Annotated in this window: 91 protein-coding genes (1 of these 91 running past the window's edge); 51 read left to right on the forward strand and 40 right to left on the reverse strand. The window is 70.9% G+C overall.

Annotated features, from left to right (window positions below; genetic code table 11):
• The 4 genes from AB0M47_RS02970 to AB0M47_RS02985 form a co-directional block, all read right to left on the reverse strand.
• Positions 1-558 (reverse strand): biosynthetic peptidoglycan transglycosylase (locus AB0M47_RS02970; protein WP_363407394.1); only part of this gene is annotated, 558 nt, incomplete at its 3' end.
• Positions 559-1,037: 479 nt separating this feature from the next.
• Positions 1,038-1,331: a transcriptional regulator gene (locus tag AB0M47_RS02975; RefSeq protein ID WP_363407397.1), complete on the reverse strand. Its 294-nt coding sequence runs from the start codon at positions 1,329-1,331 to the stop codon at positions 1,038-1,040.
• Positions 1,328-1,783, reverse strand: coding sequence for a hypothetical protein (locus AB0M47_RS02980; RefSeq protein WP_363407400.1), 456 nt, complete (start codon positions 1,781-1,783; stop codon positions 1,328-1,330). The genes AB0M47_RS02975 and AB0M47_RS02980 overlap by 4 nt, the downstream gene beginning before the upstream one ends.
• Positions 1,784-1,885: 102 nt before the next feature.
• Positions 1,886-2,284 carry a hypothetical protein gene (locus AB0M47_RS02985; RefSeq protein WP_363407403.1) on the reverse strand — a complete coding sequence of 133 codons (399 nt, stop codon included), beginning with the start codon at positions 2,282-2,284 and terminating at the stop codon, positions 1,886-1,888.
• Between the two features lie 137 nt (positions 2,285-2,421).
• Here AB0M47_RS02985 and AB0M47_RS02990 point away from each other — a divergent pair, with 137 nt between their 5' ends.
• A complete protein-coding gene (locus AB0M47_RS02990; protein ID WP_363407406.1) occupies positions 2,422-3,213 on the forward strand; it encodes a helix-turn-helix transcriptional regulator in 792 nt (263 codons plus the stop codon).
• Between the two features lie 62 nt (positions 3,214-3,275).
• Here the strand turns inward: AB0M47_RS02990 and AB0M47_RS02995 are convergent, their stop codons facing one another.
• A complete protein-coding gene (locus AB0M47_RS02995; protein WP_363407409.1) occupies positions 3,276-4,829 on the reverse strand; it encodes an MFS transporter in 1,554 nt (517 codons plus the stop codon).
• 216 nt (positions 4,830-5,045) lie between these two features.
• On the opposite strand from AB0M47_RS02995, the gene mraY reads away from it, so the two are divergent.
• Together mraY and AB0M47_RS03005 are read left to right on the forward strand one after the other, a co-directional pair.
• Positions 5,046-6,143 (forward strand): phospho-N-acetylmuramoyl-pentapeptide-transferase, encoded by a 1,098-nt coding sequence (gene mraY / locus AB0M47_RS03000; protein WP_363407412.1) that lies wholly within the window; start codon positions 5,046-5,048, stop codon positions 6,141-6,143.
• Between the two features lie 88 nt (positions 6,144-6,231).
• Positions 6,232-6,411 carry a hypothetical protein gene (locus AB0M47_RS03005; protein WP_363407414.1) on the forward strand — a complete coding sequence of 60 codons (180 nt, stop codon included), beginning with the start codon at positions 6,232-6,234 and terminating at the stop codon, positions 6,409-6,411.
• A gap of 39 nt (positions 6,412-6,450) precedes the next feature.
• Here the strand turns inward: AB0M47_RS03005 and AB0M47_RS03010 are convergent, their stop codons facing one another.
• Entirely contained in the window at positions 6,451-6,867 is a 417-nt protein-coding gene (locus AB0M47_RS03010; RefSeq protein WP_363407417.1) for a nuclear transport factor 2 family protein, read from the reverse strand.
• Positions 6,868-6,956: 89 nt separating this feature from the next.
• Between AB0M47_RS03010 and AB0M47_RS03015 the strand changes: the two genes are divergently transcribed.
• The 4 genes from AB0M47_RS03015 to AB0M47_RS03030 all read left to right on the forward strand — a co-directional run bounded on the left by AB0M47_RS03015 (position 6,957) and on the right by AB0M47_RS03030 (position 9,797).
• Positions 6,957-7,745: a helix-turn-helix transcriptional regulator gene (locus AB0M47_RS03015; protein WP_363407420.1), complete on the forward strand. Its 789-nt coding sequence runs from the start codon at positions 6,957-6,959 to the stop codon at positions 7,743-7,745.
• A 22-nt stretch (positions 7,746-7,767) separates the two neighbouring features.
• The gene (locus AB0M47_RS03020; RefSeq protein WP_363407423.1) at positions 7,768-8,040 is read left to right on the forward strand and encodes a hypothetical protein; all 273 of its coding nucleotides are present in this window, start codon (positions 7,768-7,770) and stop codon (positions 8,038-8,040) included.
• 90 nt (positions 8,041-8,130) lie between these two features.
• Positions 8,131-9,102 carry a LuxR C-terminal-related transcriptional regulator gene (locus AB0M47_RS03025; protein WP_253753473.1) on the forward strand — a complete coding sequence of 324 codons (972 nt, stop codon included), beginning with the start codon at positions 8,131-8,133 and terminating at the stop codon, positions 9,100-9,102.
• Positions 9,102-9,797: a helix-turn-helix domain-containing protein gene (locus AB0M47_RS03030; protein WP_363407426.1), complete on the forward strand. Its 696-nt coding sequence runs from the start codon at positions 9,102-9,104 to the stop codon at positions 9,795-9,797. The genes AB0M47_RS03025 and AB0M47_RS03030 overlap by 1 nt, the downstream gene beginning before the upstream one ends.
• A 7-nt stretch (positions 9,798-9,804) precedes the next feature.
• Here AB0M47_RS03030 and AB0M47_RS03035 read toward each other — a convergent pair whose 3' ends face one another.
• Complete coding sequence (locus tag AB0M47_RS03035; protein WP_363407429.1) at positions 9,805-13,752, reverse strand: S8 family serine peptidase; 3,948 nt, start codon at positions 13,750-13,752, stop codon at positions 9,805-9,807.
• A 140-nt stretch (positions 13,753-13,892) separates the two neighbouring features.
• Entirely contained in the window at positions 13,893-16,664 is a 2,772-nt protein-coding gene (locus tag AB0M47_RS03040) for an HAD-IC family P-type ATPase (RefSeq protein WP_363407432.1), read from the reverse strand.
• A 304-nt stretch (positions 16,665-16,968) separates the two neighbouring features.
• Here AB0M47_RS03040 and AB0M47_RS03045 point away from each other — a divergent pair, with 304 nt between their 5' ends.
• Both AB0M47_RS03045 and AB0M47_RS03050 read left to right on the forward strand, forming a co-directional pair.
• Positions 16,969-17,217 carry a hypothetical protein gene (locus AB0M47_RS03045; RefSeq protein WP_363407435.1) on the forward strand — a complete coding sequence of 83 codons (249 nt, stop codon included), beginning with the start codon at positions 16,969-16,971 and terminating at the stop codon, positions 17,215-17,217.
• Positions 17,214-18,827 carry an MFS transporter gene (locus AB0M47_RS03050; RefSeq protein ID WP_363407438.1) on the forward strand — a complete coding sequence of 538 codons (1,614 nt, stop codon included), beginning with the start codon at positions 17,214-17,216 and terminating at the stop codon, positions 18,825-18,827. The genes AB0M47_RS03045 and AB0M47_RS03050 overlap by 4 nt, the downstream gene beginning before the upstream one ends.
• 716 nt (positions 18,828-19,543) lie before the next feature.
• Here the strand turns inward: AB0M47_RS03050 and AB0M47_RS03055 are convergent.
• Genes AB0M47_RS03055 through AB0M47_RS03070 form a run of 4 tightly spaced genes read right to left on the reverse strand, consistent with a single transcriptional unit; the run spans position 19,544 to position 25,490 of the window.
• Positions 19,544-21,907 (reverse strand): phosphotransferase, encoded by a 2,364-nt coding sequence (locus tag AB0M47_RS03055; RefSeq protein ID WP_363407441.1) that lies wholly within the window; start codon positions 21,905-21,907, stop codon positions 19,544-19,546.
• A complete protein-coding gene (locus AB0M47_RS03060; RefSeq protein WP_363407444.1) occupies positions 21,904-23,565 on the reverse strand; it encodes a GH3 auxin-responsive promoter family protein in 1,662 nt (553 codons plus the stop codon). Before AB0M47_RS03060 ends, AB0M47_RS03055 begins: the two co-directional genes overlap by 4 nt.
• Complete coding sequence (locus AB0M47_RS03065) at positions 23,558-24,361, reverse strand: DUF6182 family protein (RefSeq protein WP_363407447.1); 804 nt, start codon at positions 24,359-24,361, stop codon at positions 23,558-23,560. Before AB0M47_RS03065 ends, AB0M47_RS03060 begins: the two co-directional genes overlap by 8 nt.
• A gap of 1 nt (position 24,362) precedes the next feature.
• Positions 24,363-25,490, reverse strand: coding sequence for a hypothetical protein (locus AB0M47_RS03070; protein WP_363407450.1), 1,128 nt, complete (start codon positions 25,488-25,490; stop codon positions 24,363-24,365).
• Positions 25,491-25,741: 251 nt separating this feature from the next.
• On the opposite strand from AB0M47_RS03070, the gene AB0M47_RS03075 reads away from it, so the two are divergent.
• The 6 genes from AB0M47_RS03075 (at position 25,742) to AB0M47_RS03100 (ending at position 32,356) form a co-directional block, all read left to right on the forward strand.
• A complete protein-coding gene (locus tag AB0M47_RS03075; RefSeq protein ID WP_363407453.1) occupies positions 25,742-26,893 on the forward strand; it encodes a UDP-N-acetylglucosamine 2-epimerase in 1,152 nt (383 codons plus the stop codon).
• A 29-nt stretch (positions 26,894-26,922) separates the two neighbouring features.
• Positions 26,923-27,552 (forward strand): CDP-alcohol phosphatidyltransferase family protein, encoded by a 630-nt coding sequence (locus AB0M47_RS03080; protein WP_363407456.1) that lies wholly within the window; start codon positions 26,923-26,925, stop codon positions 27,550-27,552.
• Complete coding sequence (locus AB0M47_RS03085; RefSeq protein ID WP_363407459.1) at positions 27,521-28,171, forward strand: methyltransferase domain-containing protein; 651 nt, start codon at positions 27,521-27,523, stop codon at positions 28,169-28,171. Before AB0M47_RS03080 ends, AB0M47_RS03085 begins: the two co-directional genes overlap by 32 nt.
• Positions 28,168-29,175, forward strand: coding sequence for a hypothetical protein (locus tag AB0M47_RS03090; RefSeq protein WP_363407462.1), 1,008 nt, complete (start codon positions 28,168-28,170; stop codon positions 29,173-29,175). The genes AB0M47_RS03085 and AB0M47_RS03090 overlap by 4 nt, the downstream gene beginning before the upstream one ends.
• Before the next feature lie 46 nt (positions 29,176-29,221).
• Positions 29,222-29,371, forward strand: a complete 150-nt coding sequence (locus AB0M47_RS03095) for a hypothetical protein (RefSeq protein ID WP_363407465.1) — start codon at positions 29,222-29,224, stop codon at positions 29,369-29,371.
• Positions 29,372-29,503: 132 nt separating this feature from the next.
• Positions 29,504-32,356 (forward strand): BTAD domain-containing putative transcriptional regulator, encoded by a 2,853-nt coding sequence (locus AB0M47_RS03100; RefSeq protein WP_363407468.1) that lies wholly within the window; start codon positions 29,504-29,506, stop codon positions 32,354-32,356.
• Positions 32,357-32,365: 9 nt separating this feature from the next.
• Here the strand turns inward: AB0M47_RS03100 and AB0M47_RS03105 are convergent, their stop codons facing one another.
• Both AB0M47_RS03105 and AB0M47_RS03110 read right to left on the reverse strand, forming a co-directional pair.
• Complete coding sequence (locus AB0M47_RS03105; protein ID WP_363407471.1) at positions 32,366-33,709, reverse strand: hypothetical protein; 1,344 nt, start codon at positions 33,707-33,709, stop codon at positions 32,366-32,368.
• A 70-nt stretch (positions 33,710-33,779) separates the two neighbouring features.
• Positions 33,780-35,135: a sigma-70 family RNA polymerase sigma factor gene (locus AB0M47_RS03110; protein ID WP_363407473.1), complete on the reverse strand. Its 1,356-nt coding sequence runs from the start codon at positions 35,133-35,135 to the stop codon at positions 33,780-33,782.
• A gap of 97 nt (positions 35,136-35,232) precedes the next feature.
• Here AB0M47_RS03110 and AB0M47_RS03115 point away from each other — a divergent pair, with 97 nt between their 5' ends.
• Complete coding sequence (locus tag AB0M47_RS03115) at positions 35,233-35,892, forward strand: GNAT family N-acetyltransferase (protein ID WP_363407476.1); 660 nt, start codon at positions 35,233-35,235, stop codon at positions 35,890-35,892.
• Positions 35,893-36,021: 129 nt separating this feature from the next.
• Entirely contained in the window at positions 36,022-36,876 is an 855-nt protein-coding gene (locus tag AB0M47_RS03120; RefSeq protein ID WP_363407479.1) for a glycosyltransferase family 8 protein, read from the forward strand.
• Here the strand turns inward: AB0M47_RS03120 and AB0M47_RS03125 are convergent.
• The 3 genes from AB0M47_RS03125 to AB0M47_RS03135 form a co-directional block, all read right to left on the reverse strand.
• The gene (locus AB0M47_RS03125) at positions 36,788-37,675 is read right to left on the reverse strand and encodes a glycosyltransferase family 2 protein (protein ID WP_363407482.1); all 888 of its coding nucleotides are present in this window, start codon (positions 37,673-37,675) and stop codon (positions 36,788-36,790) included. The two genes, AB0M47_RS03120 and AB0M47_RS03125, sit on opposite strands and share 89 nt — an antisense overlap.
• An 82-nt stretch (positions 37,676-37,757) precedes the next feature.
• The gene (locus AB0M47_RS03130; protein WP_363407485.1) at positions 37,758-38,393 is read right to left on the reverse strand and encodes a response regulator transcription factor; all 636 of its coding nucleotides are present in this window, start codon (positions 38,391-38,393) and stop codon (positions 37,758-37,760) included.
• Positions 38,381-39,622, reverse strand: coding sequence for a sensor domain-containing protein (locus AB0M47_RS03135; protein ID WP_363407488.1), 1,242 nt, complete (start codon positions 39,620-39,622; stop codon positions 38,381-38,383). The genes AB0M47_RS03130 and AB0M47_RS03135 overlap by 13 nt, the downstream gene beginning before the upstream one ends.
• A gap of 209 nt (positions 39,623-39,831) precedes the next feature.
• On the opposite strand from AB0M47_RS03135, the gene AB0M47_RS03140 reads away from it, so the two are divergent.
• Entirely contained in the window at positions 39,832-41,193 is a 1,362-nt protein-coding gene (locus AB0M47_RS03140; RefSeq protein WP_363407491.1) for a hypothetical protein, read from the forward strand.
• Positions 41,194-41,277: 84 nt separating this feature from the next.
• Positions 41,278-44,661 carry a S8 family serine peptidase gene (locus AB0M47_RS03145; RefSeq protein ID WP_363407494.1) on the forward strand — a complete coding sequence of 1,128 codons (3,384 nt, stop codon included), beginning with the start codon at positions 41,278-41,280 and terminating at the stop codon, positions 44,659-44,661.
• A gap of 44 nt (positions 44,662-44,705) precedes the next feature.
• Here the strand turns inward: AB0M47_RS03145 and AB0M47_RS03150 are convergent, their stop codons facing one another.
• Together AB0M47_RS03150 and AB0M47_RS03155 are read right to left on the reverse strand one after the other, a co-directional pair.
• Entirely contained in the window at positions 44,706-47,777 is a 3,072-nt protein-coding gene (locus AB0M47_RS03150) for a glycoside hydrolase family 38 C-terminal domain-containing protein (protein WP_363407496.1), read from the reverse strand.
• 59 nt (positions 47,778-47,836) lie between these two features.
• On the reverse strand, positions 47,837-49,006 hold the full coding sequence (locus AB0M47_RS03155; RefSeq protein ID WP_363407710.1) for a GntR family transcriptional regulator: 1,170 nt from the start codon (positions 49,004-49,006) through the stop codon (positions 47,837-47,839).
• 91 nt (positions 49,007-49,097) lie between these two features.
• Between AB0M47_RS03155 and AB0M47_RS03160 the strand changes: the two genes are divergently transcribed.
• Positions 49,098-49,883, forward strand: coding sequence for an alpha/beta hydrolase (locus AB0M47_RS03160; RefSeq protein ID WP_363407499.1), 786 nt, complete (start codon positions 49,098-49,100; stop codon positions 49,881-49,883).
• Positions 49,884-49,891: 8 nt separating this feature from the next.
• Positions 49,892-50,617, forward strand: a complete 726-nt coding sequence (locus AB0M47_RS03165) for a ThuA domain-containing protein (RefSeq protein ID WP_363407502.1) — start codon at positions 49,892-49,894, stop codon at positions 50,615-50,617.
• A gap of 12 nt (positions 50,618-50,629) precedes the next feature.
• Here the strand turns inward: AB0M47_RS03165 and AB0M47_RS03170 are convergent, their stop codons facing one another.
• From AB0M47_RS03170 to AB0M47_RS03190, 5 genes are all read right to left on the reverse strand, one after another.
• Positions 50,630-51,898, reverse strand: a complete 1,269-nt coding sequence (locus tag AB0M47_RS03170) for an enolase C-terminal domain-like protein (protein ID WP_363407505.1) — start codon at positions 51,896-51,898, stop codon at positions 50,630-50,632.
• 79 nt (positions 51,899-51,977) lie between these two features.
• The gene (locus tag AB0M47_RS03175) at positions 51,978-53,231 is read right to left on the reverse strand and encodes a hypothetical protein (protein ID WP_363407508.1); all 1,254 of its coding nucleotides are present in this window, start codon (positions 53,229-53,231) and stop codon (positions 51,978-51,980) included.
• Between the two features lie 74 nt (positions 53,232-53,305).
• The gene (locus AB0M47_RS03180; RefSeq protein ID WP_363407510.1) at positions 53,306-56,161 is read right to left on the reverse strand and encodes a glycoside hydrolase family 9 protein; all 2,856 of its coding nucleotides are present in this window, start codon (positions 56,159-56,161) and stop codon (positions 53,306-53,308) included.
• A 161-nt stretch (positions 56,162-56,322) separates the two neighbouring features.
• Positions 56,323-57,402 carry a substrate-binding domain-containing protein gene (locus AB0M47_RS03185; RefSeq protein ID WP_363407513.1) on the reverse strand — a complete coding sequence of 360 codons (1,080 nt, stop codon included), beginning with the start codon at positions 57,400-57,402 and terminating at the stop codon, positions 56,323-56,325.
• A 122-nt stretch (positions 57,403-57,524) separates the two neighbouring features.
• Positions 57,525-58,580, reverse strand: coding sequence for a hydroxyacid dehydrogenase (locus AB0M47_RS03190; protein WP_363407516.1), 1,056 nt, complete (start codon positions 58,578-58,580; stop codon positions 57,525-57,527).
• 204 nt (positions 58,581-58,784) lie between these two features.
• On the opposite strand from AB0M47_RS03190, the gene AB0M47_RS03195 reads away from it, so the two are divergent.
• The 5 genes from AB0M47_RS03195 to AB0M47_RS03215 are packed head-to-tail and all read left to right on the forward strand — an operon-like array spanning position 58,785 to position 63,889.
• Positions 58,785-60,152, forward strand: coding sequence for an extracellular solute-binding protein (locus tag AB0M47_RS03195; RefSeq protein WP_363407519.1), 1,368 nt, complete (start codon positions 58,785-58,787; stop codon positions 60,150-60,152).
• Positions 60,153-60,175: 23 nt separating this feature from the next.
• Positions 60,176-61,093, forward strand: coding sequence for a sugar ABC transporter permease (locus AB0M47_RS03200; RefSeq protein ID WP_363407522.1), 918 nt, complete (start codon positions 60,176-60,178; stop codon positions 61,091-61,093).
• A complete protein-coding gene (locus AB0M47_RS03205; protein WP_363407525.1) occupies positions 61,090-62,004 on the forward strand; it encodes a carbohydrate ABC transporter permease in 915 nt (304 codons plus the stop codon). The genes AB0M47_RS03200 and AB0M47_RS03205 overlap by 4 nt, the downstream gene beginning before the upstream one ends.
• Positions 62,001-62,762, forward strand: coding sequence for a sugar phosphate isomerase/epimerase (locus AB0M47_RS03210; RefSeq protein ID WP_363407528.1), 762 nt, complete (start codon positions 62,001-62,003; stop codon positions 62,760-62,762). Before AB0M47_RS03205 ends, AB0M47_RS03210 begins: the two co-directional genes overlap by 4 nt.
• On the forward strand, positions 62,759-63,889 hold the full coding sequence (locus AB0M47_RS03215) for a Gfo/Idh/MocA family oxidoreductase (RefSeq protein WP_363407531.1): 1,131 nt from the start codon (positions 62,759-62,761) through the stop codon (positions 63,887-63,889). Before AB0M47_RS03210 ends, AB0M47_RS03215 begins: the two co-directional genes overlap by 4 nt.
• Before the next feature lie 69 nt (positions 63,890-63,958).
• Here the strand turns inward: AB0M47_RS03215 and AB0M47_RS03220 are convergent, their stop codons facing one another.
• From AB0M47_RS03220 to eccCa, 6 genes are read right to left on the reverse strand one after another with little or no spacing between them, the layout of a single operon-like run.
• Entirely contained in the window at positions 63,959-64,612 is a 654-nt protein-coding gene (locus AB0M47_RS03220) for a hypothetical protein (RefSeq protein ID WP_363407533.1), read from the reverse strand.
• Positions 64,613-64,641: 29 nt separating this feature from the next.
• Positions 64,642-65,748 (reverse strand): hypothetical protein, encoded by a 1,107-nt coding sequence (locus AB0M47_RS03225; RefSeq protein WP_363407536.1) that lies wholly within the window; start codon positions 65,746-65,748, stop codon positions 64,642-64,644.
• 10 nt (positions 65,749-65,758) lie between these two features.
• The gene (locus AB0M47_RS03230; RefSeq protein WP_363407539.1) at positions 65,759-66,199 is read right to left on the reverse strand and encodes a hypothetical protein; all 441 of its coding nucleotides are present in this window, start codon (positions 66,197-66,199) and stop codon (positions 65,759-65,761) included.
• Positions 66,199-67,551 (reverse strand): hypothetical protein, encoded by a 1,353-nt coding sequence (locus AB0M47_RS03235; RefSeq protein WP_363407542.1) that lies wholly within the window; start codon positions 67,549-67,551, stop codon positions 66,199-66,201. The genes AB0M47_RS03230 and AB0M47_RS03235 overlap by 1 nt, the downstream gene beginning before the upstream one ends.
• Positions 67,548-67,991 (reverse strand): hypothetical protein, encoded by a 444-nt coding sequence (locus AB0M47_RS03240; protein WP_363407545.1) that lies wholly within the window; start codon positions 67,989-67,991, stop codon positions 67,548-67,550. Before AB0M47_RS03240 ends, AB0M47_RS03235 begins: the two co-directional genes overlap by 4 nt.
• A gap of 3 nt (positions 67,992-67,994) precedes the next feature.
• A complete protein-coding gene (eccCa, locus tag AB0M47_RS03245; RefSeq protein ID WP_363407548.1) occupies positions 67,995-71,951 on the reverse strand; it encodes a type VII secretion protein EccCa in 3,957 nt (1,318 codons plus the stop codon).
• A 155-nt stretch (positions 71,952-72,106) separates the two neighbouring features.
• Between eccCa and AB0M47_RS03250 the strand changes: the two genes are divergently transcribed.
• Entirely contained in the window at positions 72,107-72,418 is a 312-nt protein-coding gene (locus AB0M47_RS03250) for a hypothetical protein (protein WP_253753559.1), read from the forward strand.
• A gap of 13 nt (positions 72,419-72,431) precedes the next feature.
• Positions 72,432-72,728: a hypothetical protein gene (locus AB0M47_RS03255; RefSeq protein ID WP_363407551.1), complete on the forward strand. Its 297-nt coding sequence runs from the start codon at positions 72,432-72,434 to the stop codon at positions 72,726-72,728.
• A gap of 48 nt (positions 72,729-72,776) precedes the next feature.
• Here AB0M47_RS03255 and mycP read toward each other — a convergent pair whose 3' ends face one another.
• Positions 72,777-74,045 (reverse strand): type VII secretion-associated serine protease mycosin, encoded by a 1,269-nt coding sequence (gene mycP, locus AB0M47_RS03260; protein ID WP_363407554.1) that lies wholly within the window; start codon positions 74,043-74,045, stop codon positions 72,777-72,779.
• Between the two features lie 111 nt (positions 74,046-74,156).
• On the opposite strand from mycP, the gene AB0M47_RS03265 reads away from it, so the two are divergent.
• The 4 genes from AB0M47_RS03265 to AB0M47_RS03280 are packed head-to-tail and all read left to right on the forward strand — an operon-like array spanning position 74,157 to position 82,989.
• Positions 74,157-74,507 (forward strand): YbaB/EbfC family nucleoid-associated protein, encoded by a 351-nt coding sequence (locus tag AB0M47_RS03265; protein WP_363407557.1) that lies wholly within the window; start codon positions 74,157-74,159, stop codon positions 74,505-74,507.
• A complete protein-coding gene (locus tag AB0M47_RS03270) occupies positions 74,504-74,830 on the forward strand; it encodes a hypothetical protein (protein WP_363407560.1) in 327 nt (108 codons plus the stop codon). Before AB0M47_RS03265 ends, AB0M47_RS03270 begins: the two co-directional genes overlap by 4 nt.
• A 3-nt stretch (positions 74,831-74,833) precedes the next feature.
• A complete protein-coding gene (locus tag AB0M47_RS03275) occupies positions 74,834-82,552 on the forward strand; it encodes a hypothetical protein (RefSeq protein WP_363407563.1) in 7,719 nt (2,572 codons plus the stop codon).
• Positions 82,549-82,989 carry a hypothetical protein gene (locus tag AB0M47_RS03280; protein WP_363407566.1) on the forward strand — a complete coding sequence of 147 codons (441 nt, stop codon included), beginning with the start codon at positions 82,549-82,551 and terminating at the stop codon, positions 82,987-82,989. The genes AB0M47_RS03275 and AB0M47_RS03280 overlap by 4 nt, the downstream gene beginning before the upstream one ends.
• Here the strand turns inward: AB0M47_RS03280 and AB0M47_RS03285 are convergent.
• Both AB0M47_RS03285 and AB0M47_RS03290 read right to left on the reverse strand, forming a co-directional pair.
• Complete coding sequence (locus tag AB0M47_RS03285; protein ID WP_363407569.1) at positions 82,976-84,226, reverse strand: HAMP domain-containing sensor histidine kinase; 1,251 nt, start codon at positions 84,224-84,226, stop codon at positions 82,976-82,978. The genes AB0M47_RS03280 and AB0M47_RS03285 overlap by 14 nt on opposite strands.
• A complete protein-coding gene (locus AB0M47_RS03290; protein ID WP_363407572.1) occupies positions 84,223-84,882 on the reverse strand; it encodes a response regulator transcription factor in 660 nt (219 codons plus the stop codon). Before AB0M47_RS03290 ends, AB0M47_RS03285 begins: the two co-directional genes overlap by 4 nt.
• Positions 84,883-84,957: 75 nt before the next feature.
• On the opposite strand from AB0M47_RS03290, the gene AB0M47_RS03295 reads away from it, so the two are divergent.
• Genes AB0M47_RS03295 through AB0M47_RS03305 form a run of 3 tightly spaced genes read left to right on the forward strand, consistent with a single transcriptional unit; the run spans position 84,958 to position 87,853 of the window.
• Complete coding sequence (locus tag AB0M47_RS03295) at positions 84,958-85,563, forward strand: helix-turn-helix transcriptional regulator (RefSeq protein WP_363407575.1); 606 nt, start codon at positions 84,958-84,960, stop codon at positions 85,561-85,563.
• Positions 85,563-87,188 carry a right-handed parallel beta-helix repeat-containing protein gene (locus AB0M47_RS03300; protein ID WP_363407578.1) on the forward strand — a complete coding sequence of 542 codons (1,626 nt, stop codon included), beginning with the start codon at positions 85,563-85,565 and terminating at the stop codon, positions 87,186-87,188. The genes AB0M47_RS03295 and AB0M47_RS03300 overlap by 1 nt, the downstream gene beginning before the upstream one ends.
• A 5-nt stretch (positions 87,189-87,193) precedes the next feature.
• A complete protein-coding gene (locus AB0M47_RS03305) occupies positions 87,194-87,853 on the forward strand; it encodes a response regulator transcription factor (protein WP_363407581.1) in 660 nt (219 codons plus the stop codon).
• A 24-nt stretch (positions 87,854-87,877) separates the two neighbouring features.
• Here AB0M47_RS03305 and eccB read toward each other — a convergent pair whose 3' ends face one another.
• A complete protein-coding gene (eccB, locus tag AB0M47_RS03310) occupies positions 87,878-89,299 on the reverse strand; it encodes a type VII secretion protein EccB (RefSeq protein ID WP_363407584.1) in 1,422 nt (473 codons plus the stop codon).
• A 5-nt stretch (positions 89,300-89,304) separates the two neighbouring features.
• Positions 89,305-90,675 carry a type VII secretion integral membrane protein EccD gene (gene eccD / locus AB0M47_RS03315; protein ID WP_363407587.1) on the reverse strand — a complete coding sequence of 457 codons (1,371 nt, stop codon included), beginning with the start codon at positions 90,673-90,675 and terminating at the stop codon, positions 89,305-89,307.
• A 97-nt stretch (positions 90,676-90,772) separates the two neighbouring features.
• On the opposite strand from eccD, the gene AB0M47_RS03320 reads away from it, so the two are divergent.
• Positions 90,773-92,209: a protein kinase gene (locus AB0M47_RS03320; protein ID WP_363407589.1), complete on the forward strand. Its 1,437-nt coding sequence runs from the start codon at positions 90,773-90,775 to the stop codon at positions 92,207-92,209.
• 4 nt (positions 92,210-92,213) lie between these two features.
• Here AB0M47_RS03320 and AB0M47_RS03325 read toward each other — a convergent pair whose 3' ends face one another.
• The 4 genes from AB0M47_RS03325 to AB0M47_RS03340 are packed head-to-tail and all read right to left on the reverse strand — an operon-like array spanning position 92,214 to position 98,051.
• Positions 92,214-94,241, reverse strand: a complete 2,028-nt coding sequence (locus tag AB0M47_RS03325) for a transglutaminaseTgpA domain-containing protein (RefSeq protein WP_363407592.1) — start codon at positions 94,239-94,241, stop codon at positions 92,214-92,216.
• Positions 94,238-95,338 (reverse strand): DUF58 domain-containing protein, encoded by a 1,101-nt coding sequence (locus tag AB0M47_RS03330; RefSeq protein ID WP_363407595.1) that lies wholly within the window; start codon positions 95,336-95,338, stop codon positions 94,238-94,240. Before AB0M47_RS03330 ends, AB0M47_RS03325 begins: the two co-directional genes overlap by 4 nt.
• Before the next feature lie 2 nt (positions 95,339-95,340).
• Positions 95,341-96,291, reverse strand: a complete 951-nt coding sequence (locus tag AB0M47_RS03335; RefSeq protein ID WP_363407598.1) for a MoxR family ATPase — start codon at positions 96,289-96,291, stop codon at positions 95,341-95,343.
• Entirely contained in the window at positions 96,288-98,051 is a 1,764-nt protein-coding gene (locus AB0M47_RS03340; RefSeq protein ID WP_363407601.1) for a fibronectin type III domain-containing protein, read from the reverse strand. Before AB0M47_RS03340 ends, AB0M47_RS03335 begins: the two co-directional genes overlap by 4 nt.
• 139 nt (positions 98,052-98,190) lie before the next feature.
• On the opposite strand from AB0M47_RS03340, the gene AB0M47_RS03345 reads away from it, so the two are divergent.
• From AB0M47_RS03345 to AB0M47_RS03410, 14 genes are all read left to right on the forward strand, one after another.
• Entirely contained in the window at positions 98,191-99,447 is a 1,257-nt protein-coding gene (locus AB0M47_RS03345; protein ID WP_363407604.1) for a type VII secretion protein EccE, read from the forward strand.
• Positions 99,448-99,524: 77 nt separating this feature from the next.
• Positions 99,525-100,283 (forward strand): aminoglycoside phosphotransferase family protein, encoded by a 759-nt coding sequence (locus AB0M47_RS03350; protein WP_363407607.1) that lies wholly within the window; start codon positions 99,525-99,527, stop codon positions 100,281-100,283.
• A 287-nt stretch (positions 100,284-100,570) separates the two neighbouring features.
• A complete protein-coding gene (locus AB0M47_RS03355) occupies positions 100,571-102,733 on the forward strand; it encodes a hypothetical protein (protein WP_363407610.1) in 2,163 nt (720 codons plus the stop codon).
• Entirely contained in the window at positions 102,730-104,271 is a 1,542-nt protein-coding gene (gene pelF / locus AB0M47_RS03360) for a GT4 family glycosyltransferase PelF (RefSeq protein WP_363407613.1), read from the forward strand. Before AB0M47_RS03355 ends, pelF begins: the two co-directional genes overlap by 4 nt.
• A complete protein-coding gene (locus AB0M47_RS03365; protein WP_363407616.1) occupies positions 104,268-105,701 on the forward strand; it encodes a hypothetical protein in 1,434 nt (477 codons plus the stop codon). The genes pelF and AB0M47_RS03365 overlap by 4 nt, the downstream gene beginning before the upstream one ends.
• A 114-nt stretch (positions 105,702-105,815) precedes the next feature.
• The gene (locus tag AB0M47_RS03370) at positions 105,816-106,553 is read left to right on the forward strand and encodes a sugar phosphate nucleotidyltransferase (protein ID WP_363407619.1); all 738 of its coding nucleotides are present in this window, start codon (positions 105,816-105,818) and stop codon (positions 106,551-106,553) included.
• Positions 106,550-107,446 (forward strand): NAD(P)-dependent oxidoreductase, encoded by an 897-nt coding sequence (locus AB0M47_RS03375; protein WP_363407622.1) that lies wholly within the window; start codon positions 106,550-106,552, stop codon positions 107,444-107,446. Before AB0M47_RS03370 ends, AB0M47_RS03375 begins: the two co-directional genes overlap by 4 nt.
• 5 nt (positions 107,447-107,451) lie before the next feature.
• Positions 107,452-108,330, forward strand: coding sequence for an endo alpha-1,4 polygalactosaminidase (locus AB0M47_RS03380; protein ID WP_363407625.1), 879 nt, complete (start codon positions 107,452-107,454; stop codon positions 108,328-108,330).
• A gap of 22 nt (positions 108,331-108,352) precedes the next feature.
• The gene (locus tag AB0M47_RS03385; protein ID WP_363407628.1) at positions 108,353-109,654 is read left to right on the forward strand and encodes a nucleotide sugar dehydrogenase; all 1,302 of its coding nucleotides are present in this window, start codon (positions 108,353-108,355) and stop codon (positions 109,652-109,654) included.
• The gene (locus AB0M47_RS03390) at positions 109,651-111,315 is read left to right on the forward strand and encodes an NAD-dependent epimerase/dehydratase family protein (protein ID WP_363407631.1); all 1,665 of its coding nucleotides are present in this window, start codon (positions 109,651-109,653) and stop codon (positions 111,313-111,315) included. The genes AB0M47_RS03385 and AB0M47_RS03390 overlap by 4 nt, the downstream gene beginning before the upstream one ends.
• A 155-nt stretch (positions 111,316-111,470) precedes the next feature.
• Positions 111,471-112,820, forward strand: a complete 1,350-nt coding sequence (locus tag AB0M47_RS03395) for a glycosyl hydrolase family 28-related protein (protein ID WP_363407634.1) — start codon at positions 111,471-111,473, stop codon at positions 112,818-112,820.
• Between the two features lie 162 nt (positions 112,821-112,982).
• A complete protein-coding gene (locus AB0M47_RS03400; protein ID WP_363407637.1) occupies positions 112,983-113,309 on the forward strand; it encodes a PadR family transcriptional regulator in 327 nt (108 codons plus the stop codon).
• Positions 113,306-113,662 carry a DUF1048 domain-containing protein gene (locus AB0M47_RS03405; RefSeq protein ID WP_363407640.1) on the forward strand — a complete coding sequence of 119 codons (357 nt, stop codon included), beginning with the start codon at positions 113,306-113,308 and terminating at the stop codon, positions 113,660-113,662. The genes AB0M47_RS03400 and AB0M47_RS03405 overlap by 4 nt, the downstream gene beginning before the upstream one ends.
• A gap of 1 nt (position 113,663) precedes the next feature.
• The gene (locus AB0M47_RS03410) at positions 113,664-113,990 is read left to right on the forward strand and encodes a DUF1048 domain-containing protein (RefSeq protein ID WP_363407643.1); all 327 of its coding nucleotides are present in this window, start codon (positions 113,664-113,666) and stop codon (positions 113,988-113,990) included.
• 54 nt (positions 113,991-114,044) lie between these two features.
• Here AB0M47_RS03410 and AB0M47_RS03415 read toward each other — a convergent pair whose 3' ends face one another.
• Positions 114,045-114,830, reverse strand: a complete 786-nt coding sequence (locus tag AB0M47_RS03415; protein WP_363407646.1) for an SDR family oxidoreductase — start codon at positions 114,828-114,830, stop codon at positions 114,045-114,047.
• Positions 114,831-114,945: 115 nt separating this feature from the next.
• Between AB0M47_RS03415 and AB0M47_RS03420 the strand changes: the two genes are divergently transcribed.
• A protein-coding gene (locus AB0M47_RS03420) for a TetR/AcrR family transcriptional regulator (RefSeq protein ID WP_363407649.1) crosses the window boundary here: on the forward strand, positions 114,946-115,343 show its 5' portion. It continues 163 nt past the right edge of the window; 398 of the gene's 561 nt are visible here — the first part of the coding sequence; the start codon lies at positions 114,946-114,948; its stop codon lies off the right edge, out of view.

Below are 115,343 nucleotides of genomic sequence, written 5' to 3' on the forward strand. Positions count from 1 at the left end.
CTTGTCGTACTTGTCCTCCAGCTTGCGGGCGAGGACCGCCTCACGCAGCTTCCGGGCGTACGAGATCTGGGCCTGCTCGGTGGCGATCTTGATGTACTGCTGGGTGATCGTCGAACCACCCTGCGACTCGTCGCTGGTCAGGTTCTTCCAGGCGGCCCGCATGATGCCCGTGTAGGACACGCCGTGGTGGTCGAAGAAGTCCTTGTCCTCACCGGCGATCAAGGCGAGCCGGGACTTCTCCGGAATGAGGTTCATCGGGACGTTGATCCGGTTCGCGGTGCCGAGCTGGGCGATCTGCTTACCGGTGACGGCCATGATCATCGTCGTCTGCGCGGTCTTGAAGTTCTCGGGCAGGAACTCGTCGACACTGTCGAAGTAGTACGTCGTGGCGATCGCGCCACCGCCGAAGACGATGAGCAGCGCCGCGAACGACGCGAGGAGAATCTTGGTACGCCGGGCCTTCTTCGCCTTCCCGCCCGGCTTCCCCGCCGACTTCCCCTCGGTGCTTCCGTCCGGCTTCCCGTCCGGCGAGGTGCGCCGAGACTGGGCGCGGCCCACTCGTTCCGGCCCACCTGGCCCGTCCGTCGCACTAGGACCCGCCGGCCGTACGCTCGCCCGGCCGGTCGGAGGAATGGGGGCGGCAGGAACCGAAGCGCGCCCCGCCGACCCGGGCACGTTCGCCCGGCCGACCGAGGCCCGTCCCGTCGCGGCCGGGACAGTACCGGGAACAGAGCCCGGAACTGAGCCCGGACTTGAGCCCGGGACCGGGCCAGGAACCGGGTTAGGGACGGAAGCCGGGATCGAGCCTGGGACCGAGGCCGACCCTACGTGCGCCTGTCCCCGTGCGGGGCCGTCGTCATCCGCTGGAGTCTGCGAATGATCCTGGTCGCCGTACATCGTCATCTGTCACACCGCTTCCGTTCCTGTGCGGCCCGATTCGCCACCGCCCCTTTTCTACGACGCGATTTCGCCACCGGGAGGTTGCCGCCAAGATCATTATGACAAGGCGCTGGTCACAGCTCGATGGCGCAGCCTGGTCACGCCTCGGTGGCGGACTCGGCGAGCCCGCGCACCGCGGCCAGGTGGGCGGTGAACGCCGCCGTTCCAGCCGGGGAGAGGCTAACCCAGGTACGCGGGCGCCGCCCGACGTAGCCCTTCTCCACCTGCAGATAGCCGAGTTCCTCCAAGGCCACGATGGCCTTGGACAGGGTGGGGCCGGCGATGTCGCAGCGCTCGGCGATCGTGAGGAAGTCCGCCTGTTCACAGCCGGACAGGAAGGCCGCGACCTTCAAGCGTGGCAGCGTCGCGAACGCTTCGTCGAAGCCGGTCACGAGGACGCGCGCCGGATCCCGGTCAGCGCCACCGCGGTCGCGCTGAGCAAGCAGGCCACACCGAGCGCCCAGCCGACTCCGGCCAGCCCGGCGATCAGCGCCGCCACCGCCGCGGTCGCCAGCGGAATCGTCACCGCCTGCCGAGCCCGGGGCGAGGCGAGCAGCCCGGCCGGTTGCGCGTCGCGCGGGATGTAGCCCTGCCGACGCCAGGTGCGGACGGCGTACAGCGTCAGGGCGATCCAGGCCACGAACAGCGCGATGCCGAGGATGCCGCCCGCCATGCGGACGGGGTTGCGGGCGAACGACGCCAGCCCGGCTACGGCGACGCCACCGACGAGCAGGCTGAGGCTCATCGGCGCGTACCAGCCGGGCGGGTTGAGCGGATCGCCGGCGGCCCGAGCCGAATGGACGGCGTCGAGGGCGGCTTGCGGCGAGAGGGGCTGTTCGTTCATGGCGACAACGTAGCATCTAGTTTCCAGATGGAAACTAGATGCCTTCTGTGACGATGATCATCGGGTGCCCCGGCCGGGTCGGCCGGGGCACCCGAATCGTCCTCAGGCGTCCAGGGCTGCGGTGATCTTGCGGGTCATGTCGGCCAGGGTCGGACTGGCCTGCCCGCCGACCGCTGACTCCACCGCCAGCAGCACGATCTCCCGGTAGTTGGCCGCCTCGGCCGGAGCCTGCGCTGCCAGGAGGGTCATCGACTCGGTCAGCGCCGGCAGCACCCGGTCGGCCAGCTCGGCGACCGACTTGCCGCTCAGGTCCATGCCGCCCTTCTTCTCCGCCAGCACGTGCCCCACCGGGCCGGTGGCCGAGGCCAAGGCGATCGAACCGTTCGTGGCGATCTTGTGCGGCGAGCCACCGGCCGCACCTGCCGCCGCCAGCAGCGACACCGCGCCGTACGCGGCGGTCCGCAGGGTCTGCTTGTCCTGAGTGGTGAAGGTGATGGACATTTCGGTGCCTCCTGTGTCGGCGGTTCGTCGTTCTCTGATGCGACTACGATCGGCCGCCGCCCTGTCGCCGCCCTGTCACCGCTCTGTCACGCCTCCTGACACCGATCGGCCCGCAGCCGCCGAGATAACCTGCGAGGGTGGTGGCACATCCCTCCGTCGACTACCAGGACTCGCCCAGCCTCGTCATCCCGCTCGAGGAGACCTGGGACATCACGACGCACAGCCATCCGCAGCATCAGCTGGTCTGGGCACCGGACAGCGTCCTGGCGATGGAGGCGGACGGGTGCCGCTGGGTGGTGCAGCGCAACCGTGCCCTGTGGATCCCCGGCGGTACGCCGCACGCGGTGCTGATCGGCCGGACCCGAGTCATGATGTCGCTGTACTTCGAGCCGGACGACTGCCCGATCCGGTGGGACGGCCCGACGGTGATCGACGCGACCGGGCTGGTCGGGCCGCTGCTGCGCTACCTGACCGAGTTGTCCGACGCCACCGGCGAGCGTCGCGTACGCGCCAACGCGGTGCTGTGGGATCTGGTCAAGCCGATGGCGGTGACCACACTGCCGACCGTGCTGCCCACCGATCCGCAGGCTCGCCAGGTCGCCCTGGCCATCCGGCGCGATCCGGTGGACGCGCGCGGGCTGGTCGAGTGGGGCCGGGAGGTCGGGGCGTCACCGCGAACCCTGTCGCGCCGATTCCGGGCGGAAACGGGCGTGACCTTCGAGAGCTGGCGGACCTACGAACGGCTCAACGCCGCGTTGCCGCTGCTGGGCGATGGGCTGCCGGTCTCCCGGGTCGCCCGGGCGGTGGGCTACCAGACCGCCAGCGCCTTCATCACGGCGTTCCGGCGCGGAACGGGCATCACCCCCGCCGCGTACTTCGGCGGGAATGATGCCCAGGAAGCCGTGCCCGTCGGCGATCAGCCGACATGACCATCGGCCATCAGCCGACATGACGATCGCCGATCAGCCGAGCTGACCGTCGGCAGCTGGTCCTACGCGGATCGCCGGCGCAGCCCGAACGCCACCGCCGCCAGCACAACCGCGGCGACCGCGATCCACGTGCCCAGCTCGCTCACCGCGTTCAGGCCCGCCGCCGAAGCAGCGTGCGCGAGGTCGGCGAGCAGCGGATCGCCCTGCGCGGCTTGACGGCCGGCTCCTGCGCCGACGGCTTCGGCGAACTGTTCCCGCAACCCGGGCTCGGCGGTGCTGCCCAGGTGCTGCCATCCTTCGGCGGCGCTGTCCGCCGCGGCCTGGCTGAATCGCGCGCCGAGTCCCGCGACGCCCACCGCCATGCCCACCTGGCGCAGGGTGCCGAAGGTCGCGCTGGCCATGCCCGCGTTGCTGGTCGAGGCGAAGGTCAGCGATGCGGCCTGGGTGACGGCAGTGATCGCGCCCAGACCCAGCCCGCCGAGCACCATGCCGCCGACGAAATGGGTCCACGAGTCGCCGGGAGCCACGTCGCCGAGCAGCCAGAGCCCGAGCGCCACGAGCGCCATGGTCGCCGGCAGGGACACCGCGATCGGCACGCGCCGCAGAAGGATCGCCGCCAGCGGGGCCGCCACCAGCGCGCCGAGGCTGATCGGCAGCAGCCGGACGCCCATCTGCAGGGGCGTGTAGCCGAGTGCGCCGATCAGGTACACCGCGAGGAAGTTCGACGCCGCCATCAGCGTGGCCATGTGCGCCACGGAGACGACGGCCGTGCCGGTGAACCCGCGCTTGCGCAGCATGGACACGTCGAGCAACGGATGCGCGGCCCGGAACTGCCACGCCAGGAACGCGCCCAGGAGGACGACCGCGAGCACGGCCAGGCCGATCAGACGCGGTGACGACCAGCCCAGCGCGTTGCCCCGGGTCAGCCCGAACACTCCCGCCACCAGGCCCGCGGTGAGCAAGAACGAGCCCACCCAGTCGGTACGCCGATCGAGCGCGCGCGCCGACCGCGGCATACGCCAGGCGGCCACGGCCGCGATCGCGATGCCGATCGGGACGTTGATCAGGAAGATCGATCGCCAGCCGAACTGGGTGACGAGCAGGCCGCCCAGCACCGGGCCGGCCACCGTGGCCGCCGCCATCACCGCCCCGTAGGCGCCGATCGCCTTCGCCCGCGCCTTCTGGTCGGGGAACGCCTCGGCGAGCAGCGGCAGCGCGGTCGCGAACAGCATCGCGGCGCCGACTCCCTGCACCGCGCGCAGGACGTCGAGCTGCACGATCGTGTCCGCCAGCGTCAACGCCAGCGAGGAAGCGGTGAACAGGATCATGCCGGCGACGAACATGCGCTTACGCCCAAAGCGGTCGGCGGCGGTGGCGAAGGTCAGCAGCACGCCGGCGAGCGGAATCGAGTACGCGTCGATCACCCACTGCAGGCCGTCGATGCCGGCGGAGAAGTCGTGGCGGATGTCCGAGAGCGCGGCGGTGACCACCGTGGCGTCGAGCATCAGCATGAAGATCGCCCCGCAGACCAGCAGGAGCACGAGCCCGGCCCGTCGTGCGGCCGGACTGTCCGATGTGGCTGCCCCGCGGTGCGGCGTGGCTGCGGTCATGGTCATGAGAACCCCAATGTCGCGTCGTTCGAGAAGTGGCTGCGGCGCCGCGAGGACCACGTTGCCAGAAGTTGATCGTGGCGAAAATGACGTACGCGGACAGGCAGTTGCGCGTGGAGGACAGTGGCGGCGACCGGCAACCCCTCGGCGGCCCCAGGCGTCTAGTCGTATGCTGGCGACTCGCGATCTTGCCCTGACGCCCTCATCAGGAGGTATGCACCGGTGATCTCCTCCGTCGCAGCGGCGGCCGTGGCCTTCGTGTTCGCGCTGCTGTGCACCCCGTTCGCGGCCCGGACCCTGGTCAAGCTGCGGGCCGGTCAGCCGATCCGGGACATAAACCCGGAAGCGCACCAGGTCAAACGGGGTACGCCGACGATGGGCGGGCTGGTCTTCGTGATCGGCACCGTGCTCGCGTACATGGTCGGGCACCTGGTGATGAACGTGCTGCCGGACGCGCAGATCGTCCCGCCAGGTCCCACGATGACGGGTTTCGTGCTGCTGGGCCTGATGGTGTTCTGCGGCGGCATCGGGTTCGTCGACGACTTCCTGAAGGTCACGAAGAAGAACACCGCCGGGCTGAGCGGGCGCTGGAAGCTGGTCCTGCAGCTGGCCGTGGGCACCGGGTTCGGCGTCGTCGCACTGGGCTTCCCGAGCACGGCCGGTCTGTCGGTGGGCAGTACGCGGCTGTCGTTCGTCCGCGAGATCAGCTGGCTGGACGTCGGCACGGTCGGCGCAGTCGTCGTGTTCATCGCGATCGTCATGGCGTCGACCAACGCCGTGAACCTCACCGACGGCCTGGACGGCTTGGCCACCGGCACGTCGATCGTGGTGCTGAGCGCGTACGGGTTGATCTCGTTCTGGCAGTATCAGCACTGGTGCGCGGATCCGGCGGCGAACGCGGCCATCTGTTATGAGGCTCGCGACCCGCTGGAGACGGCCCTTGTGGCCGGCGCCGCCGCCGGCGCTCTGCTGGGCTTCCTGTGGTGGAACACGTCACCGGCTCGGATCATCATGGGCGACACCGGTTCCATGGCCCTGGGCGGGCTCATCGCCGGAGAGGCCGTCGCGACGCGGACCGTGCTTCTGCTGCCGATCCTGGCCGGGCTCTTCGTCATCATCACGATGTCGCGGATCATCCAGTACACGTCGTACAAGACGACCGGGCGGCGGGTGTTCCGCTTGTCGCCGCTGCATCACCACTTCGAGATGGTCGGCTGGCACGAGGTCACCATCGTGACCCGGTTCTGGATCATCGCCGGCGCCGGAGTGGTCGCCGCGCTGGGCCTGTTCTACGGAGAGTTCCTCGGCCGGCTGCCCTGATCCACCCGCCGGGCCGCGTCCTGGCCGGGCCGCGTCCTGGCCGGTCGGGGCCGGGTCCTCGACGGCCGGGCCGCTAGAGTGGCTCGACATGGACGATCTCGCGCTGGACCGGCTCATCGCGAAAACCCTGGTCCGGGAGTACGACTGGGACGAGGAGGACGCCGAGGAAGCGGTGGTCGCCTGGCGCGACGGCGGCGGCGAGGGTGGCTGGGACGCCGCCGCCATCGCCGAGGACATCCACCGGGCGTCGGAGGAAGACGAGGACTGACGCTCAGGGCATCAGCCTCGGCCGGCGGTCCGGTCGACGTCAGCGACCGGCTGGAGCCCACCACGTCAGGTGAGCGTCGGCCTCGGCCAGCGGCTCGATGATCTCCCAGGCTTCGGCGATGAGTCCGTCCTGGACGCGCCAGATGTCGACGACGACGATGCCCGGTTCGTCTCCCGGCAGCCGACGGCGGGAGTGCATCATGACGTGGTCGCCGTCGGCGAACAGGTGCTCGATCTCGACCTGCATGCCGTCGAGCGGGACGAGCGCGGCGCGTACGGCGGCGAGCCATGCCGTCTTGGTGGAGTCGTGCCCGTCCGGCCGGTGATGGACGAAGTCGTCGCTGAGGGACTGCGCCAGCGCCTCGACGTCGCCCGTCGCGACGAGCGCGGTCAGCGCCTGCTGGACGATGGTCTTGTTGTCGGCGTACCCGGTCTGTGTGGTCGTCTGTGTGGTCATGGCGTGCAGTGTCGTCGTCCCGCCGGCGGGCTGTCGATGACATCGCATTTCATGGCGTACGCCCGGCGGCGGACGTAGCATCGGCCGTCGTGCACACCGTGGGCGAACTCCTACGCGAGTGGCGGCATCGGCGACGGCTCAGCCAGCTCGATCTGGCGATCGCGGCGAACGTGTCGTCGCGGCACGTGAGCCTGGTGGAGACCGGCAAGTCGCAGCCGAGCGCCGACATGATCATCCGGCTGGCCGAGCACCTCGACGTGCCGCTGCGGGAACGCAATCGGCTGCTGCTCGCCGCGGGCTTCGCCCCCCGGTACGCCGAACGCCCGCTCACCGGGGAACGGCTGTCGGCCGCGTGGGAGGCGATCGGCCGGGTGGTGCGGGCGCACGAGCCCTATCCGGCGCTGGTGGTCGACCGCGGCTGGAACATCCTGCTGGCCAATCGGGCGCTCGACCCGTTCCTCGCGTACGCCGCCCCGGACCTGCTGCAGCCGCCGGTCAACATGCTGCGACTCGGATTCGACGAACGCGGGCTCGCGCCCTATCTGGTCAACCTGGCCGAGGTCCGGTCGGTGCTCCGGGCGCGGCTGGCCCGTCAGCTCACCCGTGCCCCGTCACCCGAGCTGCTGGCGCTCTTCGAGGAGTACCTCGGGTCCCCGTTCAGTGAGGGGGCGGAACGGACCAGCACGGCCGAGATCGCCATCCCGATGATCTTCCGATTCGGTGGTCGGGAGATCCGCCTGTTCTCCACGACCACGTCCTTCGGCACTCCGCTGGACATCACGCTGGACGAGGTCTCGATCGAGTCGTACTACCCGATGGACGACGACAGCGCGGCGTACTTCACACAGCCGAACGACGCAGGTCGGGCCCGCGCGTAGGCCGTTTGTGTAGGCTCTGATCATGGCGGAGACGCAGACCGAGGAACTTGACGACGGCCGCCACCTCGTCGAGATCCCGCACGAGGACGGCCCGGTGACGATCTTGGTGCGGGCTTCGCCCGCCGTCACCGACTTGTTCGCGGCGGACGGCACCCGCGTGGTGACCGCCACCGTGGAGTACCTGCTGGCCCGGCAACGCCCCGACGACCTGCCTCCGCAGCTCGACATCGAGGACGTCCTCGCCGCGTACGACGACTTCGAGGGTGAGATCCGCCGACGCCTCGCCGACGCCTGAGCAGCCGGGGATCGCCCCAGCCGACGACGCCGCAGAGCGCGCTGGGACGATGGTTGTCCACACGAGATTGATCACTTCATACTCTTAAAGATGTTGATCAGTTTGGGTTTCGACGAGCAATTGGAGGCCCTGTACGAACACATCGTGTGCCACCCGCCGATGACCTTGGAGCAGCTGGCGGCGTCAGCACACGGAGGGCCCAACACGCAGACCATGGTCCGGAGGCTTGTCACGCTCGGGCTCGTCGCCTGGCAGCAGACCTCGCCGGTGCGGATCGCCGCCGTGCCGCCGGACGCTTCGCTCGCGCCGCTCTACCACCGGTACGCCCAAGAGCTGGCCGCTCATCGCCATCAGCTGATCGTGCAGGCGGTCGAGGCCAGCGCCTTGGCCCTGCGGGACGACTTGTTCGAGGTCGTCGAGGACCCCGCCGCCATCCGGCGGCTCAACATCGAATTGCAGTACGAGGCGGTCGAACAGGTACGCGGCTGGGATCGGCCGCCGTATGTCGGCATCGCCACTCCGCCGCTGGACGATCCGGTGCAGAACGCCAACATGGCCGAGGGCATCCGCTATCGCATCCTCTACGACCGTTCGGCGTTCGGCGTACTGCAGGATCCGGTGGAACTCGTGCGTTCGCTGAACCGCGGCGAGGAGGCGCGCGTCGGCGACATTCCGCTGAAGATGTATCTGATCGACGAGTCGGTGGCGGTGCTCATCCGGGCCGCCCCGCAGGCGCCCCGCCGGGCGTTGCTCATCCGGGAGCCGACCGTGCTCGCGATGTTGAGCGCGTTGTTCGAGGCGCACTGGGAGCAGGCGATCCCACTGTCGAGCTACGCCTCGTGGGCCGCCGAGGCGTCGGAGCCGACCGCCGCCGAGCGGGAACTGGTGTCGCTGCTGGCATTGGGGATGGCCGATCACGAGATCGCCGAACATCTCGGTACGCACGAACGCACGATCCGGGAACGCGTACAGCGGTTGAAGACCAAACTCGGTGCGCAGTCGCGGTATGAGGCGGGATACCGGGCGGCGCAGTGGGGCTGGCTCGCCCCGGCGGTCGCGTGATGACGGGCACGCCAGACGAGGCAGAGGGTCTCGCCCCCGAGGTCGCGGCCCATCTGCTGGAAGCCGCCGATGCCGACGAGCTGCGGCGATTGGCTGACCGAATCGAGTCGCTGGCCAAGGCGTACCGCATGCATCTGGACGGAGATTGCGCCGTCAGCGTGGTGACCGGCCCCCGGGTCGTGGCCGAACGCATCGCGCAGGCCCAGGCCAAGGTGCGGACCGAGCTTCGCGCTCTGGTGGGGCCGGGGGCCTGGCGGCCGGGGGCGGAGGTCGCCCACCGGATCGTGGCCGTGGAGCCGGACCCGGCCGATCCTGGTTGCCGGAGTCTGCCGACGGTGCCGGTGACCGCTTACCTCGCGGATCATCGGTTCGCCGTGATCGTGACGAACCCCGAGACCGTCATCGTCTCCTATTCGGGGGCCTTGCTGGACGCGACCGGCGCGTTGTTCGAGGCGCTGTGGTCGAAGGCGAACCCGGATCGGGTGCTGAGCGCCGTCGACGCGGAGGTGGCGGAGTTGTTGCTGGCCGGGGCGACGGACGCCGCGATCGCCCGGCACCTCGGGGTCGGGCCGCGGACGGTTCAGCGGCGCATCGCCGAGTTCCATCGGCAGCTCGGCGCGACCACCCGATTCCAGGCGGGCGTGCAGGCGGCGATGCGTGCCGGGGCGGCCGCTGCGCAGGGCCGCCCCGGCTGATCCCACGTCAGCGCAAGCCGTACGCCGCCGGGATCGTCTGAACGATGGTGTTTCCGTCGGTGTCGGTGGCCGACACCCGCAGCGAGACCGTTCCGTCGGTCTGGTCGAGCTGCGGGTAGCGGACCGTCGCGACCTGCTCCCCCGTGCGGGTGGGCGTGGTCGAGGCGGTACGCCACGTCCGGCCGCCGTCATAGCTCAGCTCCACCGTGATCTTCCGGAGCGGAGTCGTGTTGGTGTAGCCGAGATCGTGGTAGCCGGTGATGGTCAGGCGCTGGACGGAGCCGGCCTTGGCCGTGTTGAGGCCGTCCAGGTGACCGTCGTACCGCAGGTACAGCAGGTTCACCCCGGAGCAGGGACCGTAGCCGCCCAGCGTCAGGTTGCAGTTGATCTCCGCCTGGGTCGGCCGGGCCGAGGTGAACGTCCACTCGGTGTTCACCGTGCGGGCGTACTTCTGGTATTCGGCCGGGAGATCGGTGGTGTATTCGCTGGTCATCCGATAGGTCGCCGACTCCGGCGCGAGCCGGAACAACGGATCGCTGTAGCCCCGGAAGAGCCAGTCGGGCAACTTCTCCAGGGCGATCTCCTGGTCACCCCGGAACAGGCGCAGACGCTCGGTCTGGGTCTGGTTCTCACCGCGCACCCAGGAGGTCACGGTGTTGGTGCCTTCGACGTCGGCCAGCTGGTGCACCACCGAGATGGCGTCACCGGCCCGGCAGACCGAACAGGCTCCGTACCAGGGCTCGGTCTTCGGCCCGACCCGGGTGCCCGTGGCGAACGGCTGCGTACCCCAGGTCTCGGCCACCGGGCCCGCGCTCGGGAACACCGTCGACTTGTACTGCGCGTTGGAGTACTTGAGCGTGGGCGGGTTGGAGTCGCCGGTCGTGTACCGCTGGTAGGTCCGGTTCCAGACGAGGTCTTTGCTGACCGGGCCGAAGTACTGCGTGAGGTTGGCGTGCAGGGGCAGGACGAACCGGGTCGGCCAGGCCGACGGGATGTCCTGGTGTCCGGCCGGATTGGCGTACGTGTAGCCGATCCACTGGCCTTTCGGGTAGTCGTAGCCGAACTGGGCGTTCACCTCGGCCACGTCGCGCTTGGTGACGCTGTAGTGCAGCGGTCCCGGAATCCGTCCGTGCTGGTAGAACTTCAGCTGGTACAGGTACGGGCTGAACCACGTGCCGGTGGCCTGGACCGTGACCGATCGCGTACGCGTGGCCTGCTCCAGCGCCTTGCCCTGCTCGGCGTTGACGGTCACGACCGGTACGGCTACCCAGGCGAACGCGCTGTACCACCAGAGCGGCCGCAGTTGGTCGAGGTAGACCATGATGGCGGTCGCACCGGCCGCGGCGACGCCCTTCAGCCGCTCCGCCGGATCGCCCTCACAGGCCTGAACCGTGCAGAGGTCGGACAGGTTCACCAGGGCGAGCTTGCCTCGGACATCCACCTTGGACAGATCTTCGGCGGTGCCGTGGCCGGCGACGACCGTGCTGAGGGACTGCTTCCCGTCGATCATCGGGACCTCGTCCGCGCTCGTCGCCGAGTAGTACGGCGTGATCGTCAGCTTGTTCGCCGTCATGGTCAGCAGCGGTACGCCCATCCGCACCTGCACCGACTGGACGAACGAGCCGAGGGTGGCCTTGCCCGACGGCAGCGACCACAGGTGCTGGCCGGCGCCGATGTTGCCGCTCAGGTAGACGACATTGCCGCCGGCCGAGACGCGCTCGAAGCCCGGCAGCATTTCGTGCACTACCGCCGTCTTCGGCGTCTTGACGGTCACCTCGGTCGCCTTGCGCAGATCCAGCGTGACCGTCTTGTCGCTGTCGACGGTGATCTCCGGCTCGGCGATCGGCAGGAAGTGCACGTCGCCGGTCGCGTCCCGCCACGAGGCGGTGCCGTTGATGCTCCACTTGCCGGTGTACACGGCGGCGCTCATGGTCTGGGCGCCGTTCAGCGGGATCTGGATGTCCAGGTCGGTACGCGCGTCTACCCGGGAGAGCAGGAAACCGCCCGGGCTGAAGTCGACCGCACCGGCCGGCGGGACGATCCGCATCTGCAGGGTGTTCCGGTCGGGCGCCTTGAGCCCGCCGACCGCTGTCCGCACCGTGTCCCCGGACCCGGTCGCCACGATCACGCCGTGGTACCAGGTGTCGAGGCCCGGCTTGGTCACGTCGAAGGTGACGCCGACGTCGGCGGTTCCGTGTGCCGGGACCACCACGCTGTCCCGGTCGAGGGTGAGCATCCCAGCTGGGGCTGGTGTCGAGACGCTCATCGTGAAGGTCGACGTCAGGCTGAGTGAGACGTCGGCGTCGGTGTCGTTGGTGTAGGTCAGCGTCCGGTTGACCGGAGCGGTGTAGGGAGCGCCGATCGCGCCGAAGTCGAGGTTGCCCGACGCGCGTACGCCTTGCTTGGTGGCGGTCGCCACGTCGACCCGGCCCGCGCCGGTGTCCAGCGCGGTCGCCCCGATGCCCTTGGCGGTGCTGGTGAGCGCCGCTTTGAGCTGCTGACCGGTCCACTCAGGATGCTCCTGGGCGAGGATGGCCACCGCCCCGGCGACGTGCGGGGTCGCCATCGAGGTGCCGCTCGCCGAGGTGTAGAGCTCGCCGGGCTCGCCCATCATCTCGCCCGTCGACGAGTGCGCGGCGACGATGTTGACGCCGGGCGCCGAGATGTCCGGCTTCGCGTTCAGCTCACCGGGCGCCGGGCCACGGGACGAGAAGTACGCCACCGCGTCCTGCTTGTCGACGGCGGCCACCGTCAGGGCCGCCGGAGACGATCCCGGCGTACCGATGGTCTTGGGGCTCCAGTTGTTGCCGGCCGCGATGACGAACAGGACGCCGTAGCGCTGCGACAGGTCGGCGACCGCCTGCTCCAGCGGGTCGTCGCCCGGGGTGTCCGTGCCGCCCAGGCTCATGCTGATGACCTTGGCGCCGTTGGCGGCGGCCCACTCCATCCCGGCGACGATCCACGAATAGTCGCCGCCGCCGAAGTTGTCCAGCACCTTGCCGATGAGCAGCTGCGCGCCGGGAGCCACGCCCTTGTACTTACCGCCGGACGCCGCACCGCTGCCGGTGATGGTCGAGGCCACGTGGGTGCCGTGGCCGTGGCCGTCCTGCACGTCCTCGCCCGGCACGAAGGACTGGCTCGCCAGCACCTTGCCCGCGAGGTCGGGGTGGGTCAGGTCGATCCCGGTGTCCAGGATGGCCACCTTGACGCCGGCCCCGGTGAAGCCGGCCGCCCACGCCTCGGGCGCGCCGATCTGCGGCACGCTCTGGTCGAGCGTCGCCGTCGCCTGCGCGTCCAGCCAGACCTTCTGCACTCCACTGGCCGACCGGAGGCTGCTCCACAGGTCCTTGGACTTGGCGCGGTCGATCCGGGTGGCCGCGGCGGCGATGCTGGGCATGCCGCGAACCGCCTCGGTGCCGGGCAGCGCGTCGGTCTTGGCGGCCAGGGACGCCGCGTCCGGGGCGGACTGCTTGCCTCGGCTGTCGATCGACGGGGACTTCGGGTACTGCAGGATCAGCGGCAGCCCGGAGATCCGGTCGTCGGTGTAGCCGGCCTTCGCCAGATATTCGACGTCGAACAGCCGCGCGTCGAGCAGGCCCGATCCGACCAGCTTGAGCGCGTCCGAGGGGTAGACGTGGAAGGCCCCGTTCTCGCGGCCCTCCAGGAACGTAGTCGGCACGCCGCCGGGGCGCGGCGCGACGTAGCTGACCGTCGGCTTGATCCGGCCGTCGGGTCCGGACTCGACGGTCACGACGTCGCCGGTGATCAGGGTGATCTTCTTTGCGCCGCCCGAAGTGGACGACGTGCTGGGGGACATGACGGAAGACGCGGCCGCACCGGTGGGTGCGGCGGACTCGGTGGCGACGGCCACGCCGGGTATGCCGGAGGACAGCAGTAACCCGAGCGTGAGCACACCGGCCGCGTACGCACGCGGCCGCCATCGACGAGGACTCATGGTCGCTCCTTCAACAGACGCTGTGGGGGGTATGGGCGCCCGCTGAAGAGAGTCGCGCAGTTATCGGAATGTATGGAAGATCTTCACGACAGCCGGATTACGCCATGACGTAAACCGGCGGTCGGAGAAGCGAGGTGGGGTCACGCGACCTTCGGCGTACGCCCGGCGGCCGCCCGGGTGGCGTCCGGCGCGGTTCGCATGCCCCGGCGTACGCCGACCTTGATCAGCTCTTCCACGACGAGCAGGGTGGCGGCGAGGCCGATGCTGATCAGCCATTCCCGCCCGCCGAGCGAGGTCGTACCGAAGATGCGGTTGAGGATGTCGAACGCGGTGACGGCGATGATCGCGACCAGGGCGATGCCGTAGCGGCGCAGTTGCTGGGCGGCGGGGATGGCCGCCCGGTCGAAGATCGTGCCGACCTGGTCGCGAGACAGCAGCCCGCCCACGAGGTGGAACAGCGACAACGTGGTGAGCAGCATGGTCGCGCCGAGGACGGGTCCGCCCTGCCGGTCGCCGATCTGGTACGCCACCAGCGACCCGATGGTCATGACCGCCCCTTGTACGCACAGCCGGATCCAGTTGGCGCGCGACAGCACGGGTGCGCCGACCGGCCGGGGCGGGCGTTGCATGAGCCCGGGCGTGGGTTTGTCGAAGCCGAGCGCGATCGCGATCGGGATGTCGATGATCATGTTCAGCCACAGGATCTGCATCGGGTTCAGCGGTGAGCCGGCCGCGATGTTGAGGACTCCGGCGACGAGGAAGATCGCGATGTACGCGACCAGGGTGGACATCTGGAAACGCAGGTACTTGAGCAGGTTGTCGTAGAGGGACCGGCCGTATTCGACCGCGCCGACGATGGTGGCGAAGTTGTCGTCGGTCAGGATCATGACGGCGGCTTCCTTCGACACCTCGGTGCCGGTGATGCCCATCGCGACGCCGATGTCGGCGGCCTTCAACGCGGGCGCGTCGTTGACGCCGTCGCCGGTCATGGCCACCACGTTGCCGCTCTCCTGGAGCAGGCGGACGAGGCGGAGTTTGTCCTCGGGGGCGACACGGGCGATCACGCCGATCCCGGGCAGTTCCTTGAGCAGCTGGTCGTCGGTCATCGCCGAGAACTGCGCTCCGGTCAGGGCGCGGCCTTCGATGCCGAGTTCTCGGGCGATCGCCGCGGCGGTCGTCGCGTGGTCTCCGGTGATCATGCGTACGCGGATGCCGGCCGCCCGGCATTCGGCGATCGCGGCCTTGGCCTCCGGCCGCGGCGGGTCGACGATGCCGACCATCGCCAGCAACGTCAGATCGCGTACCTGTGGGAGATGATCGGCGGCCGGGTCGAACGTGGCCGGATCGAAGTCGCGTTGCGCGACCACCATGACCCGCTCCCCCGCCGCGGCGATCCGGTCGTTCGCCGCCGACGCGAGCGCCTTGTTCTCGGCCGTGACCGGCACGACCGCGCCGGACGGGTCGCGGTAGGACGACGCCTTGGCGATCAGGACGTCCGGCGCGCCTTTGACATAGCAGCGGATCACCGGCTTGCCCGTGTCGTCGGTCATCTCGTGGAAGGTCGCCATGAACTTGTAGTCCGAGTCGAACGGGACCTCGGCGACGCGCGGGAAGCCGGCGCGGGTCTCCTCGATGTTCAGCCCGCCCTTGGCCGCCAGCACGATCAGCGCGCCCTCGGTCGGGTCGCCGATCAGGTTCTCGCCGTCCAGCACGGCGTCGGCGCACAGCGCCATCGGCAGCAGGTAGGGGTCCAGTTCGAAATCGGACCCGCCGACGTGGGTGATCTTGCCGGCGACGCCGTAGCCCTCCCCGCTCACTGTGAACCGTTGCTGCCCGGGAATGACCAGTTCGCGCGCGGTCATCTTGTTCAGCGTCAGGGTTCCGGTCTTGTCCGAACAGATCACCGAGGTCGCGCCGAGCGTCTCGACCGCGGGCAGCCGCTTGACGATCGCGTTGCGGGCGGCGATGTCACGCGTACCGATCGACAGCAGCGCGGTCACCACCGCGGGCAGACCCGTGGGAATCGCGGCCACGGCCAGCGCCACGCCCGTGATGAACACGGTGTCGAACGACTGCCCGCGCACCAGCCCCAGCACCACGACGAAGACCAGGGCCACCGCGGCGATCGTCGCGATGATCTTCGAGAGGCCGTCGAGCTGCTTCTGCAACGGTGTCTTGCCCGCCTCGGTGCCGGCCAGCAGGTGGGCGATATGCCCGATCTCCGTGTCCATCCCGGTCGCGGTCACCACCAGCTCTCCGCGACCTCGCGTCACCGAGGTGTTCATGTACGCCATACAGGTGCGGTCGCCTAGCGCGACGTCGTCGCCGGGGACCACGTCGACCGTCTTGCCGACCGGGAGGCTCTCCCCGGTCAGCGCGGCCTCCTCGATCTCCAGCGTGGCCGCGACACCGACCCGGCCGTCCGCCGGAACCCGGTTACCCGCCTCCAGCAGCACGACGTCACCGGGGACGAGTTGTTCGGCGTCGACCTCGACCGCCTGACCGTCCCGGCGTACGCGGGCGATCGTCTTCATCATCTGTTGCAGCGCGCGTACGCTCTCCTCTGCCTTGGCCTCCTGCCGCAACCCGATGACGGCGTTGAACACGGTGAGCCCGGCCAGCACGATCGTCGTGGACCAGCTCTTGGTCACGATCAGGTTCACCACTGCCGCGGCCAGCAGGATGATCTGCATGAAGTCGCGGTACTGCCGGACGAACGCGGCGACCGCCGACTCCTTCTTCCCGCCCGCCAGCCGGTTGGGGCCGAACCTCGCCAGCCGTTCCTGCGCCTCGGCCGAACTGAGGCCCTGCTCGGGTCGCACTCCGGCGGCTGCGGCGACGTCGGCATACGACCGGGCGTACGCCGGCCCGCCGGGCACGTCCCGCACGCCGGGCTTGCTGTCCACCACCACAGCCCCCACCCCCTCGTCCCCTCCAGATCATCACCGGGGCCGGGGTACGCGACCCTCACCCGGCACGGGTGAAACAGCGGGCCGACTGAGAACGATTACAGGAGGTTACGACGTGTAAAAAGCGCCAACCATAGGCTTCCCGCAATCGGCGGGGATACCCGATTTCGGGCGCGCCACCAGCGCAGATCCGTTGGTAAGGATCTGGTAAAACACGCGTTCTAACGTGAAGGACGAAGTCGGTTTCAGCATTGTCCGGGGGAGTGAAATCGTGCGTCCTGAAAAGCAACCAACAAGCGAACATCGCGTGGAACACCACAGCAACGGCTATCGCAGTTTCTACGTCAACGACCGGGTCTTCGCGCGGTTCCGCGCCGCCGTGCACTGGACCAGCCGCCGGCCCGACGCCATCGGCCGGGCGCCGGAGAACATGTCGACCGCGATCGAGCAGTACATGGAGCAGCTGGCCACCCGTCTGGAGCAGGAGTTCAACAACGGCGAGCAGTTCCCCTCCATCCCACCGCAGCGGCGGCGCCGTCTGCGGGAGGCGCGGTGACCGCCGTACCGCAGAACCACCCGCGCCGGTGGGTCGTCCTCGGCGTGCTGATCGTCAGCCTCCTGGCGGTGGTGCTCGACAACACCGTGCTCAACGTCGCCCTGACCACCCTCGCCGATCCGGCCCACGGCCTGGGGGCGAGCCAGAGCGAACTCGAATGGTCCATCAACTCCTACACCCTCGTGTTCGCCGGATTCCTCCTGTCGCTGGGGACCCTCGGCGACCGGTTCGGCCGCAAGCGGGGAGTCCTGGCCGGGCTGGTGCTGTTCTGCCTCGGCTCGCTCCTGTCGGCGTACGCCCACAGCCCCGCCCAGCTCATCGGGGCCCGGGTGGTCATGGGCCTGGGCGCGGCGGCGATCATGCCGCTGAGCCTGGCGATCGTCACCGGGCTCTTCTCCGAGTCGGACCGGCCGCGAGCGATCGCGGTCTGGTCCGGCTCGGTCGGCATTGGCGTCGCCTTGGGTCCCATCGTCGGCGGCCTGCTGCTGGAGCACTTCTGGTGGGGCTCGGTCTTCCTGATCAACGTCCCGGTGACGGTCGCCGCGTTCGTGGTGATCGCGCTCGTCGTGCCGGAGATGCGGGCCCGGTCCTCGGCCCGGGTCGACGCCATCGGCGCGCTGTTGTCGATCGTCGCGCTGACGTCGCTCACGTACGGGATCATCGACGGCGGCGACCACGGCTTCGACGACGCCCGGCCGTGGCCGTGGCTGGCCGCCGGGGTGCTGCTGCTGGCGGTGTTCGTCTGGTGGGAGGGCCGGGCCGCCGAACCCGCGCTGGATCTGCGCCTGTTCCGCGACGCCCGGTTCAGCGCCGCCAACACCGCCATCAGCCTCGTGTTCTTCGCGGCCATCGGGGCGTTCTTCTTCATCCAGTTCTACCTCCAGCTGGTCCGGGGGTTCTCGCCCCTGAAGGCGGGGCTGCTGGTGACGCCGTTCGCGGTGGCCCAGCTCGTCTTCGCCCCGGCCAGCGCCGCCCTGGTACGCCGGTTCGGCTTCCGCGCGGTGTGCGGGGCCGGGCTGGTGCTGACCGCCGGTGCGCTGGGCGGCACGGTCCAGCTCACCGCCACCACGTCCCTCGTGATCGTCGGTGGGGCCTTCTTCGCCGCCGGGATCGGGATGTCGCTGGTGATGGCGCCGTCGATGGCGTCGGTGATGGCCAGCGTGCCCCGTGACCGGGCCAGCGTCGGCTCGGCGACGGCCAACACGGTTCGCCAGGTGGCCAGCGCGCTCGGCATCGCCGTCGCCGGATCGATCCTGACCCCGCTGTATCGGGCCGGGATCGATCCGCACCTGGCTGGGCTGCCCACGGCGGCCCGGGAGGCGGCGGCCGAGGCGCTGGCCGCCGCCCACGCGGTCGCGCCCTCGCTCGGCCCGGCCGGACCGGCACTGGTGGACGCCGCCGACACCGCCTTCGTCGAGGCGCTGCGGACCACGTTGCTGATCCTCGCCGTCACCGTGCTGGCCGCCACCCCCATCGTCGCCCGCTGGCTACCCGGCCGCCGGCACGAGGACCGGCGGGCGTCCGGCGTACGCCTGAGCGGCGACGGCGGCGGCGACCTCGGCGACACCGCCGGGCTCCCGGAGACGCAGCACGAGGACGCCCACTCCTGAGAGCCAGTCCAGCACCTGCTCGTAGCCCCGCGCGACGGCGGCCAACTGCGCCGCCGACTCGTGGATCTCCGCGCCGCGGCCCCGGCGGTCCAGCCGGGCGATCGCCTGCTCCGGCGGCACGTCGAGCAGCACGACGACGTCCGGCAAGGCGATCGCGAAGGTGTCGGAGAGGTGGCGGACCAGGTCCTCCGGCGGCAACGCGTACATGGCGAGCAGGTCCGCGCCGAGCCGCCACAGATCCGTGTCACAGCCGATGCGGCGCGCCCAGGCGCGTACCCCGAGGAGGACCAGAGGATCCACGGGCAGGACGGCGGGCGGCGGCGCGGGCGGGACCGCGGATCCGGCCAGGGCCTTCGCATAGAGCGGGAGGTAGACCAGCGAGTCGACCAGCGGATGCCGGTCGGCGACGATCACCCGGGGCCGCCACGCGTCGACCGCCAGCCGCTGCGCCGGGCCGTAGGTGGCCAGTTGCAGGTAGAAGGCCGCGATCTTGAGGTGCGGGCTGTGCAGCCGATCCGCCGCCGCGGACAGCTCCTCGAGCTGCCGGGACAGCTCGTGCAGCGGGCCGTTGGGCGCCTCGTGCGGCCGGATCGTGTGCAGCACGGTGACGTCCTGTTCGCTGCCCGCCTGACGGCGCAGCTCGTGGGCGACGGAGGTCTTGCCGCAGCCGTCGATCCCGACGAGCGCGACGACCAGCGGGTCAATAACGGCGCTCGTCATCGGTCCCCCGTCAGCTGCAACAGGTGCCGCGCGGTCCGGAACACTCGCGGCACGAACGGCTGCTCGCGATGGGTGTGGAACATCAAGTACAGCTGCAGCCGGGTCATCAGCAGGTCCTGCAGCGCGAAGCGGAAGCCGCGCCGCCACTGGCCGGCGTCGAGGTCGACGCCCGCGATGCCGGCGACCTTGCGCCGATGCCGCTCCAGGTAGTGCTCCAGCTGCTCGGCCGTCGCCTGCGGAGTCAGCGTGAAGCACAGCAGTTCGGCCAGGTCACGCTGCGGCAGACCGACCGTCGCCAGCTCCCAGTCGAAGGCCACCAGGCCGAGCCCATTCCGGCGCAGCGCGATGTTGCGCGGGCTGAAGTCGTTGTGGATCAACGTCTTCGGCAGCGCGTCCTGTTCGCGCAGCCAGCCGCCGGCCTCGTCGATGAGCATCGTGACCTGCCGCTGCGCACCCGCGTCCACGACGTCGGGGTGCTCGGCCGCGTTGAAGTCGCACAGCGCCTGCCACAGTTCGGCCGCCTTCTCGACGTGCTCGCTGCCCGGGACGAAGCCCAGCCAACCGCGGTCGAGCAGGGCGTCGGTGTCGTTGAGCCACCGGCCGTGGAGCGGGGCGATGCCGTCGACGGCGGCCTCGACCATCGGCGTGGCCCACAGCTCCGGCCGGTCGGCGGTGTCGAGGAGCACGACCCCGGTCCGCGTGAGCCGCTCCAGCAGCAGCGCGTACGCCTCACGCCCGGCGTCTTCGAACACGCCGTAGCAACGCGGGCTGATCGAGGCCAGCTCGGGCAGGTCGGCCCGGTAGAGCGCCAGTTCCCGCAGATGGGCGTCCTTGATGCCGGTGAGGCCGGCGAACCGCTGCCAGGCCTGCGCGACCCGGTCGCCGCACAGCGAGGCGACTCGGGCCATCGCGACGACGACCTCGTCGTCCAGCGGCTTGAGCTTGGCGATCAGCGGCAGCTCCCACTCGGACCGGCCATCGTGGACGGTGAGGTCCAGCGGGAGTACGCCGAGCAGTTTGCGCTGCTCCCCCGTCGCGACCGCGTCGGTGATGATGCCCGAGCCCTGCACCGCCGGGCCGAGCGTGACCGAGGTGACCTGCGCGCCGGGCAACGCCGGGGCGAGCAGGGTCTGCAGCAGTCCGGTCGTCACGTCGGCAGGACGCAGCCACCGGACCTCCCGCGGCCGCCCGAGCCGCTGATGGGCGTCGGCGAACTGCCCGCTGGTGATGGCGGCGGCCGTCGACAGGTCCAGCGCCAGCGCGAACCCGGCGACGATCTCGGCCAGCCGGCCCGCGTTGCCCTCGCCCGCGCAGCCCAGGGCGGTCAGCATGTCCCGCTGCTGGGTCAGCCGCGTACCGCCGCCGACCGTGCCGACGATCAGGTTGGGCAGCAGCATCGTGGCCAGGATCCCGTCGTCGTGCGGCTCGATGCCGAGGATCGCCGTCGACGACTCGTGTACGCAGGCGATGTCCTGCCCGGTCGCGACGAAGATCGCGGCGATGACGTTGGCGGCGTTGACGGTGTAACCGTGCATGCCGGCTTGCAGCGCGGCGAGCAGGCCGACGCGGTAGGCCCGGTCGAGCGCCTCCGGCGTCGTCTTGAGCACGGCCGCGATGGTGGCCCGGTCGAGGAAGCACTCGGCGGTCACCCGCGCGCCCCGTCCGTCGATCATGGACAGTTGGGTGACCTTCTTGTCGCCGCTGAGGTTGCCCTCGATCTGGAACAGCTCCGGCTTCAGCAGCGGGTCATCGGCCAGGCTGTCGTTGATGAACGTGCAGATGCTCCAGGTCGCCGCCGTGGTCATGTTCTGCCCGGCGGCGTCCCGCGTCTCGAACGCGAAGCGCACGTGCACGTAGCGCCCCATCTGGAAGGGCCGGACGTCGACGAGGGTGGCGTGCCGCGACACCAGCCCGACCCGTTCCCGCAGCTGGGACGCGTTCTCGGCGAGCCACCGGGTGAAGGCGTACGCCGTCGCCGTGTCCGCGAATCCGTAGACGGGCGCACGCGTCATCCGCTGCGCGAGCACATGCGTGCGTACGCCGCCGCCGAGGGTGATCGCGCGGGCGCCCCGGGCAACCGAGGCGACCAAGGCCCCCTCGGTGGTGGCGAGCGGGGCGACGATCGGCCCCTGGACGGTGCCGCCGTCGAACAGCAGCGGACCGGCCAGCCCGACTGGGATCTCCACGGTCGCGGTGAAGTTCTCGATGTTGCCCGCCAGCGTCCGGGCGTCGATCCGGCCCGGCCCGAGCGAGGCCAGTGCGCTGCCGCTCTGCGCCCGCAACCACTCCAGCCGATCGGCACGGGCGGCTTCGGTGTGCAGGCCCCGGCCGGGGATCACGTCGAAGGTCGCCTCGGTCATCGCCGCTCCCCCGCCATCGCTACCGGCTGCCCGCCGGTGATCCGCTCCCAGACCTGCGGATCGGTGGTGAACACGCGGTCCTTGACCCGGGGCGGGCGCTCGCCACGGCGTACTCGGCGCTCCCATTCACGCAGGAACGCGTGCGGATGGGTGGCGACCACGCTGACCGGGTCGAGCCGATCGGCGGCCCGGCCCCGGGCGTACCCCGGCGACTGCGCCCGCAGCCGGGCGTCGAGGGCGACGCCGAGGGTCTCCAGCTCGTCCGCAGTGAAGACGCCGGTCGGCGCGATCGCGACCTCGTAACGCCGTCCGCCGGGCGCCATCCGGCACGTGGCGTTGCGTACCTGGAGGCCGACGTCGCCGAGCGCGCCGGACAACGCCCGCAACAGCTGCGGCTCCAGCAAAGTGTCCTTCACGTCGGCGGCGGGCAGGCTGCGGCCGGCGTACTCGACCCTGGGCGTACCGGCGACGAAGTCCACGACGCGGACGATGTCGGTCACCGCACAGCGGTAGAGGCCGCCGACGTGGGTCAGCACCACGTGGTATTCGCGCCCGGCCTGCAGCTCGTCGGCGAGCAGCGTGGCACTGCCGGGCTTGATCTCCTCCTCGGCCGGGATGAACTCGTAGAGGCAGCCGGTGACGTACAGCGGCCCGGCGGTCGGATGCCGGTCCAGCTGCACCGCGACCGGGCCCTCACAGGAGGCGACCGGTCCAGGGAGGACACTCACGTCGGCTCCGTACGCCGCACGGGCCTGCGGCAGGTAGAACGACGACAGCGCCGTGTTCCAGGTGACGAGCAGATCGATGGCGGGCCACAGGTGCTCCGGCCGGATCGTGCCGAAGTACGCGGCCAGCCGCTCGATCTCGCGGGCGCGTTCCGGGTTCGGGGACTTGTGCGGCAGCCCGCCGAGGGTGCCGGCCGCGATCTCCTCGACCATCCGGGGCCACCACTGTTCCAGCTGGTACGGCAAAGCGGCGGCGATGGCGGGGTTGACCGTGACGACGCAGCGGATGTCGTACTCGGCGGCTAGGCGTACCTTCAGGTAGGTGCGCTCCCAGTGGTCGGCGTCGGTGAACGCGTCGGGCAGCCGGCTCCACGGCGCGGCGTTGCCCGGCCCGACGGCGATCTGGTCGCCGAACTTGCCGAAGTCGACCTGACTGGGCCCGATGTGCGGCTGGCCGCCGGAGGTCCGCGCGATCGGCGAGTGCGGATCCTGCCACAGATTCAGCACGCCGCTCTGCTTCGCGATCGCCTCGGGGTGGTGCTCGACCACTCGGGCGAAGCACGCGTAGTAGAACGGCAGGAAGCAGTCGCGCATGTACGTCCGGGTCACCGGGATGTGCTTCTCCCGGCCGGTGGTGCCGCTGGAGGAGAAGTAGACGACCGGGTCCTCGGCGGTGAGGATCTTCGGCTCACCGGCGATGGCGCGCTCGATCCAGGGCATGTACTCCTCGTGCGTCCGGATCGGCACCCGGCGGCGCAGGTCGTCGACCGAATGGACGGCGGCGAGGTCGTGCTCGGTGCCGAACTCGGTGGCGGAGTTGGCGGTCAGCACCTCCTGCAGCACTTCGTGCTGGGCGAGCATCGGCTCGGCGAGCCGGTTGAGCAGGCGCTGCTTGGCCGCGCGTACGCGGTCGGTGTAATCGATGTCAGTCATCGGCGGTTTCCCTCAAGTGCGTGGAGACGTCGGAGGTGAGGCGGGCGTACAGGCGGCGGTTCCCGGTCTGGTGTGGATCGTCGGAGATCCGCAGGTGGGTCGCCGCGGCGAGGCTTTCGTCGACGGTGAGGCGGTCGACGTGGGCGATGGTCAGCTCGTCGCCGGGGCGCAGTGTCCGGCGAAGGACCGCTTCGCAGAGCACGTGGTGGACGTGCACGAGGTACTCGGCGACGGTGACGCCGCCGACGGCGATGTCCAGCCGATGCCGACTCTCGGTGGCGTCCATGTTTTCTGCGATGGGCGAGCCGCTGGGACCCGGCACGGTGATGGTCAGCTTGCCGGGCAGGCTGGTGCAGGGCGCGGGCGCTCGCAGGAGTTTCAGGCCCCGACTGAGCGCGCTCTTGGGATCGTCGGGGGCCGGGCCGAGCCAGGCGATGCCGTCGGTCACGTGGTCGCACGGGAACCGGCGGGCGACGCTGTCCGGGTTGCCGGCGAAGAAGACCGCGCGGGTGAACGAGCGGTACCACGGGTCACGGGCCGGCTCCGGGACCGCGGCGGCGAAGCCGAGCGCCCCGGTGACGAACGTACGCAGATCGAACGTCCCGATGACCGCGGAGACTCGGTAGCCGGTCATCGTGGGCGCCGTGGGCGCCGTGGGCGCCGTGGGCGCCGTGGGCGCCGTGGGCGCCGTGGGCGCTGTGGGCGGCGCGGTGGGCTCGGCGTCGGCGGCGAGCCCACGGCTGACCCGTTCGTAGTGGCCGAGCAGGAGGCGGCCGAGCAGCTGCTGTTCGTCCATGTCAGCCGAACACCGTGGTCAGCAGGTCGGCCGGCACCCGGCGGCGGCGGTCGAGCAAGGCGGTGGTCAGCCGGTACGGGTCGACGTATCCGCCGTCGGGGACGGCCAGCCGCCGCAGGAACGCGGGGCCGCCGCTGTCCGGTTCGGCGTCGCCGGTCTCGCCGAGGATGCGTTCGGCGCGCACCATCGAGCGCCGCAGCAGCTCGGGCTGGAACGATTTGGCACAGCCGCGTTCCAGCATGGCGATGAAGTAGATGCGCATGCCGAGGCGGTAGGTCCGCACGTCCACATGCCGCAGGCAGGCATCCGCCAGGTCGGACAGGGTCTTGCCCTCCCAGCCGCCGTGCCGGCTGGAGGCCACGACGCCGTCGATCGGCACGCGGCCCAGGGCCAGCCGGGTCACGGCGGCTCCGAGGGCGGTCAGCACCTTGTCGAGCAGGATGTAGTCCTGCATGAGTTCCTGGTCGTAGACGAGGACCACGCGCTGATGCCGAGCGCCGATCGGGATGAGTTCCCGCAGCACCGGGACGAGGTAGTTGGCGACGCCCTCCTCGTCGACGATCTGCCGCACCGGCAGGCCCCAGATGGTGCCGTCGAGGTAGACCGGCCCGCCGATGCCCCGGTGGTCGATGGTGAGCTGATGCTCACGCAGGACGTCGAGCACGTCGTCGGCGGTCAGCGTCAGCTCGGCCGGGTCGAGCAGACCCGGATCGGCCACGTTGAGCAGGTCGAGCTGCTCCTTCCAGAGGTCGATGAGCCGGACGCTGGCCGGATGGATCCAGCCCTCTTTCTCCACCCGCTCGAAATAAGGTTGCAATGAATCGCCGGTGGGGCGTACGCCCGCCGCATTGGATCGGACGTACAACTCGCCCAGTTCCGATTCGGAGCAGGCCGACCAGTCGACGTCGCCGACCGCTCGGTCGAGGAATTCCCAATATGCCGCGGTCTGGGCGGTGAGGGTGGACATCCGCGGATTCCACACGTAGGTGACCGGGCGGATCTCCCGGGTGCTCTTGTGGATCACGTCGAGCCACAGCAGCCCCTTGACGTGAGTGGGCGTCAGCGGCTTGGTCGGCGTGATCGTGACCGGCGCCAACGCCAGGTCGGCCGTGACCGGCGCATCGTTCATCTGCCTGCCTCTCGTCGGACGACCGCCCCTCGGGCGGCCCGCGCCGACGGGCCCGACCGGGCACGCCGACCGCCGGAAATTAGCAAGGCGATGCGTACGACAGCAATCACAGAATTGCATTCTAGGTTGTCTCACGTCTCTTATGAGAGATGCCTCGGATACCTGTCTGACAAAGAAATTCCGGGTAGCCGACAATTGTTGTTCCGGCTATTGTTCACGGCGACCGGATCGCGTGCGACAAAGGAGCCGTAATGGCGGGCATCGCCCACGACGTCACTCTCTTCATTGGAGCCCGACCCAACCTGCCCAAGGCCGCGACGCTCGTTCGCGCGTTCGCCGCGCCACCGCTGCGCGACGCCGGAGCCGGGCTGCGCGTCGTCCACACCGGACAACACGCCGCCGGCCGGATGGGCCTGTCCTACGCCGACACGCTCGGCATACGCGTCGAGGAGGTGCTGCGAGCGCCGGACGCGGACCGTGACGGCGAGCGGCTCTCCTCGCTGGTCGCCGTGATCGATCGCTACCTGGCCCGATCCGGCGACCCGGACCTCGCAGTGGTGGTCGGCGACGTGAACTCGACGCTGGCCGCCGCCGTCGTCGCCGCCCGCAACGGCATCCCGGTCGCCCACGTGGAGGCCGGGCTGCGCTCGCACGTACGCGACGAGCCCGAGGAACTCAACCGCCGGATGATCACCGCGGTGGCCGACTTCCACCTCGCGCCGTCCCGGCGTGCGGTCGGCAATCTGCTCCGCGAGAACATCTCCGGCGAACGGATCTGGCTGGTGGGCAACGCCCACACCGAGAGCTTCCTGCTCGGAGCCGACGAGCGCCGGGCCGCGGCCGACCCGGTCGACCTCGGTCTGGAGCCCGGCTCCTACGTGCTGCTGTCGGTGCATAAGGCCTCGACCATGCAGCACCAGACCTGGCTGGAGGAGCTGGTGCACAAGCTGGCCGGCCAGGAACGCGTCGTGTGGGTGCTGCATCCCGGCTGCCACAAGCTGCTGACCCTGGCCGCGCCGCACCTGCTCGCCGTCGACGGCGTCCGCTACCTGGACCCGTTGCCCTACCACGATTTCGGCCGGCTGCTCACCTCGGCCGCCTGTGTCGTCACCGACTCCGCCGGGATGCAGGAGGAGACCACGGTCTCCGGCGTCGCCTGCGTCACCGTCGGCGTCGACACCGCCCGTCCCGAGACCGTCAGCCATGGCACCAACGCGTTCGCCGGCTTCGACGTCGGGCTCGCCCTCGCGGCCACCGACCAGGCGGTACGCGGGCCGCGGCGCCCGGCGCAGGTGCCCGAGCACTGGGACACCTCGGTCAGCACCCGGATCAGCGAGGTGCTCGCGGGCATCCTCGCCGACTCCGCGGCCGCCCGGCAGAACGCCTCGCTCACCCACCAGTAACGCTCGCACACCGACAAGGGGGCTCGACGATGCGACGGCTGGACCTTCCGAATCTCGTGACCGCCACCCGCTACCCCAGCGCGCTGGTCTTCCTGCTCGCCTGCGCCGCCGGCCGCCCGTCGTGGTCGGCGGCGACCCTGGCGCTGCTCCTCCTGACCTACTTGACCGACCTGCTCGACGGCTTCCTGGCGCGGCGTACGCCCGGGCGGGATCCGCGGGCGGGCCAGGTGATGGACAGCGCCGCCGACAGCTACACGTTCGTCATCGTCTTCACCGGCTTGTTCGTCGCCGGCGTGGTCCACCCGATCACGCTGTGCGCGGTGATCGGCGGCCGGGCGGTGCTCGACCTGACCCGCCTGGTCGGGCTGGCCCGGGGCGAGAGCTACCTGCGCCCGACGTTCTACACGAAGGCCAAGGGCTTCGTGTACTGCAGCCTGTCCATCGTCCTGTACGCCAAGACCGTGCCCGCGTTCGCGTGGCTGGGCCGCGATCCGCTGCCCGTGGCCGCCAACACGGCGCTCGTGCTGGCCACCGTGGCGGCGGTGGGCTCCTTCCTCGCCGTGCACCGGCAGCACTTCCTGACCATGTTCGCTCCGGCGACCCCCTCGATCACCGAAAGGTTGGAGCATGTCGAAACCCAATCGCCAAGCCGCGCTTGACCAGTACGGGAAGATCGCGAGCTATTACGACTACCAGCTCGTCTTCCGTGGGATGCGGGCCAAGGGCATCGCCGCCCTGGGCCTGCGCCCGGGACAGACGGTGCTGGAGGCCGGCTGCGGCACCGGCGTCAACTTCGCCCGGCTGCGTGCCGGGGTGGGGGCGACCGGGCAGGTCTACGGCATCGACCAGAGCCCGCTGATGCTGCGGCAGGCGCGCGCGAAGATCGCCCGGCGGGGCTGGACGAACGTGGAGGTCTTCGAGTCGCCGTTGGAGGAGGCGGAGCTGCCGTTGCTCGCCGACGCGCTGCTGTTCTCCTTCACGCACGACCTGTCGCAGATCCCGGCGGCGGTCGACAGCGCGATGGCGAAGGTACGCCCCGGCGGCCGGGTCGTGGCCATCTGCACGCACTGGAACGAGAAGACCGCGCCCAAGGCCGCGACGACCGTCATCAAGCGGCTGTCCGACCGCTATATGACCACATACGACGGTTACGACGAGCCCTGGCACCTCATCGTCGGGCATCTGAGCGGGGTACATCGCACCCGGCACTGGTTCGGCACGATGTACATCGTCAGCGGTGAGCGTACCGGCGACCGAGAGGAGACCGCCGTCAGATGAGCGTCACCCAGCCAGTCGCCGAGCTGCTGCGGCCGCTGTACCCGTACACCGTGGACGATCTGGTCCAGCGGGTGCGGGCGGCGGCGACCGATCACCAGACCGAGGACGGCGTCAGGTTCGTCACGTTCGGCGCGGCCGACGAGCCGATCGGCGACGCGCTGGTGTGCCTCGGCCCGTTCGGCGGCCGGGTGGACTGGGCCAATCCGCTGCCGATGGTGCGCGGGCACCTCATGCACGAACTCCTCCGGCAGCTCGCCGGCCCGAAGGCCCCGGCCGTCGTCGTGCTGCCTGGGCCGACCGGGCTCGCCGGCGTTCGCGACGCGGCGCTGCGTCGCGCGTACCACGCCGGGGATTTCGGTCCGATCGCCGACCGCTATCTGGCGGTGCTCACCCGGGCCGGCGTCGGGCGGGTGTGCCTGCACGGATTCTCGCAGGGCGCGAGCCTGGCCGGTTTCGTCGCCGCCCGCGCGGCCGCGCACGGTGTCGACGTCGACAGCGTCGCGCTCGGCGATCCGCCCGGACTGCGCAGCACCAACTGGCCGACGATCGCCTGGCGCTACGTACGCGAGGGCGCCAGCATCTCCGACGACGTGTCCCACAATCCGCTGGAGAGCTACCGGAACGCGTACCGGACGCTGGCCGCCAGGGCGCGGACGAACGCGTTGGTGAGCGAGATCCGGCTCAATCTGGCGCTGGCCCGAGGGCACGGCCGCGGACGGCTCAGTGCGGAGCTGCGCGGCGTGCTCGATCGGGGCGTCCCGGTCGGCATCACCGTCGGAGAGCATTCGCGGATGTCGCCCGCGGCGGCCGGTCAGGCGTTTCTGCGTACGCTGCCGGACGCCCAGCGCCGCCACTGCGACCTGCTGGTCATCGCCGACCGGCATCACGGCTGGCTGCACGACACCCCGGTGTTGTTGCAGAGCCTGCTGATCCACCTGTGGCACAAGTCCCGGCTCATCGACGCGCCGGCGGACGCGGGCCCGTGGCCGCAGATGCTCGGGTAGGCGACCGGCCATCCTCGGCAGCACCCTGACAGCTAGGAGAATTTACATGCGTGTGACCAAATCCGTGCTCGCCGTCGTCATCCTGGTGCTCGCGCTCCTGGGTGGACTCTCGTCGCCGGCTCAGGCCGGACCTGCGACCGGCGACGACTTCATCTGGTGCGGGCTCGATCCGTTCGACGGCGCCAGCAGCTGCTGACGCAACCTACCGGGTAGCCATCGGCGTCTATGGGAAAACGGATTCGCAGCCGACCCCGGCGGCCACATCCATCTCCTAGTCAACCAGCGGGAGAGGTATGGTTATGACTCCGCCTTGGGGGGAGGCTCGGGAGTGCTCGATGTGCTGGTGCTCGGCCCAGTCGAGGCGCGCTACCAGGGCACTGTCGTCCCGTTCGCCCGCCGCCATCAACGGCTCATCCTGGGCGTCCTCGCCTTGGAGTGCAATCGCGAGGTCTCCTGTGACCGGCTGATCGGTCTGCTGTGGGAGCAGCCCGCGCCGCGCCAGGCGCGGGCTGCCGTCCAGAGCCGGATGTCCGAGATCCGCTCCACCCTCGCCCAGTACCACGAAGACGAGCCGGTCCCGATCGTCTCCCGGGGCAACAGCTATGTGTTGCAGCTCGATCCCGAGCGGGTGGACGCACACCGGTTCCGGACACTGACCGCTGCGGGCCGGCTGCCCGGCGACGATGAACAAGCCCGGCACAACCTGCGTACGGCGCTTGCTCTGTGGCGAGGACCGGCGCTCGGCACCCGGCCGGGCGACGCGCCGCTGAGCGCGCTCTGCCAGCAGCTGGAGGCCGCCCGGCTGACCGCCTGGGAAGACCTCTTCGACCTGGAGCTGCTGCTGGGCCGCCACCACGAGGTCGTCGACGAGATCGTGGAGCTGGCCGCCCGGCATCGCACCCGCGACCGGCTGATGGAACACATGATGCTGGCCCTGCACCGGGTCGGCCGCAGCAGCGAGGCGTTGCAGGGCTACGACCGCTGGCGGCGCTGGCTGGACGCCGAGCTGGGCGCGCTGCCGCGCCCGGACCTGCAACGACTGCACGTGTCCATTCTCAACAATGATCCCGGCCTGCTGGCCGTCCCGGCCGGCGCCGCGGAAGAGGCCTCCGACGTGCCGTTCAGCGCGGCCGTGCCGCGTACCCTGCCGCCCGCGCTCATCGACTTCAGCGGCCGCTCGGAACAGCTGGCCACGCTCACCGCCGCGCTGTCGGCCCAGGATCATCGCCCCACGCGGGTCGTCGCGGTCTCCGGCCCGCCCGGCGTCGGCAAGACCGCGTTGGCTTTGCAGGCCGCGCACGCTCTGCGCGACGAGTTCCCCGACGGTCAGTTGTACGCCAACCTGCGCGGCACTGATCCCGAGGAGGCGGTGCCCCCGTTCGACGCGCTCGGCCGGTTCCTGCGCGGCTTCAATGTGGAGGGCCAGGCGCTGCCGGGCACGCTCGACGAACGCGCCGAACTGTTCCGGGACATCCTGGCGACGCGCAAGGTGCTGGTGGTCCTCGACGACGCCGCCAGTGACGACCAGCTGCTGCCACTGCTGCCGGGCAGCATCGAATGCGCCGTGCTCGTCACCGGGCGCGCCCGGCTCGGCACCACGCTGGGCGCGCGTACGGTCGCGCTGGACCTGCTGGCGCCGGATCAGGCGCTGGATCTGTTGTCCTGCATCGTCGGAGCCGAACGGGTGGCAGCCGAACCCCGGGCGTCGGCGAGGCTGGCCCGGCTCTGCGGCTACCTGCCGCTGGCGATCCGGGTCGTCGGCGCGCGGCTGGCCGCCAAACCGCACTGGACCATCGAGAAGATGGCCGCGCTGTGCGCCGACGAGCAGAGCCGGCTCGACCAGCTCGCCTACCAGCATCTCGACGTACGCAGCAGCATCGCGCTCAGCTACGAAGGCCTGCCCGAGGAAGCCCGGCGGCTCATGCGGCTGCTCGGCGACGTCGACCTGCCCGATGCCACCGTGTGGATCTCCACCGCGCTGCTCGGCCGGGACGTCGACACGGCCTGGCTCGCGTTGGAGAACCTGTTCGACGCCAACCTCATCGACGTCTCAGGCCGCGACACCGCCGGATATCCCCGGTATCGCATGCACGACCTGGTGCGGCTGTTCGCCAAGGAGCGGGCCGCCGCCGAGCATCCGCCCGCCGACCTCGCCGCGGCGCGCAGCCGGGCGTACCGGTTCTGCCTGACCCTGGCCGAACGGGAGTATCTGCGGCTGTTCGGCGACGGCGGTCACCGTGTCCGCGGCGACACCCCGCGATGGACCCCGGTCGGCGTACGCGCCGGGTCCGGGGCTCGCTGGTCGCCCGGCCAGGACCTCGTCGGCGAGCTGCTGGCCAAGCCGATGCGCTGGTTCGACCACGAACGGCCGACGGTGATCGCGATGATCCAGAAGGCGGCCCGGGACGAGCTGGCCGGGGTGTGCTGGGAACTCACCAGCGCCGTCGCGCCGATGTTCCAGATGCGCCGCGACTTCTGGGACCTGGAGTCGATCCTGTGGGTCGCCCAGCGCGCGACCGAGGCGGCCGGGGACGCGCGGGGACGGACGGCCGTGCTGTGCCGGATCGCGCTCAACCACGTCGACCGCAGTCAGCCCGATGCCGCCCTGCGGCTGCTGACCGAGGCCGCCGGCACGTTCGCCACGCTCGCCGACACCCACGCGTACGCCACCACGCTGTCCCTGCTGGCCACTGTCGAACGATTCCTGGACCGCAACGACGACGCGCTCGTCCACTACACGGAGTCGATGCAGCTGCTGCGCACCAGCGGGGACGAGGTCGCCGTCGCGTGGGTGCTGCGCGGGATGGGCCAGGCACACCTGGACGCCAAGGATCTTCCCCAGGCCCGGGAGCATCTGGAGGAGGCCCTTCGGCGATTCCGGGCAGCGGGCTCGCAGCAGGGCGAGGCGACGGCGCTGTTCTGGCTGGCCCGGCTCGTGTTCGCCGAAGGACGGCCCGAAGAGGCGCTGACTGGGTTCGAGCAGGCGTTGCAGATCGCCCGCCACCTCACCGACCGGCCGGGCGAGGCGCAGTGCCTGCGCGGAATCGGCCTGGTCCATCGAGCGCTCGGCGACACCGTCCAGGCCCGCGCCGCCCTCACCCGAGCGCTCGACCTGGTCCGGCAGCCGCGAGCCACGCTGTTGGAGAGCCACATCCGGCGAACCCTCGACGACGTCGAGTAGTCCCCGCACTCAGCCCGGGATCACCACGGTCGTCGACGGCGTCGGCACGGCGGACGGCTCCGGCCCCGACGGTGTCGCCGCAGGGCTGGAGGGACCCGGGATCGACGGCGTCGGGCTGGCCGGCGCCGGACTGGACGGACTGGGGATCGGCGTCGGCGGGCTGGACACCGTGGCCGACGGCGTCGGGGTGACCTGGCCACGCCGAGGCAGCCGAAGCGGGTCGCCGCCGCCGTTCCGACTGCGCGGCGCGATCACCACCTTGCCGCACCAGGCCGGGAGCTGCCAAGGAATGTAGGAGAACTCGCCGTTGCTGTAGATCGCCACCTTCCCGGTGCCGTACTGCCGGAGGAACGGCAGATCGGAGAGGCGAATTGTGGCGTTCTCTCCCGGTTCGAGGGAGACCGCGCGGATCTGGTGCCACAGCGGCCACTCCTCCTGAGGATCGGTCACCACCTCGGCGAAGGCGAGCAGCGCCGGGGTGGTCGCCGTCGGAGCGTTCCAGATGGTCGCGACGACGTCGCCGTTGCAGGCGACGCCCACGGACGCCCCGGAGTTCCGATTGCACACCGGACCGGTCTTCTTCAGGTACAGCCCGAGGGGGCCGCTGGAGTGGTTGCCCGGCGCGGCGGTGCCCCCGGCCAGATAATTCGGCTCGAAGACCGCGCCGCCACCACCGGGGTCCATCACCGCCAGGGAGACTTTGCCCTGACAGGAAGGAACGTCGACGGCGATCGACATCTTGGTCGTGGCGCTGAAGAACTCCGCGTTCGCGGAGCTGTAGTCGAAAGGCAGGTCCCCCGCCTTGGCGGTCAGCATGAAATCCTGCTCGTCGCCCGCGCAGAGCGGCTTGCCGACCAGCTCGATCGTGGCCGTCCCAGTCGCCCCGTCGAACGTGTGCCGGAACCGTGCGGCCGAAGTATGCACACAGCCCGTCCCGGCCGGCAGCGGCGCGCAACCGGCCGGCAGCGGATGCATCCGGCTCAGAGTCAGCTTGGCCGTGCTGTCCACACGCTGGACCACGACGATGATCCCGACGCGGGTGTCGGTCGCGGGCGCCGTCTGGACATACAGCGGGTTGGGCAGCCATTCGGCGTAGGTGAAGATCGTCTTGGCCGGGGTGAGGGTGGCCCCACTGACCGCGTCCCGCAGGGACACGATCTTCACGTCGACCGGGCTGAGGTCCACGAGACTGTAGGTGATCTGCCATTGCCCGGCCGTGTCGCAGTAGGCGCTGCTCGCGATCGAGATCGACGGCGCGGTGTTGGCCGTCGCCGGCGCCGAGGCGCCCAGCAGTGTTCCGCCGGCCAGCATCGCGACCGCCGCCAGCACTCTGACGACTTTGAATGTGGCCATGCGTCACCCTCCCTGAGATTTCGCACAGTGTAGGGCTTCGCGCGGTGGACCGGTGGTCCCGCCGTCGGGGCTATCGCGACCCGAACAGCTGCGTCCAGTAGTACCGGTAGGGACCGCCCTTGGCCATGCCGATGCCGACGGCCTTGTGCGAGCAGTTGAGGATGTTCGCCTTGTGCCCCGGTGAGTTCATGAACTGGTTCATCGTGCCCTTCGCCGTGGCGTTCCCGGCCGCGATGTTCTCGGCGGAGGCGTACTGGTAGCCGGCCGCTCTCGCCCGGTCCCAGGGCGTACGCCCGTCGAGGGAGGTGTGCGAGAAGTACTCGTTGGCGGCCATGTCGGCGCTGTGCAGTTCGGCCGCCTTGGCGAGCTTGTCGTTGAACACGACCGCCTTGCAGCCGGCCTTGGCCCGCTCGGCGTTGATGAGTGCCAGCATCTGCTTCTCCGGGGACAGCTTCGTCGGGCTGCTGCTCGGCGACGGCGTACGGCTGGCCGGGGCGGACGTCGACGGCACAGCCGACGGGGTGACGGACGGGGACGCCGAAGACTCCGCCGATGAATTCGCTGACGACGACGCGCTGGGTGCCGCGTCGGGCGTCGGCGAGCCGTCCGCCGCGTACGCGATGGTGCCGGCCGCGACGCTGGCCAGTGCGACGCCGAGGGCCGCCTTCACCGCCAGCCACCGCAGCGGGCTGCCCGCCACTCGGGCGGTCGGCTTGCCGAGCAGCACCGCCAGCGTTCCGGCGTACGCGGGAACGGCCACGTCGACGCGCTTGCACTGCTCGCACCGGCGTACGTGGTGGTCGACGCTGGCTCGCTGCTTGGCCGACAGCGGCGGGCGGGCTCCTTGCAGCAACCGGGTCAGCGGCTGGCAACGGTCGCTCTGGCGTACCACCATGGTCGTCTTGATCGCGTGGCCGAGCGCGGACCGCGCGCGATGCACGAGCACGGCCGCGTGCGCGCCGCGGACGCCGACCACTTCGCCGATCTCTTTGCTGGACAGGTCCCAGCGCAGGGCGAGTTCGAGGACCGCGCGCTGGCGCGGTTCGAGCCCCATCGCCGCGTCCCAGACGAGCTGACGGGTCTCGCGGCGTTCGGCCGCCGCCTCCGGGCTGGCCAGCGGGTCCGGGTCGGCGATGTCGACGCCTTCGCCGAGCGGCACGAACGAGCGGCGGCGGGCCGAGCGCAGCGCGTGCCGGTACGCGATCGAGAACAGCCACGTCTTGATCGCGGCCGGATCCCGTAGCGAGCCGAGGTCGCGCCAGGCGATGAGGAAACACTCCTGGACGATGTCCTCGGCCTGGTGATGGTCGCCCACCTGCCGGATGACCAGGCCGAGCAGGCTGGGCCGATACCGGCGGTAGAGCTGTTCGAACGCGTCGCGGTCCCCGGCCGCGGCGGCCTGCGCCAGAAACGCGTCGGACGTCATGTTCACTCCCGGGGTCGAGGGCTTGACCTTAGTAGGTGCCTGCGGCGATGGTCACCATTACGACCAGCGGGAGAATTTCTTCGGTTAACATCGCCGGATGTCTGACCTGCGGGAAACTGTCATCGCCTGGCAACTCGGCTGGGCCGCCAGCCGGGAGCTGCCCTCGGCCCAGCCGGTCGACGGCGGCCTGCGCGTCGAATGCCGCCAGCAGCTGCGGGACGTGGAGATCTTCGCGCTGCACGCCGACGACGACCCGGACTCGGTGACGCGTCTCGCCGAGATGCTGCCGGCGGAGCCGGACACCGCCTGGCTGACCGTGGCGACCCGCGAGCCCGACCGGGTCGCGGCCCTGCTGGAGGCGGCCGGGCTGGAGTTCTACTCCCGGGTCGAGGCGCTGATGACGACGGATCTGCGGACGCAGCCGGTCCGCACCGTGGCCGCGCCGTATCGGCTGCACACCGAGGTCACCGGTCCGGTCGTGCACGTCACCGTCCTGGCGGACGACGGCACCGAGGCGGCGCGCGGGTACGCCGGACTCGCCGGTTCCTACGCGGTGATCGACCGGATCCTGACCGCGCCGGAGCACCGGCGGCGGTCGCTCGGCACCGCCGTGATGACCGCGCTCGCCGAGGCCGCGATCGCCGCGGGCGCTCCGCAGGGCCTGCTCGTCGGCAGCGTCGAGGGCCAGGCGCTGTACGGCTCGCTGGGCTGGTCGAAGGTCGCCGACGTACTGGTCGCGAAGCTGCCCGGCGCTTAACGGGTCTGCTCCGTGATCAGGGTCATCTCCGTGTCGCCATAGCAACGCGGAGGTGACCATGATCATGGAGATCCGTCGAACCTCCGCCGACCATGGCGATCCGTCGATCCGATCAGGCTACAGTGGACGATGCCTGATGAAGCCGAGCGGCCAGTAGTCGTCACCTTCGATAGCCGATACACCCGCGCCGCCATGGCGATGCTGCACTCCTTATCGGCCGTCCGAACTGGACAGAAGACCACGGTCATCGCGCTGGCCGGCGAGCTGCCCCAGCGCCAGGCGTACGCCGTCACCAGCGCCGCGCACGCGGCCGGGCTCGACTTCGAGATCCGCGACATGACGGGTGCGTGCCTGGATCTGCCGTTCGACTCGCACGGCTCGCCCGCGGTCTACTACCGCCTGCACATCGCGGAGTTGCTCCCCGAGTACGACAGTGCGCTGTACGTCGACGCGGACACCATCTTCCTGCGCGATCCGGCGGAGCTGCTCACGCTGGACCTCGGGCCGCACCCGCTCGCCGCGGTTCAGGACGTGTGCGTACCCACCCTCGGCTCCCCCGATTGCCTGCCCGGCGTGCCACTCGACGAGGACGAGCGTGCGCTGCCGTACTTCAACTCCGGGCTGCTGGTCATCGACCTCGACCACTGGCGGCGGCTCGGCATCGGCTCGGCCGCGCTGCGCTTCGCCACCACGTCCGCGCAGCACGTGCGGTTCTGGGACCAGGACGCGCTCAACCACGTGGTACGCGGCGACTGGCGCCGGCTCGACCGCCGCTGGAACGTCTTTCCGCTGGAGGACATCTGGCAGGCGGAGGAGTTCCCCTACTACGGCGAGGAATACGTTCCCCGCACCGGGCTGGCCCGGCTGGCGCGGGAGGCGTACCTCATCCACTTCGTCACCCGTCACAAGCCGTGGACGGACAGCTTTCCGGCGGGTCGTCTGCGGGATCTGTGGTGGTCCTACGACGAACCAGCTGTGCGGTGAACTGCGGGGCGAAGGTCGCCCCTCGACGCCCACGCGCCAACGCCACGAGATGCCGCCGCCACATGCCGCCGGCCAGGATCGCCGCGACGACGGTCGAGCGCCACGACCGGCCGAGGTAGCGGTGGGTCGACCGCGACCACAGGTTCGCGGTGTCGACGGTGGCCGCCGAGGACTGCGCGCCCGCGTGGTTCACGAGCAGTCGTGGATCGATCAGGACTCGCCATCCGTTGGCGCGCAGGCGATCGGACAGATCGAGGTCCTCGTTGTACAGGAACAGGTCGGGGCGGAAGCCGCCGATCGCGTCGAACGCCGCTCGGCGGACGAGGAGGCAGGCGCCGGACGCCCAGCCGACGGCGATCGGCGCACGTGCCCGGGTCGCCGTAGCCCAGACGCAGCGGGATCCGAGCAGGCTGTCGGGCAGCAGGAGATAGCCCAGCGCGGGGAGCAGGCCCGGTGTCGCGCCGCCGTAGATCTGCCGCCGGCCGAGCCGGGGCGCGCATGCGGCGGCGTCGGGCCGCTCCTCCAGCGCCGAGACCAGGCCGTCGATCGTCGACGGGTCGGCTCGGCAGTCCGGGTTGAGGAACAACAGGTACGCCGAGGCACTTTCCCGCGCGCCGACGTTGCAGGCGTACCCGAAGCCGGCGTTGCGCCCGATCGCTATGTACCGGTGCCCCGCGCACACGCGCCGGGTATCGGGATCGACGCGTTCGGCGTTGTCGACGACCGTCACCGGATACCGTCCGGCCAGGCCGTCGAGCATCCCGGCCAGCTGGACCGAACTCCAGTAGGAGACGGTCACGACCTGCACGCTGTCCCGAGGTCCGATGTCGCGCCTCCTGTCCACCGGGCGTACGCCGGCAAGGGCGCCCAGCCCTTCTGGCTTACTGGTTGAGGTACGCCAGAACCGCCAGCACGCGGCGGTGGTCGTCGGCCGACGGGGGCAGGCCGAGCTTGGCGAAGAGGGCGTTGATGTGGTTGCTGACCGACTTCTCGGTGATCGTCAGGTCGGCGGCGATCGCGGCGTTCGACCGGCCCTCGGCCATCAGCCGCAGCACGTCCCGTTCCCGGGGAGTCAGCACGGCCAGGCTGCTGCGTTGCTGGAGCAGTTGGGAGACCACCTCGGGATCCATCACCGTCGCGCCGGTGGCCACCTGGCGCAGCGCGTCGATGAACTGCTGTACGTCGCCGATCCGGTCTTTCAGCAGGTAACCCACGCCACCCGCACGGTCGGAGAGCAGCTCCCTCGCGTACAGCTGCTCCACGTACTGCGACAGGATCAGCACCGGGAGGCCGGGGACCTCGGCCCGGGCGGCGATGACCGAGCGCAGGCCCTCGTCGGTGAAGCTCGGCGGGAGGCGTACGTCGATGACCGAGACGTCGGGACGGTGCTCCACCAGCGCCCCGGTCAGCTGGGAGCCGTCGTCGAGCGCGGCCACCACCTCGAAGCCGTAGGCGGTCAGCATCCGGGTCAGGCCGTCGCGCAGCAGGGGCTGGTCCTCGGCGATCAAGGCGCGCACGGCAGCTCCATCTCCAGCGTGGTGGGGCCGCCCGTGGGGCTGCTGATCCGCAGGGAGCCGTCGAACGCCGACAGCCTTCGCTGGATCCCGCGCAGTCCGGTGCCTCGCCCGGCGTGGGCGCCGCCCCGGCCGTTGTCGTGCACGGCCAGACTCAGAAAGTGTCCATGATCGGCGACGGCGACCTGGATTCGGGTCGCGCCGCTGTGACGGATCGCGTTGACCATGGACTCGGCGAGGACGAAGTACGCCGCCGACTCCACGGGGGCGGTCAGCCGCCGGTCGAGCCGCAGGTCGAGCTCCACCGGGATGCTGCTGGACAGAGCCAGCGCCTGCGCCGCGCCGACCAAGCCACGGTCGGCCAGCATCGGCGGGTGGATCCCGCGTACCAGGTCGCGCAGTTCGGTCAGGGCAGAGCCGGCGCTCGCGCTCGCCTCGGCCATCAGCGCCCTCGCCGTGGCCGGGTCGGCGTCGAGCACGTCCTGCGCCATGCCGATGTTCATGCGTACCGCCACGAGGCGCATCTGCGCGCCGTCGTGCAGATCCCGTTCGATCCGGCGCAGCTCCGCGGCGGAGGCGTCGACGGCCGCCGCCCTGGTCGCGGTGAGCCGGTCCACGCGAGCCGACAGCTGTGCCGCGGACGTGGGGCGGAGCAGCGTGGCCGCCAGCCGGGCCTGACCGCTGAGCAGATGCCGGGGCAGGCGGTACGCGAGAAAGGCCAGCCCGGCGCCGACCGGCACCAGCAGCCAGCCCAGCAGGGTCGACCGGCCGGTGAACTCGAGTACCGCCGGGTCGAACCCGGTCCGAGCCGGCAACAGTGCCCGCAGCAGCGGTGCGGTCAGGCATTCCACGGCCGCGAGCCACAGCCCGAGACCTGCCGCGAGGCCGGCGATGCCGAGCCCGAACTGCGACACCAGCCAGGCCAGGTCACGCCAGGTCGACGTGTCGCTGACCAGGGCGCGGGCTCTGGGGAGCAGGCCTTCGGGATAGTCCGGATAGGGCCGCTCCACCGGCCTGCCGAGCAGCGCGGCGGCCCGATCCCGCTGGACGTTCGCCAGCCGGCGCAGCAGTGACCCGGCGACGCCGAACACCACGACGCCCAGGCCCGCGACGAGACTCGTCGGCACCGACAGCAGAATCATGGCCAGCAGGAACGGCGCCGGCAGCCCGATGACCGCGCCGACGAGCAGCTGCCCTGACTCGCGAGCACCGCGGGCGAACCTCCACCCCATGGTCACGTCCCTCCCCTGCGTCCGAATGCCCGGCCGACTGCCGACCACAAGATCGAATCTAGGGAATCGGGCCGGCGGAGTCGACGGAGCAGGCCCCCACTGCGTCCAGGTGCCTGCACCCAGCCGACTTCAGGTGCGTTCGCCGTGGTCCCCGACCTGGTCGACGAGCGAGCCTGTTCGTCATGAGAACGACGTGGAGATGGATTCTAGTGACGCTGCTCGCCCTGGGCGCCGGAGGCCCGTACGCGACGTCGGCGGCAGCTGCGCCGGCGGGGGACGTGGACGCCACCGTGGTCTCCTTCGAGGGCGATGACGGCGTGGTGCTGCACGGGACCGTGGTGGCGCCGGCGGCTTCGGCGGTGCGACGGCCCGCGATGGTGATGCTCCAGGGCGCGGGCAATCGGGGACAGCAGGCGCTGCGCGCCGACGCTGAGGCGTTCGCGCGGCAGGGCGTCGTGGTGCTGCTCTACGACAAGCGCACGGACGGCTACTCCCTGCTGCAACGGGACTACTCGGTGCTAGCCGGGGACGCGCTCGCCGGGCTTCGGTTGTTGGGCGCGCGGCCCGACGTGGATCCGGCCCGGCTGGGGTTGTGGGCCGCTTCGGAGGGCGCCTTCGTCGCGCCGCTCGCCGCCAACCGGTCGGCCGACGTGAAGTTCGTGATCACCGTCGGCGCTGTCGGCGTCGCGCCCGCCGTCCAGACCCGTTGGCAGTGGGGCGAGTACCTCCGCCACCGCGGGGTGTCGGGCTCGCTGGCGTACGCCATGCGGGAGCCCTCGTTTCAGACGATCATCGCCGCAGGATTGTTCCCCGAGGCCGGCTTCGATCCTGCGCCCGCGTGGCGCGGCGTACGCCAGCCCGTGCTCGCCGAGTGGGGCGAACTCGACTTCGACGCCATGCCGGAGCTGAGCAGCCAGACGATCCAGCGGGCGCTGAGCAGCGGCGGCAACACCCACGTCACGGTCCGCAGGGTGCCGGGGGTGCGGCACACATTGCACCTGACTGCCAACGGCGGCTTCGATCACCTCGACGCCCTTCCGGCCGACTACGGCCGGTACGAAGCGGCCTGGATCGACCGGATGCCGGAGACGACGACCGGCGCGGACCAGGAGCCCGACGTTCCCACCGTCGCGCCGCTGCCCTGGTATGGGACGACGTGGCTCCAGGCCGCCGGATTCGCGCTGCTCTTGGTGGGCTTCGCCGGCTACCCGCTGACCGCCGTCGTGCGGCGCGTCCGAGGCCGGCGTGGTGCCCCTCCGGTGCGCCGGCCCGCCCGCTGGCTGGCCGCTGCCGGCCTGGCCACCGCGCTCGCCGCGCCTGCGTACCTCTTCTTCATGATGGCCACTGCCGCGAACGTCATCGGACCGGTGATCCTCGGCCGTACGCTGCCGTGGCTGGTCCTGCAACTGCTCGCCGTCGGCGCCGTCGCGGCGACGGCGACGACCCTGGTCTCGTGGCGGCGACGGCGAACCGAGGTGGCCATCGCGGAGCGTGTCCGGCTCGGCCTGCTCGTCACCGCCGGCCTGACGTTCGTCCCGATGGCCGTCTACTGGGGACTGCTGCTGCCCTGACGCAGTGTCCATCCATTCTGGACGCCATCGACGGTTGACCGGTTCTTCGCGGGTTCTTCACAACCTCCCGCCTAGTCTGCCACGATGATCTTGCAACCTTTGATGTGGAGACGTCTGGCCGCACTGGCCTCGACGATCCCGTTAGGACTCGGCGTGGTCGCGGTGGCGGCGGATTCCACCGCAGGCGCCCTGCTTCCGGCCGCCGTGCTGGAGTCCGCGGGGGCCGGGACCGGCACGGTGACCCTGGTGACCGGGGACCGAGTGGAGCTTCTCGGCCCCGGCCGGCAGCCCCGGATCACCCCGGCCGCCGGGCGCAAGTCCATGCCCTTCCAGGTACGCGCGAAGGCCGGCCATCTCCAGGTGATCCCCGGCGACGCCGCCGGACTGATCGCCGCCGGCCGGCTGGACGAGCGGCTGTTCGACGTGACGACGTTGCTGGCGTCCGGGTACGACGACTCCCGTCGCGCCGAAGTGCCGGTCATCGTGCAGTCCAAGGATGAGCAGCCGGTGTCGGCCTTCGGCGCGCAGGGCCGGGTGCTGCGCAGCATCGGCGCGACGGCGGTGTCCGTGCCGAAGCGCGGAGCGACCGCCTGGTGGAAGACCACGGCGACCGCGCCGGGCGTACGGAAGGTCTGGCTCAACGGCTTGCGGCGGGTGAGCCTGGACCGCAGCGCGGCGCAGATCAACGCACCGGTCGCGTGGGGACAGGGTTTGACCGGAGCCGGGGTGACCGTGGCGGTCGTCGACAGCGGCATCGACGCGAGCCACCCGGACCTCGCGGGAAAGGTGGTGGCCTCGGCGAACTTCACCGCCGACCCGGCTGGTGACGGCCGCGGCCACGGTACGCACGTCGCCTCGACCATCGCCGGTACCGGCGCCGCGTCCAACGGCCGCTATCGGGGTATCGCGCCCGACGCGCGTCTGCTCGACGCGAAGGTGTGCGACGCCGAAGGCATGTGCGCCGAGGACGCCATCCTGGCCGGGATGGAGTGGGCGGTGGTGACCCAGCACGCCCGCGTCGTGAACATGAGCCTCGGCGGCGTCGACACTCCGGACGTCGATCCGCTGGAGCAGGCCGTGAACTCGCTGTCGGCGCAGTACGGCACGCTGTTCGTGGTCGCCGCCGGCAACTCCGGTCCGAGCGACGGCACCGTCGAGTCGCCCGGCAGCGCCGAGGCGGCGTTGACCGTCGGAGCGGTCGACCGCTCCGACGCCGTCGCCGAGTTCTCCAGTCGTGGCCCCGTCCGCGGCACCGGTGGGCTCAAGCCGGACCTGGCGGCTCCCGGGGTGGACATCGTCGCCGCGCTCGCCGCCGGCACGGAGCCCGGGGAGGTCGTGGACGACCGTTACGTGCGGCTGTCCGGCACCTCGATGGCGACGCCCCACGTCGCCGGGGCGGCGGCCATTCTGCTGCAGGCCCATCCGCAGTGGACCGGCGGCCAACTGAAGTCGACCCTGATGGGTTCGGCTCACCTGACGCCGGACGCCCAGGTCGCCGATCAGGGAGCGGGCCGGGTCGACGTGGCGGCAGCGCTGAAGCTGCCCGTCACGGCTGCCCCGGCGAGCGTCGGCTTCGGCGTCGCCCGCTGGCCGCACACCGACGATCCGCTGCTGTCGACGACGATCACCTACACCAACACGGGCGATGGGGCGATCACCCTTGCCCTGGACTTGCGAGTGACCGGCGCGGACGGCGTACCGGCGCCGGCGGGTTCGTTCACGGTCGGCTCCGACCACATCGTGGTCCCCGCCCACGGGTCCACCTCGGTGACGGTCACCGCCGACACGAAGTCGGACGTGCTGCCGGTCGGCCGGTACGCGGGCCGGCTGCTCGCCTCGGCCGACGGCGTACAGGTCAGCACGCCGGTCGGGGTGGAGAAGGAAAGCGAGCACTACGACCTGAAGATCCGGCACATCGGCCGGGACGGCGCGGTGCCCGGCTCCTACGTCACCTTCGTCGACCGGATCGGTGACTGCGGCGCCGATCCGGCGTGTGGAGCGATCGCCTTCGGCGCAGAGGGAGCGTCGGCCGGCGTGTCGGTTCTCCGGTTGCCGCCGGGGCGCTACACGGTGGCCGAGTTCAGCACCACCGCCGGCACGGCCGACACCAACCTGTTGATGCGCCCCGTCCTCGACCTGACCCGGGACGTCTCGTTGACGGTGGACGCCCGCCGGGCCAAAGCCGTGGAGCTGACCGCACCGCGAGCGTCGGCCCGGTTGATGCAGTGGGACCTGCACGCGGCACGCGACATGGGGCGTCCCGGCGCGGTGTTCGACTATTCGGTGTACGGCGACACGTCCACGCCCCTCTACACCGCCGATCTCGGCGGCCCGCCCGCCTCCGGTGACCTGCTCGCCTTCGTGCAGGGCCGGCTGGCCGAACCCGGACCGGCCGGCGACTTCACCGGCAGCCCGTACGAGTACCAGCTGGCGTACACGAAGCTGGATCGGTTGTTCACGGGGTTGCGGCTGCGGCCCGCCCAGCGCCAGTTCGCCGCGGTCCAAGCCCAGTACGCCGCCGTGACCAGCGCCCCTCGCGACGTGAAGACCGACCACGGCGCCCGGCCCACCGTCGGGCGGGCGGACCTGCTCCAATTCGGTCCCGTCTTCGCGACGAACCGTCTGATCGCCACCGCGCCCTTCACCCGCACCGAGTACTACCTGGCCGACGGGGTGGCGTGGAACACGATGATGATGCAGGGCAGCCGGGAGACCGGCGCGACCGACTACATGCTGTACGACGAGCAGTGGCATCGCTACGAACCGGGCCGGACGTATCGGCAGGCGTGGGCTTCGGGCGTCTTCGGGCCGCATTTCGCCCCGCCGCAGATGAGGCCCAACGGGCTGACGACCGGCGTGATGCGGCGAGGCGATCAGTTCGGCGCCTCGGTGTCGATGTTCGCCGACTCCGACCCGGACCACGCGGCCGAAGTCAAGATGCAGGCCAGCCGGGCGCGCGTCCGGCTGTACCGCGACGGCGCCCTGCTGGAGGACTGGCGGCCCTTCGCCTATCTGAGTCTCGCGCTGCCGCCGCAGGAGTCGGCCTATCGGCTGGAGGCCACCATGACGCCGCTCGTCTCGGAGATCTCCACCAGCGTCACGACGGCCTGGACGTTCCGGTCGGCGCACGTGGACGGCGACCAGGCCGTCGCACTGCCGCTGCTCGGCGTGCGCTATCGGCCCGACCTCGACGCGTACAACCGTGCGGCCGCGGGCGCGTACACCGTTCCGGTCGAGGTGTTCCGGCAGCCGGGGGCGGGAACGCCCGACATCACCCAGATCACCGTGGAGTACTCCGTCGACGACGGTGGCACCTGGCGGTCCGCGCCGCTCACCCGCGACGGCAGCCGATGGCTGGCCGCCGTGGACAACCCGGCGGGCGGGGCGGTCTCGCTGCGGATCACCGCCGCCGACGCCGACGGCAACCGGATCGAGCAGACCACCACGCGCGCGTACCTGGTCCGCTGAGTTCGTCGGCCCGCCACGCCACCACCGTGGCGGGCCGACCAGACTCAGGCCGACAGGCGGAGCGTGAGGATCTGGAACGGACGCAGGGCCACGGCCGCCTCGCGGTCACCGACGGCCACCTCCGCGACATGCCGTTCGAGGAGATCCACAATGGTCGCCGCCCGCATCGGAAAGCCCGCCGTCAGCCGGGTCTCGGCCCGATCACCGCGAGCCTCGTAGAGCCGGACGATCACGTCTCCACTGCGGTCGTCGGCCAGTTTGACCGCCTCCACGATCACGCCCGGGTGCGAGGACGTCACCAGCGACGGGTACGCCGACTCCGCGCCCGTCACGCGGAGCGGCAGGTTCAACCGGTAACCCTCGACGGTGGCGTCTGCGACGCCCGCCCCCGGCATCAGCGCGTACGCGAAGCGGTGCACGTCCTGATCGGCCTGCGGATCCGGGCTGTGCGGCGCGCGTACCAGTGTGAGCCGGACTGTGGTGGCTCCGGGGCCGCGCGTGACGTCGTGGCCGTACGTGGCGTCGTTGAGGACCGCGACGCCGTAGGACGGCTCGCCCACATGGAGCCAGCGGTGGGCCCAGATCTCGAACCGGGCGTCGTCCCAGCTCGTGTTGGTGTGGATCGGGCGCCGCAGGTGTCCGAACTGGATCTCGGCGGTGGCCTGATCGGTGTGTACGCCGAGCGGGAACGCGGCCTTGAGCACCTTCTCCGACTCGCGCCAGTCGACGACGGTCTCGACGTCGAACCGCGCGGATCCGGCGGTGAGCCGGTAGGTCTGGGTGATCGTGGACGCGCCGAAGACGCGGACGACCTCGACCGCGGCGAGCAGCGGCCCGTCGGCGACGACGGTGACCGACTGCGCCGCCGTCAGGTCGGTGACCGTGTTGCGGTAGTGCGGGTCGATGTCCCAGGCATCCCAGTTGTTGGGGTGGTCGGGGTGCAGCTGAAGCAGGTTGCCGCGCTGCCCGGCGGCGATGGCGTCGCGCCCGGACCGGGCGTCCACAGCAGACGTGATCAGCCCGTCGCCGTCGATCACCACTCGCAGCAGGCCGTTGTCCACAGTAGTCCGACCGTCGGCGGAGGCCACCGTGACCGGCGGTCCTGAGTACGCGCCGAGCGCGCCGATCCCGAGGGCGGGGGCGCTCGCCCAGGCGGCGTGCCGGCCGTCGGGCAACGCCTGCCCGTCCGCGAAGGCGCCGACGACCACTTCGTCCCGGGCGTGCGGAGCGGCGTTCAAGACTGCGTTCGACGCTGACGGAGCGGATCCCCGCAACGCCGTGGCCGCCTCGGCGATCAGCTCCTCCAGCTCGGCCTGGATGTGCTCGTACGCCTCCCGCGCCTCCCGGTTGACCCACGCGATCGAGCTGCCCGGCAGGATGTCGTGGAACTGGAGGGTGAGCACCTGCTGCCAGACGCGCTCCAGCCGCTCGTACGGATACGGTGCGCCCCGGTGGAGTGCCGCGGTGGCCGCCCACAACTCCGCCTCGCGCAGCAGATGTTCGCTGCGCCGGTTGCCCGCCTTCGTCTTCGCCTGCGTCGTGTAGGTGGCGCGGTGCAGTTCGAGATACAGCTCGCCGACCCAGACGGGGGCGTCGGCGTACTCGGCTTGGGCGGCGGCGAAGAACTCCGCCGGGGACCGGATCGTCACGGCCGGGCTGCCGTCGAGGTCCCGCAGGCGGCGAGCGCGTTCGAGCATGTCGCGGTTGGGACCGCCGCCGCCGTCGCCGTAGCCGAACGGCACCAGCGACATCGTCGCCGGTCCGGCGTCGGCGAACTGCGTCTGCGCCCGGTTCAGCTCCGCCGCCGTCAGCTCGGCGTTGTACGTGTCGACCGGCGGCATGTGGGTGAACACGCGGGTGCCGTCGATGCCCTCCCACCAGAACGTCGAGTGTGGAATGCGGTTCACCGCGTTCCAGGACAGCTTCTGTGTCAGGAACCAGTCGTTGCCCGCCAGCCGGGCCAGTTGCGGCAGCGCCGGGCTGTAGCCGAACGAGTCCGGCAGCCACACCTCACGGGTCTCGACGCCGAACGCCTCGAGGAAGAACCGCTTGCCGTGGATCAGCTGCCGCGCCAGGGCCTCGCCGCCGGGCAGGTTGGTGTCGGACTCCACCCACATCCCGCCGACCGGCACGAAGGTCCCGTCGGCGACCGCCTTGGCGATCCGCTGCCACAGCTGCGGCCTGCGCTCGCGGATCCAGGCGTACTGCTGCGCCTGCGAAGCGGCGAAGACCAACTCGGGATACTCGGTCGCCAGTTGGGTCACCGTGGCGAAGGTGCGGGTGGCCTTGCGGACCGTCTCCCGCAGCGGCCACAGCCACGCGGTGTCGATGTGGGCATGGCCGACCGCGCTGATCAGGTGCGCGGACGCGTGGGCGGGCCGCGCCAGCACCGGCGCCAGCACCTCGCGGGCGGCCTGCGCGGTCGCGTTCACGGCGTGCAGGTCGAGGGCGTCCAGGGCGCGGCCGATCGCGTACCAGATCTCGGCTCGCCGCTGGCCCGGCGGCAGCTGGTCGCCGAGCTGGCTCAGCACGTCCAGGTCGTGGATCAGGTGCCAGACCGCCTCGTCGCGCACCGCGAGGTCCGCGCCTTCGAACCGGTACAGCGGCTCGGTCCCGGCCGTCGCCCGGTCGCCGAGCGGGCTCGGCGGCCAGGCCCGGAAACCCGGCATCGGCATCGGGTTCGCCGCCGCTTCCACGAAGAGCTCGATCGGCTCGGTCCCGGCCGCGACGGCGGCGACGGGCACGTGGTGGTTGCGCGGCGAGATGCCTTTCACTGGTACGCCGAGAGCGTCGAACGCCAGGCCTTCGGCCTGGAATCCGGGCCAGGCGTCGGTGAACCCGAGATCGACCAGCACGTCGACGTGGCGACCGGCCCAGTCGGCGGGCACCGCACCGGTCAGGTGCAGCCACATCGTCGACCATGGTGGGCCCCAGGGCGTACCGGGGTCGAAGGGTTCGTAGTCGGCGGCGAAGGCGTGGTCGACGGTCACCGGCTCGCCCGGCACGTGCCACGCGGTGACGGCCAGCGGCCGCCGCAGTGGATAGAGCGCCGGACGGATCCGTTGGGCCAGAACACGTTCGAGCCGGGCGGCGGTGTGACGTTCGCGGTCGTGCACGGCTGCTCCTCGCGAGGGCGGGCGGGTAGGCGACTCGCCGTCATCCTGCGATTAACACGTTAATGTGTCAAGATCTGAAGCTGGGCCACCGGCCGGGCGGCCGTCCGGATCTCGGCCGCGAGCACGATCCGCTGTGGATCGGCGTACGCGTCACCCGTGTCGACGCGCTTCAGCAGCAGCTCGGCGGCCCGCTCCCCCATCACCCGCGACGGCAGCGCGGCGGCGACCGAGGTCAGCGGCAGGATGTCGTAGGGACCGGCGTCGTCCAGGCTGGCGAGCTCGACGCGCGGTTGCCCGGTCAGGCTCAGCAGATCCCCGGCTACCGCAGCCACCACGTACGCGTTGGCGCACAACAGGGCCGTGGGCGGTTCGGCGGCGTCGAACAGCCGAGCGAGCGCGGCTCGGCGGACCGTCTCCGGCGCTGGGAAGTAGCTCGACAACGTGGTCAGTTCCGGGAGGATCGGCAACCCGTGCTCGCGCAACGCCTGCTGATGACCGGTGAGCCGATCCCGGACGCTGGTGCTGCGGGTCTCGCTCCACAGTGTGCCGATGCGGCGGTGGCCACGGCCGATCAACTCGGCGGTCAGCCGATGGCCGAGACCGAAGTCGTCGGTGACCACGGCGTCGGTGGCCAGATCCGTGCGGTACCGGTCGACGAGCACCAGCGGGATGCCGCTGCGGCGTACCTCCTCCAGCAGGTCGGTGTTGGCCTCACCGTCGACGGGATAGAGGACGACACCGGCCGCCCCGGTCTCGATCGCCTGGCGCAGTGCGCGGGCTTCGCGGGCGGCGGTCCCGTCGGAGTCGGCCAGGAACATCCGGAACCCGCGCTCGGACAGCACCGACTCGACGCCCTGCACGATGCCGGAGACGTGCGGGCCGGGCAGCCCGTGCACGATGCAGGCGACTCCTTGCGATACCTCCCGCTGGGGAGCCTCTCGTTGGAGGGCTTCTGTTCGGGGGGCTTCTCGCTGAGGTGCGACATAGGTTCCCTTGCCGCGCCGGCGGAGCAGGACGCCGTCGGTGACCAGGTCGGTGAGGGCGCGTACGGCGGTGGTGGTGCTGACCCCGTAGCGCTCGCACACCTCGCGCTGGGTGATGAACGGCTGGTCGAGGCGGTAGTCGCCCCGGGCGACGGCTGCCAGCAGATCCTGCTTGATCTGTTGGTACAGCAGCGGTTCCGGCTGCTCGCTCAGGGCGGGCCTCCTCAGCTCGCGGGGCTTCGGCAGGACACGGTAACACCGCGTCGAGTCAAGATTGACACGTTAACGCGGTGAAGTTACCGTCGGGCGGCAGATCCGAAGGGGTGGGAGCACGCCGATGACCCTCGCGTCAGCCGAAGTCCACCCGCTGTGGACAGATCCGCCGCGCAGTTCCGGAACCGGGCCCGGCCACACCCCGACGCTGACCGCGTACCCGGCGGACACGACGGACGGTCCGGCGATGATCGTCATCCCCGGCGGCCGATACGCCCACATCTCCGAGCGCGAAGGCGACCCTGTCGCTCGGTGGCTCGCCGGAATCGGCGTGCACGCCTTCGTCCTGCGCTATCGCGTCGACCCGTACCGGTATCCGATTCCGCTGCTGGACGCCGCTCGGGCGGTCCGGTTCGTTCGCCATCACGCCCGGCGGTTCCACCTCGATCCGGCGCGGGTCGGCGTACTCGGCTTCTCGGCCGGCGGACATCTGGCCGGACTCCTCGCCACCGGCGCGGCCCCGCCGCCGACGGTCGGCGACGACGTCGACCGCGCCAGTCCCCATCCGGCCCTGGCCGTCCTCGGGTACCCGATCACCAGCCTGACCGACCACCCGCATCTGCCGGCGAACGGCCATCTTCTCGGCCCGCACCCGGATTCCGCTCTGCTGGACGAGTTGTCGCTGCCCTATCGCGTCGGACCGCCCATGTTCCTGTGGCACACGTCCGACGACACTTCCGTGGACGTACGCCACAGCCTGCTGCTCGCGCGATCGCTCGCCGAGCACCATCGAGATTTCGAATTGCACGTCTATCCGCAGGGCGCCCATGGCCTGGGACTCGCCGAGGGCCAGCCGGCCGCGGCGTGGACCACGGCGTGCGCGGCGTACCTGCGTCGGCAAGGTTGGTGAGGTTTGGCATGTGGTACGACAAGCGCGTTCTCGTTCTCGCTGGGCGAGGCCGGTATGAGGACCCCTGGCACGACCATGCGGCGACCTCGTACGCCGTAGCCGTCGAGCTGGAGTCGCTCGGCGTCGAGGTCCGGATCCGCAGCACCTTCGCGGCGGCGTTCGCCTTGTTGGACGAGGTCGACCTCCTGGTGGTGAACTGCGGCCGGGGCCGGACCGATCCCGCCTTCGACGGCACCGACGAGCAGTGGCGGCAAGCCCATGCCGACGTCGACCGGTACGCCCGCAGCGGCCGGGCGATTCTCGGCCTGCACCAGGCGGCGAACACCTTCCCCGACAACCCGGGCTGGCGTTCCATCCTGGGTGGACGGTGGATCCCGGGACACTCGATGCACCCGCCCCAGAGCGTCGCGACGTTCACCCCGGCGGGGGTTCCGCTGGAGGGTGTTGATTCGGCTGGGGCCGTTCATCCGGTGGTCGACGGGCTCGGCCCGGTGGTGGCCGACGACGAGCAGTACTGCGAGCTGGACGTCGCCGAGACGTCGCAGATCCTGCTGACGACCCACCACGACGGCGTCGACCAGCCGGTCGCGTGGCTCAGTAGCGGCGCACGGGCGATCTACGACGGACTCGGCCACGGCGTCGAGTCGTACGCCTCGGATTCGCGCCGGCGGCTGCTGCACCGAGAGGCGATGTGGCTGCTGGGCGCCCCGGACAGCGAGGTACGCGCGGCCTGACAGCCGAAGGCGTCAGGGTGCGATGAGGCCGCCGTCGAGGCCGCGTACGCCGGCTGCCCAGGCGTCGTGGCCGCTCAGCCCGGCGGGGAACCGGGCGGCGGCCTGCTCGTCCAGGTCGATGCCCCAGCCGGGTTGCTCGTTCGGCTTCAGCCAGCCGTCGACGATGCGCAGGGTTCCCGGAAACACCTCGTGCACGGCGTCGGAGTAGACGTGGCCTTCCTGGATGCCGAACGCGGCCGAGGTGACGTCCAGTGCCACGTTCGCCGCCGCTCCGACGGGCGAGGTGTCGCCAGGCGCGTGCCACGCGGTCCGCACGCCGACGAGTTCGGCCGCCGCCGCGAGCTTGCGGGCCGGGCTCAGGCCGCCGATCGCCGACACGTGGCACCGGATCAGGTCCACTCCCCCACCGAGCACCAGCCGGGTGGCATCGCTCAGTGACGTGGCCAGCTCGCCGACCGCGATCGGCACGGGTGACGCCGCCCGCACGCCGGGGAGCGCGTCCCAGTGCTCCGGCGGCAGGACGTCTTCGAGGAAGAACAGCCGGTACGGTTCGAGGGACCGAGCCAGCACGACCGCTTGCTTCGGGGTGAGCCGCGAGTGCACGTCGTGCAGCAGCTCGACGTCGTCGCCTAGCCGTTCCCGGGCGGCGGCGAACAGCTGCGGAGTGGCACGCAGGTAGTGCCCGACGTTCCAGCCGCGGGCGTACGGGGCGCCGGGCAGCGTGTCACGGTCGAGCGGCGGCGCTCCGTAGGCGCCCGTCCCGGGTTGCGAGACCTGGAGCCGGAGGTGCCGCCAGCCTGCGGCCAGGAAGCGTTCGGCGTCGTCGAGCGCGCTGTCGATGTCGCGGCCGGCGGCGTGGATGTAGGTGTCGGCGGCGGCGCGTACCTTGCCGCCGAGGAGTTCGTGCACGGGACGGCCCGCCCGTTTGCCGGCGATGTCCCAGAGCGCCTGGTCCAGTCCGGAGATCGCGTTGTTGCCGACCGGCCCGTCCCGCCAGTACGCGGAGAACCGTGCGAGCCGCGTCAGATCCTCGATGTCGCCCGGGTAGCGGCCGACGACCAGCCGGGCGAGGTGCTCCTCCACGAAGGCGACGACCGATCGCCAGCGCTGGGTGAACGTGGCGCAGCCGAGCCCGAACAGCCCGTCGTCGGAGGTGTCGACGCGGACCACCACGAGCGGGATGCCCTCCGGAGCGGTGACGATCGCCCGCACCCCGGTGATGCGTACGCCGTCGGGCGCCGGCCAGGGCTGGGCGAAGGCTGGATCAGGGGGCACGGTCACGGTCGGCTCCTGCTCGGGGACTCGTCGGGTACGCCGGCACCGCCCTGGCCGAGGCGAGGACGGTGCCGGCGGTGGCAGTTCAGCAGCTTATGCCGCCATACGGAACGGACCAGGTGTCCTCGTACGCGACGCCGTCGACGCGGGCGAACGCCTTGACGGTGACGGTTCCGGCGGCCAGGGACGTTCCGGTCGAGGTGAAGGTCGGCGCGAACGTCGCACCCGCGGCGAGGCCGGTGACCTTGCGTTCGCCGATCGACGTGGTGAGGCGTACGTCGGTCGGCGCGGTGGAGCCGTTGGTCGCCGACACGATGATCGTGGCGAGTCCCGCCGAGGTGCAGCCGGTGGTCGCGACGGCGTCCACGTCGAGGGCGTACGCGGGCGGCGCGAGGGTCGCCTTGGCGTACGCGACGGTGGCGTTGAGCCGGTCACCCGCTTCGTAGAACAGGTACAGCGTGCCGTTGTCGGTGACCAGTTCGGGCGAGGCCACCCGGCCGACGTCGTCGCCGACGCCGCTGGCCTGGTACAGCACGACCGGGGCGCCGACCGTCGTCAGGGTCGGGTCGATCGTGCGGGCGAAGATCTTCTTCGACGAGGCGTGGTACACGATGTAGAGCTGCCCGTCGAACTCCCACAGGTTCGCCGCCGACACGTTCCCGGCGTCCAGCGATCCGGGAGTGACGATCGGCGTCGGCCGGACCGTCCACGTACGCCCGTCTACCGACTCGGCGACCCGGATGCGGCGGCTGTTGGCCGTGGTGTTCTCCATGTAGAACATCCCGTAGTGGTACGCCGACGCCGGATCGGGGTGCCGGAAGACGCGCGCGTAGGACGTCTCGGTGGTCGTCGTGCCGCCCATGGCGTTGTCGACGGCGGTCCCGCCGTAGCTGAAGGTGATGCCGTCGGTGGACGTCGCGTACCGGGTCTGGTCGTTGCCGCCGTGGTAGTAGAGGAACAGCTCGCCCGCTTCCTGGTTCCAGATCGCGTCCGGGCTCGACACGTGGTTGACGCTGTAATACGGCGACCAGACGTTGGCGATCAGCGGGTTGGCGGCGTACTCGGTCCACGGGCCGTCGAGGGAGTCGGCGTACATGAGCGAGATGCCGCCAGGGCTCTCGTGCGGCGCGTAGTACAGGTACCACTCGGCCAGCGGGGCGACGAAGTACTCCGAGGCGTGCAGGATGCTGGGGAAGATGAACTCGCCGGTCGGGTTGTACGACAACTCTTCGGCGACGGTCACCTCACCGGCGTACGCGAGGGTGGGCAGTGTGGTGTCGGCTGCCGCGGGGCGGGCGGTGAGGCCGCTGACGGCGATCAGTGCCGTCGCGGCGACCAAAGCCGCTCGCCGGAGGCGCGAACGCCGCGGTCTGGACGGGGATTGAGGGGCCATGTCTTCGCTCCTTCGGGTGGTCACGAAACCGTGGGGCCGGTCTGTTGTGGGGTCACAGTGGGCGAGGAGGTCGTGTCGCCGGCGCGGACGTACCAGGTGTGCGGGCCTTTGGGCAGGGTGAGGCTCAGCTGGTAGCCGGCGCCGTCGGTGACGTCGGTGTCGAGCGGATCGACCGCGGTCATCGACCGCACGACTCCGTCGACGACGAGTTGCACGGCGAACGGCAGCTGGCCGTCGACGTCGGTGTACTGCGCGGAGAAGGTGAAGGTCGTGCTGGTCGAACCGGTGGCGGCGGAGACCGCGAGCCCGCCCAGCGTGGGCGCGGTGCCGGACGGAGTGTTGGTGAAGCTGATCGAGTCCACGTACAGTTCGCCGTCCACATCGGCCGTCTGCTGGAGCCACAGCTCCAGATTGGCGGCCGAGCGGTCCAGCCCCGGGGAGGCGTCCAGATCGAACTGGTACGTCGTCCACGCGTCCGGGACGGCGATCAGGGCAGCGCCCGAGACGCGATGGCTGGAGTCGGCGTCGGTCATCTGGAACCGCACCCGGTTGCCGGGCGACGGGCTCCGCATGACCACCGTGAGGTAGCGGTAGCCGGACAGGTCCGCGACGTCGTGCCACGGCTGGAACTTCGCCTGGGAGTTCGCGGTGGCGGGATTCTGCACGAACCGGCCCGCGGTACGCCCGTCGTAGACGACCTTGCTCGCCGAGCCGACCCCGGCGTTGTTGTTCCACCAGTTCACCCAGGTGTATCCCTGTGCGCCGAACACGCCGTCGCCGCCGAAGCCGTCGTAGAGCAGCGGGGTCTCGGGGCTCGGCAGGGGCGGGGCGATCGTGTAATGCGTGGACCCGTAGCTGTACGCCCCGCTGGCCTGGACGCCGCGGACGTCGACCCGGGTCGTCGTGTACGGCTGGAGGCCGCTGACGTCGACCACGGCAGTGGAGACGCCGCCGCCCGCGCTGGTCATCGGTTGCCAGTCGGGACCGATCCGGTGGTCGGTCAGCGAGGTCCCGCTCTGGGCGAACACCGTGACGTTGCCGGTGACGTAGTCGCCGATGAGCGGGGAGGTGACCGACATGGTGGTGGGCGGCGTGCCGACGGTGGTCGGCGCGTCGTTGATGTCGGCCAGCCCGACGATCGAGTACAGCAGACCGGCCTGGATGCTGATCGAGTACTCGTTGTACCGCCACTGCTGACCGCTGTCGGTCCACAAGGGTCGGTCTTCGTACCATGGGCTCGCGCTGCGGGCGTCGAGCGGGTCCTTCGCGTTGGGGCCGCTGACCAGCGCTCCCGGGAGGACGACGCCGTCGCCGGTCTCGCTCTGCGCCTGCTCGTCCAGCCGGGTGTGGAGGAACTTGACGGAGTTCTGCCCGATGCCGGAGACCCAGCTGATGTTCCACGGGTTCGCGCCGAACAGCCAGTACGTCCCGCGCAGGACGGCCTTGAGCGCCCGCTGGTCGCCGAACAGCTCGTAGTAGCGCAGCGCGTCGGCCATGTAGGAGGCGTGCGGTTCGTTGACGCCGAAGTTCTTGAACTGGTTGATGACGCCGTACGGAGTGTCGTCGGTGGACGAGAGGATGTAGTCGAGCTGGTTCTTCAGGAAGCGCTGGATGGTGGTCTTGCCCGTCGCCGTCGCGATCGGGTACAGCTCCGCCATCGACAGGGGTGCCATGTCCCAGTAGTTGGTCGAGGACCGGACGCTGAAGGCAGTCGCGGCGATGGTCGTCTCGGCGGCGTCGCGCAGCGTCTGATCGCCGGTCAGCAGGGCGAGTTCCGCCTGGGCGAACAGCAGCGAGTTGGCGATGCCGTCGCGGGTGGAGTACGAGCCGATGGGGTCGGTCTGATGGGCGACCGCGTAGTTGTAGTACACCAAGGCGGCCTGCTCGCACTGGGCGGCGAAGGCTTGGTACGCCGCGACCTGGGCGGCGGCGATGTGCCCGCGCGTGACCGCGGTTTCGATCGCCCGGGCGGTCGCGGCCAGGGTGCCCGCGGCCTTGGCCGAGCCGCCGACGCCGAGCCCGGAGATCCGGCGGTCGTCGGCGGTGCCGATGACTCCGTCGGTCTGGGTCTCCGGGTGGGTGAACCCGCCGCTGCCCTTGATGTCGTACATGGCGCCGCCGAACGCGTCAGCGAACCGCAGCAGGTATTCGCTGCCGAACCGGGCCTCGTCGATCAGATCGGGTACGCCGTTGCCGTCGTTGTCGAACGCGACGGCGGGCGCTGCCGCGTGGCGCAGGTAGCTGATGGCGATCGAGCCGCCCACCCACTGGTTGCCGGCGTACTTGCCGTAGTCACCCGCGTCGTACCACCCGCCGGTGAGCGCGTAGTGCGTGGTGCCGTCGGCGGACGCGGCGTCGTCGAGGTGCCCGGCCGCGTGGAAGATCTCCGGGCTCGGCGCGATGTCGCTGTATCCGGTCGGATACACGTCGGCGGTGGCCACGCCGGATCGCTGGATCCGGTAGAACGCCGTCATCTCGTCGAGGTAGCTCGTCCAGACGTCGGCCATGATCGCGAACCGGGGTGACGCGACGCCGCCCACCACCAGCGCGTAGTCCCCGCCGGCGGTCGTCAGCCCGGCGAACTCCACGACGTACACGTGGTTCCCCCAGGTCACGCCCCGGTCGAGCAGTACGCAGCTCGGCACGACGACCGTCGAGCCTTGGACGATCTGGCAGGTCGTCGCGACCGGCAGCTTCGCGTCGGCGACCGCATAGCCGACCTTGTACGCGTTGGAGCTGTAGCCCGCCTGGCTCACAGCTACTTCGAGCACGGTGGCCGCGGCGGCGGGAGCCCCGGTCACTGCGACGGTGAGTGGGATGGCGGCCGCGACCGCTGCGGCGAACGCCCATCCTCGGATCCGGAATGTCTCGAACATGACATCCTCCCCACCCGGACGCCATCGCCCAGGTTGGATCAGTGTCACACCCGATCTCACATTAACACAAGGTTTCGAAACTCGACTGTCGAAACCTTTCCGAAATGAAACTTTCGGTTACCCCGCCGGCTTCCGGCTTCGGCCGGGCAGGGCACGGCGTCTCAGCGCGCCGGGCTCGCCGTCGACGAGCGGACCACGAGCCGGGGCTCGACCTCCATGTGCAGCGGGGCCGACGGCTCGTCACCGCGCTCGATGCTGTCGAGCAGCAACCGCGTCGCGAGCGAGCCGACCGTCTCCCGGTCCGGCGCGACCGCCGACAGCGGCGGGTCGGCGAAGACGGAGATCTCGTCGTCGTACGCGACGATCGACAGGTCGCCGGGAACGCTGAGACCGGTGCTCCGCGCCCGATGCACCAGAGTGAGCAGCGAGTTCTCGTCGCCATGACAGAACAGCGCCGTCGCGCCGTGCTGCCGCAGCCGGTCGAGCACCAGCTCGACGCCGTCGGGCTTCCAGGTCGGCTCCCCGCCGAGGACGTCCGCCCCGAGCAGGATCGCTTCCTTCTCCAGCCCGGCCTGCCCGATCGCCCGCCGCCACCCGGCTCGGACGAGGTCGGCGGTCTGGGTGCGACCACGGCTGATCATGGCGATCCGGCGATGCCCGAGCCCGACCAGATGGCGTACCGCGCCGATCGCGCCCCGCTCGTGCGCGGTGCGGACAGTCGACGGCCCGCCGAGCCCACCGGCCGGCAGCGTACGCTCCACCAGCACGATCGGGACGCCGGCCGATTCGAGGCGCTCCCGCAACTGCCGGTCGTCGTCGTCCAGCTGGATCGACGGCGCGTACAGCACGCCGCCGACGCCGTCGCGGACGAACTCGCCGAGCAGATGCAGTTCCCGGTCGAGGCTGTACTCCGACACGACCAGCTGCATCTCGCCGCCGCGCTGGCGTACCGCCGCCGAGACGCCGGCAGCGATGTGCCGGTAGTAGTACGACGTCGGGACGATGAGGCCGATCGTGCCACCGAACGACGGCTGCGACGACGCGCCGGCCGAGTCCGGGCGTACGCGCAGCATCGCGCCGCCGCGTACCTTGTCGAGCACGCGTTCGTCCACGAGGGCGTCGAGGTCCCGGCGGATCGTCACATGGGAGACGCCCAGCTCGGCGACGAGCCGGGTGACCTTGACCGACCCATCCTCCCGGGCACGCGCGAGGATGTGTGCACGTCGTTCCGCGGCGAGCATGGCGAGTCCTTCCGTGACGATCTTCCGTAGCTGACAGCGATGAGTCCGGCACTAATATTAGAGACCGCGGCGGTTTCGAACTCTTACGGTCTCGTGCCTTCTTGCACCGGCCGTGGCCCCGCTCAGGCGAGGGTGCTGAGGCCGGCGGCTTCGACCTGGTGCTCCAGCGGCCGGCTGTCGAGGAATCGCTCCAGCTCATCGAGCGCCGAGTCGGCCAACCGGCGCGTCTCCCCGTGCATCGATCCCGCGATATGCGGAGTGAGCTGAACCGACGGCAGCTCATACAGCGGCGACTCGGCCGGCAGGGGTTCGTCCTCGGTGACGTCGAGGATGGCCCGGATGTGCCCGGCACGACAAGCGTCGATGAGGGCCGCGGTGTCGATCAGCGCGCCGCGTGCGGTGTTGATGAGCACGGCGTCCTTCTTGAGCAACGCGAGCCGGCGACGGTCGAGCAGATGACGCGTCTCGGGAAGTTCCGGGGCGTGCAGGCTGACGATGTCCGACGAGCGCAGGAGGTCGTCGAGGTCGGCCAGCCTCACGCCGAGCCGCGCCGCCTGGTCACGGTCCACAATGGGGTCTGCCGCGAGCACGGTGAAGTCGAACGGCCGGAGCAGCTCGGCCACCCGGCGGCCCACCCGCGACAGCCCGACGAGTCCGACCACGGCGCCGTGGTTCAGCGTCGGCGGAACGAGGTCACGCCACGCGCTGTCACCGTCGCGGTGGCGCCGGTACCCCTCCACGTACCGCCAGGTCCGTCTGCCTTCGAGCAGGATGCTGGCCAGGGTGAACTCGGCGACCGGCTTCGCGTTGGCCGCCGCCGCCGAGGTGACGACCAGTCCTCGCCGCCAGGCGGACGGCGGGATGTTCGCCTTCACCGACCCGGCCGCGTGGAAGACGGCGCGCAGGCGGGGTGCGGCGGCCAGGACCTCGTCGTCGAGCGGCGGACAGCCCCATCCGGTCAGGAGCACCTCGACCTCGCCGAGCTCGGCTCGGACTCGCCCATCGCGGAACGAGTCGGCAGGCAGCGGCCCGCGTACGTCGCAGAGGTGGCGCAGCCGATGCAGGCGCGGGGCGTCGAACATGTCGCGGAAGTGTCGTTCTCCCATGACGACGAGGGTCCGTGGCCGGGAAGCGGGGGCCAGCCGGGCGATGCCGGCGTGGTCGTCGCTGGAACTCATGCGGCGATTCGACCACACCTGATCAACTTATCGCAACTATCAGAACGAAATGAAAACCTATCGACACATGGTCTTGCGTTTCTGGACTGTTTCTTTAATCATGGGGGCGTCACACGCCGTGGCGGCCCGTCCGCCGGCCCGAGACGTCCACGGTCGTGGCCCACCCGTCGCGCTGCACAACGCAGCCGATCCCGAGGAGCCAACATGCTGAGATCGCGCCATAGGCCTCTGGCCGCCGCGACGGCAGCCCTCGCCGTCGCCGCCACCCTCGCCGCCTGTTCCGACAAGGACGCGGGCACCGACAAGGTCACCATCACCGTCATGGGCCAACCGGCCGCCACCAACAAGGCCGCGCTCGCCCTGTTCCAGCAGCAGGTGGCGGAGTTCGAGGCGGCCAACCCGACCATCGACGTCGTCGGCAGCGACGTCCCGTGGGACGCGAAGACCTTCGCCGCCCGGCTGGCCGGCGGCAACGCGCCCGCCGTCATCCGGGTGCCCCTGACCGAGCCGCCGTCGCTGATCGAGCGCAAGCAGGTCGCCGACATCACCGCCGAGGCGTCCAAGCTGGCCAGCTTCGCCGAGCTGAACCCGCGGGTCATGGACTTCCTCGTCCGCGACAAGGCCGTGTACGGGCTGCCGGAGAAGAGCTACGCGTTCGGCCTCGTCTACAACCGCGAACTGTTCACCAAGGCCGGGCTCGACCCCGACCACCCGCCGACGACCTGGGACGAGGTCCGGACGGCCGCCAAGCAGATCAGCGAGAAGACCGGCAAGACCGGGTTCGGCGAGATCTCCACCAACAACAGCGGCGGCTGGCACCTCACCGGGTACACGTACACCAACGGCGGCACGATGATCAAGCAGGGCGCCGACGGCAAGTACGTGGCGTCGTTCAACGACGAGCCGACCCGCAAGGTCCTGCAATGGTGGAAGCAGGTCCGGTGGCAGGACGACTCCCTCGGCGACAACATGCTCGGCAAGCAGGAGGACCTGCTCGCGCAGTTCACCGCCGGCAACGTCGGCATGTGGGTCTCCGCACCGCCGGACCTCTACCCGAACTACGTCGCCGCCGGCGGAGACCCCGCCAAGTACGGCGCGGCGGCCATGCCGCAGGGCGGCGCGAACGCGACGCTCGCCGGTGCGACCGTGCTCATGGTCAGCGCCAAGGCATCCGCCGCACAACGGGCCGCCGCCGTGAAGTGGATCGAGTTCCGGGCGCTGCGACCCAACTACGATCCCGACGTCGCCGCCAAGTACGCCAAGGCGTCCGCCGCGGACGGCTTGCCGGTCGGCGTACCGGTGTTGCCGATCTTCAGCCAGGAGCGGTACCAGAAGGTGCAGACGGCGATCTCGGCGTACGTGAACGTGCCCGTCAAGAACTTCGCGTCCTACGTCGACTCCTTGAACCGGTTCACCTACGTGCCCGAACCGGCGGTGTCCTCCCAGGAGATCTACGCCGCACTGGATCCGCTGGTGCAGAAGGTGCTCACCGACAAGAACGCCGACATCAACGCGCTGCTGTCCGACGCCGAGAAGCGCGTCAACACGATCCTGACTCAGGCGCAGCGGTGACATCCGTTCCCACCCGCGTACCGGTGACGGCACGTACGACGCCCGGCGGCACTGCCAGCCGCCGGGCGTCGGCCGCCCGCCGGTCGGCCTGGAGCGCGCTGGCCTTCCTGCTGCCGGCGATCTTCCTGTTCGGATACTTCGCCTGGTGGCCGATCGGCCGCAGCGTCGTGCTCGCCTTCCAGCAGACGAACCTGGTCGACGCCCCCGAGTGGGTCGGCTGGCAGAACTTCCAGGAGCTGTTCGCCGATCCGCTGCTGCCGCAGGCCGTGCTCAACACGCTGTGGTTCGCGGCCCTGTCGCTCGTGATCGGGCTGCCGCTGCCGCTGGCCGTGGCCGTGCTCATGTCCGAGCTGCGCCGCGGCGGCGCTCTCGCCCGCACGCTGGCCTACCTGCCAGTGGTGATCCCGCCGGTGGTCTCGGTGCTGCTCTGGAAGACCTTCTTCAATCCGGGCGAGGAGGGCGTGGTCAACGCCGTGCTCGACCTCGTCGGTCTCGGGCCTTATCCCTGGTTGCAGTCGCCCGACCTCGCCATGCCGAGCCTGGTGATCGTGGCGACCTGGTCCGGCTCCGGCACCGCGATCCTCGTCTACCTCGCGGCGCTGACCGGCGTCAGCACGGAACTCTACGACGCCGCCGAACTCGACGGGGCCTCCGTGTGGCGGCGCGTCTGGCATGTGACGCTGCCGCAACTGCGCGGCGTCATCCTGGTGCTGTTGCTGCTTCAGATCATCGGCGCGCTCCAGGTCTTCACCGAGCCCTACGTCATGACCGACGGTGGGCCGGCGAACGCCACCGTGACCGTCCTGCTGATGATCTACCGGTACGCGTTCCTGTTCGGCGACTATGGCGTCGCCACGGCTCTCAGCGTACTTCTCGCAGTGGCCTTGGTCGTCGTGTCCGCCGCGTATCTGCGCCTCACCCGAGCCTGGAGCACGTCGTGACCGCCCCTGCCCTCGGCCGTGCCCGGCGCGCGGCCCCGGCGCCGCCGCGCCGCATTCTGTCCGAACGAGACTGGAGCCGGCCCGCGACCCGGGCCGGCTGGCGCGGGATGCACACCGTCCTGTTCCTCGGCCTGCTGCTGTTCGGCGCCGTGCCGCTGGTCTGGATGATCCGGGCCGCCGCGTCGACGACGACCGACCTGGTCCAGCGCCCGCTCGCCGTCTGGCCCGAACCGGCCAAGTGGTCGAACATCTCAGACGCGTGGAACCTGCTGGGCATCGACCACTATCTCCTCAACACCCTCTGGCTCGTCGCCGGATCGTGGCTGGTGCAGCTGATCGTGGCGACCACGGCCGGCTTCGCGCTCGCCGTCATCCGGCCCTGGTACGGGCGCTACGTCTACGCGGCGTTGCTCGCGACGCTGTTCGTACCCGGAACCGTCACCCTCGTCGCCCTCTACATGACCGTGCTCGATCTGCCCGGGCTCGGCGTCTCGATCGCCGACACGCCCTGGGCGATCTGGCTGCCCGCCGGCGCGCACGCCTTCAACATCCTGCTGGCGAAGCAGTTCTTCCAAGCCATCCCCGCCGAAATCTTCGAAGCCGCGCAGGTCGACGGCGCGGGCTGGTTCACCATCTTCCGCCGCATCGTGCTGCCCATGTCCCGTCCCGTATTGGCGGTGATCTCCCTGTTGTCGATCATGACCGCGTGGAAAGACTTCCTCTGGCCCCTCATCGCGCTGTCGGACCCCGAAACGCAGCCGCTGGCGGTCGCGCTGCCCCGGCTCGCGCAGAACACCGACCCCGCGTACCTCGTCGCCGGGCTGCTCATCGCGAGCGTCCCGCCGATCGTGGTCTTCCTGCTGTTCCAGCGGCACATCGTCCGCGGCATCGGCTTCTCGGGGCTCAAGTGAGCGCCCTGTCCGTGCAGCTGTACTCGGTGCGAGACAGTCTGCGGAAGGATCCGGCGGCCACCCTCGAACGCCTGGCCGCGGCCGGCTTCGACGAGGTCGAGCCGTTCGACCTCGTCGAATGGGCACCACGACTCGAAGAACCCTTGCGTACCACCGGTCTGCGGGCCCGGACCGGGCACGCGTCGCTGCTGACCGCGCCGGATCTGCCAGCCGTCTTCGACGCGGCGGCCCGGCTGGGCGTCACCACCGTGATCGAGCCGACCGTACGCGAAGGCTGGCAGGATCTTCGTGGCGTGGCGACCATCGCGGACGGCCTCAACAACTGCGCCGAGCGGGCGAGTTCTCACGGGCTGACCATCGGATACCACAACCATTGGTGGGAGTTCGCCCGTCTCGCCGGCACCACCGCACTGGAACAACTGGCGGGGATGCTGCACCCGCCGGTCGTCCTCGAACTCGACGTCTACTGGGCCGCCGTCGGCGGCGCGGACGTCACGGCGCTCGCCACCGGGCTGGCCGGCCAGATTCGGCACTTGCACGTCAAGGACGGCCCGATCGAGCAGGATCCCGCGTCGCAGGTGCCGGCCGGCACCGGACGAGTCGACCTCGCGGGCGTCCTCGCCGCCGTGCCCGGTGCGACCCGGGTGCTCGAATTCGACGCGTACGCCGGCGACGTCTTCGCCGCACTCGCCGAAGGCGCGGCCTGGGTACGCACCCAGACTGAACCCCCGGCCGACGCACAGACGGAGGAAGCGTGAACGGCAGCGGCCGAGTCGGTGTCGGCGTCATCGGCGCCGGCGTGATCAGCGAGCAGTACCTGCACAACCTGACCCGATTCCCCGACCTCGACGTACGCTTCGTCGCCGACCTCGACGTCGACCGGGCTCACGCCCAGGCCGCCAGGCACGGAGTGGCGCGCTCGGGGTCCGTCGGCGAACTGCTCCACGATCCGGCGATCGAACTCGTCGTCAACCTCACCGTGCCCGCCGCCCACGTCGAGATCGGGCTGCAGGTCCTGGAGAGCGGACGGCATCTGTTCGCCGAGAAGCCCTTCGCGCTCGACCTGACCGGCGGCGGCCAACTGTTGGCCGCCGCCCAACAACGCGGGCTGCGTACCGCCAGCGCACCGGACACCGTCCTGGGCGCCGGCCTGCAAACGGCCGCCCGCATCGTCGCCGACGGAACGATCGGGCAGCCGGTCACGGCGAACGCGCAGTTCCTGGCGGTCGGGCCGGAGTCGTGGCACCCGAACCCCGAGTTCCTCTTCGCCCCCGGCGCCGGGCCCCTGTTCGACATGGGCCCCTACTACCTCACGACGCTCGTCCAGCTCATGGGACCGGTCATGCGGGTGAGCGCGGCAGCCTCGACTGCGCGTACGACGCGGACCATCGGGTCCGGGCCCCGCAAGGGCGTCGAGTTCCCCGTGCTCGTGCCCACCTATCACGCGGCGTTGCTGGAGTTCCGCGACGGCGGCATCGGCCAGGTCGTCTTCAGCTTCCAAGCAGCCCGGTCCAACCGGCCGACGCTGGAGATCACCGGGACCCAGGGCACGATCACCATGCCCGATCCGAACAGCTTCAGCGGAACCACGTCACTGTGGACCGACGACCCGAACACGCCGACCGAGATCGACGCCGGACCGGCCGAACACACCCGTGGCATCGGCGTACTCGAACTCGCCCGCGCCATCCGGGCCGGCATACCCGAACGCGCGAGCGGCGACCTCGCGTACCACGTCCTGGACATCATGGTGGCCATCGCGTCGTCGGCCGCCTCCCGGCTGCCGGTCGAGGTCACCAGCTCAGTGGAACCGGCGCCGCCGCTGCCGGTCGGCTGGGACCCCACTGAGTCCACACTCGACACCGCGTCGGTCACGGCCGGATAGAAGATGCCTTGGTACGGGCGGCGGGTGCCACACTCGCCGCCCCGGTCGCCTGCACGGGTCGCAGCCGGCCTACAGCGAACCTGATTCCGGCCAGTTCGACCAGTGCGTGTTCGGGGCTTTCGACGGCCGGTACGCCGTCACATCACCCGTCGCCAGCACGACGGCGAGCTGCCGGAAGGTCTCGGTCTCGCTGGGCAGCTCGTCGTGGCGCTCGGGCCGACGATGCCACCACTCCTCGAGGACCAATAGTCGGACCAGTTCCGCCGGTATTCGGCGGCGCAGCTCGAGTTCGTCGGCCAGCAGGAGATCGCGGTGATCGGGCACCAGCAGGCGGAAGACGTCTTCCAGCGAGTCCCCGGCGGCAGCGTCGACCGTAATGCGCCGGCCCCGGATCTGGATCGGCCCGCCATCCGTCCGCAGATACTCCGGATTGTCGATGTCCTCGATCTCGTCCATGTTGTCTATCCGAGTCAGGAAGTCATCGTTCTCGTACCCGCTTCGGCCACGAGTGAGACAGTTGCCGTAGGCATGCACGACATCGACGACGTTCCCGGCCCGGGGGTTGTACCCGACCAGCTCGACGAGCAATGCCCACCTGGCGTCGTCGCGAAACACGTGCATGCGCGCGTCGATGGCATACGCGTACGGGTGCTCCGGGTCGGCGAACTGGTACTCCCGCGCTGCGTCGTCGAGCTGGGCGAGGATCTGCTCAGCGGTGTCCATCGCGGCAGGGTACGCCACGGTTCGATCATTCAGACCCCGTGGGCGTCGTAGGCAGCTTGCGGATCTCGGGAGCTCCTGGCCTTGGCGGTGCCGAAGGACTGGTCGCCGCTGCCGGACCGACCGCGCAGCTCCGGCGGTACGCCGCCAGTCCCGTCGACCGGCTGCTCGCCTCGGCGGGCCCGGCCGGTCGGCGAGGCGGCCGAGACCGGGCGCAGGGTGCCATCGGTGGCCCTGGCCGCACCCGGCGGGACCATGGGCGGCGTCATTCCAGCCGCCGACGCCGAAGCTCCGGCCGCGGTGGCCGCGACGCTGAGTTCCGGGCCGACGCCGACGGCTCGTCGGCCGGCCAGCGTTCGTACGGCGGCCGGCAGGGTGGGCGTACCGACGGCGGCGCCGAGGGAACCACCGGGCACGGACACCGTGGGCGCGGAGTCGACGCCGGGCAGCGAACCGCCGGGCAGGTTGGGGATGAGGTCGGCACCGGACAGGGACAGCCCGTCGCCGGTGAGCCCGGAGAGGTCCGACAGGTTCGCGGAGACGCCGGCTGCGGAGACGAGGCCCTGCAGACTGGTCACGGCGCTCGTCACGGATTCGACCGCGGTGACGACGTCGTCGGTGGAGTTGCCCTCGCTGGCCGGTCCGATGCTGACGGTCGGCGTCCGGATTCCGGCGGCGGAGCAGACCTGGAGCATGGTCGTGTCGAACAGGCCGCCCAGCGCGGTCATCTCAGCGCCGGAGGCCTGCTGGAACCCCAGGGCAGCCCAGGCGGTCAACGGGTTCGACAGCGCCGCCAGATAGCTCTGATGCAGGCCGGACACGATCTGGAAGCTGGCGGGGACCGCGGCGGCGAGCGTACCGAGACCGGCGACGACCTGGGACGCGTCGATCCGCTCGCCCCACATCTTCAGCTCGGCCAGGGTCCGCTGAGTCTCGCGTTCGAGTTCCCGACCGGCCTCGTCCGGCCAGTGCGGCAACAGGTCGGCCGCGCGTACGTGCAACTCCACCTCGGCGGCCGCGATCCATTCGCGGACCTGGGTCCACATCCGGGCGGCGTCGGTGAGGGCGCCGACGTTGGCGTTCTGCGCGGTCACCATGGCGAGGTGGGTCTCGATCGGCAAGAAGTTGTACGGGACCACGGTGCGCTCCTCAGGCTTGCTGCTGCGGGTCGGTGGAGTGGGCGGCGTCCGTCTTCGCCGCGGACTCGTCCTTGTCGTCCTTGTCGTCCTTGTCTGCGCTGTCCGCCGAGGTCGAGCCGCTCAGCGACTGGGCCATGCTCACGCCCGCCGTGCCGAGCTTCGCCGTCGCGGCGACGAGTTTGGCCGCGCTCGACACCTCGGCGGCCGAGTAGGTCACCGCGATCGTGTTGACCTTCGCGGTGTAGGTCAGCAGTTCGTCGGTCACCTGGGTCAGGTACGCGGCCGCGGCGACGGTGGCGGCTTTGTCCAGGAGGGACATCGCGATGCCCTCGATCAGCCCGGTCAGATTCGGCGGTACGCTCGCCCGGCTCATCGAGTCTGGGATCGGCGGGACGGTGAGCTGCTTGGAGAACGCCGCCATCGCGGTGGGGTCGCCGTGGACTTCGTACATCAGCTGCCTCTTCTCGGGGTCCGGCCTTCGGTCACGTCGTCGTGCTGATCGACCTGCCACATCTCCTCGTCGAGGAGGCGGATGGTGTCGTCCTCGGCGTCCCACCGCCGCTGGGCGGCCGGGGCGGGCTTGGTCGCGCCGCTGCGCCGGCCCCGCAGGGCCACGCCGGGCACGCCGGCGGCTCCGGGCGCTGCGGCGGCTCGGCGGTCCCGGGGGCGGCCGGACACGGGCTGCTCGCTCGTGCCCGGCTTGATCCCACCCGATTGCTTCGCGGCTGCGGCCGCCGCGTGCGGCGGATACATCGGCGGATACCCGCCGGTCGCGGCGGTGGCAGTGGACAGTCCGGTCGGCAGCGGTGTGACGGTGGGCCCGGCGCCGGTCGTGGGGACCGCTCCCCGCGCCACCGCGTCCGCCACGACGCCGCTGCCCACGGCCGACCCGGCGCCGGCCAGGCCCGGCAGCCCCGAGGCGACGCCGGGCACGGTGTCCGGGTTGATCACGTCGCCCAGGTCCGTCGGCGTCAGCGGGCTGGTCACCGGATCGGGTGTGGTGCCGCTCCCGGTCAGGGCCTCGGCGAGGTCGCTCAGCGCGCTCACGACGTCGGACGCGTCTTTGGTCGGGTCGGTCGACTCGGTCGGCGTCTTCTCCGGCGTCGTCGTCGCCGGGTCCGGAGTCTCCGCTGGGGCGTCCAGTGTCGTAGGGTCAGGCGTACCGGTCGGGCTGTTCGCCGAGCCGGCATCCGGACTTATGCCTCCGCCGGGACCGAGCGTCGTCTCCGACTCCCCCGCGCGGGGCCCCGGCCAGAGCAAGCCGCCGACCGCCAGCGTCATCGCGTTCGCCGTGTTGGCGTACGCCTGCCCCAGCTCGTTCATGGCTCGAACCGAGTCCGCTGTCGCGGTGACCAGTTCCTCGGTCATCTGGGGAGTGCTCAGTTTGCTGACGTGGGGATCGGGCCTGGAGCTGGCGGACAGCACGTCGGTGTACCGGTAGCCGCGCAGCGCCCAGTCACGTCGCTGTTTCGCGAACTCGACCTTGCTGTACGTCGTGCTGATCAGGTTCGGCAGATCGGTGAGCTGCTGCACGACGCCCGAGTCCTTGATGTGCGTGACCCAGGCCCCCAGCGCGTCGCGGGATCGAACCAGCCGGCCGTCGACCTCGGTATGCGCGCCGTCGGTCCAGCCGTCGCCCACCGGCTTGCGCCGATTCTCGATTTCGGCCTGCGCCAGGCCGAGCCAGGTCGAGAACCCCTGCCACATGCTCAGCGCCTGCTGAAGCTGCTCGCGGTGACCGAGTTCCGCCTTGACCGCCGCCAGGTGCTGGTCGATCGTCCACGCCTTGTAGTCGAAGGTCATGGCGTGACTCCCGCTGGCGCGTCGAACCGGGGCTCGCGGTCGGGCAGCCCGTCGGCGGGGGGACGGTTGACGATGGTGTTCAGTTCGTCCCGGCTCATCCCGGCCGCGTTGGCGTAGAGGTCCGCGCAGTCGGTGATCATCGCCTGGAAGCCGGCGAAGCCCTGGCGTACCTGGGTGATGAGCTCCTGAACCTTCTTCGTGCTGTCCACATCGCAGCCGAACAGGCCGGTGCAGTCGGGCATGCCGCCTTCGCAGGCGTGGGTCGGGTGACGGACGAGGTCGTCGCCGTAGGAGGGTGCGGTGAGCCGGCCGGCCGCCTCCCGCATCTTCTCCGGCTTGCCGTCGGTGAACTCCTTCGCCATGCTCCCTCCCTTGTGGACGTATTCGACAGCCAAGCAGTCCAGCCGGACCGGGTGCGGCAGGCGGCAGGTTCCGGCCATGGCTCACTCCTTGGGCGGCAGCCAGCCGAGCTGGACGAGTCCCTTGTGGCCGCGCCGGTCCACCAGCCAGCCCCGGCCGGGGGGCAGCACCCGCGCCCGCATGCCGCCAAGCAGCGGGCCTTCGTCCCGGTCGCCGGACATCATCAAGCCGGGCGTGCCGACCTCGCGCAGCCGCGCCAGGAAGGGCTCGAACAGTCCCCGGCCCGCGCCGCCCGTACGCCGGGTCAGGATCACGTGCAGCCCGATGTCGCCGGCCTGCGCGGCCAGGGGCAGCAACGGCATCAGCGGATGGTTCTGATGGGTCGCCACCATGTCGTAGTCGTCGACCAGCACGAAGATCTCCGGCCCACGCCACCAGTTGCGGGCCCGCAACTGCTCCGGCGTGACGTCCGCGCCCGGCAGGCGCTTGGACATCGCGGCCGCCACTTCGGCGAGCAGGCCCCGGCTGTGCTCGTCGTTGGTGCCGTAGCCGAGCAGATGTTCCGGGCCGACCTCGCCGAGCAGGCTGCGGCGGTAGTCGAGCAGGACGATCCTGGCCTCGTCCGGCTGGTAGGCCTGGGTGATGCGGCGAGCCAGCAGCCGCAGGAACGACGTCTTGCCGCACTGGGTGTCGGCGAGGAGGAAGAAGTGCGGGTCGGCGGCGAAGTCCAGCCGCATCGGGGACAGATCCTTCTCGTGTACGCCCACCGCCAGCCCCGCCTCGGCACCGGTGAGTTCGTCGGTCGGCGGCAGCTCGTCGTGCGGGTGCATGCCCGGCAGGAGGCGAACCGACGGGGCAGGCTGGCCCGGCCACGCCGCCGCGACAGCCTCGACCATGCCGCGTACGCCGTCGGCGAGGTCGTCCACGCCGGTTCTGCCGTCGATCCGGGGCACGGCGGCCAGGATCTGGTGTCCGCTCATCGAGATGCCCCGGCCCGGCGCCCCCGCCGGTACGCTCATCGCGGCCCGCCGGTCGATGAACGAGTCGATCGGGTCGCCGATCTTGAGTTCGACCCGGCTGGCGAACAGGTCCCGGACGTTCATCCGCAGATCGAACGAGCGGGTGCAGCTGGCCGCGAGATGGATGCCGTAGGACAGGCCGCGGGCGGCGATGTCGGCGACGATCTCCTCCATGTCCTCGAAGTCGCCGCGCAGGGTCTGCCAGCCGTCGATCACGAGGAACACGTCGCCGTGCGGGCTGTCGGCGAATCGTCCTTCGGCCCGCAGCCGGCGGTAGGTCGCGATGCCGTCGATGCCGTGCTCGGCGAAGAGCGCCTCCCGCTGGGCGAGCAGGGTGGCGACCTCGGCGACGGTACGCCGGACAGCCCCGGTGTCGAGCCGGCCGTAGACCCCGCCGACGTGCGGCAGGCCCGCGATGGAGGCCAGCGTGCCACCGCCGAAGTCCAGGGCGTAGAACTGCACCTCGCGGGGGGTGTGGGTGAGCGCGAGACTGGCGATCAGCGTCCGCAGCACGGTGCTCTTGCCGGTCTGCGGGGCGCCGATCACGAGCATGTGCCCGGCCGCGCCCGACAGGTCCAGGTCCAGTGGATCGCGGCGCTGCTCGAACGGGCGGTCCACCAGGCCGAGCACGGCACGCAGCGGCCGGGCGCCGGGAACCGTCAGGCCGCGTACCGGGTCGGCGGCCAGCCCGGGGAGCAGCTCGTCCAGGCTCGGCGGGTCCGACAGCGGCGGCAGCCACACCTGATGCGCCGGTGCGCCGCGCCCGGCCAGCCGGTCGACGAGCACGTCCAACAGGGTCTCGCCGACCGCGGTGTCCTCGTCGGCCGGCTCAGGAGTCTCGTCGATCGCGAGGTCGGCGGCCACGTAGGAGGTCGTGTACTCCCGCAGCGACAGCCATTCGGTGGCGGCGGCGGGGGCCGGCAGGCCGGTGGGGCGCTGCCGCACCCCGGACACGTACGCCGACCGGAAGCGGATCATCTGCTCGGTGCCGACCTTGAGGAAGCCGTGGCCGGGCGCGCGGGGCAGCTGGAAGGCATCGGTCACCCCGAGGACGGCCCGGCTCTCCATCTCGGAGAACGTCCGCAGCCCGATCCGATACGACAGGTGCGTCTCCAAACCGCGCAGCCGCCCCTCGTCGAGCCGCTGCGAGGCGAGCAGCAGGTGTACGCCCAGCGACCGGCCGACCCGTCCGATCTGGACGAACATGTCGATGAAGTCGGGCTTGGCCGACAGCAGTTCGGAGAACTCGTCGCAGATCACCAGCAGGGTCGGCACCTCGGGCAGCGGGGCTCCGGCGGCCCGGGCCTTCTCGTAGTCCCGCAGTGAGGAGAAGTGCCCGGCGGCCCGCAGCAATTCCTGCCGGCGGATCAGTTCGCCGTTGATCGCGTCGGTCATCCGGTCGACGAGGTGCAGTTCGTCGGCGAGGTTGGTGATGACCGCGCTGGTGTGCGGCAACGAGTCCAGCCGGGTGAACGTCGCGCCGCCCTTGAAGTCGATCAGGGCGAAGTTCAAGGCGTTCGGCGGGTGGGTGACGGCCAGCGCCAGCACCAGCGTACGCAGCAGCTCCGACTTGCCGGAGCCGGTCGCCCCGATCAGCAGGCCGTGCGGGCCCATCCCGTCCTGGGCCGACTCCTTCAGGTCGATCTCGATCGGGGTGCCGTCGGCCTGGATGCCGAACCTGACCCGCAGCCGGTCGCGGTGCGGCCGGGGCACCCAGGTGTCGTCCGGATCCAGCAGGTACGGGTCGTCCAGTTCCAGCAGCTCGGCCAGGCCCAGTTCGGTGGTCATCGGTGCGTCGCCGTGCAGGCCGGCGCTGAGCCGCAGCGGCGCCAACTGCCGGGCCAGCCCTTCGGCGGCGACCAGGCCGAGGGAGTCCGCGCGCCCCAGGTGCACGATGCCGTCGACGGTCTCGCTGATGAGGTCACCGGCGGCGTCGACGTCCAGCACGACCGCCGTGCGGTCCAGTACGCGCGGCGGCGGCGAGCTGAGGTCGACGACGGTGACCCCCTCGACGCCACCGCCGGTCATCAGATGGCTCGACCCGGCGACCGCGCCGCCGTCGAGGACCACGACCAGGAGCGGGCCGGGCGTCCGCGTGTCGACCTCCGGGTCGAACCGGGGTCGCTTCGTCAGCTCCTCCTCCAGCATCGACTCCAGTGCCGGGATCGTCGGCGCGACCAGCCGGAGCGGGCCGAGGGCGTCGGTCCGCTCCGGGTGCAGCGCGTGCGGCAGCCACTTGGTCCACTCCCAGTCGACGCGGCTGACGTCCTCGGCGCAGACCGCCACCCGCAGGTCGTCCGGCGGGTGCAGGGTGACGAGCTGGGCCAGCATCGCGCGCAGCATGCCCAGCGCCGCCGCCCGATCGCCGCGAAGGTAGATGCGGCTGAAACCGTTGGTCGCGATCGCCAGCGGCAGCCGCTCGATGGTGGCGTAGGTCGTGATGAACCGGCGCAACGCGAGCGCGGACAACGGCTCCAGCTCTTCCAGCGCCTTGGTCTCCGGGGCGACGATCGTCAACGCCGGACGCTGGGCGCCCCGGCCGATGCGGGCGGTGCCGAAGTCGGGGTCGTCCTTGCGGCGTTCCCAGAGGCGGTAACTCGCCGCGAGCGACCACAACGTGGCCGGGTCCGGATGCAGGTACTCCATCACGTCGCGCTGGCGGCGTACGGCACGGCGAAGGCGCAGGCGGTGCTGGGCGAGGTGCCGCAGGTACTTGCGCCGGGCGTGGCCCATCTCCCGCTTGCTCGGGCCGCCACCCTGCAACAGGCCGGCGATGAGGGTGCCGAGCATGCCGACGCCCATGAGGCCGTAGATCACGTAGCGGACGGAGCCGCCGAGGGCGCCGGAGTACATCAGCATCATCGCGACGGTCATCGCGATCATCGGCAGCACCATCAGCAGCTGGGTCCACTGCATCGCCGCCGGGGGCGGGATCTCCGGCGGGGCCTGCAGGATCAGCTCCCCGGACGGCATCTCCGGCGCCGGCCGGCGAGCTGGTCTCTTCACCACGACAGTCGCCACGGACGCGATCGTGCGCCAGGGCCGGCGGCGGTTGGGCGACGTGGCAGGAACGTGCCGCTCCAGTTCGGGCGGCGGCGGGGCTCCCTAGCGTTGCCCGCAGAGGAACCCGAGCAGTGGGAGGACGCGTGCAAGGCGGAGACACTTCACGAATCGACATGACCTACGCGGACGCCGCGTACGCCATCAAGGTCCACGAGGACCGGAGCGACGAGCAGGACCGGGCCACCCGGGCCAACGACGCGCGCAGCAGCCAGACGATCGCCCAGCGGCTGGGCGGCACCGTCCAGGCCCGGGCCTATGACGCCGGTCGGGCGAGCGTCGCCGACTTCACCCGGGTCTACCGGAACGGTCAGGAGACCAACGACAACAACCGGTTGGCGATGAACACGGTCCAGGGCGGGGACGCACAGACCGTCCACGCGCTGGGCTCGTTCGACTACGGCACGACCGCCGTCATCAACGGCTGAGAGGGGCTTGCAGATGACCGACTCCGACCGCTACTTCGTCGGCATTCCCGACATGTACGCCGAGGGCAGCGACTACTTCCAGCACGCGACGTTCATCCGCGAGACCGCGGAGGACAAGTTCCACGTCGTGGCCCGGTTGGCTTCCGGTGACGCCCTGTCCGAACAGCAGGTCGTCGAGGCTCAGTACGAGATGAAGATGGCCGACGACCACTCCGGCGGCCTGGAGCAGCACGGCACGGTCTTCAACAACGTCGGCGACATCGCCGCGCAGACGTTGAGCACCGCGCTGCGGATCGTCACCCAGCACTGAACGGACGCGGTCCCTGAAGGCCCCCTCCCCGCGGGGACGGGGCCTTCTTCAGATCAAGAACGTCTGCTCCGGCGGCTCGACGATCTCCGGCTCGACCGGCGACGGCGCCGCCCATCCCGCCTGCCAGCGGCGACGGCGTCCACGGGGCAGCACCAGCGCGGCCACGAAGGCCAGCCCGACGCCGCCGACCGCCGCGCCGGTCAACCACTTCGCCACCGTGGCCACCCGATGCTGCCGGGCCGCCTCGGCGATCCGGGCCTCGTCCGGCGGGTCGGGCACGAACGCGGGCAGCTCTCCAGGGCCGCGAAGATCGAGCCCGTCGGTCACCGCCCGGTAGGGATCGACCAGTCCGGCACCGTATTGTGTGCTGTGCAGCCCGCCCCGGGCCGGGTTCGCCGTCGCGATCAGCCGCTGCGCCACCTGCGCGGCGGTCAGCGCCGGCCAGGCGGCACGGACCAGCGCGGCGGTGCCGGCCACGAACGGCGCCGCGAAGCTGGTGCCGTCGACATAGGCATGCCCGGTCACCCTCGTCGGCGCGAGAACCTTGACCCCGGGGGCCACGATGTCGACGTACTGGCCGGTCCGCGAACCCGACATCAGAGCTCCGTCGATGTCGATCGCCCCCACGCCGAGCACACCGTCGTACGCCGCCGGGAACGAGGGCCACTCGGCGCCGCCGCTCTGCTGACCGTTGCCGGCCGCGGCCACCACCAGCACGTCTTTAGCCACCGCGTACGCGACGGCCGCTCGCACGGCTGGGAAGTCGTCGTAGCCGGCCAACGACAGGTTCAGCACCTTGGCACCGGCGTCAGCGGCGTACCGGATGCCGGTGGCGAGGATCTGCGGGTCGATCCGCAGTGTCTCGCCACGGTCGTCGACATCGCGGTCGCTGATCCGGACCGGCAGGATCGCCGCGTCCGGCGCGACTCCGTGGAACCCGACGCCCGGCACCTGCGCGGCGGCGACGATGCCCGCCACGGCGGTGCCGTGCGACACGCAGTCGAACGTCGCCGGTCGATTCCGGGTGGTGAAGAAGTCCTTGCCGCCCCGCACTCGGCCACGCAGTTGCGGATGATCAGCGTCCACACCGGAATCGACGACGGCGACGAGCACCCCCGCTCCCCTGCTGTACGGCCACACGCGTTGTGGATCCAGCAGCTTCTGCGCCCACGGCAGTTCCCGGACAGGAGCGCGTCCCGGATCGGGATCATGGCACGCCCCGGCCGGGGGGACCGCGCGCGCGGGCGCGACACCGATCAGCTGAACGGCGGTCACGGCCATCACGGCCAGCACGACAGCAGCGAGCCTTGCTTTCACCGCTCTCCTCTCGTCCCGGTGATCGTGCCGCCAGGCCCGGAATCGGCGGCCCACACGGCAGTAACCGGCCACCGGGCGATCTCCACGGCGCTCCCGTCGGACACTGGGCCCATGTTCACCGACTACGAGCTACTGGCGGAGGAGATCCGGGCGGTGCAGCGCGACCTGTCCGAGATCCGCGCCACGTACGACTCCCCCGACGGGCTGGTCAGCGCGACCGTCGGCGGGGCCGGGGAACTGATCGAGCTGTGGCTGGATCCGCGGGTCTTCCGGAACCCCGATTCGGTCCTGCTCGCCCGGACCGTCACCGAGACCATCCACGGCGCCGCCGAACTCGCCCAGCGCCAAGGCCTGGCGATCGCGGCCGACTACCTGCCGCCCGGTGTCGAGTCCGCCGACCTGCGGTTCGACCCGCTGCTGACCGCGCTCGACCAGCAGACCGGCGGAGGTGCCCGGCGATGACCGTCGACCGCAACCTCGACGGATTCGTCGACATGTACCCCGATGAGACCACGACCCAGTTGGCCCGGGTCCACACCGTCGGCGCGGACTTCGGCCGGGCCTGGGCCAAGGCGCTGGAGCGGATCAACAGCCCCGGCAAGATCGGCAACGGCGGCATGGGCCAGTCGTTCATGGCCGGTTACGCCGCGGACAAGGAGACCCTCGTGACCGCCGCCGGCAGCGTCCGCGGGGTCTACCAGGCGCTGGCGAACAACGGCTATCAGGGTGTGCAGCTGTATCAGGGCGCGGCGATCGAGTCCACCAAGCTCTTCCCGCCTGAGTAGCCGATGAGCGACGTCCTCGAGCCCGTCGGCCGCCTGTGGGACGCGGTCCTGCGGTACGGCGGCAAAGCCAAGGACGCCATCTGGCCGCCGGACAGCGAATCCGACGTCATCGCCCTCGCCGAGGCCTGGGAAGCGGCGGCCGACGCGCTGCAACAGGCGATCAACACCTCGGAAGCGGCCGCCCTCCAGCTCCTCGAAACCTGGCCCGACGGGGTGGGTTTCGAGATGCACTACACGTTGCACAGCCTGAACCAAGGCGCCGGCGACTCCGTGGGGCTCACCCAGCTGGTCGCGGACCTGCGGCAGATCGCCACCAAGTGCCGCAACTACGCCCAGGACCTCGCCGACACCAAGAACCAGGTCCGGGCGGAGATCGCGCTGAACGCCGCGCTGTTCGCGCTGGCCTGCCTCGGCGGCCCAGCCGGAATATCGCTGTTCGCGTCGCGAATGGCCAGCCAGATCGCGGAACGCGTGGCGCTGATGGCCCTGCGGGTGGCCACCGCCGCCAGCAAGATGGGCAAGGTCTCGAAGTTCGCCCTCGGGGTGGCGAAGGAGGGGTTCGAAGAGGTCGGGATCGACTGGACCGGCCAGAAGCTCAGCCAGATGCAGGGCTACCGCACGACCATCGACCTCAAGCAGACGGCCACCGCCGGGCTCGCCGGCGCGCTCGGCGGCCCGTTGAGCGAAGGGCTGCGCGAAGTCCCCGGCATGAAACAGCTCGCCCACAAGCCCGGACAAGCGGCCACCGCGGCCAGCTCGTTCATCACCAACGGGGTGACGTCCCCCGTCTCCGGGCACATCGCGCAGAACCTCATGGACGGCAACATCGCCGCGCTCGGCGACGTCGGCGCGTACGCCAGAGCCGTCCGGGACAACGGATTCGCGGCGGGGGCCATGGCCGTCGGCCGGTCGAACACGGAGCTGGCCGGGCGGCAGATCCACTCCGCGGTCACCGGCGGGCCGAGCACCTGGAGCCAGGTGGCGGCGTCGCTGGACCACGGTTCGGGGCCGCCCGGCGGAAACCCGCCCTCGCCGCTCGCGCCGGACAATGCCGGGGCCGGGAGCGGAGCGGGCGCGGCCGGCGGAAACGCCGCCGGAGCTGGACCCGGGGCAGGTGCCGGTGCCGGAGCCGGAGCGGGGGCAGCTGGAGAAAGCGGCGATAGCGGTTCAAGCGGCTCGGGTAGCTCGGGCTCGGGCGGCGGCGCATCGGGCGCGGGCTCGGGCGCCGGCAACTCGGGCTCGGGTGGCTCGGGCACGGGGAACTCGGGCACGGGAAGCTCGGGCACGGGGAACTCGGGTGCGGGGAACTCGGGTGCGGGGAACTCCGGCTCTGGCAGCGGCGCGTCGGGGTCGGGCAGTGGCTCGAGCAGCGGCTCCGGGTCGGGCAGCGGTGCCGGATCGGGTGCTGCGTCGGGGTCGGGCGGGGCTTCGGACACCGGTCAGGTCGGTGACGGCGTCGGCGCGGGGTCGCCGGATGCCACTGCCGACGTCCAGTCAGGTCCGGATGAAGCCGGAGCGGACGATCAGGCCGCGGGTGAGTCCACACTCGACGATTCGGGCCAGGACCAGGCTTCGCCGGAGGTCGGGAGCGTCGCGGATCCGGCCGGCGGCCAGAATCTCGGGGCGGACGGCTCTGCGGCGCAGCAGTCCGGCCCGCCCTCGGCTGGATCCGCTGAGTCCGCGCCGGCCGATCCAGCCGCCACTGGCCCGGTCGCCGCCACACCGGTCACCGCCGCTGCACCGGTCGCGGCGCGGCACACGACGATCCGCGCCACGCCGGCCGGTTCGGACGGGACGGCGAGCACTGGGCAGGCCCAGGGCGGGGCCGACCCGGCAGAGTCGTCCGGCGTGGACGGTCGGAGCGAAAGCACGGCCGAGGAGCAGGCCGGCCTCGACCAGGATCAGGCGTCAGCGCAGACCGGTGCTTCGGCGGAGTCCGAGGTGGTTCCCGACTCGGCCACCGCTTTGGCGAACTCACCGAGCGGGACGCCCGACTCCACCCGCCCGGACAACCTGCCCCCAGAGGTCGAGGCGGTGTGGGACGCGCTGCCAGCGGGCGCGCGCCAGGCGGTCGCCGACCTGGCCGCCGCCAACCGGGCCGCCGCCGACCGCCGGAGCGCCGGGCTCAGCGATCTGGTCAACGCGCTCGCAGCCAGCGTGACCGGCGACCCCGGTCAGTCGCTCGCCGAGACGCTCGGCCGAATGAGCGAGTCGCAGAGCCAGGCATTCGCCGAGCGGATGACGTCGTACGTCGGGCAGACGGGAGCGACAACCGCGGAGACGGCTGCCGTCGCACAGCCGGACAACCTGCCGCCCGACGTGGCCGCGGCGTGGAACACCCTGCCGGCTGCGGCGCGTCACGCCATCAGCCACCTGGCCGCCACCCATCCGAGAGCCTCCGCACGAGAACAGAAAGCGCTGGTCAACGCGGTACTGGGCGCGGCGAAGAGCGTCGTCTCCGGGCGCCGCAACCGCCCCCTCGCCGAGCTTGTCGCCGGCATGACCGACGCCGAGCGGCAGACCTTCGCCGAGCGGATGGCCCGCAAGGTCACCAGCCTCGTCGCGCAGCAGGCCGCGAAGGACCAGTCCTCGGCGACTCAGCGGGATCTGGCTCGCCTCGGCACCCTGCCCGGCAAGGGCATGGTGCTCGAAGCCGCCGACATCCAGGCGAAGCTCGATCGGCTCGCTGCGCACGGCGTCGACGTCACCAACGCCGAGGCGACCCTGCGGGACTACCTCAAGAACTCGCGGTCCGTGCAGGCCGGCGAGCAGATCACCGCCACCGCTCTTGACGGGGACTCCACCAACATCGTCGGCCTGCTCGCCGCGGTCGACGCCGCGCTCGCGCTGGCCGAGCTGCCGCCGGAGCTGCTGGCCCAGCTCGGCACGCCCGGCTTGACAATCGAGGGGCTGCAGGTGCCGGTCGCGGATCAGACCGACATCGACATTCTCGGGCGGCTGCCGGACGGCACCGAGGTCCGGTTCGAGGTCAAGGATTACGGGGAGTTCGGTCTCCGCCAGGATCAAGCCAAGATCGTCCAGCAACTGCGTACGCAGCGCCGGCTGGCCGACGACGCGTACCAGGGCAGGCAGGAGGCGGGTGAACGGGCCGGGCAGCAGCCGCTCGTCATCGGCCTCTACACCAACGAGTTGACCAACGACATCCTCGCCCAACTGCTGGCCAACGGGGCCGACGCGGTCTGGCACTACCACGGTTTCCAGCTCTTCACCTCAGCCGTCGTACACGAGAGCGGCGGCCCGCAGCCCGGGACCCCGGGACCGAACCCGTCCACCGCGCCCACCCAGCCGAGTCCGCGGACCGACCCCGTGGCCGCCGTCGCCGAGCTGCTCACCTCCGGCTTTCAGGTCGGCGACCCGGCCACCGTCACCGCCGATCCGGAAGGGCTCGATGTCGCCTTCGGGGAGAACAGCCAGCGCCGGGTGCTGGTCGACCGCGCGCCCCTCCCCCCGGGTACGCAGGTGCGGCTGGGCTTCGACCCCGACACCGGCGCGTTCCGGCTGACCGTCGGCCAGGACGTCGACGTCACCGATCCCGGAGTCCGGGTCGAACTGGCCCAGGCGTTGGGCCGGGTCGCGCTCGGGCCTTCCGAGTTCCGCGCCGACGACCGCAGTTCCGAGGAGATGTTCCTCGACGTGCTCCAGGCGTACAGCTATATGGGCATTTCGGATGTCGGCCACGCGCTGGCGATGAGCCGGCCGGCCGGGCAGACCGGCCGTGAGGCGGACGTGGCCGCAGCGGTACGCCTGACGCAGCAGGCGCGGGCCGACGAGCAGCGCGTCATGCGGGTGTTGCGGGCGGCGCTGGCGGTCGATCCGAGCCTGGTCGACGTCATCGTCCGGTTGACGGCCATCGACGCGACCGTGAGCGGTCACCCGGCCCGCCGGCTCGCGCGGCTGGTGGGCCGGCTCGACGCCCCGGCCGGCGACAGCGCGCAGGACGTGCGGCAGCGGGCCGAGGCCGGCCGGATCATGGCCGCGACCCTGGAGGCCACCCGTGGGCAGCTCGATCAGCGGATGGCAGGGCCGGTGGACGTGGCGGACCTGTCGACGATCGCCGACGCGGCCGTGAACCATGCGCTGACCGTCCTCGGCACCGCACAGGCGACCGGCGATCCGCTCCAGGCGATCGGACCGGACGGCGCTTTCACGGCGGAGACGACCACGGCAGCGCAGGCCACCGCCACGGAGTTCCAGTCCGAACTAGACAGTCGAGCAGCGCGGGACGAGCAGGCGGTGCCGCAGCGCGTGGCGTTGCGGCCGCTGGCCGGTGGCCCCGCGCGGCTGGACGCCTCGCTGCGAGCCGCGCTGCGCTCGGTCGCCGCGACGCTCGGCTTCGCCACGTCCGGCGAGGAGGTGGCGATGCTGGCCCGCTGGGGCGAGGCGCTGCACGGCCTCGCCGGAGAGGGCACGCCGGAGTCGGCTGCGGCCATCGTGGACACTGCGCGCGACGTCATCCGGCGGACGATCGCGAAACCGGATCGGATGTCCATTCGCGACACTGATCGTGGCGACGCGTACGTCGTCTTCCAGCGCCTGCTGCCGAACGGGCAGGTCGTCGCGGTCACCGTCCATGTACATCGGTTCCTGGCCGATCGGGAGGCGATCGTCACCCACGTCGAGGTCCGGCCGGACCTGCGTACCGATGCCGGGCGGGCGATGGCGGGGGCCATGCCGCACCGGGTCCGGTTGGCGCCGCGCCAGGGACCGATACGGCGCGATTTTGTGAACGACGTAGGCGTGGGCACGCCGCACAGCGCCGCCAGGACGATTCGGGCCGCGCTGGGGCGGGCCGCCGAGGCGCTGGGCCTGACCGCGACCGAGGATGGCGACCGCGCCGCGTACGACCTCGGTTGGCGGGATGGCGGGGGACCTGCTCGGGTCCGGATCCGGATCGCCGGGGTCGGGGGCGGGCGTGGTATCGAGGTGCGCCCGCCTCGACCCGTTGACCGGGACCAGGTTTGGGAGCTGCGCGTCGATCCTCGCCGGCTCAACCGCGTCGGACTACCGCTCGACATCGCCGAGGCGCTCGGGCTCGCGTACGCGACCCATGCGGAACATGTCGACGGATGGGTCCGGCCATCAGCCGACATGACTCCGCAGGCTGCCCGGCTCGCCGCCGTCGCCGCGGTGATGACCGTCCCGCAGCCCGTCGCGGCGACGCCGGCGTCCCGGCGGCTGGCGGCCGAAGCGCAGGGGCTCATCGAAGATCTGGGGCTGCGCCTGGACCAGCCGGAGCACGGTCAGCGTCGAGCCGCGCTGGCTGCGACGATCACGACCTTGTTCGGCGCGGACGCGGCGACCGCGGTCGACACCCTGCTCGCCGACCAGGGCGTGGCGGCGGCCGACCTCGGCAACGCCGAGACCAGGAAGTTCGCGGAGAAGGCGCGGGAGCAGGCCGCAGCCCGTGACAATGCCCGGACGGTCACCGACCTTCTCCTCGATCAGCAGCCGGGCCAGGCGACGACCCAGACCCAGGAGATCGCCGAGCTTCGGGGGATCGGCCCGGCGCTGACGGCGACCGAGATCGCCGAGCAGGTGGCGACCGCGCTGCCAGAAGTGGCCCTGAGCCGTGGTCTGACGCTCACCGCGGTACGCCGGGACGGCCTGGACACCGTGGCCACGGTCACCCACCCCAGCCTCGCGAGCCCGGTGACCGTACGCCTCCGGACCGGATCGTTGCCGACCGGCACCTCGGCGCACACCACGATCGACTTCGCCGACCGCTCGGTGACGATCACGCTCTCCCACGGGCAGACCGGGGACCTCGCCTCGCTGCACCTCGTCGGAGCGCTCACCCAGAGCCTGGAGAGCGTTGGGCGTACGGACAGCGGCAGACCGGTCCGGCCGGCGGATGCGTTCGGCCACCACAAGCTCGGCCGGCGCCAGCAGCAAGACATCCAGGGGCCGAGTCCGGCCGATGTCGCGCTCGCCGCCCAGATCCAGTGGCAGGCGGAACGGATGGGCGTCGACCGTCGCGCCGTCACCGTGGCCAACCTGATCGTCCTGCTGCATCAGGCCGGCGTACGCGACGGGCAACTGCAGTCCACGTTGCGCCGCCGGCTGCTGGACCAGCTCCTGCCCGCTCCGATCGCGCGCCGGGTGAAGGCGTTGCTGGAAATGGAGACCGTGCTGGACCCGGCGATCCGATCCGCACTGCCGACCATGACCAGCACACCGTCGCGGACGGTCGCGAGGGGACGACGCCGGTTCACGGTGAGTCTGCCGGTGTCGCTGGAGTCGACGGGCTCGCTGAGCACACCGCCGCATCAGCCACTGCATCCGATCCTACGCCGGCTCCCCCGCCTCCACGCGGACAAGCTGGAACGGCGGATCGCCGCGCGGCGGTTCCAGATCAGCCGCTGGCGCTCGGACTGGGTCGCCGCCCGGCGTACGCCGACGACCGCTGCCCTGGCACGTAGCGTGCTGTGGCCGGTGAAGTTCCTCCGGGCGCGGCCGTTGGCGGTGCTCACCGGCAAGTTCCGCTACCAGCGCCCGTGGCGGGTCAGCGCGTTCAGCAACTGGACGGGCGTCACCCGGCTGCTGCTGCCCGACGGCTCGCACAAATGGGTCGGCTACACGAAGACGGCGGCGACCCGGACGGTCAACCGCCTGGGCCTCGCCCGGTTCTCCACGTTCACTCCGTGGCACGACAATGCGGAACTGGACCATGGGCACCACAACCGATTCGGCCCTACCGGCACACCACCGGGATACCTGTTCCTCCTCACCGGCAATCACGTGATCGACCTTGTCGCCGGCCTCATCGGGCACCTACCCGTCACGGTGAGCACCAGGAACGGCAGCGGCATCGGCACACCGCTCCCCTTCGGCAACAAGGAGAGCGAGACGCGGCCGACCACGATCCGGGCGATCGGCGACTTCGGCGACGGAACTCGGATCGTGGTCGCGCGGGTAACCCCGTCGCCGGATCTGACGAACACCCACACCTTCACGGCGTACGTGTTCATCGGCACGTTCATCGACGTCACGATCGCCGGGGTGACGAGCTTCTACGTCTGGGTCGGCGGCCAGGGCATGTCCGTCACCGGCGGTCAGGACTACGACGAGCTGGTCCGCAACCTCGCCGAGATCACCGCGGAGCACCGGCGCCTGCTCGCGGACGGGCACCGCGTGCGGGCCTGGTGGCACCGGCGCAAGGCGGTCAGTAAGTATTTCAGCTCGTTCAAGGCCGGCCGTGAGGTGCAGCCGGCGGTCTTCGAGATCGGCTACTCGCATCGCTACACGCCTTATCTGGACACAGTGGACCGTCTCGGCTGGGACGTCAGCCACGTCCAGGACGACCTGGACACACCGGCAATACACGAGCATGCCGACAACTTCCACGACCCGTGGACTCAGACGAACGACTCTGCCGGACTACAGGTCAATCCCAACGTCGCCCTGGTCGTCGGAGCGTTCGATCCCGTCACCATGGCTCGGTCGGGTCGCGCGAGGATCCGCGCCTGGTTCCAGCGACCCGACGTGGCCGAGGCGCTCGGCCTCCAAGACGCGGCCGCCGTGCTCGGCCCAGGCACGCCGACGGGGGCCGATCCGGCCTTCGGCAGCGTGATCGATTCCATCATCAATCCGCCGTCGCCGCCTCGCCCCCGCTCTCCGTACAACTTCGACGGTCCCGGAGACGAGGACGACGAGGAGTACCCGGGGCCGTTGCTCCCCCCGGGGTGGAGACTCGGACCATGAAGTCTGGCATCACCGGGCCGAGGTGGATCTACGCGGCGCTCGCCGTGCTCGGCGTGCTCGCCGTCGTGCTCGGGCTGTCCTGGTGGCGCGGACCGGCGCTCATCCCGCTCGACCCGCCGACCGGTCAGGTGACCATCGCGGGCCAGCTCGTCCTCGATCCGGCCGCGCCCGCGTCCGGGGGTCTGGTCACCGCCCGCGCCACGCTCAGCGCCGAACGGGACGTCGTCCTGAGCGCGTTGACCGTGAAGGTACGCGACGAGGCCGGCGCGTTCCATGACTTCCCGACGCTGGTCGACGCCGAGCTGAGCCCGGAGCCTCGGGTGTTCGAGACGCAGCGGGAACTCCCGGCGCCCGGCACCTACACCTACTACCTCGCGTACCAGCTGGACGGGACCTGGGTCAGCCTGCCGCCCTGGCTGCGGGTCACGGTGCGCTGACCGGCAGGCGCAGCTCGAAGATCGCGCCGCCCTCGTCGGCGTTGTAGACCGTGAGGGTGCCCCGGTGCGCCTGGGCGACCCAGCGGACGATCGACAGCCCGAGCCCGGAGGAGCCGCCGGTGCTGGAGAACCGGTCGAACGCCTCGTCGGCGAGCGCCGCGTCGATGCCGGGACCGTGATCGGCGACGGTGACGACGCCCCCGGCCACGGTGATGTGCACGATCGCCGGCGCGCCCGGTCGGCGTCCATATCGGATCGCGTTGTCGAGCAGGTTGCCGATCGCCCGCTGGATCAGGATCGGGTCGGCGTTGACCTTGGTGGGTGCGGCGGTGACGGTGATCTGCGCGCCTTCCGGCGCGGTGTCCTCGACGACGGCCGTCACGAGCTGGTCGAGCCACATCGGCTGGATGGCCAGCTTCTCCACGCCTGCGGCGAGCCGAGCCCGGACGAGCAGACCGTCGATGATCCGGCCCATCCGGCCGGCCAGGCGTACGGTGCGCGACAGCAGGTCGGCCTGTCGTTCGGGGTTGTCCAGGGCGGTCTCGGCGAGGGCGCGCAGCGCCGCCACCGGCGTACGCAGATCGTGCGCGGTCTCGGCGAGCAGCACCTCCTGCTGGTGCAGGGCCGCCGCCACCGGCCGGATCGCCCGACCCGACAGCGCGTGCGCCGCCGCGCCCAGCCCGGCGAAGAGCACCACGCAGCCGCCGATGACCAGCGCCGTCAACTTGTTGTGCCGCTTCTGCTCGGCTGCGGTGTCGGCGACGGCGACCACCGCGCCGACGTAGTCGTGTTTGCGGTCGAGCAGCGGCTCGACGCGTACGCGGACCAGCTCGCCGCCGCTGCCCCGCTGGTAGCCGACGACCGCGCCACCGGTCCGGATCGCGGTGGCGGCCAGTCCGCTGAGCACGGCGTTGTCCATCGGTACGCAGAGCTGCCGCGAGACGTGCGCCTGGAAGGTCAGCGCACCGCCCGGCATGATCGCGAACTGGGGGCAGCGGTCGTTGAGCTCGTCGGTGTTGACGAGGCTGAAGTCGATGGCGTCGTCCAGGATGATCAGCCGGCTGACCGAGGAGGTGACCCGATGCAGTTCGGCGTCGAGGCGGGCCTGCCCCTGCCGGCCGTCGGTGCGGACGATCCACCAGGCCAGCCCGACGATCGCCAGCATGTTGGCGGCGGTGACCAGGGCGGTGAGCACCCAGCGCAGCCGGCGCAGCCGCTCGGTGGCCGACGACGTCATGCGATGCCCAGCAGGTAGCCCCGGCCCCGGACGGTGTGGATGAGCTGCGGCTCGTGCAGCTTTCGCCGCAGGCGCTTGACCACCACGTCGACCACATTAGACATCGGGTCGGTGCCGGAGTCCCAGCAGTGCTCGATCACCTCGGCCCGCTCGACGATCTGATCGGCCCTGGTCAGGAGATATTCCAGCACCGCGTACTCCTTGACCGAGCAGGTGATCAGGACGCCGGCGCGGCGGACCTCCCGGCGTGCGCAGTCTAGCTCCAGATCGGCGTGGCGTAACACCGACGGCCGTCCCGTGCGGCGGCACAGGTTCTCCACCCGGGCGCTGAGTTCGGCGACGGAGAACGGCTTGACCAGGTAGTCGTCCCCGCCGTGCTCGAAACCGGCGACCCGGTCGGCCAACGCGTCGCGGGCGGTGAGGAACAGCACGGGCACGGCCCAGCCCTGCCGACGACGCTTGTGCACGTAGCCGATCGAGTCGCCGTCGGGCAGCATCCGGTCGAAGACCACGCAGTCGAACTCTCGGCCGCTCAGGGCTTCGTCGGCGGACGCGACGTCCCGGGCGGTGTCGACGAGCAGTCCGTCGGCGCTCAGTTTCGCGGCCACCGCCACGCGAAGATCCTCATCGTCCTCGACGACCAGCACTCGTGTCATCAAAACCTCATGTACGCCGATAGATCGTGTCTGTACCGCAGGTTAGCCGACCTATCCGATGAGGAGGATGCCGTCGTGAACACCTCAGAGCCCGGCGGGATCGAGGCGATCCTGGCCTCGGCGGTCAGCGAGGTCCTGGTCATGAGCACGGGATCCGCGCCGATCGGCCAGTTCCGCGCCGTCGACCGGGAGAACCTCGCCCGCGGCGTACGCTATCGCGTCCTGTTCCCCGATTCGATGCGGCTGACAACCAGACTCAGCCGGATGGCGCTGGCCGGCGCCGCTGTGCGTACCAATGTAGAGATCCCGGTGGAAGCGATCGTGATCGACGGGACGACCGCCCTGCTGCCCAATCATCCGACCGGCGTGGCCGCGTTCCGGCTGCCGGGCGTGGTGACCGCGACGCTGGAGCTGTTCGGATGGATCTGGTCCTCCGCGGTGCCGCTGACCCCGGTGGAGGAGGCCGGCGACGACGGCCCGCTGACCTGGCGGGAGCGGGACCTCATGACCCTGCTGTACACCGGGCACACCGATGAGTCGGCGGCGATGAAGCTGGGCATCTCGGTGCGGACCGTGCGGCGGATGGTCGCCGACATCATGAACAGGCTCGGTGCGCGCAGCCGGTTCCAGGCCGGGGCGAAGGCCGCGGGGCAGGGTTGGTTGATGGCGAGGGCGAGCTGATGTCGCGGACCTTGCTGGTCTCGGGACAGCCCGGCGCCTACCCGACGATCGGGCATGCCCTCGCGGACGCGCCGCCCGATGCGCTGATCTCCATCGCGGCCGGCACCTACCTGGAGACCTTGGAACTGGTGGACGTCACCGTGACCCTGGCCGCCCTGGCCGGGGCGAAGGTGGTGATCGACGGGACGGGCGCGGACCGGCCGGCGTTGCGGGCCAAGAACGGCGCGGTGAGCCTGCACGGGATCGAGGTACGCGCCGGGATCTCGGTCGAGGACTCTGCGCTGACCTTGCGGCACTGCACGGTCACCGGCGGCCGCCGGCCGGCGATCAGCATCCGGGGATCGGCCGGCTTCGCCGTGACCGAATGCACCGTCAGCCAGGCTGAGCAGGGCATCGTGGTCGACGGCGCGTCCGGTCGGCTGGAGGGGACGACGATCTCCGACGTCACCGGCGACGGCATCATCATCGGCATGGGCGCGGACCCGGCGATCCGCAACTGCGCCGTCACCGGCGCCGGCCTGCGCGGAATCTACATCTACCAGTACGGCCGCCCGGTCATCGAGGGCTGTGCGGTGTCGCGTACCGGGGCCGAAGGGATCTCGGTCGCTCAGCACAGCACACCGGTGATCCGGAACTGCTCGGTGACCGACGCGCGCGGGGTCGGGATCGCCGTCGCCGCCGACTGCGCGGGCACTCTGGAGGCCTGCCGCGTCGAGAACACCGCCCAGCCGGGCGTCGCCCTGGCCGACGGCGCCACGACGACGGTGATCGCCGGGGCCGCCGCCGGTGGTGGTCCGGCCAGTCAAGGTTTGGAGGCACTGCTCGGGGAACTCGACGCCATGACCGGGCTGGCCGAGGTGAAGGCCGAGGTCCGGGCGTTGGTCGACGAGCTGCAGGTGAACGAGTGGCGACGCCGGGCCGGGCTGCCGGTCGGCGCGGCCAGCCATCACCTGATCTTCGCCGGGGCTCCCGGCACCGGGAAGACCACGGTGGCCCGGATCTACGGCCGGCTCCTCAAGGCGCTCGGCGTCCTGCCGCACGGCAAGTTCCGGGAGGTCACCCGGCGGGATCTGGTCGGCCAGTACATCGGGCACACTGCCGAGAAGACGTCCCTGGTGTTCGAGGAGGCCGTCGGCGGCGTGCTGTTCATCGACGAGGCCTACACGCTGTCCCGGGCCGGTGCCTCGGGCGGCGACTTCGGCCAGGAGGCGATCGACACCCTGGTCAAGCTGATGGAGGACCATCGGGACGAGGTCGCGGTGATCGTGGCCGGCTACACCGGGGAGATGGCCGACTTCCTGTCCGCCAACCCCGGCCTCGCCTCACGGTTCGGCAAGACCGTGGAGTTCGGCGACTACACCCCGGACGAGCTGCTCGACATCATCGGCCGGATGGTGTCGGCCGGCGAGTACGAACTCGACCCGGCAGCCGCTCCCGTGCTGATCCGGTACTTCGCCCGCATCTCCGGTGGCCCGAACTTCGGCAACGCTCGCGATGCCCGGCGGCTGTTCGAAGGGGTACGCAAGGCGCAGTCGCAGCGGCTGCGGCAGATCGATCGGCTGCCGACGGTCGACCAGTTGCGCGCCATGCTTGTCGACGATGTGCTGGTGGCCACGGCAGACTAGGTGCCGTGCGGGTGCTGATCATTGAGGACGACGGCAATCTCCGGCTCGCCCTCGAGGTGGCGCTGCGAGGTGCCGGATTCGCGGTGGACAGCGCGGCCGACCTGCCCGCCGCCGACGAAGCGTTGTTCGTGAACACCTATGACTGCGCGGTCTTCGACCGGATGCTGCCGGGTGGGGACGCGCTGGCCTATGTCCATCGCCGGCGCGGCGAGGGCTGGCAGTTGCCGGTGCTGTTCCTGACCGCCCGCGACAGCGAGGCCGACCGGGTCGACGGGCTGCGGTTGGGCGGCGACGACTACCTGGTCAAGCCGTTCGCGATGGCGGAGCTGGTCGCCCGCGTACGCAGTCTGTGCCGGCGCAGCACGTCCGGGCGGCCGGCGGTGCTGCGCTGCGGCGATGTGGAGCTGGACGGAAGCCGGCATCGGGTGACTCGGGACGGCGTACTGCTGACCTTGGCCCGCAAGGAATTCCTGATCCTGGAACGGCTGATGGCCGGACCGGGGCAGCCCGTTTCGCGGCAGGAGCTGGTCGCGTACGCCTGGGACGAGATGGCGGACCCGGCGTCGAACGTCCTGGACGTGGTGATCGGCCAGCTGCGGCACAAGCTGCGCGAACCTGCGGTGATCCATACGGTGCGCGGATTCGGCTATCTGATCGCACCCTGACCGGGCCGTTGTCGCACCGCGATCTCAGCCGCTCAGCGACTGCCGCCGGGCGGCCTCGGGGTCGAGTCCCGGCCCGTCGGGCAGCCTCGCCACCAGGCTGGCCGGGAGGCGTACCGCACGATCGGCCCGGTAGCCGAGCATGCCGAGCACTTCAGGGCTGGCCACCGGATATCGGCGGCCCAGGTCGGTGATCACCGTGAGCGTTCCGGCGAGGGCCTGCGGGGACGGCATCGCCTCCACGACGGCGGCCCAGCCCGGCGGCACGTAGACCCGGTCGGCCAGCGGGGTTCCGGTGCTGGTCCGGCGGATCGTGACGGCCATCGGGTCGGCCGGGGGCAACGCCGGGTCCACCGTCAACCGGGGAATCGCTTCGCCGGGCGCGAACGTGGTGCAGACCGTCGCCTCCCGGCCGGGCAGCTGAGCGATCTCCGGCCGCGCCGGTGGGGCGGGGTCGGTGACCGGGCTCGGCTGCGGCGCGGCGGCGGCCGACGACGGCGCCAGGTCGATGGCGTACGGCTCGGCGCCGGGGTAGGCGGCCAGCGTCGGCGGGTACGCGCGCTGAATGTCGTACTGCAGCTCGGTGATCGGCCGCAAGGTGTCCCGTTCGGCCAGGTAGTACTGCTTCCCACCGGAGGCTTGCACGACCAGCAGCGCCCCGATCCGCAGGTCGGTCCGGCCCGCGATCGCGGTGGACGGTCGGCCCGCGTCGGGTGTCGCGATCGGCTCGATCGGGGCGCCCGACGGCACGACGTCCAGCCACGCCTGGCCGACGCGTACCCAGGGCAGTGTGGTCAGGGCGAGACCGGCGCCGACCGTGGCGTAGTCGTTGAGGGGATGCCGGTGGCCGCGCCAGATCAGGAATCGCTCGCCGGAGGGGGCGAGCTGCACCGGCAGGGCTTGTTCGCCGAGACTCCAGCCGCCGGTGGGCGCGGTGCCGACGAGCAGCACCGACTCGTCGACCCGGCCGCCGGTCACGTCGGTCGCGGGCGACGAGCACAGCGACCAGGCTCCGGTGAGCAGCCGATCAGCTCCGGGCAGCGCGTCGGGCGCGTCGGGGATGCCGAGCCGGGGACCCCGGGGTACGCCGACCAGCGAGTCACGAGACACCCGCTCGGTCTTGCCGTGCGTGCCGACCAGCAGCAGCGCGGAGGCGTAGTTGGTGACCGGATGCAGCCGCCCCTGGGTCCAGACGTAGCGGGTGCCGGTCTCCTTCTCGACGATGACGACGTTGTCCTGCCGCCAGGTGTTCGCCCCGCCGGGCACGATCATGCCGTAGACGCCGAAGCAGGCCAGCGCGATGATCGCCAGCGCGACGCCGGCGTACGAGGCGGCGGCCGGGCGGCGGAACGGAAGCTGCTCGGGATCGGTCTCCCGCAGCACCAGCGCCGAGGTGGCCCGCTGGATCAGGAACTGGTACGCCTGCAGCTGGTCGCGTTTGGACGCCATCAGCCTCAGCCCCCCAGCCCACGCACGTACGCGTACAGACCGAGCACCGCACAGGTGACCGGCACGATCGCGGCCATCACCAGCATGTCGGCGTACTCGGCGAACCGGCTCAGGTAGGGACTGTGCTTGCGGGCCACCCCGGTGGCGATCACGGTCGCCCCGAGCGCGAGGACGACCGGTCCGGCGACGGCGAGCAAGGTCGTCCGGTCGCCCATCAGCGGACCGGCGACCAGGCAGCCCAGTCCGAGCACGGCGGCGATCAGCATCGGGATCCGCTGATGCAGGATCGGATACAGCCTGGCCCGGAGCAGCAGCCCGACGCCGACGAGGGCGGCCAGCACCACCCCGGCGGTGCTGCCGCTGCGTACCAGGACGATCTGGCAGGCCACCAGGACCGCACTCGATCCGGCCAGCATCCCGGTGAGCAGGGCGTCGGCGCGTACGACGGCGGCGTGCACGAGTTCCAGGGACGGTTGCGGATCGTCGCGGATCAGGTCGGCGGCCGACCGGGGCAGCATCGGCATCGGCACCCGGCCGAGGCGCAGCGACAGTGGTGCGTACGCCGTCGACAGGGCGAGCACGATCGCGGCGAGGACCGCGGCCGCCTCGGCTGTCGTCAGGGTGTCGGTGCTGGCCAGCCAGGCCCCGGCCACGGTGAGCAGCCCGAGCACGGCCGCCCCGGCGAAGACCGGCGCGGCGGCGGCCACCCCGAGATAGCCGACCAGCGCGGCGAGCAGCAATGCCGCGCCCGCCAGCAGCAGATGCCCGGCCGACAACCCGGTCATCGGGGTGGCCCCGGCGAGCACCAGGCCGCCGCCGGCGAACGCGTACGGCAACGCGGTCGCCGCCAGGACCGCACCCACCCCGGCGTCGCCGACGGCCCGGGCCAGCACGACGGCGGCGGCCAGCAGGATCGCGGCGACCCCGAGCGCCCACAGCGCGGGCGACGTCCACGGCGATCCGGCGCGTAGCACCGCGACGAGGCCGGTCAGCAGGGCCGCCGCGCCGATCGTCAACGCGGCGTGCCGGGTGTGCCGGGGTCCCCACGCGCGGCCGGTGCCCTGCGATCCGGTGGCGATGGCGTCGACGAGATCGTCGTACTCCAGCTCGGGCCACTCGGTCTGGCTGGGCGTCAGCTGCAGGATCTCACCGTCGCGGATCCGGTGCGCCGCAAGGGTTCGGTCCAGTTCGCACACCGTGCCGTCGGCCCGGCGCAGCAGCCAGCCGCCGGGCACCCCGTCGTCGGCCAGCCCCTCACCGGCCCGGGCCAGCAGGCCGGGCAGGATCTCACTGATCGCGGCCTGCTCGGGCAACGCCATGTCCAGGCGGCGTCGGGGCGCCGCGATGGTGACCTTGACCAGGCCGGTGGTCTGCATGCGAGCAAGCTTCGACGGTGCCGCCCGGTGCGCGGGCCTCCTGGCAGCAAGCTGCCGCCCCGCGCCCGCGGCTTCGCCGGGGGCCTACGGTCGGCGCGTGGCAGTGCCAACGGTGGAGTATGGACTCATGGACATCGGCTCCGTCATCGCCCCGCGTGTGCTGGCTACCGGGCCGGTCGCCACGGTCTACGCGGGCCATCTGGCGGGCGCGGAGGTCGCCGTCAAGGTCTTCGCCGACCGGTTCGACCGGGACACCGCCGCTCGGTTCGACCGGGAGCGACGGGCGCTGGACAGTCTGCGGTGCCGGGCGATCCTGGGCGTCGACGATGTCGTCGAGACGTCCGACGGCCGGTCCGGCGTACGCATGGAGCTGTGCTCGGGTTCCCTGGCAAGCACGCTGGGCTCGCTGAGCCTGGCCGATGTGGTCGACGCCGGCTCGGCGATCGCCGACGCGCTCGCCGCCGCCCACCGGGTGGGCATCACGCACGGCGCGGTCACGCCGCACAACGTGCTCTATCGGCGCTCCGGCGAGGTCGTCGTCGGCGACTTCGGAGTGGTGTTGCGCGACCGGTTCCCGCGCGATCCGGTGCACGCCCTGGAATACACCGCTCCCGAGACGCTGCGCGAGAATCTGCGCTCCCCCGCGTCCGATCTGTACGGCCTGGGCGCTGTGCTGTACGCGATGCTGACGGGTGCGCCACCGTTTCCGCGGCGTACCGGGCAGGCGACGAGCGAGCGGATCCTGCAGGTGCTGCGGGAACCGCCGCCGGTCGTGCACGACGCTCCAGGCGTACTGTCCGAACTGGTCGGGCGGCTGCTGGCCAAGGACCCGGCGGACCGGCCCGCGAACGCCGCCGAGGTGGCCGCAATGCTGCACGGGTTGCAGATCCGGCCGGCCGTCCCGGACGACGACTTCGACTTCGACGACTTCGCCGGAAGCACGCCCACCACGGCGCACCCGAGCCCGGCCGTCCTCGCCACCCCTGCCGTCGCCAGTCCCGCCGTCCCTATCCCCGACGTCGTCGTCCCTACCGAAGAAGCAGCTCCCCCGCCCACGATCGGCGGCCGTACGCTCATCCACACGACCGCCGAGCCCCGGACGCCACGGCGGCGGTTCAAGCCCCAGCACGGTCTGCTCGTCGGGCTCGGTGCGGTGGCGGTCGGCCTCGTCACCGTCCTGCCGATGGTGCTGGACGATCAGCAGTCGCCCTCGCAGGCGAACCCGTCGACCGTCGCCGCCGGCAGCTCCCCCCAGGTCTCGCCGTCGGCCGCGCCGCGAGTCGTGCTCGCCCAGCCTGCCGATCTGGGCCGCAAGGTGCGGCTGACCTGGAGCGCCGAAGGCGACCTGGACTTCGCCGTGGTGGTCGCGGGCGAGCAGATCGACACGATGGTCCTCGTCGCCCGCCGCGACCGTACGCTGACAGTGCCGGTCGATCCGGATCGCAAATACTGCTTCCAGGTGCGAGCCACCGACGGACGGCAGATCTGGACCAGCGAGGCTCTCCCGATCCGTGGGGCGCGCTGCAAACTCTGACGCGTCACCGGCGCGCGAGCGTACGCGGATCGAGCGCCGCGCGCAGTCGCGCCCGCAGGCTGCGGTGGGCCAGTCCCCGGCGGACGAGGTCGACGGAATCCCAGGCGCTCTTCGCGTCGGCGTGGGGGTCCGGCGACCACAGTGTCCGGTCCATGATGGCGCCCAGTCGGCGGACGGGCTGAGCGATGTCTTCATCGGACACCTCGGCGGCCAGGTCGCGAGGCGTCATCCCGGCGCGATACGGCACCCGGTGTTCGGCCAGCCGGTCGCGTACCTCCGCCCAGGCGGCGAGCACTCCTGCCGCACCCGTCCGGCGACGGCGCAGCCAGGTGCGGACACGCTTCGTTGTGCGTACCACTAAAATCCACAGTAGAGCCAGGCTGGGCGGCACAGCCGTGAGCGGTCGCCAACTCCGCCCTTGATCCTGGGCCTGGACCGGCGGCGTCTGTTCGGCCTCCGGAGCGGCGCGCAGCTCGTCCTCGGCCGGAAGCTGATCGCGGGCCTTGGCTGCCGCAGCCGCGAGTCCGCCACTGGACGACGCGGCGGTGGCTCGCGCGGTCGGATCGAGCGGCACCCAGCCGACGCCCTCGACCGCCACCTCCGGCCAGGCCAGCACATCGCCGTTGCGGACGATGTGGAGACCCCCGCCGGCGTCGACGCCGCCGCGATAGCCGACGACGAGCCGGGCGGGGATGCCGGACATCCGGGCCAGCACGACGAAGGCGGCGGCGAACTGCTCGCTCGTGCCGCGCCTGCTGTCGAGCAGGAAGTTGCGCAGTTGGGGCCAGCCATGCCCGGTCGGCAGGTCAGTACCGGCGGCCAACTGATAGTTCACACTCAAGTAGCGCTCCAGTTGCAGCGCGGCCTGCAGGGTCGGGCGCAGGCCCCGCGTCGCCACCTCGGCCTGCTGGTCGATGCCGGCCGGGACGACGCCGAGCCCGCCGAACCCGCCGGCGGCCTGAGTGTCCAATGTGCCCGCGCCGAGCGAGACCGGTTCCGACCAGGTCAGCCGGTAGGTCACCGGCCCGGCTCGGTCGAGTAGCAGCGTGCCGGCGGTCTGATCGACCAGCGGGACGAGCCCGTCCACCCCGCGCGGGATCGCCTGGCTCGGCAGCCACGGCCTGGACAGTCCGCTCACCCGCACGTCGGCGCTTCGGGTGAGATCGCCGTCGGGCGCGCCCATCGGGGCGCCCATCCGCAGCATCCGCGCGGTCGCGTACCAGTTCGCGCCGTCGAATCCGTCCAGCACCACCAGCCGCCACCGGTCGACCGGCCCGTCGGACCGGTAGCGGAACACCTCCCGATCAGGATCGGCGAGCCGCTGCGCGATCTCGCTCAACGGGTTGGCCACGCGGGTCGGCGGCGGTGCCACGCCCTGGCTTTCCTTCAACTGGTACGCATCCCGCCCGGCCGGATCCAGGACACCGAATCCCACCGAGCCGAACAGCATGGCGACCACGGCTGCCCCGATGACGACGGGTGGCGGGCGGCCGGTCCAGAACAGGAGGGCGGCCGGCGCGGCGTAGCAGGCGACGGCGAGCGCCGCCGATGGTCCGTCGAGCGACTGGTACGCCTGCGCGAGCACGACGAGGGCCAGCCCGGGCAGCACTGCGACAGCGGGCCCGATCCACAGCAGGATCTCCACGCCCAGGAGCCCGGCCAGCAACACGGCCAGTGGTACGAACAGGAGCAGCTCGGCGTCCGGCCGAGCCGGCCAGGTGGACTCCAGGGTGAGCCGCCAGCTGTCGGTGACGCCGTGGCGCAGCGTCTGCAACGGCGTACCGGACGGCGACACGGTCGCCCACGCCGCCAGCCCGCCGGCCGTCACGAGGAGCAGCGGCCGCACCGCCGCCAGCTTCGGCCGGCGCAGGGTGAGCTCGACGCCGCCATAACACACCAGGGCCACCGCGAGCACCGGCGCGATCAAGGCTCGCAGCCCGAACACCGGCGCGAACAACAGCCCAGCGGTCGCCGTGGACCCCAGCAGTCCCACCAGTGCGAGCCGGTTCGGCCGACCGGACGCTCCGGTCATCCGATCCCCGCGTTCCATTGCCCCACGGCGTCGGCGGCATCCGTCGCCGCGATCACCCCGGCGGCCGGCTCGATGCCGCTGAACCGGATCACGGTGTCCGGTCGCCACCGCTCGACGACGTCGTCCGGCCCGCCGATCACGACGAGCGCACCGACCGGGCGCGTGGCGCCGAGCCGCTCGGGAACGAGCGGTGCGGAGTCCGGTGCGTCCTGATCGGCCAGACACAACGGATCCAGCAACAGCCGGGCTTGGCGGAGTTCACCGTCCACAACGGAGTCGACTCCGGAGGAGGTGACCAGGCGGCAGGGCTGGCCGGCGGTCAGGGTCGCGTACACGAGGGACGCGGCGACCTCCACGGCCTCCTCGAACTGCTCAGCGCTCAGCACGCCCGCACGCGTATCGAGCAACACCGTCAACCGGGCCTCGACGGGGTCGGCGTACTCGCGGACCATCAGGCGGCCGGTCCGGGCGCTCGCCTTCCAATGCAGGTGGCGTACCTCGTCACCGACCACGTACTCGCGGATCGCCCGCAGGTCCACCGATCCGCGTACGAGGCGATCGGCGGCCGGGCCGTCGTCATGGTGCCGCGGATGTCCGGCCCGGCCGGCTCGGACCCGATGCCGCCGCGGATCGACCCACAGCTCCGCGTCACCGCCGAGCCTGTACGCGGTCCGGACCAGGCCGAACGGGTCACTCCAGGACAAGCTCAGCGGGCCCAGCGCATGACGGCCACGCACGCCCGTCGGCAGTTCATAGTGGTACGCCGCCTGCGCTCCCGGAGCCAGCGATCTGACCGGGATCCGGCGGGTCTCGGCGCCCACGCGGTCCTCGACGGTGAACGCGGCCAGCCACCGGTGCGCGGGGTTGCGCACGACGAGCGTTGCCAACGCGGGCCGCCCTCGCTCGACCCGCTCGGGATCGACGGTCCGGCTGATCTGGACCGCCGGGCGGAATCGGGCGAGCAGCAACGCCAGCGACACCGCGCCGACGGCGGCCCCGCCGATCATCCGCACCATGGCGAACCCGGCGTACTCGCCCAGCAGGTAGCAGCCGATCCCACCGGCGAGCAGGGCCACGCCACGACGCGTGAGCCGCACGGCTACCGGCCGGCCAGGGCCGTCGGCACCGCCGTGTCCGCCAGCAGTTCGGCCACGATGTCGTCGGCCTGCCGCTGCCGCAGCTCCGCCTCCGGGGTGAGCACCAGCCGATGGTGCAGCACCGGCCGGGCCATGTCCTTCACGTCGTCCGGGGTCACGAAGTCGCGCCCATGCGTGGCGGCGAACGCCTGCGCCGCCCGGATCAGAGCGATGCTTCCCCGGGGACTGGCGCCGTACCGCACGTGCGGGTGCTCCCGGCTCGCCGCGGCCAGCCGGACCGCGTACGAGACGACCTCGGGGTCGACGTGACCGGCCCGCACGGTGGTGATCACCTGCTGGAGTTCGTCGAGGGAGAGCACCGGCTCCAGCTGGTGGGGCGAGATCCCGGCTCGGTCGCCCTGGACGGCCCGGGTCTCGGCGTCATGATCGGGGTAGCCGATGGACAGTCGCATCAGGAATCGGTCGAGCTGGGCCTCCGGCAGCCGATAGGTGCCTTCCATCTCGATCGGGTTCTGCGTCGCCACGACCATGAAGGGGCGCGGGACGTCATGGCCCACCGAGTCGACCGTCACCCGGTTCTCCGCCATCACCTCCAGCAGCGCGGCCTGGGTCTTCGGCGTCCCTCGGTTGATCTCGTCGGCCAGCACCACGTGCGCGAAGATCCCGCCCGGGTGGAACTGGAACTGCTCGGTGCTCTGGTGATACACCATCACGCCGGTGATGTCGCTGGGCAGCAGATCCGGGGTGAACTGGATCCGATTCCACGCGCCGCCGACACTGGCGGCCAGGCACCGGGCGAGCGTGGTCTTGCCGACGCCGGGCACGTCCTCGATGAGCAGGTGGCCCTCGGCGAACAGCGTCGTCACGGCCAGCCGCACCGCGTCCGGCTTGCCGTGCAGCACCTGCTGCACGTTGCCGGCGATCAGGTCGTACGCGTCACCGGGGGCCGTCATGGCATCGGCACGACGGCGGGGATCAGCGCGCTGCCGGTCCCGCCCTTGATCTGCGACCCGGATCCGTAGCGCGTCACCGCGTACACCGTGACCGTGATGGCCGCCGTGGTGTTGAAGATGTTGGCGTAGGTGGCCTTCTCGGTCGTCACCGTCTGATCGGGCTGGTCGGGCACCTTCACAACGTAGTGCACCAAGGTGGCTCCGTGCAGGGCCGGACGGGCCCAGACCACGGTGATCGGCCGGGTTCCGAACCACACGCTGGGCACCTGCACGGTGATCACCGGTTTCCCGGCGGCCGGCGAGGGCATCGTGACTCGGACGCCGGTGCCGGGACCACGGCCGGACCCGTTCTCCGCGGTCACCGTGATGACGTGGGTCGTCCCGTTGGCCAGGCTCACCGTGGCGGACGTGGCCGAGCCGCCGACCCGGGTCGACCCGCCCGGCCAGGACAGCCGGTACGCCGTCACCGGCGAGCCGTTCGAGGCGGGCGGCGACCACCGGACGGTCGCGGTACGGTCCCCGGCCGTGGCGGTCACGTTGCGGGGCGCGCCCGGCACGGAGGCCCCGCCGGGTTGGCCCGGGGCGGTGCTGGTCCCGGTGGTCGGGGTCTGCCTGGGCGGCGTCGAGGTCGTGGTCGGGTGCGGCGACGTGCCGCCCACCGCCACCTTGGTCACGACGCCGTTCTCCCCGTTGACCACCAGCACATGGGTGCCGTCGGCGCCGTCGAGGTAGATGCGGTTGTCCTCACCCCGGACCGGTTCGGACGTCATGGCGTCCACCAACGGCACCCGGCTGCGGACGACGCCGGAGCTGTCGTAGGTGGTCAGCTCGTTGTTGACCTGATCGAGAACCGCGATGACCTGCGGAGTCGCGACGGGATCGGCGAAGCGGCCGCCCGGGGGCAGGTCGACGGCCACGGGCTTGGCGACGGGGCGGCTCTGCAGACCGGCCGTGTCGATCAGATGCAGCTGGCCGCGCTCGGGGTCGACGATCGCGAGCCGACCGGCGGCCACGCCGCCGGCGACCTGCGCCGTCAAGGGCAGGTCGACGCCGATCGGCACCGCCTTGCCGAACCCCTCCTTGCCGAAGGTCTGCAAGGTGTCCGCGGTGGTGTCGACCAGCACCGGTCGATCGTCCACAATCGTCACCGAGCCGGTGTGGCCCTGAGCCACCTGCGCCACACAGGTCATCCGGGTCGCGCCGGACGCCAGTTCGCACAGCGAACCGGTGTCGATCCGGTGCAGCCACATCGAACCGTGGCTGGTCACTGCGGGCCGGGACAGCGGGCCGCCTGCCGGGACCGTCGCGGTCGGATCGCCGAGCCGCACTACCTGACCGGCGTTGCGGTAGACCAGATACGGGCCGCCCGCGACCTCGATGACCTCCGGGCGCTCGGTCGCCGGCGGAGTCTGGCTCGCCTCCACGGTCAGCGTCGACTTGTCGAACTCGGTGATCCGGGACCGTCCCACCACGTAGCCCGACTGGTCCCCCTGCGCCACGAGGCTGCCCGCCTCGCCGCCGGGCACCGTGACCTGGACGTCGACCTGATTGGTCGAGCCGTCGACGTGATACGCGGTCTCCCGGCTGTCGTTGTAGACCCAGTGGCCCGCCTGGGCGAACTCAAGGTTGCTGGCGGCGGGCGACCGGTCGGTCAGCACCAGCCCGAGCAGTCCGGCCGACGCGAGGACCAAGACCGCCACCACGAGCCGGGGCCGCATCCCGGCCAGCCTGCCGGGTCCTGGCGTCTCATCCGTGGTCATCGCGGGCCCCCACATCTGCTCCCACAGCCGGAGTCGATCGTAGGTCGAATTGTGCCCACAGTAGATGATCGCCGGCGCGGGTTGGCAGCATCGTGCCATCGGTCGCCCGGTCGCCTGATCCGGCCGGATAGTGTGCTCCGTGACAGGCGCCGGGTGGGCACAGAGCGCGGAGAATCTCGCGGCCGGGCCGTCGCTGCCCGTCCAGCAGGCGCGCCCGGCCACCGATGTGGACGCCGCGTATAGCGTGCAGGCGCAGGCGTTGGCCGCACCCCGAGCCGAAGCTCGCGAGGCGGCGTACGCAGCGCTGGCCGCCGCTCAGGCCGCTGCCGCTGCCCTGCCCGCTCCCGTCGAACAGCAGCCGGCAGCCACCATGCGGCCGAGTCCGGCACCCGCCGTCGTGTCGCCCGGCGTACGCCGTCCCCGCCGGGCGGTGCTGATCCAGATCATGTGCTGGCAGCTCGGACTGATCGCGGGGGTCGTCGCACTCCGTCAGCCGTGGCCGCTGGCCATCGCGATGATCACCGTGGCGGCGGCGTTCATCGCGGTCACCGCGATCCCGGTACGCGGCCGCCGGGCGTACCAGTGGCTTGTGCTTTGGCTTGGTTTCGTGCGCCGTGACCGCGACCGTGACCTGACCGACCAGGCCGGAGCGGCGCTGTTGCGGTTCTTGGCGCCCGAGGCGGTGACCGTCCCGGGTGAGCTGTTCATGGTGAGCCGCGCCGCCGGAGCGACCGCCGTCCTCCAGCCGACCGGCGAGCCCGGCGCGATTCCGTCCGCTACCGACCTGCTGCCCGGCGCGGGCGAGGCTGTCGCGTTCGCCGTGCAGGTCGTGCGGCATGCCGGGACCGACCGCAGCCGTCCACCTCGGACCTGGATCGCGCTTGAGGCGAGGCGCACGGTCGACGTCCACCGTGATCCGGACGTGCACCGCGTCCTCAGCAACGCGGTTCGGCGGGTCCTGCGCCGGCTTCGCCAGGAGGGCCTGCCCGCACGAGTCCTCGTCGAACACGAGGTGCTCAGTACGCTCGCGGCGCTGGCGCACGTCAACGCCGGACGCGGCCAGATCCGGGAGACCTGGCGTCATTGGCGCAGCGGCCCGATCACTCAGATCACGTTCCGGATCGGTGATGCCACAGCGCTCGTCGATCAGCTGCCGGTCCTGGCGCCCGGGGTCGCTGTCACGCTGGCCGTGACGGCGCACCGGCGGCCGGGCCGGGCCGAAGCGGTGACGGAAGCGGTGGTACGCCTCGCAGCGCTCGATCACGGCGCGGTGGAGAAGGCGGCCGTCGAGTTTGAACGGATCGCCGGCGAGCGCGGGGTCGAGGTCGAGCGTCTGGACGGGCGCCATGGCAAGGGTGTGGCCGCGACGCTGCCGATCGGCGGGCCGGACCGCTGAGGCGGACCGAGTGCCGCAGTCGATCGTGGCGTCTGAAGGGCGAAAACCGGGCGACGCCGGGTCGCATCCTCGGGACAATGGTCGCCGTGGATGAGGTCGAAGTCGTCATCGCGCACAACGAGCGCGCGACCTTGCGGGTCGGCGAGGTCTTCCTGAAGATCGACGCCGATCGGACGCGCCTCGATGCCGAGGTCGAGGCGATGACCTTGGCGCCGATTCCGACTCCCCGGATCCTGTGGCGAAAGCCGCCTGTGCTCGCCCTCGCCGCCCTTCGCGGCACCACCCTCGGCACGTTGGGCCGGCCGTCGACCGCGTCCCCGGCGGCCTGGGCGGCGGCGGGAGCCGCCATCCGGTCGCTGCACGACGCGCCGCTTCCGCCGTGGCCCGGCCGGAGCGTCGACAAGCTCGCCGCGGACCTCGAGGACGAATGCGAGTGGCTCCTCGCCACCGAGGCGCTTCCCGCCGGCGTGCTTCCCGCAGACGTCGTCACGCACAACCGCCGGATCGCCGAAACCGTGCTGCGGCCGTGGACCCCGGCGTTCACGCACGGCGACCTGCACGTGGCCCACGTGTTCGCCGAGGGCGACACGATCACCGGCGTGATCGACTGGTCCGAGGCCGCTCCGGGCGACGCCCTCTTCGACCTCGCCAGTCTGACCCTCGGACATCCTGAACACCTGGACGACGTCCTCGCGGGCTACGGCGACGCCGATCGCGACGTGATCCGCGCGTGGTGGTCCATGCGCTGCCTGCTGGCGATCCGCTGGCTGGCCGAACACGGCTTCGACCCGAGCGCGCCCGGCTGCGAGATCGACGTGCTGAGAGCGCAGATGTAGGACGCCCGGCACGACAGGCATCGGCCGAACCGTGTCACGGGCGTGACAAGAGTCAGCGCTGCGCAAACGTGCCAGAACGTGCCACGGCGTCGGGTGCGGACCAAAGTTCGTACGAATAGGTAACCCCTCGGAATTGTTCGGACGTTTCGTCCGAGCTGTCTGACAGCATCGTCTTCCGACCAACCTTGCCTATTTGCGCGTCTCGGGAGTTTTGTCGCCCCACCCATTCATGGGTGCGATGGCGGCTGCCCGACGAACGTCCTCATCCATGTTTGAAGGAGCCCACGGTGCGATTGAGCCGTGCAGTCATTTCTCGTCCGCGCCGGCACGCGGCCCGATGGCTCACCGTGGCCATCGCGGCCGCGCTGGCGATCGTGTCCACGACGGCCAGCCCCGGTGCCGCGCGCCCGAAGTCCCCCACGGGCACGACGGTCGTCGCGCCGTCGATCGTCGGCTACCCGCCGGTCGCCGCACCTCAGACGCCTGCCCCGAACCCGCTGCCCAAGAAGGGCGGCTCCGTCAAGCTCGACAAGTCCGCTCGCGTCAGCCCGAAGGCCGGCGCGTCGACGCTGGCCACCCCGGCCACCGCGAAGGTCGCCCTGCGTGCGCTGGTGGTCGCCACCTCCAGCGACGACTTCGGCGTGCCGACGTGGACCTCGACGCTGGACCAGGTCGGCGCGGCGTACGACGTGCTCTACACGGCGACCACGCCGTTGGCGAGCACGACGCTGGTGCGGCCGGACGGCACCGGCAAGTACAACGCGATCCTGCTCACCAGCACGATGCTGCTGTACTCCGACGGCGGCGGATACACCGCCGGGCTGACCGGCGACGAGTGGAACCTGCTGTGGGCGTACGAGCGGGACTACGGGGTTCGCCAGGCCTCGCTCTACGGCAGCTACGGCAGCTGGCCGGAGGACTACTGCCTGCGCGCGCGTACCGAGGGCAGCGTCGGTGACACCGCCCTGACCGCGACCCTGACGACCGACGGCGCAGCCGCGCTGGACTACCTCAACCCGGCCGCGAACATCCCGATCCTGCAGTCCTACGTCTATCGCAACCAGCTCGCGGCCGGCTGCGCCGCCCAGCCGGTACTGCAGATCGGGTCCGACGTCGTCGGCGTACGCAGCACCTCCACCGACGGACGCGAGCGGATGACCCTCACGTTCACCTCGAACCAGTACCTGCTGCAGGCCCGCCTGCTGACCTACGGCCTGTTCCGCTGGGCCAGCAAGGATCTGTTCCTCGGCGACCAGCGCCACTACCTCAACATCGACGTGGACGACTGGTTCAACACCTCCGACGAGATGTTGCCGAACGGTCAGCTCAACAGCGACCCGGGCTACCAGATGAGCGGGCACGACGCGTACAACGCGTACCTCCGGCAGACCGGGCTGCGCAGCTCCTATCCGCTGGCCTCGCAGCTCACCTTCGGCATGGCCATCAACGGCGGCGACGCCAACCTCACGGCCGCTTCCCAGTGCTACCCCAACGGAGGCATCAACCGGTTGACCTCCACCACCCGCTGCCTGCGCAACAACTTCCGGTGGATCAACCACACGCTGACGCATCCGAAGATGAACGCCACCCCGTACGCCACCAACGTGGCCGAGATCAGCCAGAACCTCACCGTCGCCCAGCGGCTCGGGTTGCCGGTCGACCGGACCGTGCTGAAGACGCCGGAGTACTCGGGCCTGGGCGTCTACAACCCGGACGCCACGAACGACGTCGACCCGCCCACCGACTTCGGGCTGAACGCCTCCAACCCCGACCTGCTGCGCGCCGCCACCGACCTCGGGGTGAAGTACCTGCACGGCAACATGTCGTTCCCGAGCCACCAGCCGCCGTGCTTCAACTGCGTGATCGCGCATCCGATGGCGCCGAACCTGAGCATCGTGCCGGACTGGCCCACGAACATCGCGTACTTCTCGACGACGCCCGACGAGGAGACCTACTTCTACAACTCGTTCTACGGGCCGAACGGCAAGTTCCCGTACTGGTCGACCAACCTGACCTACAGCCAGATCATCGCGTACGAGACCGATCAGGCGCTGCTGCGGCTCGCCGCCGGGTCGTCCTACACGACCACGTTCCACATCGGCAATCTGCGCGACTACGGCAGCGGCCAGACGCTGCTCACCGATTGGGCCCAGCAGCTGCTGGCCAAGTACAGCTCGTACTACTCGGTGCCGGTGCTCAGCCCCGGCTGGCCCGCCCTGGCCGCCTACGCCCAGGCCCGCACAGCCCACTTCGCGCAGCTCAGGGCCGGTGTGGACGCCGTGTATGACGCCGCGACCGTCACGGTCACGCTGACGTCGCCCACTGCGGGCACCCTCACGCTGTGCGGCGCGCAGACCGCCGGCGCCACCACCTATGGCAACGACGTCTCGGCACAGCTCACGCTCGCGGCGAACACGCCGCTCACCGTGTCGATGCGGCCCCGGCTATGAAGATAGCGCTCGTCTCGGAGGGGACCTACCCGTACGCGGTCGGCGGCGTCAGCACCTGGTGCGACCAGCTGATCCGGGGGTTCCCCGAATACCGGTGGGACATGGTGGCGCTCACCGTGGACGGCACCGAACGACCGCTGTGGAGCACCCCGGCCAACCTCGACACGCTGCACCGGATACCGGTCTGGGGATCGAGGCGGCCGGGGCGGGCTCCGGCCGGCGCCCAGGCCGAGCGGTTCGCCGCCGCGTACGAGACGCTGCTCGCGGCGATGCTGACGCCGCCGGAGATCCGCTCCAGTGCCACGGCGGTGTCGCAAAGCCGGTTCCTGCTGGGTTTGCGGGCGGTCTACGACTTCGCGGCGGCCGGCGGCGACCCGTACGCCGCCATCACCACGAACCAGTCCATCAGCCAGCTCCTCGACGCCGCCCGGAAGCTGCGCGGCTGGGATCTGGAGCTGGCCGAGGCGGCGTACGCCGCCGACGTCCTCGGTCACCTGCTGCGTCCGCTGGCCGCCCCACCGCCGCGCTGCGATCTCGTCCATGCCTCCATGAACGGGTTGAGCATGCTGGTGGCGATGGCCGCCAAGTGGCGCGACGGCACCCCGGTCGTCATGAGCGAGCACGGCATCTACCTGCGTGAGCGGTATCTCGAGTACATGGACTCCGACGCGCCGCCCGCGGTGCGGACGCTGCTGCTGGGGTTCTTCCGCTCGGTGGCCGCGGCCGGTTACCTGATCTCGGACGTGCTCGCCCCGCATTCCGACTACAACCGGCGCTGGCAGCATCAGTTCGGCGCTGATCCGGACCGGATCTGGACGATGTACAACGGCGTCGAACTCGATCAGTTCCCGGTCGCCGACGGCGAACCGGCTGTGCCGACGGTCGTCTACCTCGGCCGGATCAATCCGCTCAAGGACGTGCACACGCTCATCCGGGCGTTCGCCACCGTGCGCACCCGCGTCCGGGGCGCCCGGCTGCGCATCTTCGGCGCCGCCGGTCCCGGTGACGAGGCGTACGCCGCGAGCTGCCGGCAGCTGGCCGAAGACCTCGGGCTCGCCCAGTGGGTCACGTTCGAGGGCTCGGTGGACTCGCCGGTCACGGCGTACCACGCGGGCACCGTCGTCACCCTGACCAGCATCTCCGAGGGCTTCCCGGTGGCGGTCGTCGAGGCGATGGCGTGCGGCCGGGCGATGGTCTGCACCAACGTCGGCGGCGTGTCGGAGGCGGTGGCCGACGCCGGTTTCGTCGTGGCTCCGCGTGACCCGCTGGCCGTCGCCGACGCGTTGACGAAGCTCCTCACCGATCACGGTCTGCGGCACCGGATGGCGCGGACCGCCCGGGAGCGGGTCACGCAGTGGTTCACCCTGGCCGATTCGCTGCACGCCTATCGGCAGGTGTACGAGGCCCTGGTGGCGCAGCCGCAGCCGGCTGTCGTGGCCCAAGAGCGTCAGCTGCTTCCCGTCGCCACGGTCCAGCCGGCGCCCCGGTTACGCGTGATCGGCCGGGTGCCGTTGGCACACATCGAGGAGGTCGCATGAGCGCCGGGGCTTTGATGCCGCGGGCGCGCCAGGCCGCCGACGACGCCACGGCCGACGTCGGCTCCGTGCTGGCGCGGATCAGCGGGTCCGATCCGGTGGACTACCTGGTGGAGCGCAGCCGCGCGGTCGCCGTACGCGCGGTGGACCCGCTGCAGATCGCCGCCTGGCTGGAGACCGACGGAGTGACCGACCGGGTGGCGCGGGTGGAGTTCGGCTACGCCGACGTGTTCGCGCTCGCCGAGGAGGTCTTTCGCCGGGCCGGTCCGCCGCCCCCGGTCGACCGGCCCGCTCCCCCGGCGCTGGTCCGGGGCGCCCGCGATCTCGGCCACGGGGCGTTGTACCTGCTGCCCACGGCGATCTTCCCGGCTGTGCTGACGATGCTCGGCGCAAGCGCGCTCCTGCGGGGAGTCCTCCTGGTCGGCTGGGTGAGCTGGGTGTTGAGCGGCAGCGCGGCGTGGCTCGGATATCACCTGGTCGGCGTCGGCCGGCCCGAGTCCGCCGGGCGGATTCTGCGGTGGTCGACGCTGGCCTCGCTTCCGGTCAGCGGACTGCTCGGCGCACTCGTCGTCGGGCGGAACGGCGGCGCGATCATCCTCGCGGTGGGGCTGACGGCGTATCAGATGAGCGTGACGACGCTGGTGTTCTACCGGCACGAGCAGTGGATCTTCGCCGCCATGGCGCCGGCCGCGCTGGCTGGGATCCTCTGCCTGACCGTCGGGCCCCGGCTGCTCGGGCCGGCGGTGGTCCTCGCGATGACGGCGGTCGCGTTCACGCTCGGCGCCGCGCTGCACGCCACGACGCATCCCGAGGCCCGGCCTGAGCCGCCACTGTGGCCGATGATCCGGATGAACCTCCGCCGGCTGAGCCTGGTCGTGGCGTTCACCGCCCTGACGGCGGCCTACTTCCTTTACCCACAGGCCTATCTGCTGTCCGGCGACCTGGTCATCGCGCTCGGCGCGCTGCCGGTGGTCGCCGGGATGGGCATCGTGGAATGGCAGGCGCATCGCTTCGGCGACCGCGCGCACGCGTTGCTGGCCGAGGTGGGCCGACCCGACCGGTTCGCGGCCAGGGCCAACCGGCTCATGCTGATCGGGCTGGGAACGTGCCTGGCCGGTGTCGGCCTGCTCGCGGCCGGGCTGGTGGCGGCACTCGCCGTCGCCGGCAAGGTCAGCCCGCCGGTCCTGGCCATGTCGGCCGCGTCGGTGTTGCTCGCGGGCGCGTACTTCGTGACGTTCCTGCTCGCCAACCTCGGCCGGCAGGCGTGGCTGTGCGTCAGTCTGCTCGGCTGCCTGGTCGCGTTCACCGCCGCGGCCGGCAGCGCGTCGGCGGCGCGGGCCGCGGAGGTGTTCGCCGCCACGACGGCCCTTCTGCTGCTCCTGACGCTGGTCGCCGCGTACCGCCGGATCGGCCAGGTCTGGGGGCACCGGTGACGACGTCCGATCATCCGCACGCGACTCATCCGCACACGACTCAGCCGTACGCGACTCATCCGCACCTGACTCATCCGCACACGGCTCATCCGCACACGACGAAGGAGGTCCGCCGTGCACGCTGTGATCCTGGCGGGCGGTAAGGGAACCCGGCTCCTGCCGTACACGACCGCATTGCCGAAACCTCTGGTACCCATCGGCGACAACCACTCGATCCTCGACATCATCCTGTGCCAGCTGGCCGGGGCCGGCTTCACCTCGGCCACCCTGGCGATCAACCACCTGGGCCGGCTCATCCGGGCGTTCGCCGGGGACGGGTCACGCTGGGGCATCTCCATCGACTACGCCGAGGAGAACAGTCCGCTGTCCACAGTGGGGCCGCTGTTCGGGCTCAGAGAACGGCTCCCCGAGACGTTCCTGGTGATGAACGGCGACGTGCTGACCGACCTGAACTACGCCGACCTGCTCACCACCCACCAACGCAGCGGTGCTCCGCTGACCGTCGCCACGTCACCGCGCACGACCCACATCGAGTTCGGCGTGCTGACCCTGGAGAACCGCAAAGTCGTCGGATTCACCGAGAAACCGGCGTTCACCTACCGGGTCAGCATGGGCGTCTACGGCATGTCCCGCGACACGTTGCAGCCGTACGCCCTCGGCCAGGCGCTCGGCTTCGACCGGCTCATCCTCGACCTCATCGACCGGCGGCAGTTCCCGGCCACCTACGACTTCGGCGGCTTCTGGCTCGACATCGGCCGGCCCGATGACTACGACGTGGCCAACCGGGACTTCGCCGAGTTGCAGGATCTGCTCCTGCCCGAACCGGTCCGCACGCTGGTGGAGGCGAGATGAACCGAATCCTGCTGCTGGGCGCGTCGGGCTTCCTCGGCGGTCATGTGCACCGGGCACTGCTGGACCACCCTCGGCTCAACGACGTCAGCTGTCCCGGCCGCGATCGGTGCGACCTGATCAACGCCTCGGTCGGCGACATCACGCGGCTGCTGAACGACGAGCACCCGGCCGCCGTCGTCAACTGCACCGGGCGGCTGGACGGGGACCTCGCCGACCTGGTGCTCGCCAACACCGTCGTCACGGCCAAACTGCTCGACGCCATCGCCGCGACGAACGCGCCGATCCGCCTGGTACGCCTCGGCTCGGCCGGCGAGTACGGGCCGATCCCGTTCCATCATTCGGTCACCGAGACGCATCCGGCCCAGCCGGTCGGCGCGTACGGGCTCAGCCACCTCACGGCGACGCACCTGGTGTCCATGGCGGCCGCCGCCGGCCGAGTCGACGGCGTGACGCTGCGGGTGTTCAACCCGATCGGCACCGGATCGGGCGATGCCAGCCTGCTCGGCCGGGCCACGACGCAACTGCGCCAAGCGGTTTCGGGGGGATGGACGTCGATGACGTTCGGCCCGCTGTCGGCGTATCGCGACTTCGTGGACGCCCGCGACGTGGCGAGTGCGGTCGCCGCCGCGCTCCTCGCGCCCCGGCTGCCGGTCCGGGTGCTCAACGTCGGCAGCGGCCGGGCGGTGCAGACGCGGGCCGCCGTCCAGGCGTTGGCTCGCCTGGCCGGGTTCACCGGTGAGATCAAGGAGACCGGCGCGAGTTCGGAGCGCTCCGCCGAGGTGAGCTGGACCTGCGCCGATATCAGCCACGCCGGGTCGATTCTGGACTGGCGACCGGCGCACGACCTGGACGAGTCGCTCAAGGCGTTGTGGGCGGGATCGGCCGGCGCATGAAAGGCATGTGTCCCACCGTCGTCGTGCTGACGCTGACCCTGGCCGCCGGCGGCTGCAGCGAGCCGCCGGCCACCTCGGCTGCCTCCGACAGCGGCTGGATCTACCAGTTGCAGGGTTATCCGGGTGGCCGGCTCGACGAGATCGCGGCCCGCAGACCGCCGTACGCCGTGATCGACCTGGCTCGCGACAACTCGGCCGGCTACTTCCGAGCCGACGAGATCGCGGCGCTCCGGGCCGCCGGAACGACGGTCTTGGCGTACTTCGAGATCGGCAGCATCGAGAACTTCCGGCCCGACTTCGCGGCCGTGCAGGATCGGGGGCTGCTGCTCAACGAATGGTCGGACTGGCCCGGCGAGCGGTTCGGCCGCTACTGGGAGCCGGCTTGGTGGGACACCGTCGTCCGGCCGCGGCTGGACCGGGCGCTGGCGGCCGGGTTCGACGGCGCCTATCTGGACACCCCGCTCGCCTACGAGGAGATCGACCTCGCGCGCGTACCGGGATGGGATCGCGGACGGCTGGCGCGGGCGATGGCTGACCTCGTCGTGCGAATCAGCCGGTACGCGAAGGCCCACCGCCCCGGGTTCCGCATCGTCCCGCAGAACTCGCCGGAACTGCGTCACCAGGGCGGCTACCCCGAGGCGATCGACGGTGTCGGCGTCGAAGAGCTCTTCTACCAAGCGACCGACGTGCCCTGCGAGCAGCGCTACTGCGCCGAGAACCTCGCCGACGTGGAGGCGTTGCGCGACGGCGGCAAGTTCGTGCTCGCCGTCGACTACGCGGTGAAGCCGGAGCACGTCCAGGCGTTGTGCACCCGCTACCGAAAAGAACAGTTCGCCGGCTATGTCGGCGTACGCGAGCTGGACCGCATCGGGGTCAGCTGCTGATCACTGTAGGAGGATCTGGAAAGTGCCGAAGAACATCGGGATCATCGGGCTGGGCTATGTCGGGCTCACCCTCACCGCCGCGCTCGCCCGGGCCGGGCACACCGTCCACGCCGTGGACGTGCAGCCGGACGTCGTCGACGAGCTGGCCCGCGGCCGGACGCACATCTACGAGCCGGGCGTGGACGAGGTGCTCCGCAGGTACGCCGGCACCCGCATCCTCGTGGGCCGGCAGCTGCCCCGGGACGGGCTGGACGCCGCGGTCATCTGCGTCTCGACGCCCGTGGATCCGCTCACTCACGAGCCCGACCTGCGAAACGTCGCCGCCGCGACCGCCGACGTCGCCGAGTGGTGCGCACCCGGCACGCTCGTGGTCGTCCGCAGCACGGTGCCGATCGGTGCCTGCCGGCGGGTCGTCCTGCCGATCCTCGCCGCCACCTGGGAGACGCCGTTGCTGGCGATGGCGCCGGAGCGGACGATCCAGGGCCAGGCGCTCCGGGAGCTCGTCGAGTTGCCGCAGATCGTCGGCGGCCTCGACGACGCGAGTGTGGCCGCCGCCGTCGAGGTGTTCGGACAGCTCGCCAACGTCGTGGTGCCGGTCTCCAGTTTGGAGGTGGCCGAGATGGTCAAGCTGGCCAACAACTGCCACACCGACCTGATCTACGCCTTCGGCAACGAGGTGGCGCTGATCGCCGAACGGCACGGGATCGATCCGCTGGAGCTGATCCACGCCGCCAACGTCGGCTATCCGAGGCCGGACCTGTCCCGCCCCGGATACGTCGGCGGCGGCTGTCTGTCCAAGGACCCGTACCTGATGCTCGCCAGTTCCGCCGGCGAGGGGACGTTCCTCATCGACCGGGCGCGCGAGCTCAACGAACACCTGCCGCTGCACGTGGCCCGCCAAGTGGTGGAGCTCCTCGCGGAGCGTCACGGTTCCACGGCCGGCAAGCGGCTGGCCGTGCTGGGCTGGGCGTACAAGGGCACCCCGCCGACCGACGACATGCGCGGCACGCCCATCGCGACGATGATTCCGGTGTTCCGCGAGGCCGGGCTGACCGTGCTTGGGCACGATCCGATGGTGACCCCCGAGGTGATCCGGGCCTTCGGCGGCGAGCCGATCAGTCTGGAGAAGGCCTTCAGCGACAGCGACGCCGTCCTGGTCATCACCGACCATCCCGACTATCGTGCGCTGCGCGTCGAGGACGTGGTCACCTACGGGCAGCCGGAGCTGGTCTACGACTCCTGGCGGGTGCTGAACGAGAAGGCGCTGACGGCGGCGGGCATCCGATACGCCGGGCTCGGCTATCGAGTGGGGGCGCCGGCATGAGGACACTGCTTCTGGGCGGCGCGGGGTTCATCGGGCTGCACCTGGCCCGCCGGCTCACCGCCGACGGCCACCAGGTCTGCATCGTCGACGACTTCTCCCGCGCCCGCCACGACCAGGACCTCACCACCGTCTGCGAGCATCCGGCGGTCACGGTGGTCTCGGCCGACCTGACCTCGGCCGAGGCGTGGGCCGACCTTGAGCACGGCTGGGATCAGGTCTACCTGCTCGCGGCGGTGGTGGGCGTACGCAATGTGGAACGCGATCCGGCCCGGGTCATCCGGGTCAACACCATGACGGTGATGAACCTGCTGGACTGGATCCGCCCCGTCGAGGACGGCCGGGTGTTCTTCGCCTCGACCAGCGAGGTGTACGCCGGCGGCGTCGAAGCGGGCGTCGTCGGCATCCCGACCGCCGAGAACGTTCCCCTGATGATCTCCGACATCGCCGCGCCACGGTTCGCGTACGCCGCGAGCAAGCTGCTCGGCGAGGCGGCCCTGCTGCATGCCGCCACCGCGAAGCGGTTCGACCTGGTCATCGGCCGGTTCCACAATGTATACGGCCCGCGCATGGGCAGCGACCACGTCATTCCCGAGATGCTGATGCGAGCCGTGAACGGCGAGGAGCCGTTCGCCGTCCCGGGCGCCGACCAGTATCGCGCCTTCTGCTACATCGACGACGCGATCGAGGCCATGCTGCGGCTGATGGAGAGCCCCAAGGCGAGCCGGCGGATCGTACACATCGGCAACGACACCGAGACCACCAAGATCGTCGACCTGGCGGCGCTCGTCCTGGAGGCGACCGGGCACACCGCCACCGTCCACGCCGAACCCGCGCCGTCGGGATCCGTGAGCCGCCGCTGGCCCGACCTCTCGCTGCTGCGACGGCTGACCGGCTACGAGCCGAAGGTCTCCCTCGCCGAGGGCGTCATCCGCACCCGAGACTGGTACGCGGCATGGATGCGGCCAGGCCGCAAACGTAAGCCGATCGCCTTCTACTACGGCAACGGGCAACTCGACCGGCTGACCGAGTACCGCACAGTGGTGCTGCAACCAGACTTCTACCGGGCCCGTGATCTGCTCTACCTCGGCCAGCGGGGCGTACGCACCCTGGCGTACCTGTCGCTGTCGGAGGACCAGGGCCCGCCGGCGCCCTGGCAGCGCGACGACCGCAACCCGGACTGGGGCGGCCACTTCGTCCACGTCGATCATCCCGGCTGGGTCGACCACGTCCTGAACCAGGCGGACACCGCGTTGGCGATGGGCTTCGACGGCCTGTTCCTCGACACGCTCAACGTCGAGCTGACCTATCCGGAGGACGTCCCGCATCTGATCTCCCTGATCACCGCGATGCGGGCGATGGCCGGGTCGGCGTACATCCTGGCCAACCGCGGCTTCGGCATGCTTCCGGAACTCGCCGAACTCGTGGACGGCATGCTCTTCGAGTCCTTCTCCGTGCGGTGGGTCGAAGACGGCTACGCCCCGTGGCCGCAGGACGTGCTGGAGCACCATGCGCAGATCGCCGAAGGCCTGGCCGAGCTCGGGCTGGACCTGTTCGCGCTCGACTACGCCGACAGCGACGGGCTCGCCGCCTTCGCCGCCCGGCGGGCGGAACAGTTCGGATTGGAGGTGTTCGTCAGCGACCGGGCCCTCTCCCAGCTGTGAGTCGACGGGCACGTCCGGTCGGAGAGTTTCCGCCGGGAGCGCACGCAGCGTGCTCCCGGCGCATACGCGCGGGCCGTTCTTGATCGACGATCTTGTGTGCGGAGATCCTCGGCGTCTACTTTGTACAGATCATTTTCCGTTTGGGGAGGATCTGTATGGGACACGAGGACCGGGGCGGCATGAGCCGCCGGGCACTGACACTCGGGCTGGGCGCGGTCGGCGGTGCGAGCGCCGCCGCGCTGCTGGGCGTCGAGGCCGCCGCCGCCAACACCGACCCCTCGGTCTACACGGTGGACGTGAAGACCTTCGGGGCCAAAGGCGACGGCGTGACCGACGACTCCGCGGCCATCAAGGCCGCCGTGACCGCCGCGATCGCCGGCCGGGCGTCCGGCGTGGCACAGAAGGAGATCTTCTTCCCGCCGGGCAACTACCGCATCACACAGAAGGACACCCTCATGTGGTCCCCGACCACCGGCACCGCCGACCAGGTCTTCGGCCTGCGTTACCGCGGCTCCGGCGTACGGGTCACGACGATCACGTTCGACACCACGTTCGCCGCGAACGCCGACCCACGGGAGAACAATCTCATCACCGCGGCGGTACGCCTGCGCTACACCACGTTCGAGGACATGAGCATCAGCTCGTCCAATCCCAATAACAACTTCGCGTACTACTGGTCGGTGACCTCGGTCGCGAGCGACTCGGTGTACCCGCAGTATGGGGCCGGGCAGAACCAGTACTTCGTCTACCGCAACGTCGAGTGGCGCGGAAAGTGGAACCGGGTCATCGGGCTCGACGGCGACAAATACTCCAACAACAACAGCGAGCACCATTTCCTGCTCTGCTCGACGGACACCGTCTCGGCGTACACCGACGCGTTCCTGCACTGCGGTGTGACCAACCCGGCCGGGAGCAAACAACAGGACCAGTTCCTCAACTACTTCTTCCTGTCCTGCAACTTCGCCCTGGCCGGGGGTGACCTGCTCAAGTTCGACCGGGGCGGCTCCATCAACGTCTTCGGCGGCTCGTGGTCGATGGTCGGCACCGCGCCCGCGCGCTACTTCGCGCTCTCCAACACCGCCGACGGCGACATCACCGACGCGCGTCTCAACGTGAACGGCGTACGATTCGAACCCAAGAAGGGAGCCGAGCAGAAGGTCATCGACTGCGCCTGGAACCGGGGCAACGTCACCTTCACCTCCTGCTCCGACGTCGCCGCGATCCAGGACTCGGCCGGATTCCTGAACTTCCACCGCTACACCGGCGGCGGCACGGGCCGGCTGCCGATCGTGCGCTACCAGGACTGCGTCCTGGGCGGCTACCACGTGGTGGCGGCAGATGGGGCCACCCTCACCAACGGCAAGCTGATCTACGAAGGCTGCCGGTTCCACCACACCTCGACCGCGGTGAGCACCTCGACCGGGACGGCCTTCCTCCGTTACGACGCCAACCCCAAGCGGTACGCCTTCCGCGACTCCTGGGCGACCGCGGACGTCACGGCGTAACCGGATCGGCCTCGTGGCCGGGACCGATGTCGCCCGGCCACGAGGAATGACGGCCCCGCGCGATCGGCTCGCTATTCGGTACTACCGGATAGCGGTACCCTGTGCTACCGTATAGCGGTACCTGGCAGCACGGGGTACCGCGGAGACGGAGAAGGGGCCGCGATGGAAGACCTGACGGAGATGCTGAAAGGCACGCTCGAAGGCTGCGTGCTCGAGATCATCGGCCGCGAGGAGACCTATGGGTACGCCATCACGCGCCGGTTGAACGAGCTCGGCTTCGCCGACGTCATCGACGGGACGGTGTACACCATCCTGCTGCGACTGGAGCGGAACGGGCTCGTCCAGGTGACGAAGCGGCCGTCCGATGTGGGCCCGCCGCGCAAGTTCTACGCGCTCAACGACGCCGGGCGTACGGAGCTGGCGACGTTCTGGGCGAAGTGGCAGTACGTCTCATCACGCATCGACAGGCTCAGGGAGGGCGGGAGATGAGCTTCTGGGAGACGATCACCGGCAGTGACCTCACGAGGGACTGGAAGGCGTTCGAGGCTCGGGCGCAGGCGCTGCCGGCCGACTACCAGGCGGCCTGGGAACAGATCAAGGGCAACCTCTTCCCGTACGCGGGCTTCACGGGTCGCGACCTGACGCCGATCGTCGACGCCGCCCTGGGACTCCTGGAGGAGGCTTCGGCGGACGGGCTGAGCATCGGCGAGGTGCTCGGCGACGACATCCCCGGCTTCTGTGCGGCGCTGGCCGGTGGAAAGGGCGCCCGGACCTATCGCGATCGGTGGCGTGCGCAGTTGAACCGGAACGTCGCCCGGAAACTGGGCCGGTTGGGAGGCTGACGTGGGCATTCAGGACATCATCGAGGGCAAGCGGCAGTGGCGGGCGCACGTGGCCCGGGTCAAGGCGCTCCCGCCGGACTACCAGATCGTCTACCAGGAGATGCAGCGGTACTTCTTCAAGGTCGGACCGGTCGACCTGGCGGACGGCAATCTGCTCCCCGAGCTGGTCGACTTCTTCGAGGAGGGCGTCGCCGCCGGCAAGGGAGTGCTGGAGCTGATCGGCGACGACGTCGCCGCCTTTGCGGACGGCCTGATCAAGGACTCGCGCACCTACGCCGACGCCTATCAGGAGTCCCTGAGCACGAAGCCCGGCGCGGACGGGAAGTAACCCAAGTGAAGCGCCGGCGAGCCAGGTTGCTCGCCGGCGCTTCCGACCTACGGCTCAGGCGGTCACGACGCGGCGGGTGACCATCTTGCTGACGAGCGCCAGCAGTTTGCGTGGGCGGCGCGGCTGAAGGTGGGCGCTGGCGAAGTTGCTCAGGCCCGGCACGAGGTAGCCGCGGTTGCGCTTGAGTGCCTTGAGCGCCTTGCCGACCACCAGCTCAGGGGTGACCATCCGGCCGCTGACGGCGGCGTCGCGGGTGCCGATCACGGTGAAGAACGGCGTTTCCACGGGCCCGGGGCACAGTGCCAGCACCTTGATTCCGCGATCGCGATACTCGCTCCACAGGGCGAGGCTGAAGTTCAGCACGTACGCCTTGGCCGCGCTGTAGACCGCGAAGTACGCCGCCGGTTGGAAGCCGGCCGTGGACGCGACGTTGACCACTGCCCCGCTGCCGCGGCGCAGCATGTGCGGCACCAACGCGTGCGCGAGGTCGGTCAGCGCCACCACGTTGACCATCAGCTGATCGTGGTCGCGGTCGGCGTCGATCTGCTCGAACCGGCCGCAGGTGCCGAACCCCGCGTTGTTGACGAGCAGATCGACGGCCAGGTCCCGGTCTTCCAGCTCCCGCACGATCCGGCGGGCGGCATCGGGTTGAGCCAGATCCTGACCGAGCACCTCGACGCGTACGCCGTGGGCCTGCCGCAACTGCGCGGCGAGTTCCTCCATCGGCGCCACGGATCGTGCGGTGAGGACCAGGTCGTAGTCCTCGGCGGCGAGCTGCCGGGCGAAGGCGGCGCCGATGCCGGAGGAGGCGCCGGTGATCAGTGCGGTCTGGCGTGCCATGGAAACTCCCAAGCTGGAGGGGTAACTGCGATTCAACGTAGCGGTTCGTCGGCTTATTCGCAACATCATGTTGCAGTTCGCCTCAGCAATGGTGGCGTCGTGTAGCATCTCTGGCGTGACGGCAACGGGACGGCGCCTTCGTGCGGACGCCGAACGCAGCGTGCAGGCCATCCTGGAGGCGGCCGAACGGGTGCTCAAGGAAGATCCGGCGGCCACCTTGGAGCAGATCGCCGAGGCGGCCGGCGTCGCGCGTACGACGGTCCACCGACGCTTCGCCAACCGGGACGCGTTGCTGGCCGCGCTGGCCGAGTCAGCTTGGCGGCAGATCGCGGGCGCGGTCGAAGGCGCGCGTCCGGCGACCGCGCCGCCCTTGGTGGCGTTGCACCAGGCGACGGCCAACATCCTCGCCATCAAGTCCGGCTGGACGTTCGCACTGGGCCAGCCGGCCACCAACGAGGAGATCGGCCGCCTGCAGCAGGCCGTCTACGCCGCCTGCGACGAGGTGTTCCGGCG

The organism is Hamadaea sp. NPDC051192 (assembly GCF_040682475.1).
Classification (GTDB): Bacteria; Actinomycetota; Actinomycetes; order Mycobacteriales; family Micromonosporaceae; genus Hamadaea; species Hamadaea flava.

What these genes read in the sequence shown, in the direction of transcription:
- AB0M47_RS02995 (WP_363407409.1), bottom strand. Translation starts at nt 4,829, where the DNA reads ATGACCATGACCGCAGCCACGCCGCACCGCGGGGCAGCCACATCGGAC.
- AB0M47_RS03285 (WP_363407569.1), bottom strand. Translation starts at nt 84,226, where the DNA reads ATGACGTCGTCGGCCACCGAGCGGCTGCGCCGGCTGCGCTGGGTGCTC.
- AB0M47_RS03340 (WP_363407601.1), bottom strand. Translation starts at nt 98,051, where the DNA reads ATGACCACGGATGAGACGCCAGGACCCGGCAGGCTGGCCGGGATGCGG.
- AB0M47_RS03350 (WP_363407607.1), top strand. Translation starts at nt 99,525, where the DNA reads ATGGTCGCCGTGGATGAGGTCGAAGTCGTCATCGCGCACAACGAGCGC.
- AB0M47_RS03235 (WP_363407542.1), bottom strand. Translation starts at nt 67,551, where the DNA reads ATGACCTTCGACTACAAGGCGTGGACGATCGACCAGCACCTGGCGGCG.
- pelF (WP_363407613.1), top strand. Translation starts at nt 102,730, where the DNA reads ATGAAGATAGCGCTCGTCTCGGAGGGGACCTACCCGTACGCGGTCGGC.
- AB0M47_RS03030 (WP_363407426.1), top strand. Translation starts at nt 9,102, where the DNA reads ATGACGGGCACGCCAGACGAGGCAGAGGGTCTCGCCCCCGAGGTCGCG.
- AB0M47_RS03380 (WP_363407625.1), top strand. Translation starts at nt 107,452, where the DNA reads ATGTGTCCCACCGTCGTCGTGCTGACGCTGACCCTGGCCGCCGGCGGC.
- AB0M47_RS03135 (WP_363407488.1), bottom strand. Translation starts at nt 39,622, where the DNA reads ATGGGGTGGAGGTTCGCCCGCGGTGCTCGCGAGTCAGGGCAGCTGCTC.
- AB0M47_RS03185 (WP_363407513.1), bottom strand. Translation starts at nt 57,402, where the DNA reads ATGCTCGCCGCGGAACGACGTGCACACATCCTCGCGCGTGCCCGGGAG.
- AB0M47_RS03405 (WP_363407640.1), top strand. Translation starts at nt 113,306, where the DNA reads ATGAGCTTCTGGGAGACGATCACCGGCAGTGACCTCACGAGGGACTGG.
- AB0M47_RS03105 (WP_363407471.1), bottom strand. Translation starts at nt 33,709, where the DNA reads ATGGCCACATTCAAAGTCGTCAGAGTGCTGGCGGCGGTCGCGATGCTG.
- AB0M47_RS03075 (WP_363407453.1), top strand. Translation starts at nt 25,742, where the DNA reads ATGGCGGGCATCGCCCACGACGTCACTCTCTTCATTGGAGCCCGACCC.
- AB0M47_RS03055 (WP_363407441.1), bottom strand. Translation starts at nt 21,907, where the DNA reads ATGACCGAGGCGACCTTCGACGTGATCCCCGGCCGGGGCCTGCACACC.
- AB0M47_RS03335 (WP_363407598.1), bottom strand. Translation starts at nt 96,291, where the DNA reads ATGACGGCCCCCGGTGACGCGTACGACCTGATCGCCGGCAACGTGCAG.
- AB0M47_RS03080 (WP_363407456.1), top strand. Translation starts at nt 26,923, where the DNA reads ATGCGACGGCTGGACCTTCCGAATCTCGTGACCGCCACCCGCTACCCC.
- AB0M47_RS02980 (WP_363407400.1), bottom strand. Translation starts at nt 1,783, where the DNA reads ATGAACGAACAGCCCCTCTCGCCGCAAGCCGCCCTCGACGCCGTCCAT.
- AB0M47_RS03255 (WP_363407551.1), top strand. Translation starts at nt 72,432, where the DNA reads ATGACCGACTCCGACCGCTACTTCGTCGGCATTCCCGACATGTACGCC.
- AB0M47_RS03195 (WP_363407519.1), top strand. Translation starts at nt 58,785, where the DNA reads ATGCTGAGATCGCGCCATAGGCCTCTGGCCGCCGCGACGGCAGCCCTC.
- AB0M47_RS03095 (WP_363407465.1), top strand. Translation starts at nt 29,222, where the DNA reads ATGCGTGTGACCAAATCCGTGCTCGCCGTCGTCATCCTGGTGCTCGCG.
- AB0M47_RS03020 (WP_363407423.1), top strand. Translation starts at nt 7,768, where the DNA reads ATGGCGGAGACGCAGACCGAGGAACTTGACGACGGCCGCCACCTCGTC.
- AB0M47_RS03375 (WP_363407622.1), top strand. Translation starts at nt 106,550, where the DNA reads ATGAACCGAATCCTGCTGCTGGGCGCGTCGGGCTTCCTCGGCGGTCAT.
- AB0M47_RS03145 (WP_363407494.1), top strand. Translation starts at nt 41,278, where the DNA reads ATGATCTTGCAACCTTTGATGTGGAGACGTCTGGCCGCACTGGCCTCG.
- AB0M47_RS03025 (WP_253753473.1), top strand. Translation starts at nt 8,131, where the DNA reads ATGTTGATCAGTTTGGGTTTCGACGAGCAATTGGAGGCCCTGTACGAA.
- AB0M47_RS03085 (WP_363407459.1), top strand. Translation starts at nt 27,521, where the DNA reads ATGTCGAAACCCAATCGCCAAGCCGCGCTTGACCAGTACGGGAAGATC.
- AB0M47_RS03180 (WP_363407510.1), bottom strand. Translation starts at nt 56,161, where the DNA reads ATGTTCGAGACATTCCGGATCCGAGGATGGGCGTTCGCCGCAGCGGTC.
- AB0M47_RS03120 (WP_363407479.1), top strand. Translation starts at nt 36,022, where the DNA reads ATGCCTGATGAAGCCGAGCGGCCAGTAGTCGTCACCTTCGATAGCCGA.
- AB0M47_RS03005 (WP_363407414.1), top strand. Translation starts at nt 6,232, where the DNA reads ATGGACGATCTCGCGCTGGACCGGCTCATCGCGAAAACCCTGGTCCGG.
- AB0M47_RS03300 (WP_363407578.1), top strand. Translation starts at nt 85,563, where the DNA reads ATGTCGCGGACCTTGCTGGTCTCGGGACAGCCCGGCGCCTACCCGACG.
- AB0M47_RS03290 (WP_363407572.1), bottom strand. Translation starts at nt 84,882, where the DNA reads ATGACACGAGTGCTGGTCGTCGAGGACGATGAGGATCTTCGCGTGGCG.
- AB0M47_RS03010 (WP_363407417.1), bottom strand. Translation starts at nt 6,867, where the DNA reads ATGACCACACAGACGACCACACAGACCGGGTACGCCGACAACAAGACC.
- AB0M47_RS02985 (WP_363407403.1), bottom strand. Translation starts at nt 2,284, where the DNA reads ATGTCCATCACCTTCACCACTCAGGACAAGCAGACCCTGCGGACCGCC.
- AB0M47_RS03115 (WP_363407476.1), top strand. Translation starts at nt 35,233, where the DNA reads ATGTCTGACCTGCGGGAAACTGTCATCGCCTGGCAACTCGGCTGGGCC.
- AB0M47_RS03390 (WP_363407631.1), top strand. Translation starts at nt 109,651, where the DNA reads ATGAGGACACTGCTTCTGGGCGGCGCGGGGTTCATCGGGCTGCACCTG.
- AB0M47_RS03110 (WP_363407473.1), bottom strand. Translation starts at nt 35,135, where the DNA reads ATGACGTCCGACGCGTTTCTGGCGCAGGCCGCCGCGGCCGGGGACCGC.
- eccD (WP_363407587.1), bottom strand. Translation starts at nt 90,675, where the DNA reads ATGCAGACCACCGGCCTGGTCAAGGTCACCATCGCGGCGCCCCGACGC.
- AB0M47_RS03395 (WP_363407634.1), top strand. Translation starts at nt 111,471, where the DNA reads ATGGGACACGAGGACCGGGGCGGCATGAGCCGCCGGGCACTGACACTC.
- AB0M47_RS03270 (WP_363407560.1), top strand. Translation starts at nt 74,504, where the DNA reads ATGACCGTCGACCGCAACCTCGACGGATTCGTCGACATGTACCCCGAT.
- AB0M47_RS03090 (WP_363407462.1), top strand. Translation starts at nt 28,168, where the DNA reads ATGAGCGTCACCCAGCCAGTCGCCGAGCTGCTGCGGCCGCTGTACCCG.
- AB0M47_RS03280 (WP_363407566.1), top strand. Translation starts at nt 82,549, where the DNA reads ATGAAGTCTGGCATCACCGGGCCGAGGTGGATCTACGCGGCGCTCGCC.
- AB0M47_RS03220 (WP_363407533.1), bottom strand. Translation starts at nt 64,612, where the DNA reads ATGGACACCGCTGAGCAGATCCTCGCCCAGCTCGACGACGCAGCGCGG.
- AB0M47_RS03165 (WP_363407502.1), top strand. Translation starts at nt 49,892, where the DNA reads ATGTGGTACGACAAGCGCGTTCTCGTTCTCGCTGGGCGAGGCCGGTAT.
- AB0M47_RS03035 (WP_363407429.1), bottom strand. Translation starts at nt 13,752, where the DNA reads ATGAGTCCTCGTCGATGGCGGCCGCGTGCGTACGCGGCCGGTGTGCTC.
- AB0M47_RS03230 (WP_363407539.1), bottom strand. Translation starts at nt 66,199, where the DNA reads ATGTACGAAGTCCACGGCGACCCCACCGCGATGGCGGCGTTCTCCAAG.
- AB0M47_RS03065 (WP_363407447.1), bottom strand. Translation starts at nt 24,361, where the DNA reads ATGGACGAACAGCAGCTGCTCGGCCGCCTCCTGCTCGGCCACTACGAA.
- AB0M47_RS03325 (WP_363407592.1), bottom strand. Translation starts at nt 94,241, where the DNA reads ATGACCGGAGCGTCCGGTCGGCCGAACCGGCTCGCACTGGTGGGACTG.
- AB0M47_RS03240 (WP_363407545.1), bottom strand. Translation starts at nt 67,991, where the DNA reads ATGGCCGGAACCTGCCGCCTGCCGCACCCGGTCCGGCTGGACTGCTTG.
- AB0M47_RS03415 (WP_363407646.1), bottom strand. Translation starts at nt 114,830, where the DNA reads ATGGCACGCCAGACCGCACTGATCACCGGCGCCTCCTCCGGCATCGGC.
- AB0M47_RS03060 (WP_363407444.1), bottom strand. Translation starts at nt 23,565, where the DNA reads ATGACTGACATCGATTACACCGACCGCGTACGCGCGGCCAAGCAGCGC.
- eccB (WP_363407584.1), bottom strand. Translation starts at nt 89,299, where the DNA reads ATGGCGTCCAAACGCGACCAGCTGCAGGCGTACCAGTTCCTGATCCAG.
- AB0M47_RS03400 (WP_363407637.1), top strand. Translation starts at nt 112,983, where the DNA reads ATGGAAGACCTGACGGAGATGCTGAAAGGCACGCTCGAAGGCTGCGTG.
- AB0M47_RS03160 (WP_363407499.1), top strand. Translation starts at nt 49,098, where the DNA reads ATGACCCTCGCGTCAGCCGAAGTCCACCCGCTGTGGACAGATCCGCCG.
- AB0M47_RS03265 (WP_363407557.1), top strand. Translation starts at nt 74,157, where the DNA reads ATGTTCACCGACTACGAGCTACTGGCGGAGGAGATCCGGGCGGTGCAG.
- AB0M47_RS03190 (WP_363407516.1), bottom strand. Translation starts at nt 58,580, where the DNA reads ATGAGTTCCAGCGACGACCACGCCGGCATCGCCCGGCTGGCCCCCGCT.
- AB0M47_RS03070 (WP_363407450.1), bottom strand. Translation starts at nt 25,490, where the DNA reads ATGAACGATGCGCCGGTCACGGCCGACCTGGCGTTGGCGCCGGTCACG.
- AB0M47_RS03275 (WP_363407563.1), top strand. Translation starts at nt 74,834, where the DNA reads ATGAGCGACGTCCTCGAGCCCGTCGGCCGCCTGTGGGACGCGGTCCTG.
- AB0M47_RS03365 (WP_363407616.1), top strand. Translation starts at nt 104,268, where the DNA reads ATGAGCGCCGGGGCTTTGATGCCGCGGGCGCGCCAGGCCGCCGACGAC.
- AB0M47_RS03250 (WP_253753559.1), top strand. Translation starts at nt 72,107, where the DNA reads ATGACCTACGCGGACGCCGCGTACGCCATCAAGGTCCACGAGGACCGG.